The 115,343-nt window shown below is 60.3% G+C and carries 87 protein-coding genes, 2 tRNA genes, 5 pseudogenes and 1 riboswitch (2 of these 95 running past the window's edge); of the genes and pseudogenes, 34 read left to right on the top strand and 60 right to left on the bottom strand.

Annotation, left to right across the window (positions count from 1 at the left end):
* Positions 1–513, top strand: partial view of a DMT family transporter gene (locus ACZZZ4_RS11780; protein WP_463547867.1) — the 3' portion only. It extends 375 nt beyond the left edge of the window; 513 of the gene's 888 nt are visible here — the last part of the coding sequence; its start codon lies off the left edge, out of view; the stop codon is at positions 511–513.
* Positions 514–609: 96 nt separating this feature from the next.
* Here ACZZZ4_RS11780 and ACZZZ4_RS11775 read toward each other — a convergent pair whose 3' ends face one another.
* The gene (locus ACZZZ4_RS11775; protein ID WP_463547866.1) at positions 610–1,488 is read right to left on the bottom strand and encodes an alpha/beta fold hydrolase; all 879 of its coding nucleotides are present in this window, start codon (positions 1,486–1,488) and stop codon (positions 610–612) included.
* Positions 1,489–1,742: 254 nt separating this feature from the next.
* Between ACZZZ4_RS11775 and ACZZZ4_RS11770 the strand changes: the two genes are divergently transcribed.
* Positions 1,743–2,273, top strand: coding sequence for a ferritin-like domain-containing protein (locus ACZZZ4_RS11770; RefSeq protein WP_039756965.1), 531 nt, complete (start codon positions 1,743–1,745; stop codon positions 2,271–2,273).
* 237 nt (positions 2,274–2,510) lie between these two features.
* On the opposite strand, the gene ACZZZ4_RS11765 is transcribed toward ACZZZ4_RS11770, so the two are convergent.
* On the bottom strand, positions 2,511–4,586 hold the full coding sequence (locus ACZZZ4_RS11765) for an AsmA family protein (protein WP_415763774.1): 2,076 nt from the start codon (positions 4,584–4,586) through the stop codon (positions 2,511–2,513).
* 383 nt (positions 4,587–4,969) lie between these two features.
* On the opposite strand from ACZZZ4_RS11765, the gene ACZZZ4_RS11760 reads away from it, so the two are divergent.
* The 7 genes from ACZZZ4_RS11760 to ACZZZ4_RS11730 all read left to right on the top strand — a co-directional run bounded on the left by ACZZZ4_RS11760 (position 4,970) and on the right by ACZZZ4_RS11730 (position 10,303).
* Positions 4,970–5,476, top strand: coding sequence for a hypothetical protein (locus ACZZZ4_RS11760; RefSeq protein ID WP_039756963.1), 507 nt, complete (start codon positions 4,970–4,972; stop codon positions 5,474–5,476).
* Between the two features lie 154 nt (positions 5,477–5,630).
* Entirely contained in the window at positions 5,631–6,263 is a 633-nt protein-coding gene (locus tag ACZZZ4_RS11755) for a TetR family transcriptional regulator (protein WP_039756961.1), read from the top strand.
* Between the two features lie 298 nt (positions 6,264–6,561).
* The gene (gene ureE / locus ACZZZ4_RS11750; protein WP_039756959.1) at positions 6,562–7,062 is read left to right on the top strand and encodes an urease accessory protein UreE; all 501 of its coding nucleotides are present in this window, start codon (positions 6,562–6,564) and stop codon (positions 7,060–7,062) included.
* A complete protein-coding gene (locus ACZZZ4_RS11745; protein WP_415763775.1) occupies positions 7,059–7,733 on the top strand; it encodes an urease accessory protein UreF in 675 nt (224 codons plus the stop codon). The genes ureE and ACZZZ4_RS11745 overlap by 4 nt, the downstream gene beginning before the upstream one ends.
* 24 nt (positions 7,734–7,757) lie before the next feature.
* A complete protein-coding gene (gene ureG / locus ACZZZ4_RS11740; RefSeq protein WP_071174254.1) occupies positions 7,758–8,372 on the top strand; it encodes an urease accessory protein UreG in 615 nt (204 codons plus the stop codon).
* A gap of 27 nt (positions 8,373–8,399) precedes the next feature.
* Positions 8,400–8,972, top strand: a complete 573-nt coding sequence (locus ACZZZ4_RS11735; protein ID WP_039756956.1) for a HupE/UreJ family protein — start codon at positions 8,400–8,402, stop codon at positions 8,970–8,972.
* Positions 8,973–9,169: 197 nt separating this feature from the next.
* Positions 9,170–10,303, top strand: coding sequence for an AGE family epimerase/isomerase (locus tag ACZZZ4_RS11730; protein ID WP_463547865.1), 1,134 nt, complete (start codon positions 9,170–9,172; stop codon positions 10,301–10,303).
* Between the two features lie 178 nt (positions 10,304–10,481).
* Here ACZZZ4_RS11730 and ACZZZ4_RS11725 read toward each other — a convergent pair whose 3' ends face one another.
* From ACZZZ4_RS11725 to amaB, 9 genes and pseudogenes are all read right to left on the bottom strand, one after another.
* Positions 10,482–11,387, bottom strand: a complete 906-nt coding sequence (locus tag ACZZZ4_RS11725) for a cation diffusion facilitator family transporter (RefSeq protein ID WP_463547864.1) — start codon at positions 11,385–11,387, stop codon at positions 10,482–10,484.
* 178 nt (positions 11,388–11,565) lie between these two features.
* Positions 11,566–12,330, bottom strand: a complete 765-nt coding sequence (locus ACZZZ4_RS11720; RefSeq protein ID WP_016771914.1) for an SDR family oxidoreductase — start codon at positions 12,328–12,330, stop codon at positions 11,566–11,568.
* A gap of 839 nt (positions 12,331–13,169) precedes the next feature.
* Positions 13,170–13,886: an ABC transporter ATP-binding protein gene (locus ACZZZ4_RS11715; protein ID WP_016771915.1), complete on the bottom strand. Its 717-nt coding sequence runs from the start codon at positions 13,884–13,886 to the stop codon at positions 13,170–13,172.
* Positions 13,883–14,755, bottom strand: coding sequence for an ABC transporter ATP-binding protein (locus ACZZZ4_RS11710; RefSeq protein ID WP_101157697.1), 873 nt, complete (start codon positions 14,753–14,755; stop codon positions 13,883–13,885). The genes ACZZZ4_RS11715 and ACZZZ4_RS11710 overlap by 4 nt, the downstream gene beginning before the upstream one ends.
* Positions 14,752–16,051: pseudogene (gene livM, locus ACZZZ4_RS11705) on the bottom strand (high-affinity branched-chain amino acid ABC transporter permease LivM). Before livM ends, ACZZZ4_RS11710 begins: the two are co-directional and overlap by 4 nt.
* 3 nt (positions 16,052–16,054) lie before the next feature.
* Positions 16,055–16,969 (bottom strand): ABC transporter permease subunit, encoded by a 915-nt coding sequence (locus ACZZZ4_RS11700; RefSeq protein ID WP_039756948.1) that lies wholly within the window; start codon positions 16,967–16,969, stop codon positions 16,055–16,057.
* Between the two features lie 241 nt (positions 16,970–17,210).
* On the bottom strand, positions 17,211–18,344 hold the full coding sequence (locus ACZZZ4_RS11695; protein WP_041480713.1) for an ABC transporter substrate-binding protein: 1,134 nt from the start codon (positions 18,342–18,344) through the stop codon (positions 17,211–17,213).
* 367 nt (positions 18,345–18,711) lie between these two features.
* Positions 18,712–19,994, bottom strand: a pseudogene (gene amaA / locus ACZZZ4_RS11690) (L-pipecolate oxidase).
* A 90-nt stretch (positions 19,995–20,084) separates the two neighbouring features.
* Entirely contained in the window at positions 20,085–21,575 is a 1,491-nt protein-coding gene (gene amaB / locus ACZZZ4_RS11685; protein WP_463547863.1) for an L-piperidine-6-carboxylate dehydrogenase, read from the bottom strand.
* A gap of 165 nt (positions 21,576–21,740) precedes the next feature.
* On the opposite strand from amaB, the gene ACZZZ4_RS11680 reads away from it, so the two are divergent.
* The 3 genes from ACZZZ4_RS11680 to nadE all read left to right on the top strand — a co-directional run bounded on the left by ACZZZ4_RS11680 (position 21,741) and on the right by nadE (position 24,911).
* Positions 21,741–22,640 carry a LysR family transcriptional regulator gene (locus ACZZZ4_RS11680; RefSeq protein ID WP_129998172.1) on the top strand — a complete coding sequence of 300 codons (900 nt, stop codon included), beginning with the start codon at positions 21,741–21,743 and terminating at the stop codon, positions 22,638–22,640.
* A gap of 215 nt (positions 22,641–22,855) precedes the next feature.
* A complete protein-coding gene (gene pncB, locus ACZZZ4_RS11675) occupies positions 22,856–24,079 on the top strand; it encodes a nicotinate phosphoribosyltransferase (RefSeq protein ID WP_463547862.1) in 1,224 nt (407 codons plus the stop codon).
* A 4-nt stretch (positions 24,080–24,083) separates the two neighbouring features.
* Complete coding sequence (nadE, locus tag ACZZZ4_RS11670; RefSeq protein ID WP_463547861.1) at positions 24,084–24,911, top strand: ammonia-dependent NAD(+) synthetase; 828 nt, start codon at positions 24,084–24,086, stop codon at positions 24,909–24,911.
* A gap of 124 nt (positions 24,912–25,035) precedes the next feature.
* Here nadE and azu read toward each other — a convergent pair whose 3' ends face one another.
* Positions 25,036–25,479 (bottom strand): azurin, encoded by a 444-nt coding sequence (gene azu, locus ACZZZ4_RS11665; RefSeq protein ID WP_016771925.1) that lies wholly within the window; start codon positions 25,477–25,479, stop codon positions 25,036–25,038.
* A gap of 342 nt (positions 25,480–25,821) precedes the next feature.
* Between azu and ACZZZ4_RS11660 the strand changes: the two genes are divergently transcribed.
* The gene (locus ACZZZ4_RS11660; protein ID WP_463547860.1) at positions 25,822–26,409 is read left to right on the top strand and encodes an LOG family protein; all 588 of its coding nucleotides are present in this window, start codon (positions 25,822–25,824) and stop codon (positions 26,407–26,409) included.
* Between the two features lie 68 nt (positions 26,410–26,477).
* Positions 26,478–26,666, top strand: coding sequence for a hypothetical protein (locus ACZZZ4_RS11655; RefSeq protein ID WP_415763785.1), 189 nt, complete (start codon positions 26,478–26,480; stop codon positions 26,664–26,666).
* A 208-nt stretch (positions 26,667–26,874) separates the two neighbouring features.
* Here the strand turns inward: ACZZZ4_RS11655 and ACZZZ4_RS11650 are convergent, their stop codons facing one another.
* The 4 genes from ACZZZ4_RS11650 to ACZZZ4_RS11635 form a co-directional block, all read right to left on the bottom strand.
* Entirely contained in the window at positions 26,875–27,765 is an 891-nt protein-coding gene (locus ACZZZ4_RS11650; RefSeq protein WP_463547859.1) for a transglutaminase family protein, read from the bottom strand.
* Entirely contained in the window at positions 27,765–30,251 is a 2,487-nt protein-coding gene (locus tag ACZZZ4_RS11645; RefSeq protein ID WP_415763786.1) for a circularly permuted type 2 ATP-grasp protein, read from the bottom strand. The genes ACZZZ4_RS11650 and ACZZZ4_RS11645 overlap by 1 nt, the downstream gene beginning before the upstream one ends.
* Positions 30,252–30,339: 88 nt before the next feature.
* The gene (locus tag ACZZZ4_RS11640; RefSeq protein WP_463547858.1) at positions 30,340–33,615 is read right to left on the bottom strand and encodes a transglutaminase family protein; all 3,276 of its coding nucleotides are present in this window, start codon (positions 33,613–33,615) and stop codon (positions 30,340–30,342) included.
* 486 nt (positions 33,616–34,101) lie between these two features.
* Positions 34,102–36,405: a YgiQ family radical SAM protein gene (locus ACZZZ4_RS11635; protein WP_016771932.1), complete on the bottom strand. Its 2,304-nt coding sequence runs from the start codon at positions 36,403–36,405 to the stop codon at positions 34,102–34,104.
* A 395-nt stretch (positions 36,406–36,800) separates the two neighbouring features.
* Here ACZZZ4_RS11635 and ACZZZ4_RS11630 point away from each other — a divergent pair, with 395 nt between their 5' ends.
* From ACZZZ4_RS11630 to ACZZZ4_RS11620, 3 genes are all read left to right on the top strand, one after another.
* Complete coding sequence (locus tag ACZZZ4_RS11630) at positions 36,801–38,543, top strand: hypothetical protein (protein WP_463547857.1); 1,743 nt, start codon at positions 36,801–36,803, stop codon at positions 38,541–38,543.
* Entirely contained in the window at positions 38,432–39,346 is a 915-nt protein-coding gene (locus ACZZZ4_RS11625; RefSeq protein ID WP_463547856.1) for a hypothetical protein, read from the top strand. Before ACZZZ4_RS11630 ends, ACZZZ4_RS11625 begins: the two co-directional genes overlap by 112 nt.
* 65 nt (positions 39,347–39,411) lie before the next feature.
* Positions 39,412–44,058, top strand: coding sequence for an NEL-type E3 ubiquitin ligase domain-containing protein (locus ACZZZ4_RS11620; protein WP_463547855.1), 4,647 nt, complete (start codon positions 39,412–39,414; stop codon positions 44,056–44,058).
* A 38-nt stretch (positions 44,059–44,096) separates the two neighbouring features.
* Here the strand turns inward: ACZZZ4_RS11620 and dnaB are convergent, their stop codons facing one another.
* From dnaB to rnr, 7 genes are all read right to left on the bottom strand, one after another.
* Complete coding sequence (gene dnaB, locus ACZZZ4_RS11615) at positions 44,097–45,494, bottom strand: replicative DNA helicase (protein WP_016771936.1); 1,398 nt, start codon at positions 45,492–45,494, stop codon at positions 44,097–44,099.
* A gap of 119 nt (positions 45,495–45,613) precedes the next feature.
* Complete coding sequence (gene rplI, locus ACZZZ4_RS11610; protein ID WP_003221136.1) at positions 45,614–46,060, bottom strand: 50S ribosomal protein L9; 447 nt, start codon at positions 46,058–46,060, stop codon at positions 45,614–45,616.
* An 18-nt stretch (positions 46,061–46,078) separates the two neighbouring features.
* Positions 46,079–46,972, bottom strand: a complete 894-nt coding sequence (locus tag ACZZZ4_RS11605; protein WP_016771937.1) for a hypothetical protein — start codon at positions 46,970–46,972, stop codon at positions 46,079–46,081.
* Between the two features lie 36 nt (positions 46,973–47,008).
* Complete coding sequence (gene rpsR / locus ACZZZ4_RS11600) at positions 47,009–47,239, bottom strand: 30S ribosomal protein S18 (protein WP_002551829.1); 231 nt, start codon at positions 47,237–47,239, stop codon at positions 47,009–47,011.
* A 29-nt stretch (positions 47,240–47,268) separates the two neighbouring features.
* Positions 47,269–47,691, bottom strand: a complete 423-nt coding sequence (rpsF, locus tag ACZZZ4_RS11595) for a 30S ribosomal protein S6 (protein ID WP_016771938.1) — start codon at positions 47,689–47,691, stop codon at positions 47,269–47,271.
* A gap of 238 nt (positions 47,692–47,929) precedes the next feature.
* A complete protein-coding gene (gene rlmB, locus ACZZZ4_RS11590) occupies positions 47,930–48,700 on the bottom strand; it encodes a 23S rRNA (guanosine(2251)-2'-O)-methyltransferase RlmB (protein ID WP_039756866.1) in 771 nt (256 codons plus the stop codon).
* Positions 48,697–51,327, bottom strand: a complete 2,631-nt coding sequence (gene rnr, locus ACZZZ4_RS11585) for a ribonuclease R (protein ID WP_463547854.1) — start codon at positions 51,325–51,327, stop codon at positions 48,697–48,699. Before rnr ends, rlmB begins: the two co-directional genes overlap by 4 nt.
* Before the next feature lie 225 nt (positions 51,328–51,552).
* Here rnr and ACZZZ4_RS11580 point away from each other — a divergent pair.
* The 4 genes from ACZZZ4_RS11580 (at position 51,553) to ACZZZ4_RS11565 (ending at position 54,783) form a co-directional block, all read left to right on the top strand.
* Positions 51,553–51,639: transfer RNA gene (locus ACZZZ4_RS11580), tRNA-Leu, on the top strand.
* Between the two features lie 180 nt (positions 51,640–51,819).
* Positions 51,820–51,906, top strand: a tRNA-Leu gene (locus ACZZZ4_RS11575).
* 301 nt (positions 51,907–52,207) lie between these two features.
* Positions 52,208–53,218: an extracellular solute-binding protein gene (locus ACZZZ4_RS11570; protein WP_016771941.1), complete on the top strand. Its 1,011-nt coding sequence runs from the start codon at positions 52,208–52,210 to the stop codon at positions 53,216–53,218.
* Positions 53,218–54,783: an ABC transporter permease gene (locus ACZZZ4_RS11565; protein WP_463547853.1), complete on the top strand. Its 1,566-nt coding sequence runs from the start codon at positions 53,218–53,220 to the stop codon at positions 54,781–54,783. The genes ACZZZ4_RS11570 and ACZZZ4_RS11565 overlap by 1 nt, the downstream gene beginning before the upstream one ends.
* A gap of 80 nt (positions 54,784–54,863) precedes the next feature.
* On the opposite strand, the gene ACZZZ4_RS11560 is transcribed toward ACZZZ4_RS11565, so the two are convergent.
* The 12 genes from ACZZZ4_RS11560 to ACZZZ4_RS11505 form a co-directional block, all read right to left on the bottom strand.
* Positions 54,864–56,798 (bottom strand): methyl-accepting chemotaxis protein, encoded by a 1,935-nt coding sequence (locus tag ACZZZ4_RS11560; RefSeq protein WP_463547852.1) that lies wholly within the window; start codon positions 56,796–56,798, stop codon positions 54,864–54,866.
* Positions 56,799–56,937: 139 nt separating this feature from the next.
* Positions 56,938–58,227, bottom strand: coding sequence for an adenylosuccinate synthase (locus tag ACZZZ4_RS11555; RefSeq protein ID WP_039756860.1), 1,290 nt, complete (start codon positions 58,225–58,227; stop codon positions 56,938–56,940).
* A gap of 54 nt (positions 58,228–58,281) precedes the next feature.
* A complete protein-coding gene (locus ACZZZ4_RS11550) occupies positions 58,282–59,469 on the bottom strand; it encodes an ATP phosphoribosyltransferase regulatory subunit (RefSeq protein ID WP_016771944.1) in 1,188 nt (395 codons plus the stop codon).
* 313 nt (positions 59,470–59,782) lie between these two features.
* On the bottom strand, positions 59,783–60,652 hold the full coding sequence (hflC, locus tag ACZZZ4_RS11545; protein ID WP_039756857.1) for a protease modulator HflC: 870 nt from the start codon (positions 60,650–60,652) through the stop codon (positions 59,783–59,785).
* Positions 60,652–61,818, bottom strand: coding sequence for an FtsH protease activity modulator HflK (gene hflK, locus ACZZZ4_RS11540; RefSeq protein WP_024011368.1), 1,167 nt, complete (start codon positions 61,816–61,818; stop codon positions 60,652–60,654). The genes hflC and hflK overlap by 1 nt, the downstream gene beginning before the upstream one ends.
* Positions 61,819–61,914: 96 nt before the next feature.
* A complete protein-coding gene (gene hflX / locus ACZZZ4_RS11535; protein ID WP_129998184.1) occupies positions 61,915–63,216 on the bottom strand; it encodes a ribosome rescue GTPase HflX in 1,302 nt (433 codons plus the stop codon).
* 12 nt (positions 63,217–63,228) lie between these two features.
* Positions 63,229–63,495 carry an RNA chaperone Hfq gene (gene hfq, locus ACZZZ4_RS11530; protein ID WP_016771947.1) on the bottom strand — a complete coding sequence of 89 codons (267 nt, stop codon included), beginning with the start codon at positions 63,493–63,495 and terminating at the stop codon, positions 63,229–63,231.
* A 95-nt stretch (positions 63,496–63,590) separates the two neighbouring features.
* Positions 63,591–64,562 carry a tRNA (adenosine(37)-N6)-dimethylallyltransferase MiaA gene (gene miaA, locus ACZZZ4_RS11525; RefSeq protein ID WP_463547851.1) on the bottom strand — a complete coding sequence of 324 codons (972 nt, stop codon included), beginning with the start codon at positions 64,560–64,562 and terminating at the stop codon, positions 63,591–63,593.
* The gene (gene mutL, locus ACZZZ4_RS11520) at positions 64,562–66,469 is read right to left on the bottom strand and encodes a DNA mismatch repair endonuclease MutL (RefSeq protein ID WP_463547850.1); all 1,908 of its coding nucleotides are present in this window, start codon (positions 66,467–66,469) and stop codon (positions 64,562–64,564) included. Before mutL ends, miaA begins: the two co-directional genes overlap by 1 nt.
* Entirely contained in the window at positions 66,466–67,845 is a 1,380-nt protein-coding gene (locus ACZZZ4_RS11515) for an N-acetylmuramoyl-L-alanine amidase (protein ID WP_370593506.1), read from the bottom strand. Before ACZZZ4_RS11515 ends, mutL begins: the two co-directional genes overlap by 4 nt.
* A gap of 51 nt (positions 67,846–67,896) precedes the next feature.
* Positions 67,897–68,367 (bottom strand): tRNA (adenosine(37)-N6)-threonylcarbamoyltransferase complex ATPase subunit type 1 TsaE, encoded by a 471-nt coding sequence (gene tsaE, locus ACZZZ4_RS11510; RefSeq protein ID WP_415763793.1) that lies wholly within the window; start codon positions 68,365–68,367, stop codon positions 67,897–67,899.
* Positions 68,355–69,854: an NAD(P)H-hydrate dehydratase gene (locus ACZZZ4_RS11505; RefSeq protein WP_463547849.1), complete on the bottom strand. Its 1,500-nt coding sequence runs from the start codon at positions 69,852–69,854 to the stop codon at positions 68,355–68,357. The genes tsaE and ACZZZ4_RS11505 overlap by 13 nt, the downstream gene beginning before the upstream one ends.
* Positions 69,855–69,917: 63 nt before the next feature.
* On the opposite strand from ACZZZ4_RS11505, the gene queG reads away from it, so the two are divergent.
* Positions 69,918–70,991 (top strand): tRNA epoxyqueuosine(34) reductase QueG, encoded by a 1,074-nt coding sequence (gene queG / locus ACZZZ4_RS11500; protein WP_463547848.1) that lies wholly within the window; start codon positions 69,918–69,920, stop codon positions 70,989–70,991.
* A 25-nt stretch (positions 70,992–71,016) separates the two neighbouring features.
* Here the strand turns inward: queG and ACZZZ4_RS11495 are convergent, their stop codons facing one another.
* The 9 genes from ACZZZ4_RS11495 to orn all read right to left on the bottom strand — a co-directional run bounded on the left by ACZZZ4_RS11495 (position 71,017) and on the right by orn (position 82,440).
* A complete protein-coding gene (locus ACZZZ4_RS11495) occupies positions 71,017–74,208 on the bottom strand; it encodes an RHS repeat-associated core domain-containing protein (protein ID WP_463547847.1) in 3,192 nt (1,063 codons plus the stop codon).
* The gene (locus tag ACZZZ4_RS11490; protein ID WP_463547846.1) at positions 74,177–75,535 is read right to left on the bottom strand and encodes a hypothetical protein; all 1,359 of its coding nucleotides are present in this window, start codon (positions 75,533–75,535) and stop codon (positions 74,177–74,179) included. The genes ACZZZ4_RS11495 and ACZZZ4_RS11490 overlap by 32 nt, the downstream gene beginning before the upstream one ends.
* A 32-nt stretch (positions 75,536–75,567) precedes the next feature.
* Complete coding sequence (locus ACZZZ4_RS11485; protein ID WP_463547845.1) at positions 75,568–75,783, bottom strand: hypothetical protein; 216 nt, start codon at positions 75,781–75,783, stop codon at positions 75,568–75,570.
* A 79-nt stretch (positions 75,784–75,862) separates the two neighbouring features.
* Positions 75,863–76,849 carry a hypothetical protein gene (locus ACZZZ4_RS11480; protein WP_463547844.1) on the bottom strand — a complete coding sequence of 329 codons (987 nt, stop codon included), beginning with the start codon at positions 76,847–76,849 and terminating at the stop codon, positions 75,863–75,865.
* Positions 76,850–77,188: 339 nt separating this feature from the next.
* Complete coding sequence (locus ACZZZ4_RS11475; protein WP_463547843.1) at positions 77,189–77,788, bottom strand: leucine-rich repeat domain-containing protein; 600 nt, start codon at positions 77,786–77,788, stop codon at positions 77,189–77,191.
* A gap of 364 nt (positions 77,789–78,152) precedes the next feature.
* Entirely contained in the window at positions 78,153–79,712 is a 1,560-nt protein-coding gene (locus tag ACZZZ4_RS11470; protein ID WP_463547842.1) for a hypothetical protein, read from the bottom strand.
* 183 nt (positions 79,713–79,895) lie between these two features.
* Complete coding sequence (locus ACZZZ4_RS11465; protein ID WP_463547841.1) at positions 79,896–80,927, bottom strand: hypothetical protein; 1,032 nt, start codon at positions 80,925–80,927, stop codon at positions 79,896–79,898.
* A gap of 172 nt (positions 80,928–81,099) precedes the next feature.
* Entirely contained in the window at positions 81,100–81,714 is a 615-nt protein-coding gene (locus tag ACZZZ4_RS11460; RefSeq protein WP_186547712.1) for a trimeric intracellular cation channel family protein, read from the bottom strand.
* Between the two features lie 183 nt (positions 81,715–81,897).
* Complete coding sequence (gene orn / locus ACZZZ4_RS11455) at positions 81,898–82,440, bottom strand: oligoribonuclease (protein ID WP_310403964.1); 543 nt, start codon at positions 82,438–82,440, stop codon at positions 81,898–81,900.
* 107 nt (positions 82,441–82,547) lie between these two features.
* Here orn and rsgA point away from each other — a divergent pair, with 107 nt between their 5' ends.
* The 3 genes from rsgA to ACZZZ4_RS11440 all read left to right on the top strand — a co-directional run bounded on the left by rsgA (position 82,548) and on the right by ACZZZ4_RS11440 (position 85,316).
* Positions 82,548–83,579 carry a small ribosomal subunit biogenesis GTPase RsgA gene (gene rsgA / locus ACZZZ4_RS11450; protein WP_212615157.1) on the top strand — a complete coding sequence of 344 codons (1,032 nt, stop codon included), beginning with the start codon at positions 82,548–82,550 and terminating at the stop codon, positions 83,577–83,579.
* A 292-nt stretch (positions 83,580–83,871) separates the two neighbouring features.
* A complete protein-coding gene (locus ACZZZ4_RS11445) occupies positions 83,872–84,831 on the top strand; it encodes a caspase family protein (protein WP_463547840.1) in 960 nt (319 codons plus the stop codon).
* Positions 84,831–85,316 (top strand): toll/interleukin-1 receptor domain-containing protein, encoded by a 486-nt coding sequence (locus tag ACZZZ4_RS11440; protein WP_463547839.1) that lies wholly within the window; start codon positions 84,831–84,833, stop codon positions 85,314–85,316. Before ACZZZ4_RS11445 ends, ACZZZ4_RS11440 begins: the two co-directional genes overlap by 1 nt.
* Before the next feature lie 105 nt (positions 85,317–85,421).
* Here the strand turns inward: ACZZZ4_RS11440 and motB are convergent, their stop codons facing one another.
* Positions 85,422–86,468 (bottom strand): flagellar motor protein MotB, encoded by a 1,047-nt coding sequence (gene motB / locus ACZZZ4_RS11435; RefSeq protein ID WP_463547838.1) that lies wholly within the window; start codon positions 86,466–86,468, stop codon positions 85,422–85,424.
* Positions 86,469–86,471: 3 nt separating this feature from the next.
* Positions 86,472–87,323, bottom strand: coding sequence for a flagellar motor stator protein MotA (motA, locus tag ACZZZ4_RS11430; protein WP_024011357.1), 852 nt, complete (start codon positions 87,321–87,323; stop codon positions 86,472–86,474).
* Positions 87,324–87,488: 165 nt separating this feature from the next.
* Between motA and ACZZZ4_RS11425 the strand changes: the two are divergent.
* From ACZZZ4_RS11425 to ACZZZ4_RS11410, 4 genes and pseudogenes are all read left to right on the top strand, one after another.
* A pseudogene (locus ACZZZ4_RS11425) lies at positions 87,489–89,026 on the top strand (HDOD domain-containing protein).
* A gap of 42 nt (positions 89,027–89,068) precedes the next feature.
* A complete protein-coding gene (rhdA, locus tag ACZZZ4_RS11420; protein WP_463547837.1) occupies positions 89,069–89,902 on the top strand; it encodes a thiosulfate sulfurtransferase in 834 nt (277 codons plus the stop codon).
* Positions 89,902–90,763, top strand: a pseudogene (gene asd, locus ACZZZ4_RS11415) (archaetidylserine decarboxylase). The gene rhdA and the pseudogene asd overlap by 1 nt, the downstream one beginning before the upstream one ends.
* Before the next feature lie 66 nt (positions 90,764–90,829).
* Positions 90,830–92,578: a molecular chaperone gene (locus ACZZZ4_RS11410; protein ID WP_463547836.1), complete on the top strand. Its 1,749-nt coding sequence runs from the start codon at positions 90,830–90,832 to the stop codon at positions 92,576–92,578.
* A gap of 104 nt (positions 92,579–92,682) precedes the next feature.
* Here ACZZZ4_RS11410 and serB read toward each other — a convergent pair whose 3' ends face one another.
* Positions 92,683–93,897, bottom strand: coding sequence for a phosphoserine phosphatase SerB (gene serB, locus ACZZZ4_RS11405; protein ID WP_463547835.1), 1,215 nt, complete (start codon positions 93,895–93,897; stop codon positions 92,683–92,685).
* Positions 93,898–94,031: 134 nt separating this feature from the next.
* Here serB and ACZZZ4_RS11400 point away from each other — a divergent pair, with 134 nt between their 5' ends.
* Positions 94,032–95,543, top strand: coding sequence for an AhpA/YtjB family protein (locus tag ACZZZ4_RS11400; RefSeq protein ID WP_129998198.1), 1,512 nt, complete (start codon positions 94,032–94,034; stop codon positions 95,541–95,543).
* A gap of 347 nt (positions 95,544–95,890) precedes the next feature.
* On the opposite strand, the gene ACZZZ4_RS11395 is transcribed toward ACZZZ4_RS11400, so the two are convergent.
* The 9 genes and pseudogenes from ACZZZ4_RS11395 to ACZZZ4_RS11355 all read right to left on the bottom strand — a co-directional run bounded on the left by ACZZZ4_RS11395 (position 95,891) and on the right by ACZZZ4_RS11355 (position 105,271).
* Positions 95,891–96,601, bottom strand: coding sequence for a PqiC family protein (locus ACZZZ4_RS11395; RefSeq protein ID WP_039756820.1), 711 nt, complete (start codon positions 96,599–96,601; stop codon positions 95,891–95,893).
* A gap of 185 nt (positions 96,602–96,786) precedes the next feature.
* Positions 96,787–99,050 (bottom strand): annotated as a pseudogene (gene parC, locus ACZZZ4_RS11390) (DNA topoisomerase IV subunit A).
* A 7-nt stretch (positions 99,051–99,057) separates the two neighbouring features.
* Positions 99,058–99,582, bottom strand: coding sequence for a retropepsin-like aspartic protease family protein (locus ACZZZ4_RS11385; protein ID WP_415763806.1), 525 nt, complete (start codon positions 99,580–99,582; stop codon positions 99,058–99,060).
* Positions 99,579–100,568 (bottom strand): esterase-like activity of phytase family protein, encoded by a 990-nt coding sequence (locus ACZZZ4_RS11380; RefSeq protein ID WP_415763807.1) that lies wholly within the window; start codon positions 100,566–100,568, stop codon positions 99,579–99,581. Before ACZZZ4_RS11380 ends, ACZZZ4_RS11385 begins: the two co-directional genes overlap by 4 nt.
* Positions 100,568–102,475 carry a DNA topoisomerase IV subunit B gene (gene parE, locus ACZZZ4_RS11375; RefSeq protein WP_024011346.1) on the bottom strand — a complete coding sequence of 636 codons (1,908 nt, stop codon included), beginning with the start codon at positions 102,473–102,475 and terminating at the stop codon, positions 100,568–100,570. Before parE ends, ACZZZ4_RS11380 begins: the two co-directional genes overlap by 1 nt.
* Positions 102,476–102,516: 41 nt before the next feature.
* The gene (locus tag ACZZZ4_RS11370; protein ID WP_415763808.1) at positions 102,517–103,125 is read right to left on the bottom strand and encodes a YqiA/YcfP family alpha/beta fold hydrolase; all 609 of its coding nucleotides are present in this window, start codon (positions 103,123–103,125) and stop codon (positions 102,517–102,519) included.
* 172 nt (positions 103,126–103,297) lie between these two features.
* Positions 103,298–104,113, bottom strand: coding sequence for a 3',5'-cyclic-AMP phosphodiesterase (gene cpdA / locus ACZZZ4_RS11365; RefSeq protein ID WP_463547834.1), 816 nt, complete (start codon positions 104,111–104,113; stop codon positions 103,298–103,300).
* Between the two features lie 97 nt (positions 104,114–104,210).
* A complete protein-coding gene (locus tag ACZZZ4_RS11360) occupies positions 104,211–104,663 on the bottom strand; it encodes a DUF1249 domain-containing protein (protein ID WP_039756811.1) in 453 nt (150 codons plus the stop codon).
* Positions 104,654–105,271: an NUDIX domain-containing protein gene (locus ACZZZ4_RS11355; protein ID WP_024011344.1), complete on the bottom strand. Its 618-nt coding sequence runs from the start codon at positions 105,269–105,271 to the stop codon at positions 104,654–104,656. Before ACZZZ4_RS11355 ends, ACZZZ4_RS11360 begins: the two co-directional genes overlap by 10 nt.
* 227 nt (positions 105,272–105,498) lie before the next feature.
* Between ACZZZ4_RS11355 and ACZZZ4_RS11350 the strand changes: the two genes are divergently transcribed.
* Complete coding sequence (locus tag ACZZZ4_RS11350) at positions 105,499–106,245, top strand: RsiV family protein (protein WP_016771974.1); 747 nt, start codon at positions 105,499–105,501, stop codon at positions 106,243–106,245.
* Here ACZZZ4_RS11350 and cytX read toward each other — a convergent pair.
* Both cytX and thiC read right to left on the bottom strand, forming a co-directional pair.
* On the bottom strand, positions 106,214–107,506 hold the full coding sequence (gene cytX, locus ACZZZ4_RS11345) for a putative hydroxymethylpyrimidine transporter CytX (protein ID WP_463547833.1): 1,293 nt from the start codon (positions 107,504–107,506) through the stop codon (positions 106,214–106,216). The two genes, ACZZZ4_RS11350 and cytX, sit on opposite strands and share 32 nt — an antisense overlap.
* Before the next feature lie 102 nt (positions 107,507–107,608).
* The gene (thiC, locus tag ACZZZ4_RS11340; RefSeq protein ID WP_463547832.1) at positions 107,609–109,498 is read right to left on the bottom strand and encodes a phosphomethylpyrimidine synthase ThiC; all 1,890 of its coding nucleotides are present in this window, start codon (positions 109,496–109,498) and stop codon (positions 107,609–107,611) included.
* A 144-nt stretch (positions 109,499–109,642) separates the two neighbouring features.
* A riboswitch (TPP riboswitch) is annotated at positions 109,643–109,748 on the bottom strand.
* Positions 109,749–109,952: 204 nt separating this feature from the next.
* Here thiC and ACZZZ4_RS11335 point away from each other — a divergent pair.
* Positions 109,953–111,386 (top strand): TolC family outer membrane protein, encoded by a 1,434-nt coding sequence (locus tag ACZZZ4_RS11335; protein ID WP_016771977.1) that lies wholly within the window; start codon positions 109,953–109,955, stop codon positions 111,384–111,386.
* Positions 111,387–111,846: 460 nt separating this feature from the next.
* On the opposite strand, the gene waaA is transcribed toward ACZZZ4_RS11335, so the two are convergent.
* Both waaA and ACZZZ4_RS11325 read right to left on the bottom strand, forming a co-directional pair.
* Positions 111,847–113,121 carry a lipid IV(A) 3-deoxy-D-manno-octulosonic acid transferase gene (waaA, locus tag ACZZZ4_RS11330; RefSeq protein WP_463547831.1) on the bottom strand — a complete coding sequence of 425 codons (1,275 nt, stop codon included), beginning with the start codon at positions 113,119–113,121 and terminating at the stop codon, positions 111,847–111,849.
* Between the two features lie 11 nt (positions 113,122–113,132).
* On the bottom strand, positions 113,133–114,029 hold the full coding sequence (locus ACZZZ4_RS11325; RefSeq protein ID WP_463547830.1) for a LysR family transcriptional regulator: 897 nt from the start codon (positions 114,027–114,029) through the stop codon (positions 113,133–113,135).
* 106 nt (positions 114,030–114,135) lie between these two features.
* Here ACZZZ4_RS11325 and ACZZZ4_RS11320 point away from each other — a divergent pair, with 106 nt between their 5' ends.
* Complete coding sequence (locus ACZZZ4_RS11320) at positions 114,136–114,468, top strand: DMT family transporter (RefSeq protein WP_039756804.1); 333 nt, start codon at positions 114,136–114,138, stop codon at positions 114,466–114,468.
* Between the two features lie 117 nt (positions 114,469–114,585).
* Positions 114,586–115,343 carry the 5' portion of an NAD(P)/FAD-dependent oxidoreductase gene (locus ACZZZ4_RS11315; RefSeq protein WP_463547829.1) on the top strand. 418 nt of this gene lie beyond the right edge of the window, so the window shows 758 of its 1,176 coding nt (coding positions 1–758); it begins with the start codon at positions 114,586–114,588; its stop codon lies off the right edge, out of view.

Here is a 115,343-nt window from a genome sequence, read left to right as displayed (position 1 = left end):
CTGTCGTTCGCTGGCGTGCTGGTGGTGGTGTCGTCCGGCAGCCTCGGTGCGCTGCTGCAACACGGGGTCAACATGGGTGACGCAATGATGCTGATCGCCACGCTGGCCTACGCGGTTTACAGCACGCTGTTGAAAAAATGGCAGCTGCGCCTGCCACCGCTGGTGTTGCTGTACTTGCAGGTGCTGGTGGCGATAGTGGTGTTGTTTCCGTTGTTTGCTGTTTCGCCGAAGACAGGGCTGAATCTGCAGAACGTGCCGCTGGTGCTGTATGCATGCCTGCTGGCTTCGATGGTCGCGCCGCTGGCGTGGATGCAGGCGGTGCAGCGACTGGGGCCGAGCCGGACGACGCTGTTCTTCAATCTGCTGCCGCTGATTACCGCCCTGATTGCAGCAGTGGTGTTGAAGGAACAATTGGCGATGTATCACCTGGTGGGTGGATTGCTGACCCTGGGTGGGGTGGTTTTGTCGGAGCGCTGGACCACGGTGCTGGGCCGGCGGGTCGGCGTTGCCTGATAAGACCCCTTCGCGAGCAGGCTCGCTCCCACGTTGAAATGCAGACACCTGTGGGAGCGAGCCTGCTCGCGAAGAACGATGACGCGGTCTGTTTGGCTATAACCCTGCAGCCTCCAGCCGCGCCGTATGCTCGACAAACAGCCTTACCGGATCCACGCCTTTGCCCACCAGGCCCAGCGACTGATTGACGATGTCGAAATGATCCAGCGGATAGTCATCACCGATCACCGTGCCCAGATGCGAGCTGTAACGGCCGACCATGCCATCGCACTGCCCCGGCTCGCGAACGAAGGTCTTGGCGAACAAGCGACAACTGCGGTTGGTGCCGTCGAAAAGATTGCCGCCACGATCGGTCTTGCCCGGTTGCAGTGTCCCTGACCAGGAGTAGTAGCGCACACCGTTGACCTCTTCCGGCCCCTGCCCACCCCAGCTTTCCGGCAGCCCTTGTGGAAAGCGCTGATTGAACAAGGCGACGCCCGACGTCGTCAGCGATTGGTGAGAGGCGTGGATATCCACCGGCAGTTTCGGCCCATGATAACCGGTGTCGAGCAACGCCATAATCCAGCCGATCAAGCGCAGCAACGCTTCGAGTACGCGCCCTTTTGCACTGTCGGCGGGATAGTGCTGTTCCAGATAATCGGCCAGTTCGGAGCCGTGATTCGGCCCGGCCACCGATGTTACCGACGCCACCAGATCCGGGCGCTTCGCCGCCGCATACCGCGCGGTCAGCGCGCCCTGACTGTGGCCGAAGAGATTGACCTTTTGCGCCCCCGTTTCGCGGAGGATTTCCTCGATCCGCGCCAGCAACTGCTCGCCGCGCACCTCGGTGGAATTGAGTGGCGACACCTGCACGGCAATGACCGTCGCCCTCTTGCGGCGCAACGCCTTGATGATGCCGTACCAATACGGGTAGAACACCAGCCGGACAAACCCGAGCATACCCGGCACCAGCACCAGTGGATAACGTGTCGACATGGGATACATCCTTGTGCGCTGTGTGTGGAGGCCAGACGTGCAAGACGCCCGCCAAGCATCCACCTCGACGATGACAACTCAACGATAACCCTATTCCAGCTCTGACCCTCCCGACATCGCAGTCTTCAGCAGTTCCTGAACCGAGCCCAGCGTAAATCGTATAAAACTTTTCGCTTCGCTCAAGACTCACACCCTGAGTAGCGACCGCGTCTTCAGAACGTGGCGCCCATCGGATTAGCCTCCAGGAGAATGAAATGAGTGACCTGCATTTGTCTGATGTTCAAACCCTGCGCGAGCGCGCACGGCAACACGTGGAAAACGGCGCGGTCACCGAGGGTTACAACGCCAATCGTGAAGAAATACTGCGTTTGCTCAACGAGTCGCTGGCCACCGAACTGGTGTGCACCTTGCGCTACAAGCGCCACTACTTCATGGCCAACGGCCTGAAAGCCAACGTCGCCGCCGACGAATTTCTCGAGCACGCCAACCAGGAAGCCGAGCACGCCGATCGCCTCGCCGAACGCATTGTGCAATTGGGCGGCGAGCCGGAATTCAACCCCGACCTGCTGAGCAAGCTGTCCCATGCGCAATACGTGGCGGGCAACTCGCTCAAGGAAATGGTTTACGAAGATCTGGTCGCCGAGCGCATCGCCATCGACAGCTACCGCGAGATCATTCAGTACATCGGCGACAAGGACCCGACCACCCGCCGCATCTTCGAAGACATCCTTGCCCAGGAAGAAGAACACGCCGACGACATGGCGGACATCCTTAACGATCTGTAATCCTTTCAAATCGCTATCGCGAGCAGGCTCACTCCTACAATTGGAACGCGTTCCCCCTGTAGGAGTGAGCCTGCTCGCGATGGCGTCTTTGTAGACGCTGGAGATTATTTTGTTGGTTTGATCGTTCCCACGCTCTGCGTGGGAATGCAGCCAGGGACGCTCCGCGTCCCAAGAGCGGACGCAGAGCGTCCGTTGAGGCATTCCCACGCAGAGCGTGGGAACGATCAGATACAGGGACTACTTGGTAGGTTTGACGGTCACCGGTGCCTTGCCCTGCTTCATCTGCTCCAGCAACGGCGCGCACTGATTCGGCTCGCCACCGCTCGGCGCCACCAGCGCCAGCAATCCCGCCGCCGGTGCGGCTATCACGCCCAGCGCAACCATCCCCGCCCCGCGCAGCATCAACGGTACGGCTTTGACGCCGGCATCCGGTTTGATGAACTTGCCGCGCACATACAGCGGCGAGCGCAGGGAGATCAGACGCCAGCCTTTGGATTCCGGGGTCACAGTCAGATCGAGTTGTTCAGTGGCCATATTTGCCGTGCCATCGATGTAGATGATTGCGTTCTCGGTATCGAAGACAAACAGCCGCGTGGTCGCCAGGCCGGTCTTGATATCGAAGTCCGCCGCCGCGCAGTTGATCTTCACTTCCTTGTCGCCAAAGATCTTGCCGACCACGTAGTTGCCGACGTTGAGCCCGGCCAGTTCCATCAGCTCGCGACTGATCGCACCGTCATTGATCAACATCTTCAGATTGCCATTGGCGCCGCCGAGCAGCTTCGCCACGGAGTTGCCACGGCCACTGATGTCGGCATCGCCATTGAGCTCACCGAAACTGGTTTTCATCGGCTCGAACGTCGGGAACAGTTCCTTGAGCTTGAACTTGCGTGCGGTCAACCGCGCCCGGCCTTCCAGCGGCTCGGTGCGGCCATTGAGACGAATCTGCGCATCCAGCGTGCCGCCGGCAACGCCAAAGCGCAGCGGCTCCAGGCTGAGCTCGCCGTCGTTGAGTTTCAGATGGGTATACAGATCCTTGAACGGCAGCTTCTCGCTGTGGACGATACGTTTGCCGGTGAACTCGACATCGGCATCCATGGCGCGCCAGCGGTCGGTCTTGAATTCTTCCACCGGCAGGACTTTGTCTGCTGGCTGCTTGCTCGCCCCGCCGCGGGCCTTTTGCTCGGCGTTGGAGTCGGCGCCGATCAACGGCGCAAGGTCAGCGAAAAGCAGTTGATTGGAGAGCAACGCACCCGTGAGTTTCGGCCGTGGCTGGCTGGCCACGTAGGTCAGGTCGCCGTGGATGTCGCTGTCGCCGATCTTGCCGTTGAATTTCTCATAAGTGAACTTTGCCCCGGCTTCGTCATACAGCTTGGCGATCAGGTGGCCGTCGGTGGAATACGGTGGCGTATCCGGCAGGGTCACGCCGGTCAGCGGGTAAAGATTGCCGAGGCTGTCGCCCGCCAGCTTCAGGCGCAGGTCGAGGGCGCCGAGATTCAGCGGGTCAGTCAGGGTGCCGGCCAGTTCGATACGGGTGTCGCCGATTTTCGCCTGGGCCTGCAACGGAAACGGTTTACTCGCGTCCTGCAACGCCAACAAGCCACCAATCTTGCCCTGCCCGGTGAGGTTCTGCCCGTGATACTGGCCTTTGACCTTGAGTGCAAAGGCATAGTCCTGCGGTGCACCGCCCTTGTCCTGAGCAGTTTTCGCCGCTTTGTCGCCGACAATCTCGTTGAATGGAATCGGCTTGCCGAGCGGGTCGATCAGCACATCGAGGTTGGTCTTCAGGGTCTGGTCGTCGAGAGTCACGTGGCCCTTGTCGAAGCCGATGGCACCGATGTCGACCACCCAGTTGGATGGCTCGGCATTCGGATCCTTGGGGTCGAATTTGAACGTCCAGTTGGCGCGGCCATCGGCCAGCCGTTGCAGCTCGGCATTCGGCTCGGTCAGGTCGATGCGCGGAATCACCACGCGCTGCGCCAGCAGGGCCAGCGGCGAAATGCGCAGCTCGACGCGTTTGAGCGTGACCATCTGCGGCTGCTTCGACCAGTCCGGGTTGCCCAGGCTCAAGTCCTCGGCGACCACATGCGGCCACGGCACCCAGGCGCGCCAGCCGCCTTCTTCCGGCTCGCGCTGCCAGATCACCGCCAGGTTGCCATTGATGGCAAACGCCCGATGCAGTTCTTCCGAGACTTTGGCGTTGATGGTGGGTTTGATCCGGTTCCAGTCGAAAAACACGATGATCAGAATCAAGGCTGCCAGCAGCAGCGCGAGGATGGCGAAGGTCCAGCTGAAGATTTTTCCAGTGCGCGTCATGCACAAAGCTCCTGATCACGACCGCACGCCGGCTACCCGACGTACAGCTGAAACGGCAGACCGAAGCGGCCCTTATGCAGTCTGTGACTGGCGAAAGGCTCGCAGGTTTAATTGAAAGGCAGTTTAAGCCATAAAAGGCCCGGCAAAACTGACCGATCGGTCGAGCAGTGTTACCGCGACCCGCACTCTTGCGAGGCGCGAGTGAGTCGAAAATACCCACGACGGTGCATAACCGTCGCCCGCAAAGGCCCGATCTAGAGCCTTCGCGCCGAACAATCAATTCTGTTGATTATTACCATTGCGTTTATGAACTTTTATATCGACTTATCGAGAGTAGCATTGCCCTCGTACCCACTTTATCGCCCTCCCGAGGAGCCACTATCATGAAACGCCAATTACTGCTCAGCCTTACCCTGTCGATGCTAGCCAGCACTGCTTTCGCCCTGCCCGCTGCCGATCAGGCTACTCCGCAAATCAAATCGAGCCACTCGGTGTTCAGCCAGACCGTAGCTTCTGACGGTTCCGAGCGCACTCCACAAGGTCAGACCCTGGCTGAAAACGGCCGCAACCGCCTCGAAGAAAAAGGTCTGGTTCAAGACGGCTCGGATCGCACCCCACAAGGCCAGGCCCTGGCTGAAAACGGTCGCAATCGCCTCGAAGAGAAAGGCCTGGTTCAGGACGGTTCGGATCGCACACCACAAGGTCAGATCCTCGCCTCCGACGGTACCGAGCGCACCCCACAAGGCCAGACTCTCGCATCCGACGGTACCGAGCGCACTCCACAGGGCCAGACCCTGGCTGATGACGGCTTCGATAAAACCCCACTGGGTCAAGCCCTCGCTGAAGGTGGTGGTGACCGTGTGATCGAACGCAACAGCAAATTGAGCTGAGCCCATGACGGCCCGGCAAAAAAGCCCAATCAGCGGATTGGGCTTTTGACTTTTCAGCTTCTGTAAAACCCTCGCTGCACGACTCCCCGTTCGACGCCGACAAAGCCGATTTGCTAGAGTGCGGCGCTTGTCCTGCCGAAGAACACACCCTGCGATGCTGCCCCGCGCCGAACAGAAACAACAGACCCGCAACGCCTTGATGGACGCTGCCCGCCACCTGATGGAAAGCGGCCGAGGATTCGGCAGCCTGAGCCTGCGCGAAGTGAGCAAGACCGCCGGCATCGTGCCCACCGGTTTCTACCGTCATTTTGCCGATATGGACGAGTTGGGGCTGGTGCTGGTCAGTGAAGTCGGTCAGACCTTCCGCGAGACCATCCGCCTGGTGCGTCACAACGAGTTCGTCATGGGCGGCATCATCGATGCCTCGGTGCGCATCTTCCTCGATGTGGTCAACGCCAACCGCTCGCAATTCCTGTTTCTTGCCCGCGAACAATACGGCGGCTCGCTGCCGGTGCGCCAGGCGATTGGCCGATTGCGCGAGAACATCAGCGCCGACCTGGCGGCGGATCTGGCGCTGATGCCCAAGCTGCAACATCTGGACATCGCCGGGCTCAGCGTGATGGCCGACCTGATCGTCAAATCGGTGTTCGCCACCCTCCCCGACATTATCGACCCGCCCGCCGAAGCCTTGCCCGAGCACCTGACCCCGCAGGCGAAGATCACCCAGCAACTGCGCTTCATCTTCATCGGCCTCAAGCACTGGCAAGGGCTGGGCAGTACCGAGTAACCCCTTCTTTATCTGGCACAGCGCAGCCCCTGTGGGAGCAAGCCTGCTCGCGAAAGCGCTGGGTCAGCTGAATACATCTTGGCTGACACTGCGCATTCGCGAGCAGGCTCGCTCCCACATTGACCATCCGTCACGGCCTCGATTTGGTGCATGACAAATCCTTCATGCACCAAAACCTTCCAGAATCACCGCGCCTGTTGAAAGATCAGGCACGCGCCGACAGCTATTTCCTACACATCGCCCGATTGGCGCGGCGCTTGCTCTAGCCCAATCAACGTTCATTGCTGGAAGCTTTCCGATGCTGGTGATTCATCGCAGAATCGACCCTCAACCCGTCTGGGCCGCTGAGTTGCACCTGACCTTCGAAGCGCGCAGCAAAAGCCGTTTGCGCTGTTTCAGTGCCGAAGGCGAAGACGTCGGGTTGTTTTTGGAGCGCGGCCAGCCACCGCTGTATGACGGCGAATGCCTGCAGGCCGAAGACGGCCGTGTGGTGCGCGTCTGCGCCCGTCCCGAACAACTGCTCCATGTCACGTGCGCCAATGCGTTCGAACTGACCCGCGCGGCCTACCACCTCGGCAACCGCCATGTCGCTCTGCAAGTCGGCGATGGCTGGTTGCGCCTGCTCGACGATTACGTGCTCAAGGCCATGCTCGAGCAGCTCGGCGCACAAGTCGAAGCCATCGAAGCGCCGTTCCAGCCGGAACACGGCGCTTATGGCGGCGGCCATCATCATTCCCGCCACGGTGACGAAGACTTCAACTACGCACCGAAACTCCACCAGTTCGGCGTGCGCCTGTGAATCCGGCCTGGGCGCTGCTGCGTCTGGCCAGTCCGCAACTGCCGATTGGCGGCTACAGCTATTCCCAAGGCCTGGAAATGGCGGTGGATAACGGCCGGGTAAACAATCCGGACAGCGCCCGCCGGTGGATCAGCGATCAACTGCTGCTCAATCTCGCCCGTTTCGAAGCGCCACTACTGTTGGCGCATTGCCAAGCCGCAGCAAAAGAAAACTGGACCGAACTACGGCAACTCTGCGAGAGCCACCGTGCCAGCCGCGAAACCCATGAGCTGCATCTGGAGAGCCGGCAGATGGGCTACTCGTTGCAGCAACTGCTCAACGGTTTACCGGAACTCGACACGCCGTCTCGCGACTTTCTCGGACAGATCAGCGAACCGCATCTGGCCTTGTGCTGGGCACTGGCAGCACGGGCCTGGGGCATCAGCCCGCAGGATGCTCTTGCTGCGTGGCTGTGGAGCTGGCTGGAAAACCAGCTCGCCGTGTTGATGAAAACCCTGCCGCTGGGCCAGCAAGCCGCCCAGCGCCTGACCAGCGAACTGCTGCCGCTGCTGCAACAGGCGCAGCACGAAGCGACCCGCATCAATCCCGAACACATCGGCAGCGCCGCTTTCGGCCTGTCCCTGGCGTGCATGGCCCATGAGCGCCAGTACAGCCGTCTGTTCCGTTCCTAGGGCCCGTCCACTTTGGAGAATCACATGAACACACAACCTCTGCGCGTCGGCATCGGCGGCCCGGTCGGTTCCGGCAAGACCGCGTTGACCCTGGCCCTGTGCCTGGCCCTGCGCGAGCGCTACAACCTCGCCGTGGTCACCAACGACATCTACACCCGCGAAGACGCCGATTTCCTGGTGCGCAACGAAGCCCTCGCGCCGGAGCGGATCATCGGCGTGGAAACCGGCGGCTGCCCGCACACGGCGATCCGCGAAGACGCCTCGATCAACCTCGAAGCGGTCGATCAACTGAACCGGCGTTTTCCCGGGCTGGATCTGATTCTGGTGGAGTCCGGCGGCGACAACCTTTCGGCAACTTTCAGCCCCGAGCTGTCAGACCTGACCATCTACGTGATCGACGTTTCCGCCGGCGACAAGCTGCCACGCAAGGGCGGCCCGGGGATCTGCAAGTCCGACCTGCTGGTGATCAACAAGATCGACCTGGCGCCACTGGTGGGCGCCTCGCTGGAAATGATGGACAGCGACACCAAACGCATGCGCAACGGCAAGCCGTTCGTGTTCAGCAACCAGAAAACCGGTCAGGGCCTCGAGGAAATCATCGCCTTCATCGAACGTCAGGGCCTGCTGACCGCTGCCTGATCCACTTATCAACAAGGAAGCTTATCCATGACACTCAAACGCATTCTTGGCGCCGTGGCGCTGCTGCTGACACCGGCACTGGCGTTCGCTCATCCGGGGCATGGCGACAGCGGCCTCGTCGCGGGCATCAGCCACCCGATCGGCGGGCTCGACCACTTGCTGGCAATGCTCGCCGTCGGTTTGTGGGCGGCGCAGCAACAAGGCGCGGCGCGCTGGGCGCTGCCGTGCACCTTTGTCGGCACCATGTTGCTGGGCGGCTTGCTCGGTTTTGAAGGGCTGGAGTTGCCGGCGCTGGAAAGCGGGATTGCTGCTTCGGTATTGGCGCTGGGCCTGGCCGTGGCACTGGCGGTGCGTCCGCCGCTGATGATGGCGGTGGCAGCAACGGCGCTGTTTGCGCTGTTCCATGGCGTGGCGCATGGGCTGGAGTTGCCGGAAATGAGCAGCCCGTGGGCGTATGCGGCCGGGTTCGTCGCGGCGACAGCGGTTTTGCATGCGCTCGGTTATGGCGTGGTGCGAGTTCTTCCGCAGGCAGCGGCGCCGCTGGTGCGGTTGGCGGGTGCGGCTTCGGCGGCGACTGGGGTGTGGTTGCTGGCAGGCTAATCTCTATCGCCTGAGCCGGCCTCATCGCTGGCAAGCCAGTTCCCACAGGTTATTGGATAAGTCCACAATTGTGTGGACACCCAATTTCCATGTGGGAGCTGGCTTGCCAGCGATGACGGCCGATCAGACACCAAACCTTTAAAGGCTGCCTCTCTGCTACCATGTCGCGCAATCGCCCCAGCCCGTGACGCCCGCCCATGCCCCACGCTTCCCGCTCCACCGCCCTGCCCGAATTGACCGCCCTGTTTGGCCAAGTGCAGCAGCACTTCCTCGACGTGATCGTGCCGCTGTGGCAAGGCCCGGGCTGGAATGCCGACATGGCGTTGCCCTATGAGGCGCTGGACGCTACACACCAGCCGTTGCCAGTGCAGCGCTATCGGGCGATGGCCTGCGCACGGCAGCTGTATCTGTTCTCCAGCCTGATCGGGGTTGTGAATAACGCCGAAGTCCGCGCCGCCGCGCTGTTCCGTTCCCTGCAACGGCATTTCCATGATGCCGAACACGGCGGCTGGTTCTACAGCATCGACGCACAGGGCAAGCCGCTGGATCAGCGCAAGGATCTCTACACTCACGCCTTCATTCTGTTTGCCTGCGCGCATTACTGGGGCAAGTCCCGGGATTCGCTGGCCGAATCGACACTCAACGCCGCGCTGGAAATCATCGGCCGCCGTTTTGCCACCGGCGACGGTTTGTACGAAGCCTGCCTGGAGCGTGACTGGCTCACCCTGCAAACCGGCCCGCTGCAGAACCCGCTGATGCATCTGGCCGAAGCCTTTCTGGCGACCCTTGCGGTGCGCGAAGACCCGCAGACGCACAAAGCCCTGCTTGAGTTATGCACAGCCATGCACAAGCAATTCGTCGATCCGCAATACGGCGTGTTGATGGAGAAGCCGCTGGGTGCTGTGGATAACTGGTACGAGCCAGGGCATCAGTTCGAATGGTATTTCCTGCTCGAATCGTCGCCGCTGTTACGCGGTTCGAAACTGCATCGGGCATTGGATCGCGCGTTTGCCTTCACCGAACAATATGGCGTGCTCGAATCATGCGGCGCGGTGCGGGCGATGCTTGATCTGGAAAGCAATGGCCGTCCAAGGGATTCGACCCAGCGCATCTGGGCTCAGGCCGAATACCTGCGTGCGCTGACCTTGCGCGCCGATAGCGAAGCGGTGGTGCTGCGTCAGTTGCAGGCGTTGCAGCAGCGGTTTCTGCATGCCGGCGGCTGGCATGAGTGCCGGGATGAAAATGGTGAAGTCAGCCGCAAGGACATGCCATCGACCACGCCCTATCATTTGGCGACCTGCTACCACGGTTTGGCTGAATATCTTCGCTGACCTGTGCAAAGAAGGATTTTGGGGCTAGAGGATTACTGTGGCGAGGGGATTTATCCCCGTTGGGGCGCATAGCGGCCCTGAAAAGAGCGGGGCCGCTGCGCGCCCAGCGGGGATAAATCCCCTCGCCCCAATAAATCCCCTCGCCACAACTGTGTTCTCAGCAGATATCCGGATCAGATCAAGCAATCCACTTCTTGTCACCCGTGAAGCTGATCGTCAACCAGCGCGCCGCATCCGGCTCGCCCAACTGCGCGGAAATCTGCTCGCGCAACGCATCCAGCTGCGCGACATCGCGCAGCGGATAATCCGCCGGCAACACCACATGAATTTCGATGAACCGCGCCCGACCGTGCTTTTGCACGTAGGACACGTAATCGTCGAAACCATGTTCGACCTTCGCCACCTCCATCACCTGCCGTACCTGCTCATCCAGCGTGTCCGGGGCAATACCCAGCACATCATGCAAGGCCGGGCCGAGGATCTTGAACGCCGGGGGCAGCATGGTCAGGGCCAGCACGATGAGGATCAATGGGTCGACATACACCGCCCACTCGCCATAGCCCTGGGACTTGAGCAGCAGCGCGGCGAGGAAACTGATCAACAGGCCCACCGAGAGCATCGCGTCGACCAGCCAACTGATGTTGTCGAACTGGATGAGGCTGGATTTGAGCGCGCGATTACGCCGGCGCACGTAAAAGAAGTAGGCGAACTCGACGACGGTGAATACCGCCGCGTAGACGATCACCAGACCCAGCTCGATATCGCGGCCACCATTGATGATGCCGAATACGCCGTTGAGAAACGCATAGATCGCGATCAACAGCAGGAAGCTGCCCTCGATCAGCAGCACCATCGGCTCCAGATGCCAGAAGCCGAACTGGAAACGCTGATTGCTTTGCTTGGCAATCAGCCGGGCGGTGATCAGCATCAGGATTTTGATGAACGTCGCGATCAGCGAAAAAAAGCCATCGAACAGGATGGATTGCGAACCTGAAACAAAACCGGTGACGATCCCGGCAATCGACACCGCCAGCATCAGCAGCGTCGACTGTTTGAGCAGTGCCTGCTCACCTCGGTTACTCACTTGAACTCCTCATGAAACCTTGAGCGCCGCGGGGTGCGGCCTGATGGTTGAGTGAGGAGTTTAGCTTATCGTCCTGTCTTGCCTGTGCCGACCCTTTCGCGAGCAGGCTCGCTCCCACAGGGAAAAATGCATGTCCAATGTGGGAGCGAGCCTGCTCGCGAATGGCCTCAACGCGGTATCAAGCCTTGTTACGCTCGATGGCAAACCCGGCCCAGGTCTGGCTCACCGGCATCAGCTCCAGGCTGTTGATGTTGATATGCGCCGGGGTGTTCATGACCCAGAAGATCGTCTCGGCGATGTCCTGCGGCTGGATCGGCTCGGCGCCAGCGTAAGTGGCGTTGTAGCGTTCCTGGTCACCGGCAAAACGTACCAGCGAGAACTCGCTTTCGCACAGGCCGGGCTCGATATTGCTGACCCGCACGCCAGTGCCTTGCAAGTCGCAACGCAGGTTCAGCGAGAACTGTTTGACGAAGGCTTTGCTCGCGCCGTACACGTGGCTGCCCGGGTACGGATAGTTGCCGGCGATGGAACCGAGGTTGACGATACCGGCACCACGGCCGTGGGCGATCAGCCGAGGCAGCAGCAGGCGGGTGGCGTACATCAGGCCTTTGACGTTGGTGTCGACCATGGTGTCCCAGTCATCCAGATCGCATTTCGGCGCCGGGTCGACGCCGAGCGCCAGGCCGGCGTTGTTGATCAGGCCACGGAGTTTGGCAAACGACGGCGGCAGGTTGGCGATTGCCTCCTCCATCGCCTTGCGATCGCGCACATCGAGGACCAGACCATGCACTTCGGTCTGCTTCGACAGTTCGGCGCACAGGGCATTGAGGCGTTCTTCACGACGGCCGGTCAGAACCAGCTTCCAGCCAGCCTCGGCAAAACGACGGGCACAGGCTTCACCAAAACCGGACGTCGCGCCGGTGATAAACAGGGTGTCGGACATCGTGTTCTCCTTGCTTCGGCCGCCACGGCAGCCCTTGGAATAGAAAATCAGCAGGCAGCATGCCCGCCCTCGCGGATACGGGCAACACTTGCCAGCTGTACAAAAATCAACCAGACCCGCCAAGGCCACAGCCAGCGTGGCCTGTAGCCATGTGCACGCATGTTATCCACAGTCTGCTCCACAGTTTCCGGGGGCAAGTGCAAACGCGCAAAGCCGCGCCACACAAGGCTTTGCGCCCGAAATGGAAAGTTTTTTGCTTGACGGTGAGGCGGGGGATGTGCGGGACAGGGCATTTTGCACGACGGGCGGTGCAACCGGGTGATTGCGCGAGGCCAGCAAATACGGCCCTCAGAGAGGTCTTTCCAGAGTTTAGTCACAGACTTATCCACAGGATTGCCGACATGGAATGACTACGTCTTTGTTCCCCAGAAAAAGGTTGACAACCACAGCGCTCACTCCCGCAAAAACGCCTGATCAAAAAACAATCACAAGCCTGGAGGCCACGTATTACAAGGCCTGTAACCATATACACCCACGTTATTCACAGCCAGCTCCACAGTAACCGGGGACAAGTCAAAACTGTGGAAAAACAGCCATTTGCAGCGTCTATATGTTGCGCTTTGGCAGCTTGGGGAATTTGTTTTCCACAATCTTGGACGTTGTGCAAATCCCTTGTAGGAGTGAGCCTGCTCGCGATCGCTGTTATTCGGCCAACATTGACGTGGCTGATGCACCGCGATCGCGAGCAGGCTCGCTCCCACAGGGCACTGTGGTGGATTCCAGAAATGAAAAAGCCCCGGGACGCTCGTCGCCGGGGCTGTGTACAACCGCGAGAAAAATCAGTGCCCGCCCAGATAGGCGTTGCGCACCTCCTCGTTCACCAGCAACTCTTTACCCGTGCCGGTCAGGCGAATCTCGCCGTTGACCATCACATAAGCCCGGTCCGACAGCTTCAACGCATGGTTGGCGTTCTGCTCGACGAGGAAAATCGTCATCCCGGTTTTCGCCAGCTCGCGCAGAGTGGCGAAAATCTGCTTCACCACGATCGGTGCCAGACCCAGGCTCGGTTCATCGAGCAGCAACAGCTTCGGCCGGCTCATCAGCGCACGGGCGATGGCGAGCATCTGCTGTTCCCCGCCAGACATGGTCATCGCCCGCTGATTGCGCCGTTCTTCGAGCCGTGGAAACAGCTCGAACATGCGCTGCATGTCCTCTTTGGCGTACTTGTCGCCAATCGGGATAGTGCCCATCAGCAGGTTTTCCTCAACGGTCATGTCGGGGAACACCCGCCGCCCTTCCGGCGACTGCGCAATGCCGTTGGAGGCGATGTAGTGCGAAGACTTCTGTGTGATGTCGACGCCTTGATAGAGAATCTGCCCGCCTGCCGCTCTCGGCTGGCCGAATATCGACATCAGCAAGGTCGACTTGCCGGCGCCGTTGGAGCCGATCAGGCTGACGGTTTCGCCTTCGTTGATCTGCAGGGAAACGCCTTTGAGCGCCTGGATCGGGCCGTAGAACACGTCCAGATTACGCAGTTCGAGGATCGGTTGACTCATACCAGCTCCTCTTCGTCGGCGCCCAGATAGGCCGCGATCACTTTCGGATCGTTGCGGATCGCTTCCGGCCCGCCCTCGGCGATGACGATGCCGTGGTCGAGAACCACGATGTGATCGGAAATGCTCATGACCATGCCCATGTCGTGTTCGATCAGCACCACGGTCAGATCGTGCTCGTCGCGCAGCAGCCTGATCATCGCGCTGAGCGCTTCGGTTTCCTGAGGATTGAGGCCGGCGGCCGGTTCGTCGAGGCAGATGATCTGCGGGCGAGTGCACATGGCCCGAGCGATCTCCAGACGGCGTTGCTGGCCGTACGAGAGTTCACCGGCGAGACGGTTGGCGCAGTCGACCAGATCGACCACTTCCAGCCAGTAGAACGCGACATCCAGCGCATCGCTCTCGGCCTTGCGATAGCCCTTGGTGTTGAGGATGCCGGCGAGCATGTTGCGGTTGACCCACATGTGCTGCGCGACCAGCAGGTTTTCCAGCACCGACATTTCCTTGAACAGGCGAATGTTCTGGAACGTACGGGCAAGACCGGCACGGTTCACCAAGTGAGTACCGCCGAACATCTTGTAGTACAGGCGGCTGAGGAAGGATTTCGGCGAAACGAAATCGGTCGGTTTGAACGACTCGCCCAGCAATTGAATGACGTTGGTCTGCTGGCCGCGCACGTTGAGTTCGATCTTGCCGCCCGTGGCCTTGTAGAACCCGGTCAGGCAGTTGAACACGGTGGTCTTGCCGGCGCCGTTGGGGCCGATCAGGGCAAAGATCGAATTGCGTTTGACCTTCAGGCTGACATCGCTCAAGGCCTTGATGCCACCGAAATGCATCATCAGTTTTTCAACAGAGAGTACGACTTCACTCATGGCGCAGTCCTCTCGTAGTGAATGGCACCTTTGCGTGGTTTGACCCCGGTGCGGCTGATGCGGATCAGCCCGCGTGGTCGCCAGATCATCATCAACACCATGAGGATGCCGAACAGCAGCACGCGGTATTCAGCGAAGCCGCGCAGCAGTTCCGGAGCGACGGTGAGCACGAACGCGGCGATGACCACGCCGATGGTCGAACCCATGCCGCCGAGCACGACGATGGCGAGGATCAGCGCCGATTCGAAGAAGGTGAACGAAGTCGGGTTGACGAAGCCTTGATAGGTGGCAAAGAACACCCCGGCCAGACCCGCCGTCGACGCACCGATGGTGAAGGCCGAGAGCTTGACCAGCACATGGTTGAGGCCCATCGAGCGGCAGGCGATTTCATCTTCACGCAGGGCTTCCCAGGCGCGACCCACCGGCATTTTCACCAGCCGATGCTTGATGTACAGCACCGCCAGCACCACCAGGAACAGCACCGCGTAAATGAAGTAATACTTCACGTCCGGGTTGTAGGTAAGACCGAAGAACTCATGAAACGGTACTCCGCCATCCTTCGCCCGCTTGCCGAACTCCAGGCCGAAGAACGTCGGCAGTGGCGCCGGCATGCCGTTCGGCCCGCCAGTCAGCGACAGCCAGTTGTTCAGCACCAGACGAATGATTTCACCAAAACCCAGGGTCACGATCGCCAGGTAGTCACCGTGCAGACGCAACACAGGAAAACCGAGAATGCAGCCAGCCAGACCTGCGGTGATCGCCGCCAGCGGCAGCACGGTCCAGAAACCCAGACCCAGATATTGATAACCCAATGCCAGACCGTAGGCGCCGATGGCGTAGAACGCCACGTAACCCAGATCGAGCAACCCGGCCAGACCGACCACAATGTTCAGCCCCAGCCCCAGCAGCACGTAGATCAAGCCGAGGATGACCACGCCCAGCAGGTAGGAGTTGGATACGAACGGCACGATGATCGCCAGCACGATAATCAGCGGGATGATCCAGCGCAGCCGCGATTTGTAGTCCGCCGGCAGCACGTGCACACCGGAACCGGTGCTCTCGAAACCGTCGAGGATCTTCAGGCCCTTGGGTGTTTGCAGGAACAGGCTGAGGGCAAAGCGACCGGCCATGACGATGGCAATGATCCACGCCACGCGAGTCGCTTCGAGGTTGAAGCTGTAGCCGTCGAGGACCACGCCGACAATCGGCCCGAACACGATCAGCGCGATCAGGCCGGCAAGAATCGCCTCGACCAGACTTTTTGATATCGATGGACTTTTCAGTGGTTGCAGACATCGCTTACACCTTCGACACAAGAGGACGGCCCAACAGGCCCTGCGGCCGGAAGACCAGTACGAGGACGAGCAGCGAAAAACTGAACACGTCTTTGTAGTCGGAGTTGACCAGACCGGAGAACAGCGACTCGGAGATGCCGAGGATGATCCCGCCGAGCATCGCGCCGGGCAGTGAACCGATGCCGCCCAGCACCGCTGCGGTGAACGCCTTGATGCCGATGATGAAGCCGGCATAGAAGTCGAACGTGCCGTAGTTCATGGTGATCAGCACACCCGCCAGTGCCGCCATGGCTGCACCGATGATGAACACGTAGGAAATCACCCGATCGGTGTTGATCCCCAAAATCGAGGCCATCTTGCGGTCTTGCTGGGTCGCGCGGCACATGCGGCCGAGCTTGGTGTATTTGATGACGTAGGTCAGCAGCCCCATCCCGACAAACGCGGCGATCAGGATGAAGACTTTGGTGTAGGTCAGTTGCACGAAGCCGCTGCCGACTTCAACACGCCAGGCACCGGTCAGCAGCGTAGGCACGCCCTGTTGTTTGGCGCCCTGAGCGATCTGTGCGTAGTTCTGCAGAATCAGCGAGATACCGATGGCGCTGATCAGCGGCGCCAGGCGGGTCGAGTTACGCAGGGGTTTGTAGGCAACACGCTCGATGACCCAGCCATACACCGCCGTGACGACGATGGTGAAGATCAGCGTGCCGAGCATCAGCAGCGGGAAGGATTCGATACCGAAGTAAGCCAGCAGAGCCAGACTGATTGCCGCCAGGTAAGCGGAAATCATGTAAACCTCGCCGTGGGCGAAGTTGATCATGCCGATGATGCCGTAGACCATTGTGTAGCCGATGGCGATCAGGCCATAGACCGACCCGAGGGTCAGGCCATTGACCAGTTGCTGCAGGAAAATACCATCCATAACGCAATCTCACGCAGTGAGAACCTGCGCGCCATCGGCGCGCGGTTCTTCTAGGAAAAATACAGATGTACGTCGGAGCAATGTCGGAGCGTGATCAGCCCGATCGCCACTGAATCCTGTGGGAGCTGGCTTGCCAGCGATAGCGGTGGATCAGCCAACTTGTGTGTCGATTGACCTTACGCCATCGCGGGCAAGCCCGCTCCCACAGGGTTTCAAGTGAGCCGAGCGATCGCTTCAGCCCTTACTTCTGCTTTTCCAGCTGGTGGTATTTGCCGTCCTTGTCCCACTGGTAAACCACGTAGTCGGAGACTTTCAGGTCGCCTTTGGCATCCCAGGTCTTCTCGCCCATCACGGTTTTCACCGGGTTGGCCTTCAGCCACTTGGCAGCGGCTTCGCCGTCGTTTTTCTTCGCGCCGTTGAACGCCGCCGCCAGGGTCTGAACCGAGGCGTAGGCGTACAGAGTGTAGCCCTCAGGCTCGGTACCGGCCTTACGGAACGCGTCCACTACGGTCTTGCTCTCTGGCAGCAGACGCGGGTCAGCGCCGAAGGTCATCAGCACGCCATCGGTGAATTGCGGGCCGCCAGCAGTGGTCACCAGTTCGTCGGTCACGATGCCGTCGTCGGACATGAACTTGACGTCTTTCAGGCCTTGCTCACGCAGCTGGCGAACCAGTGGACCGGCTTCCGGATGCAGGCCGCCGAAGTAGACGACATCGGCGCCGGCGCCACGGATCTTGGTGACGATGGTGCTGAAGTCTTTCTCGCCACGGGTCAGGCCTTCGTACAGCACAGGCTTGACGCCGCGTTTTTCCAACTGAGCCTTGGTAGCGTCCGCCAGGCCTTGGCCGTAGGTGTCCTTGTCATGCAGCACGACAACTTTCTTGCCCTTCAGCATGTCGACGATGTAGTCGCCGGCGACGATGCCTTGCTGGTCGTCACGTCCGCACATACGGAACATGGCGCTGAGACCGCGTTCGGTAACTTGCGGGTTGGTCGAGCCCGGGGTGATCGCGATGATCCCGGCTTCGTCGTAGATTTCCGATGCTGGAATGGTCGACGAGGAGCAGAAGTGCCCGACCACGCCGGCGACTTTCTGGTTGGTGAGGTCCTTGGCGACCGTCACTGCCTGCTTCGGTTCGCAGGCGTCATCGCCTTTGACCAGGACGATTTTTTCCCCATTGACGCCGCCCGCCGCGTTGACCGCATCGGCCGCTGCCTGTGCACCCTTCATGTACTGCTCGCCGAATGCCGCGTTGGCACCGGTCATCGGACCCGCTACACCGATCTTGATATCGGCTTGAGCAAACGCAGAAACACCCAGCGCAGTAGCGACTGCGAGGGCCAGAAAGCCTTTCTTGTAAAACGTCTGGGACATGAGGTGGTGCTCCAAGGTTTTTTTAGTTGGCACTGCGACTTCACTTCACTCAAAGCTCAGAGCAAGGCCCGTGCCATCGGTTTTTTATTCTTCAAAAAGTCGCTGCGTTGTTGTTATTTCGACTGTTTCGGTCCCATTTTCATTGGGCGTGCAACCGTCTAAACCGCGGAAGGTGAAACCATTTGTTTTTACAGGCGCAACCCTCGCGCGCCATCATTGCAACCGCAGCGGCAAACGACGTGCAACCAGCCTGTAACAGCCCGCGTCACCGAACTGCACACTGCTGGTGCGGGACTGCTACAACCCGCACCATTACAGGCTAGTCGCTGGATGCAAAAGCGCCGCTTGCGGCAACAAATTTCAACACTCAAATGACGATGCGCAGGCACTGGCCCGCGTGATACAGGGAAAATCCGGCCTCGTACAGGCAACTGCGCAAACCCACACCGGCCAGGGGTGCATCGGTGCGAAGGGAATCGGCAGTGCCTGCGGATTGCCGTTGCACAGGTAATCGGCGAAAGCTTTGCCGACCACCGTGCCGGTGGTGACGCCGCGACCGTTATAACCGGTGACGGCCACCAGGCCCGGCGCCGGTTCGAACAGGCGCATCAGGTGATCAGGGGTAAACGCAATGCGCCCGGTCCAGGTGCATTCCCACTCGACCGGCTTCAGATTGGGGAAGTAATGCTGCTGCACCCGATCAGCCCAGGCCTTGAGAAACCAGGTCGGTTTCTGGTTGCCATTGCCGAGGCTGCCGAGCAACAGGCGTCCGTCCTTGTCACGGCGGATGCTGCTCAACACCTGACGGGTGTCCCACGAGCCCTGCCCGCCGGGAAGAATTTCTTGAGCGGCGTCTTCGCTGAGGGGCACCGAGGCGACCTGATAGTAATAACCGGGAAAGAAATTGCGCTTGAGTTCGGTCCAGTCGCCTTCGGTGTAGGCGTTGGAGGCGATGACCACTTGCTCGGCGAGCACCGAACCCTGGGCGGTCTGCACCGACCATTTCTGCCCGATGCGCTCGAGGCGAGTCACTGGTGAATGATCGAACATCTGCCCGCCGAGACCGCGCACGGCATTGGCCAGCCCGGTGACATAGGCCATCGGATTGAGCGTGCCGGCACGGCGATCAAGCAACGCGGCGGCGATTTTCTGCGTGCCGGTGGCTTGCTCGCAGGCTTTGCCGGTCAGCAATTCGACCGGCGCGCCACGGCGCTTCCACTGCTGCTCGCGACTGCGCAGATCCGCCTCGCCCTTGGCGTTGTGAGCCATGTGCAAAGTGCCTTCGCGGCGCAACTGGCAATCGATGTTGTACTTATCCACAAGGTTGAACACCAGCGCCGGCGCCGCACCGAGCATGCGGTTGAGCTGACTGCCGACCGCCTCGCCGAAACCGGCCTCGATCTCGTCCGGAGGAATCCACAGGCCGGCGTTGACCAGCCCGACGTTGCGCCCGGAACCACCGTGCCCTGCGCGATGCGCTTCCAGCACGCAGACGCTTTTGCCTTTTTCCAACAGATGCAGCGCCGCTGACAACCCGGTGAACCCGGCGCCGATCACGCAGACATCGACCTTGACCTCGCCCTTGAGCGCGGTGTTATCCGGCCGTTGTGGCGTGAGCGTTTCCCACAGACATTCTTCGCGTAACGGCATTGCCAAGCTCCTGTCGGAGCAGCCGCAAGCTCCAAGCTACAAGCTGCAAGCCGGTCTGCTTGACGCTTGTAGCTTGAAGCTTGTAGCTGCTTAATCGAATGTAATGCCCTGCGCCAACGGCAATTCCAGCGAGTAGTTGACGGTGTTGGTCTGCCGGCGCATGTACGCGCGCCAGGCATCGGAGCCGGATTCACGGCCGCCGCCGGTCTCTTTCTCACCACCAAAGGCGCCGCCGATTTCCGCGCCGCTCGGGCCGATGTTGACGTTGGCGATGCCGCAGTCGCTGCCGACTGCCGACATGAACCGCTCGGCCTCGCGCACGTCGGTGGTGAAGATGCACGACGACAGGCCTTGCGGCACGGCGTTGTTCAGGCGCAGCGCTTCCTCGAAATCGCTGTAGCCAACCACATAGAGAATCGGCGCGAAGGTTTCGCTGCAGACCACATCGCTCTGCTCGGGCATTTCCACGATGGCCGGTGATACGTAGTAGGCGTTGGGGAATTGCTCTTCCAATTGGCGCTTGCCGCCGAACACCCGGCCGCCTTCGCTCAGTGCCTGTTCCAGCGCATCCTGCATGTTTTCGAAGCTGTGCCTGTCGATCAGCGGGCCGACCAGATTGCCTTCCAGCGGATGGCCGATTCGTACTTTCGAATAGGCAGCCTTGAGGCGGGTGACGATTTCTTCCTTGACCGATTCATGGGCGATCAGACGGCGCAAGGTCGTGCAGCGCTGCCCGGCGGTGCCGACGGCGCTGAACAGAATCGCGCGCACTGCCATGTCCAGATCGGCGCTCGGGCCAAGGATCATCGCGTTGTTGCCGCCCAGCTCAAGAATGCTGCGGGCGAAACGTGCGGCGACTTTCGGCGCCACTTCGCGGCCCATGCGCGTGCTGCCGGTGGCGCTGATCAGCGCAACACGCGGATCATCGACCAGCGCTTCGCCGGCATCACGACCGCCGATCACCACTTGGCAAAGGCTCGCCGGGGCATCACTGAAGTTCTTCACCACGCGATCAAACAGCGCCTGACAGGCCAGCGCAGTCAGCGGGGTTTTCTCCGAAGGTTTCCACACCACCGGGTTGCCGCAGACCAGCGCCAGGGTGGTGTTCCACGCCCACACTGCGACCGGGAAGTTGAACGCGCTGATGACGCCGACCACGCCAAGCGGATGCCAGGTTTCACGCATGTGGTGGCCGGGGCGCTCGGAGGCGATGGTCAGACCGTACAACTGGCGCGACAGGCCGACGGCGAAATCGCAGATGTCGATCATCTCCTGCACTTCACCCAAACCTTCCTGAGTGATCTTGCCGGCCTCCCACGACACCAACTCGCCGAGGTCGGCCTTGTACTCGCGCAATACTTCGCCGAACTGGCGCACCAGCTCACCGCGACGCGGCGCCGGCACCTTGCGCCAGTGCTCGAATGCATGATCTGCGCGACTGATGTGCTGCTCGACTTCGGCAGCGCCTTCCCATTTCACCGAAGCAATCTGGCTGCCATCGATGGGCGAATGCACCGGCACTTTGCCGTTCTGGTACAGGGCCGGGTTGACTCCCAGACGATCAAGCAATGCGGCAACCATCGGTCTCTCCTCAAGCAAAAAACAGAATGTGTGCAGCCATCCTTCGCATGGCCGGGCAGGCCTTTAGTTGTAGCCTCACCAAGGCGATGCAACAAACGACCTTTACGCCAGATATCATTCCGTTTATTCATGCTGCGTATAGAAAGACAAGAAAAAGGACTGGCCATGCTGAACAAACGCCACTTGCCCTCGATCACCGCGTTGCAATGCTTCGAGGCCGTGACCCGGCACCTGAGTTTTACTCGTGCTGCCGAAGAGCTGAACCTGACCCAGAGTGCGGTGAGCAAACAGGTCGCACAGCTTGAAGAATTGTTGCAGCATTTGCTGTTCCGCCGCGTGCGTCGGCGTTTGCAAATGACGCCGGCCGGAGATTTGTATCTGGTCGAGGTCAGAAAAATCCTCAGCCAAGTGGAGATGTCGACGCATTACCTGCGTTCCTACGGCGGCGAGACCGAAGTCCTGCGCGTCTCCACCCCGTCGACCTTCGGCGCGCGTTGGCTGGTGCCGCGCCTGAAAGGCTGGCGCCTGCGTCATCCGTCGATCCATCTGGACCTGTGCAACGAGCAGGAAGCCGATGACCTGTTGCAGGGACGCAGCGATCTGGCTTTCTATTTCGGCCAGGCATCGCGACCGGGCACCGAATGCCTGAAATTGTTCGGCGAAGAACTGGTACCGGTCTGCGCCCCGGGCAGCCTGCCGGACGCGCCATTCACTGACCCGACGCAACTCACTGATCTGGTGCTGCTACAAAATGCCTCGCGACCGCAGGCCTGGCACGACTGGTTCGACAGCCAGGGCTACCACACCGAGCACAGCTACCACGGGCCGCGTTTCGAAACCTTTTATATGTGCATCCGCGCCGCCCAGGTCGGCTGCGGCGTAGCGCTGCTGCCACGGTTTCTGGTGGAAGAGGAATTGGCCGAGGGCAAACTGGTCATACCCTGGCAACATGCGATGCCCAGCAGCGACGCCTATTACCTGGCCTACCCCGAACACGCGGCAGAAGTGCCGAAGGTGCGGGATTTTGTGAAATGGATGCTTGAACAAATCGATAGCCCGGTGTGAGGTCGACCGGGATCCCTGTGGGAGCGAGCCTGCTCGCGAAAGCGTCGGGTCAGCCACATCATCTTTAACTGTCACACCGCATTCGCGAGCAGGCTCGCTCCCACAGTGGATCTGCGGCGCTCTGAAAAAATGCTGGCAATCCCCACCGCCGATATGCGCCACTAGCGCCATCGATATAGACCGCGCCAGGCGCGGCGCAACTGGAGACCCGTTTTATGAGCGAGAGTGTGTTTGCCGATCGCATCGTGCAGAACCTGCTCGACACCGACTTCTACAAGCTGACGATGATGCAGGCGGTGCTGCACAACTACCCCAACGTCGAAGTCGAATGGGAGTTCCGCTGCCGCAACGCCGAGGATCTGCGCCCGTATCTGGCCGAGATCCGCCATCAGGTCGAGCGTCTGGCCGAGCTGAGCCTGAGTGCCGATCAGTTGAGCTTTCTCGAGCGCATCACCTTTTTGAAACCGGACTTCCTGCGCTTCCTCGGCCTGTTCCGCTTCAACCTGCGCTACCTGCACACCGGCATCGAAAACGGCGAACTGTTCATCCGTCTGCGCGGGCCATGGCTCCATGTCATCCTCTACGAAGTGCCGCTGCTGGCGATTGTCAGCGAAGTGCGCAATCGCTATCGCTACCGGGACACCTCGCTGGAGCAGGCGCGCGAACAGCTTTATCGCAAGTTCGACTGGCTCACCGCCAATGCCTCGGCCGATGAGCTGTCGCAACTGCAGGTCGCCGATTTCGGCACGCGCCGGCGCTTTTCCTTTGGCGTGCAGGCTGAAGTGGTCAACGTGCTCAAGCATGACTTCCCCGGGCGTTTCGTCGGTACCAGCAACGTGCATCTATCCCGCGAGCTGGACATGAAACCGCTGGGCACCATGGCCCACGAGTGGATCATGGCCCATCAGCAACTCGGCCCGCGCCTGATCGACAGCCAGATCGCCGCGCTCGACTGCTGGGTTCGCGAGTACCGTGGCCTGCTCGGCATCGCCCTCACCGATTGCATCACCACCGATGCGTTTCTTGGCGATTTCGATCTGTTTTTCGCTAAGCTCTTCGACGGTCTGCGCCATGATTCCGGGGACCCGGTGGCGTGGGGTGAGAAGTGCATCGTGCACTACCACAAGCTTGGCATCGACCCGATGAGCAAGACCCTGGTGTTCTCCGACAGTCTGACCCTGCCCAAATCGTTGGAGATTTTCCGCGCGCTGCACGGTCGCATCAATGTGAGCTTCGGCATCGGTACCAACCTCACCTGTGATATCCCGGGTGTCGAACCGATGAGCATCGTGCTTAAAATGACCGCCTGCAACGGCCAGCCGGTGGCGAAGATCTCCGACGAGCCCGGCAAGACCCACTGCAAAGATCCGAATTTCGTCGCCTATTTGCGACATGTGTTTCAGGTTCCTGCCGAATCCAGTCTATCTAGCAAGGAGTGAATTCATGCAAGCCGTACAGCGTGAGATTGCTGAGCAGCTCAAGGTGCAACCACCGTTCGCCGACGATCAGGCCCTGCAGGCGGAAATCGCCCGACGCCTGTCGTTCATCCAGGATTGTCTGGTCAATTCCGGGCTCAAGACCCTGGTGCTGGGCATCAGCGGCGGCGTCGACTCACTGACCGCCGGCCTGCTGGCCCAGCGCGCAGTGCGTGAACTTCGCGAGAAAACCGGCGACGACCGCTACAAATTCATCGCCGTGCGCCTGCCCTATGAAACCCAGTTCGACGAGCACGACGCCAAGGCCTCGCTCGATTGCATCGCGCCTGACGAAATCCACACCGTGAACATCGGCCCGGCGGTCAAGGCGCTGGCGGCTCAGGTGTCGGCGTTTGAAGGCAAACCGGCGGCATCGGTGGATTTCGTGCTGGGCAATACCAAGGCGCGCATGCGCATGGTCGCGCAGTACACGATTGCCGGGGTGGCGGGCGGTCTGGTGATTGGCACTGACCACGCGGCGGAAGCGGTGATGGGTTTCTTCACCAAATTTGGCGATGGCGCCTGCGACCTCGCCCCGCTCAGCGGTCTGGTGAAAAATCAAGTGCGCGCCATTGCCCGCAGCTTCGGCGCGCAGGAGTCGTTGGTCGAAAAAGTGCCGACGGCTGACCTCGAAGACTTGTCACCGGGCAAGCCGGACGAAGCGGCGCACGGCGTGACCTATGCCGAGATCGATGCGTTCCTGCACGGTGAAACGGTCCGGGACGAGGCGGCGAAGATCATTGTCGATACGTACAACAAGACTCATCACAAGCGGGTGATGCCGTTTGCGCCTTGATTTTTCAACGGCATGAAAAAGCCCGCTGAGGAGTGATCCTCCGCGGGCTTTTTCTTTGGCCATCAGTATTTCGATGAAGCGGATGGCCTCTTCGCGAGCAGGCTCGCTCCCACATTGGCCCTGATTACTTGACGACGATGGTGCCTTTCATCATCGAAATGTGGCCAGGGAACGAGCAGAAGAAGCCGTAGCCACCGTCAGCCACCTTGGCCACATCGAAGGTCACCGAATCGGTTTCCTTGGCGCCAATGATCTTGGTGTGGGCGATGATGCGGGCGTCGCCGTCCTTCAGGTAGTTTTTGTCGATACCGGCTGCCAGGCCGTCGGTAGCGATTGGCTGCATGTCAGCTTCTTTACTGATCACCAGGTTATGACCCATGACGTTCTTCGGCAGGCTGCCGGAATGGGTCAGTTCGACGGTAAAGGTCTTGCAGCTCTTGTCGATCACGATTTCCTTGGTGTTGAAGGACATCTGATCCGTGGAATCAACGGTGGTTTTGCACTCGGCAGCCATCAATTGGCTGCTGGCCAGCGCCAGCAGGGATACCGCAACAACTTTGGAAAACATGGTGAATCTCCAAGGCAGGGTTAACAAAAACACTAGTGGTGGAAAGACTGCCTGAAATCTTCGCAAGTTCCTATGACTTGTGTCAAAAATTGTATACAACTTTCAGGCTATGACACTCATCGACACAATCTAACGGCCATTTCATTCGGCCAGCCCTATGATCGGCCCACCTACTGAAACGGAGTGCCTGTCATGTTCTTCAACGGCTTGTTGTGCAGCTTGCTCGCCGCCTACGCCTGTGGCGCCAGCGGTACTTTTGAATCACCCGAACGCGAAGTCTAGTCCTTGGAGCACGGCGCGCCAGCCGTTACCCTGTGCGCCTGATCGACCCAGGAGTAACGCATGTCGCTGAAATCCGTTTGTGTGTTTTGCGGTGCCAACGCCGGTACCGTGCCGGCCTATACCGAAGCCGCCGTCGCCCTTGGCCGGGCACTGGCCGAGCGTAGTCTGACGCTGGTCTACGGCGGTGGCGCCGTCGGCTTGATGGGCATTGTTGCTGATGCCGCGCTGGCCGCTGGCGGCGAAGTGATCGGCATCATCCCGCAAAGCCTGATGGACAAGGAGATCGGCCACAAAAGCCTCACGCGCCTGGAAGTGGTCGACGGCATGCATGCGCGCAAGGCCCGAATGGCCGAACTCAGCGATGCGTTCATCGCCTTGCCCGGCGGCCTCGGCACGCTGGAAGAACTGTTCGAAGTCTGGACCTGGGGCCAGCTCGGCTATCACGGCAAGCCTCTGGGCCTGCTGGAAGTGAACGGTTTCTACAGCAAACTCACGGCTTTTCTCGATCATATCGTCGGCGAAGGCTTCGTTCGCGCGCCACACCGTGACATGCTGCAAGTGAGCGAATCGCCAGATTCCCTGCTCGACGCCCTCGATCAGTGGCAGCCGACCGTCACGCCCAAGTGGGTCGACCAGAAACCCGGTTAACCCCCGGACACCGATACAGGGCAGAATACGCGCCGCTCAACCTCACCTTCGACCCAAGAGGATCGCCCATGGCCAAACCCAATTACTCCTTCGCCAAACGTCAACGAGACCTGGCAAAGGAACAGAAGAAAGAGGAAAAGCTTCAGCGCAAGAAGCAAACCGCTGAAGAAGCGGCACTGAACCCTGACGGTGAAGCGGCGACCGATGATGATGTTGATGCATCCGATGCACCGAAAGATCAGGCGCCCGACGCCTGAGCCCCACCGGGTTTGATGATCGAATCAGACCCTGCGGATTTGTGACGGGGCTGGCAGTTTTGCTGCCGGCCCTCACAGCCCTGCGTTCCCTGACACACCAAAATCCCTGTGGGAGCGAGCCTGCTCGCGAAAGCGGTGTATCTGTTACAAATCTATTGGCTGACCTGACGCTTTCGCGAGCAGGCTCGCTCCCACATTTGAAAACTCATCAATTCTGAGGCATTACCGTAACCCGCACTTCCGGGTCATGATTACCCCCACCGAGAATCACCCCCCGCAGCGGCGACACATCGGAAAAATCCCGTCCCCACGCCAGCGTGATGTGTTCCAGCGCCGGCTGCACATTGTTGGTTGGATCGAAATCCACCCAGCCCGATACCGGACAGAATACCGATACCCACGCATGCGAGGCGTCGGCGCCGATCAGGCGTGGCTGCCCCGGCGGCGGCTGAGTGAGCAGGTAGCCGCTGACATAACGCGCCGCCAGACCGCGCGAGCGCACACAGGCCAGCATCAGATGAGCGAAGTCCTGACACACGCCGCGCCGACGCTCCAGCACCTCCACCAGCGGCGTCGCCACCTGGGTGGCTTCGGCATCGAAGGTGAATTCGCTGAAGATCTTCTGCATCAGCGCCTGCACCCCGAGCAACAACGGTCGCCCTGGCGGAAAACAGCTTTGCGAGAACTCGACGAAGCTGCGCTTCAAATGCACATAGGGTGACTGGAACCGGTAACGACAGGCTTCGAGCAAGTCGGCGGACAGCGGCTGACTGCTGTAGGTCAGCGCATCGCGGGTCTGCTCCCACGCGGGCGACTGATTGAAATCCAGCGCCGGTCGCGCCAGCACCTCCACCGTCAGCCGGGCGTTGACTTGCAATTGGTCATGGGGCCGCTCAAACGCCAGCCGTGTCAGCGGATTACCGAATACATCCAACTCATCACGGCGCATGGTCGGCTCGGGGCTGATCAGCAACTGCTGCTCGGTGCAGCGCTGCCAGCTGCATTCGCGCGGCCACAAGTGCGCCAGTTGCTGCGCGAGGGAGACCGGGCTGTCGTAGTGATAACAGGTGTCGTGAAAGATCTGATAGTGAGCGCTCATCACACGGACACCGTACGCTGGCTGACATCATCGACATGAGCGAAATGGCGCAACGCCAGACGATCCGAAACCTGGCCGCTGGCTTCGGCGATGTCCTGCAACAGATCGGCCAGACCCTCGAGTGCGGCACGTACGCTGGATTTGCCGAACAGCGGATTCTCCAGACAACCGAGATCAAACCGCGACAGGCGCTCGACCAGTTGCGGCAGCGCGGTTTCCCGAGGCGCGGCGAAATCGTCGTTCAGGCGTTTCAGCGTGCGGGTGACCAGTTTCAGCTGAAACAGCACCGCGTGGGGGTTCTGCTCATCCAGCAGCAGCAAATCCAGCACCGGAATCAGTTGCGCCACCGCCAGATAGCGCGAGCGATAGGTGATACTGCTGTTGCCCAGTTCCAGCAACCATTCCAGCCCCGCCTGATCGAACGCACCCGCACCGCGCAGAAATGCAGCCAGACTGCTGCTGAGAAATTGCAGGCGTTCGATGCGCCGGCCGATCATCAGAAACCGCCAGCCTTCATCGCGGGTCATGTCATCCAGGGCAAACCCCGACAGCGCTGCCAGCGACATCACCAGACGGTTGAGGAAATCCAGCAGTTCGCCGAAGTCCGGTTCATCGACTTCCAGCTCCAGCGCCTCGCGCTGCAATTCGACCAGCGCCTGCCAGTTTTCCCGGGACAGCTTGCCGCGCACTTGCGATGCAGCCCACTGCAAACGCTGCAAATTGGAACGCAGGCTGAACGACCAATCCTCGCCGAGCAACGCCGCGAGCAGGCGCTCCGGCAGTTCGCCCTCATCCGGCAACAGCGCCAGCCGCTCGCCGAGATCGACCGCTGCTTGCAGCGCCTGCGGATCATCGCCATCGACGTAACGCGTGAGCATGATGCGCAGCAGCCGCGCGCTGTCGTCGCAGCGTTCGCAGTAGCGGCCGAACCAGAACAGATTCTCTACTACCCGCGATGGCAGGTAAGGATCGCGCCGCACCAGATCGTGCACGCCGACATTGCGCTGCGCCTTCCACTGCTCACCACTCGGCGCACGGTCGCTGAGCACCCAGGTGTCCTTGCTCGCCCCGCCGCGCTGCATCGACACCACTTCGGCATCAGCCTCGGCCGCCACCCGGGTCAGACCGCCGGGCAACACGCGGTAGCCGTCGTGGCTGGCCACCGCATACATGCGCATGCCGATCGCGCGGGGTTGCAGATGACCGTCCTCGGCTTGCCAGACCGGCGCCTGCGACAGTTGCGCAAGCTCTTGCGCGACGTAGGCATAAGGCCGTGCCTGCATACGCTGCGCCAGCTCGAGGCGCTGACTGTCACTCAAATCACGGCCGAACACCGGGGCGAAGCTCTGCGACGGGAACGCCGGTTTGATCAACAACTCCGGGAGCTTTTCCAGCGCCTGCGCCAGCACCGGCGCTTCACCGCACCACCAGGTGGCGATCGACGGCAGGATCAGTTCTTCGCCGAACAGGAACTGATTGATCTTCGGCAGAAATCCCAGCAGGCCCGGCGATTCCAGCACGCCGCTACCGAGCGCATTGGCCACCAGCACCCGCCCCTGACGCACTGCCTCCAGCAGACCGGGGACGCCGAGCGCCGAGTCGGTACGCAGTTCCAGCGGGTCGCAGAAATCATCGTCGAGGCGGCGCATGATCGCGTGCACCCGGCGCAGGCCACTGAGGGTTTTCAGGTAAACGGTGGCATTGCGCACTGTCAGATCGCCGCCCTCCACCAGCGGATAACCTAGCTGACGGGCCAGATACAGGTGCTCGAAATAACTTTCGTTGAAACGCCCTGGGGTCAGCAGCACCACCAGCGGTGCGTCATCGCCCTGCGGTGCCTGACGCGCCAATGTTTCCTGCAAGGTGCGGAAGAAACCGGCCAGATGCTGAACCTTCAGATCGCGGTACAAATCGGGAAAGGCGCGGGAGACGATGGTGCGGTTTTCCAGCGCATAGCCGGCCCCGGACGGCGCCTGGGTGCGATCGGCAGTGACCCACCAGCGACCATCCGGCGTGCGCGCCAGATCCACGGCATACAGATGCAAAAAGGCTGACTCGGGCGGGGCAATGCCCTGACAGGGCCAGAGAAAATTGTTGTGCCCGAATACCAGCTCGGCGGGCAGCAGGCCTTCGCTGATCAACCGCTGCGGACCGTACAGATCCGCCAGCACTGCATTGAGCAAGCGCGCACGCTGAGCGATGCCGGCGGACAATTGCTGCCACTCATCTGCCGCAATCACATGGGGCAGCAGATCCAGCTCCCACGGCCGGTCAGCGCCCTTGGGATCGGCATAGACGTTGTAGGTGACGCCGTTTTCCTGAATCTGCCGCGCCAGCAAGGCCTGACGCTGCACCAGTTGCGCTGGACTGCTGCGCTGCAACTGATCGAACAGGCGCTGCCAATGCGAGCGCACCGCGCCGCTGCCGTCGAGCAGTTCGTGATAGGTGCCCGCAGTCAGCGGGTAGCGGTCTAACAGGTCAGGCATGGAAAGCTCGGCAGACAGCAGGGAACGGTCAGACTAACGCAGGCACATGACACGCGGATAGACGAAAAATCCGCGTGTTGCGTAGGCTCTAGTAACGGCGCAGGTCGATGGTCATCGGTAGCTCGTCATTGATTTCTACTTTGGGTACGGGAAGTTTCCCCGGCGTGTGTCCGAGGCGGAAAAACCGCGCCATCCGCCGACTTTCCGCTTCGTTGGCATTGACCGGCAAGGTCTCGTAATTGCGCCCACCGGGATGGGCGACGTGGTACTGGCAACCACCCAGCGAACGCCCCATCCAGGTATCGAGCAGGTCGAACACCAACGGCGCGTGCACCGGTATGGTCGGATGCAAGCAGTTGGCTGGTTGCCAGGCTCGAAAGCGCACCCCGGCGACAAACTCGCCCACGCGCCCGGTCGGGTGCAACGGCACCGCGACGCCATTGCAAGTCAGCAGATAGCGCTGTGGCGGCAAGCCGTTGAGCTTGACCTGCAAGCGCTCCAGCGAAGAATCGACGTAGCGCACCGTGCCGCCCGCCGAGCCCTCCTCGCCCAGCACGTGCCAGGGTTCTAGCGCCTGACGCAGCTCCAGCTCGATGCCATTGACGGCGTAGTCGCCGACCTTGGGAAAACGAAACTCCAGATGCGCCGCGAACCACTCCGCACGCAACGGATAGCCGGCGTTGTTGAGTTCGACGATGACGTCGGCGAAATCCTCTTCGATAAAGTGCGGCAGCAAAAAGCGATCGTGCAGCTCGGTGCCCCAGCGTGCCAGTTTCGCGGGCGCATAAGGCTCGCGCCAAAAGCGCGCGACCAGCGCCCGCAGCAGCAACTGCTGAGCCAGACTCATGCGCGCATGCGGCGGCATTTCAAAAGCGCGCAGTTCCAGCAAGCCAAGACGCCCGGTGGCGCCGTCCGGTGAATACAGTTTGTCGATGCAGAATTCGGCGCGATGGGTATTGCCGGTGACATCGATCAGCAAATTGCGCAGCAGGCGATCGACCAGCCACGGCGCACATTCCTCGCCCGGTTCCGGCATCTGCGCGAAGGCGATTTCCAGTTCATACAAGGCATCGTTACGCGCCTCGTCGACCCGTGGCGCCTGGGACGTCGGGCCAATGAAGAGGCCGGAAAACAGGTACGACAGCGAAGGATGGTTATGCCAGTAGCTGATCAGACTGCGCAGCAGATCCGGCCGCCGCAGAAACGGTGAGTCCGCCGGTGTCGCGCCGCCAAGGACGAAATGGTTGCCGCCGCCGGTGCCGGTGTGGCGCCCGTCGATCATGAACTTCTCGGTGGTCAGGCGGGTTTGCCGCGCCTGCTCGTAGAGAAACTCGGTGCGCTCGACCAACTCGTCCCAGGTCGCCGATGGCTGCACGTTGACCTCGATCACGCCCGGGTCCGGAGTGACACGGAAATTGCTCAGGCGCGGATCACTCGGCGGTTCATAGCCTTCCAGCAGTATCGGGCAATGCAGTTCTTCGGCGGTGGCCTCAATGGCCGAGACCAGTTCCAGATAATCCTCGACCCGCTCCAGCGGCGGCATGAACAGATACAGCCGCCCTTCGCGGGCCTCGGCGCAGAATGCGGTACGGGTCAGCCAGTCAGCGGACTCATCGATTTTCGGCACGCGCTCATCCAGCGCAGCCGGTTCGCCGTGCACACCGAGCTGCGCGGCATCCGGCAGTTCAGCGAAGTCCTGATTCGGATCGTTGGGATGGATGAACGGATATTCCGCCGCTTTCACCCACGGCTGCGACGCCAGCGGCAAGCGATAACCCAGCGGCGAATCCCCGGGCACCAAGCGACAGTGCTCATCGCGCAGATACCAACGCCCGCTCTGCCATTGATCGCCCTTGGCCGTGCGCGCCAGCGGCAGCACCTGGCCGATCACCTTGTTCAGGCCCTGACTGAAGACCTTGCGCAATCGCGCGCGCTCCAATGGCTCTTCCAGACGCGAATCTTCGGCGCTGACGTTGCCGGGCAACGCGCCCTCGCGCCAGAGGTAATAGAGATGATCCTCGTAGGCCGGGAAGACGAAGCGTGCCGGCAACTTCAGGCGCTCGGCGACGCTGGCGAGAAAGCGTCCGGCCAGTTCGCCGTCGGCGCCATAGTCCTGCTGCTCGTCGGCGATCAACGCGTCGTTGTGCCAGATCGGCTGACCGTCGCGGCGCCAGTAACAATTGAGCGACCAGCGCGGCAACTGCTCGCCGGGATACCACTTGCCCTGACCGAAATGCACCAGCCCCTGCGGCGCGTATTGCTTGCGCATGCGTTGGAACAGTTCGGCGGACAGCCGACGCTTGTCCGGCCCCAGCGCGGCGGTGTTCCATTCGGCGCCGTCCGGGTCGTCGATGGAAACGAAGGTCGGCTCGCCGCCCATGGTCAGGCGCACATCGCCTGCGAGCAGATCGGCATCGATCTGCCGCCCCAGCGCCTGGATCGCCCGCCACTGTTCATCGGTGTAGGGCTTGGTGACACGTGGCGCTTCCCAGATTCGCTCGACCGACATTTCGTGGCTGAACTGTGTCTCGCAAGGTTCGACCAAACCACTGATCGGCGCCGCCGAGGACGGATCGGGACTGCACGCCAACGGAATATGCCCTTCCCCGGCGAACAACCCGGACGTCGCATCAAGGCCAATCCAGCCGGCACCCGGCAAATACACCTCGCACCAGGCGTGCAGGTCGGTGAAGTCGACTTCGGTGCCCGACGGGCCGTCGAGGCTTTTCACGTCGGCGGTCAGTTGAATCAGGTAGCCGGAGACAAACCGCGCCGCCAGACCGAGATTGCGCAACAACTGCACCAGCAACCATGCCGAATCGCGGCAGGAACCGGAGGCGTGTTGCAGTGTGTGCTCCGGAGTCTGCACGCCGGGCTCCATGCGGATCAGGTAGCCGATGTCTTCGCTGAGGCGCTGATTGAGCGCCACCAGAAAATCCACCGCCGGCAGCGGCGTGCGGTCGATGCTGTCCAGGTAAGCCTTGAACGTTGGCGTCAGCGGCAGGGTTTCGAGGTACGGCGCCAGCTCCTTGCGCTCATCGGCGGCGTAGCTGAACGGGATTCGCTCGGCGTACGGTTCGAGAAAGAAATCGAACGGATTGAACACCGCCATTTCCGCTACCAGATCGACTTCGATGCGCAGCTCTGCGGTTTTTTCGGGGAACACCAGACGTGCCAGGTAATTACCCTGGGGGTCCTGCTGCCAGTTGATGAAATGCTGCTCGGGCGAGACTTTCAGCGCATAGGAAAGAATTCGCGTGCGGCTATGGGGTGCCGGGCGCAGGCGGACGATCTGCGGGCCGAGTTCGACAGCGCGGTCGTAGCGATAATGCGTGACGTGATGCAATGCGACATGAATCGACACGGCGTGCCTCCTGCGAGCCTTGGGCGTATGGGAAAGCGCGCAAGACTTATGCCATGCACAGGCTTGCGCGCTTTCGCGAAATGCTCAAGGCAGTACAGCACCAAAACCGGGCGATGCGAGGAAATGGTTTGGCGAGTGTGCTTCTATTTGTGGCAGGCAGTCATTGATGGAAGTGTCTGAGCGGGCCCCATCGCTGGCAAGCCAGCTCCCACAGGGATCTTTTGTGGCCACCGTTCTTTGACCGACAGAGAAACCTGTGGGAGCTGGCTTGCCAGCGATGGGGCCAGTGGGCTCACCGCATTTGATCGTTCCCACGCTCTGCGTGGGAATGCAGCCCGTGACGCTCCGCGTCACAACCATGTTTGACAATACTGCGAGTAACGGCTGGAACGCGGAGCGTCCCGAGAGGCATTCCCACGCAGAGCGTGGGAACGATCAGCAAAACGCCAACCCGAAGGTTGGCGTTCTGTTCAGCTCAAGCCGTGTTTAGCGCGGCACGACCGGCTTGCGCGTCGGCTTCGGCCCTTTGCCTTTGGCCGCATCCTTGCGTTCCTTGGCCGCCTGCTGGTTGCGGGCGAACGCCGCAGCCTTGGCCTGTTCACGCTTGTCCCACGGATTACCGCCATCACTGGCACGCGGCGGCAAACCGGTGTGCTGGGTGAGAATCTTGGTGGTCTTCTCTTTGGCGACCTTGTGGCTGCCGGCCGGCGTCGAGTTCTTGCGACGGGCGCTCTGGTAGCTGTCGGTGGCTGGCTGATGCGCCGGGATCAACTGATCCTTGCCCGGGCCGATCAGATCGGCGCGGCCCATGCGGATCAGCGCTTCACGCAGCATCGGCCAGCCTTTCGGGTCGTGATAACGCAAGAACGCCTTGTGCAGACGACGCTGATCTTCGCTCTTGACGATGGTCACGCCGTCGCTCTTGTAGGTGACCTTGCGCAGCGGGTTCTTGCCCGAGTGGTACATCGCCGTAGCGGTGGCCATCGGCGACGGGTAGAACGCCTGCACCTGGTCGGCGCGGAAGCCATTGCCCTTGAGCCACAGGGCGAGGTTCATCATGTCTTCGTCGGTGGTGCCCGGGTGGGCGGCGATGAAGTACGGAATCAGGTACTGCTCCTTGCCCGCTTCCTTGGTGTACTTCTCGAACATGCGCTTGAACTTGTCATAGCTGCCGATGCCCGGTTTCATCATCTGGTTGAGCGGACCTTCCTCGGTGTGCTCCGGGGCGATCTTCAGGTAACCGCCGACGTGGTGGGTCACCAGCTCCTTGACGTACTCCGGCGACTCGACGGCGAGGTCGTAGCGCAGGCCGGAAGCGATCAGAATCTTCTTCACACCCGGCAGGGCACGGGCGCTGCGATACAGCTGAATCAGCGACGAGTGGTCGGTGTTCAGGTTCGGGCAGATACCGGGGAACACGCACGACGGCTTGCGGCAGGCGGATTCGATTTCCGGGCTCTTGCAGGCGATGCGGTACATGTTCGCAGTCGGGCCGCCGAGGTCGGAAATGACGCCGGTGAAACCCGGCACCTTGTCGCGAATCTCTTCGATTTCGCGAATGATCGACTCTTCGGAACGGTTCTGGATGATGCGGCCTTCGTGCTCGGTGATCGAGCAGAAGGTGCAGCCACCAAAGCAGCCACGCATGATGTTCACCGAGAAACGGATCATGTCGTACGCCGGGATCTTCTCCTTGCCGTACGCCGGGTGCGGCACACGGGCGTAAGGCATGCCGAACACGTAGTCCATTTCTTCAGTGGTCATCGGAATCGGCGGCGGGTTGAACCAGACATCGAGCTCGCCATGCTTCTGCACCAGCGCACGGGCGTTGCCCGGGTTGGTTTCCAGGTGCAGCACGCGGTTGGCGTGGGCGTACAGAACCGGGTCGTTACGCACCTTCTCCATCGACGGCAGGCGGATCACGGTCTTGTCGCGAGTCATGCGCGGGCTGGCGAGGATCTGCACAACCTTGGCTTCCTGCGGATCTTCGACCGGGCCTTTTTCCTGCTCGATGGCGCAGGCCTGAGTGTCCTGGGTATTCACGTAAGGGTTGATGATCTTGTCGACCTTGCCCGGACGGTCGATGCGCGTGGAGTCGACTTCGTACCAGCCCTGCGGCGTATCGCGACGGATGAACGCGGTGCCGCGGACATCGGTGATGTCTTCGATCTTGTGGCCCCACGACAGGCGCTGGGCAACTTCGACGATGGCGCGCTCGGCGTTGCCGTACAGCAGAATGTCGGCGCTGGCGTCGATCAAGATCGAGTTGCGCACGCGATCCTGCCAATAGTCATAGTGGGCAATGCGGCGCAGCGAGGCTTCGATGCCGCCGAGCACGATCGGCACATGCTTGTACGCCTCCTTGCAGCGCTGGCTGTAGACCAGGCTGGCGCGATCCGGACGCTTGCCGGCCATGCCGCCAGGCGTGTACGCGTCGTCGGAACGGATTTTCTTGTCCGCGGTATAGCGGTTGATCATCGAGTCCATGTTGCCCGCCGCTACGCCGAAAAACAGATTCGGCTCGCCGAGCTTCATGAAGTCATCTTTGGACTGCCAGTTCGGTTGCGCAATGATCCCGACGCGGAAGCCTTGCGACTCCAGCAGCCGGCCGATGATCGCCATGCCGAAGGACGGGTGATCGACGTAGGCATCACCGGTAACAATGATGATGTCGCACGAATCCCAGCCAAGCTGATCCATCTCCTCCCTGCTCATCGGCAGGAATGGCGCTGGCCCGAAACATTCGGCCCAATATTTTGGATAGTCAAATAACGGCTTGGCTGCTTGCATGTCGACGACCGGTGTTGAAGTGAAAAATCGCGGGCGCGGAATATAGCACAAATTTTGACCAATTCCGACGACAGTGGTCGGTTTCTCCATGCGCTGCTCTTGCGCCGTCAACCCGCCACACCTTACGCGTTTTTGCTGAACGCACGATACACGACACGGCAAGGAAGCCGCCCGCGCGTCGCTCTCCCTTCGGGAATAGCGAGGCGGGAAAAATGAAAGGAAGACAGGCAATGCCACCCAAACCGCCCATCAGGGGCACGACGACCGTCTCGGTCCATAGACCGCGGCCCGATGACTCGATACCCCGCCTCCGTTTCCCGCCCCCGTCCGAAAGCGGGCCGCCGCCCAGCCCCTCCACCCGCCCGACGTCGATCACAGCGCCCACGGCGATCGACGTGGAATTGCATCGGATTATTTCCCTGCCACCGCCGGTATCGGTCAGGGCGATAGTCGCTTCATGGCCTTCCCCGATCGCGCACCAACGTCAGTTGCAGGATTACTGGATCCATTCACTCCCTGCGCTCCCTGCCGCCGATGCCCGAGGCATTTCGACTTATCGCGGCCGTCAGTACGTGAAAGTACCGGAGGGTGGGACCGTGCAGGTGGGCCTGGACTCTGCCAGCGGCCTCTATCGGGCCAAGTGGCCCAGCGAATTGCATCCGTCCGGGCCGTTGTTGCAATTCGACGCCGACGGCGGTCTCTGGCAACCGGTCGACACTTCTTCGCCATTGACTTATCCCTTGTCTGCTAGACGGCTGGAGGCGTTTCGCGCCGATCTGGATTTCAGTACGGCCGCTCCGGACAGCGATGGCCTGTATCGCTTCAATGGCAAGCTCTACGCGTTGATAAAGCAACACGCCTATCAAGTCCTGCACGATCTCGATGCCTCGACTCCGCGCAGGAAAGTGATGCGCATCGTTCGCGCCGAAGACCCGGTCGCCACCCAGGAGCACAATATTTACCTGGCTTCACGCCTCGGCAGTTCGGAGCCTGTCGCATTCGATGCCCGGCACGGCTGGCAAGGCACCATTGTGTACGGCGCTGCGGGCATGCCGCGAACTGTGGCCGACTCAATGACTGCGTTCTTGCAGCGCCTCGACGCAGGTTCTGAAATCGACCGTATAAATACGCAAATCCGCGAAGCCAGGAAAAAGCGTCAAGAGCTGTTTTCCGCATGGCTCACTGCTAAGGATGGGGCGGGCGAACACGCCGCCAGGGTCTCTGCTGAACTGACTGCGCTTGTGCAGCGTGAACTGCACAGCCACCGGGAGTTGAAGCAGCTTGGCAAGGCTCTGAAGTTCTATGAGGACGAAAAGTCCGTCATAAAAACTTTCATGACGGAGGGAGATTACCGAGATTCAGTGATTGCGCTGCAAAAAAGCCAAATGCTCGCCTACCAGCAGCTCATCGAATGCGGCATGAGTCGCCGCGCCCTGGAAGGCCCCTTGCTCGACTTCACTCCGGAGAGGCTTGCGCGGACCGTCGGTTTTCTCGCCCGACAGCTGGCCCACTTGAAAAAGCGCCAGCTCATTGCCGACACTCTGCTGAAAAAGTGGAAGGTCTCGGCGGACGATTTGGGTCAGGACGTCCTTTCACCGATGGATACGCATGACGTAGTTGCCTCGTGGGTCCTGAGCAAAAGCGTGCTGCTGGACAATCCTCAATCGCGCAGTGATGCTCCTCAGGCATCGGATCTGGCCGTCCAGTTTGGCCAGGCGACTTTTGTCTACGGAGCACTCGACAGCGTTCCGCAGGCCGCGCACCCCGTGGTACTCAATAACCTGGCTCAGCAATGCGCAGCCATCCGTGACTGGTACGACCGGCTCGACCTGCCCGACGGCCCCGAACACGTCACCTCACGCAATGACATCAGCGCAGAAATCAGCGCGTTTGAACACATGCTGGAAACCCGCCTGAATCGTATTTACCACGCGCAGCCCGACGGTACCGCGCCGCCAGTCCACGAACTGCCGATTGACTTCGACTTCATCCCGCCACAAGTCAAAAATGGTCCGCCACCCAAATCATGGCGACTCTTTCGCGCAAAAAACACGGCGTCTACAAGCTCCACGTCGGCGAGTCTCGGCGCACCGCGCAGGGAGAGGAAGTCATTGGCGTCACGAACACTTTTGATCTGAAACAGTCTGCACAAATCTATGAGCGCAGGGACGGCGAATGGCGCCCGGCGCAGGCGGTTCAGAGTAAACGCCTGCCCACGCTGATTGCCGAGGCCCGTCTACATCTGCAACAAACCGATTCGTACGTGGACATCGCCCTCAGGCAAGAGCAAGCGAAAAATCACCCCGACAACATTGTCGAAACGCTTGAAGGACGGGCCAAAACCCTGGATGACACTGCGCTTGAGCTTCAGCGATTTGAAACAAGCGATGCCAATGCCACACCCCTTGTTCAAAGCCTGAGGGAGCAGAGCCAACGCCTGCGCGAAACGGGCGAAGAAATTCGCATCCGGATTTACAAGGACAAAGACTTCCTGAGCGTCGATCGACTGATTTACCTGATGGACCGCGCGCAGGTGCGCGTGGTGAAGACCGATGACCGAATCAAACGAGGCAAGGGCAAGAACAGAGAATACCTGGACCTTTACTCGATCAGGGATGCCACTGGTGACAAAGAACTTTGGCATGCGCATTTCCATTATCCAGCCCGGAATACCCCAGATCTGAACTTCAATGTGCGCGGCGCCCACCTGAAAACCCTCCAGCAAAGCGCCATGGGCGCCGCCGCGCAACGCCGGGAAGAACGTGCGGGGCGCGAACACGTCGCCATCTGGCGCGAACATTTCGATGGCCGCACGGCGCAAAGAATTTTCAATCTGGCCGCGAGTACTCCTCCCCTCGCGAGTCCCGGGCCATCAACCATTACCAGGCAGGTAGCAAGCCTCTCTATCCATGGCTACTCGCCGACATCTCCCAGGCAATGATGCCGAACAGCCCCGGCGCACCGGATTCAAGCGCTGCGGGGCAGCCCTACAAGGAATGTAAAGACATGCCAATCAAAACACCGCTCAAAGGCACTACCCAGGTCGATGTCCATCTGCGACCGGGCACGCCAGTGGATTCGCCAGTGCTACGCCCCGACGTAACACTGCGGCCGGGCTTCGACACGGCAATCTCACTTGCAGCCCAGCCACGACCGGGCGGACCGACCGGCAACACGAATGCCGACGCAATCGCCCCGGCCCCCAGCGTCACAGTGCATTCCACTGCACAAGTAACGGAAAGAGCTGTGGTCGTCGCCCGGCCGCTGGAGGACTATCGGCTCACCTCAACGGCCGGCTTGCCCGCTGCGAACCTGGACGGCGTAATGCTGTTCAAGGGGCGTCAGTACATCGAGATGGCGGATGGCAGCTTCGTGCAGGTCGGCAAGGATGCGCACAGCGGCCTGTGGCGGGCCAGGCTGGCGAGCGAATCGACGCCCTCTGGCCCCGTGATGCTGCGTGACCCCGATGGTGGACTCTGGCACGCAGTGGACGATTTGCAGCCGAAGACTTTCCCGCTGTCAGCGACGCGTTTGCAAGATTTCCGGACATTGCTGGATTTCAGCAGCGCTCGACACGACAGCGACGGCCTGTATCGCCATGACGGCCGGCTCTACGCGATGATCGACAATCACAGCTATCAAGTACTGCACGACGTTGATGCTTCGACGCCCTGGACGCAGGTGATGCGCATCGTCCGGCCGGACGATCCGGTCGCCGTCGACAGCGATAATACGTATGTCGCGACACGTTCCGGCAGGTCGGAGCCGATTGTTTTCGATGCCGACGCAGGCTGGCTGGGCGCCGAAGTGGGCGGCACGGGTGGTATGAATCGCGGCGGCGATGACAACCCGGGGCGACGAAGTCTGCGCAGCCGGCTCTCGACATTGTTCAACCCGCGCCCCACCGCGCAATCGCGCGCGAGAAAACTGTTTCCGGGCCTCAATGATGAAGACCTGGGCACGCTTCTGCGGGCACAGGGTGACGACGTGCTCGAGTATCTGTCGCGACGTGAAAGCGAATACCAAACGCTCAAGGACAATCTGGCAGCGTGGGTCAAAACATCCGCTGCAGACAGCACTGACAAAACCCGAGTGGTAGCTGCAGAACGGAGCGCTACGGCGATCAGGCGCAGCTGGAAACGACAGACCGGCGACGGGCTCAGACTCGAACTGGGCAACGGTGTGCTTCCAGTATTGCTTGCTGATTTCAGCCATGTGCACGCACTGGAACTGGGCACGGTTAGCTGGTCGGCTGCCGCCGATGCCTTTCTCAACGGCTTTACTGCGCTCAAACGCCTGACCATCGCCCGCTCCAGCCTGGATACGCTGCCTGCCAGCATCGATAAAATGCCTGGGCTGACCGAGCTGAACCTGACCAGTAACCGGCTTCGGCTTACGCAACAAACAGCGGCGCAACTGAGCGGACTGAGCCAACTTCAATACCTCAACCTGTCCCACAATCCATTGGACATAGCACCCGACTTCAGTGCGATGGGCGCACTCAGATCGGTGAGCCTGCGCGACACCCGACTCGAGCAATGGCCAAATGGGCTACAGAATCTGCAAGCCCCGGTAACCGTGGATTTGCGCGACAACCAACTGCACCAGATACCGGAGAAAATTCTCCACCCATCGAGCGATCAATCCCTGGCTAATGCTCGTGTCAACAGCGTGACGCTCATTGAAGGCAATCCGTTCCCGGCAGGCTATTGGCAAACTCTGGAGAAGTATTGGCAACGTGTGAACGTTGCGCACCCTCAGGCAGGCACTGGCGAACAGCCGAAGGCATTCCGGCTCGACGCCGCCGCCGCAGACATCGCCACGGTGCAACGAATGTATCCCGACAAAGATGCACAGGCGGCCAAGGAGTATCTGCTTGAGCTGGAAGAAAGGGCCCCGGGCGAATCATCCCGGCGCCTGGCGGAATTCGACCTGCTCGAAACGCAACTGGAGGCCTATATAACCGACAGTCAGACGGGTTCATCTACAACCGGCCCGGAAGTGATCAAGGCCCGGCGCATTGCCAGACTGATCCGAGGCTGCTGGCTGGGAGATTCGGACGGCGCGTTGAAATTGCATCAGGTGTATGCACAGCTCCCGGTCCTGACGGCGGATTTCAGACACGTCAAGTTGCTCAGCCTAGACGCCGTGTCCTGGTCGGAGGCGGCCGACGCGTTTCTTGGCAAATTCCCGAATGTGGAACAGTTGAGCCTGACTTCCTGCAACATCGAAAAAATGCCGGCAGTCATTGCCAGGCTGCCGCGACTCAGCAGTCTGGATTTGCATGGAAACAAGATAAAACTCGATCAGCAAGGCGCCATTGCGCTGAGCGACCTGCACGCACTCAAGCACATCGATCTGAGCGACAATCCGCTTGAGACAATACCCGATTTCAGTGCCATGTCAGGTTTGCAGACACTGACTCTGAGAAGCACCGGAATCACCGAATGGCCCAATGGACTGCTCGACAAAACGGCTCTGACCTCGCTTGATTTACGTAACAATCATCTACGTGAAGTGCCGCAGGCCAACCTCCACCCGTTGCCGGATGACCTGCCGCGTATCGCACGGATCAATAACGGCACGCGGCTGGAAGGCAACGACTTCCCCTCAGCGTACTGGAGAAAGTTCGATGGTTACTGGCGCCGGCTGAAAGCCTCGCACCCTGACCTGATAGCCCCCACCCACCCCGCCGCGTTCGACAGCGAAAACTCGCGAGCACAGCGCTATCGAAATCTATACCCGGGCAAGAGCATCCAGACGTGCCGCGAATATATCTGGAATCATGAAAAGGCGAGTATCGCGCCCCGGCTGTTGGCGCTGGAGCAAGAGTTCGCGGTACTGAAGGGCCAGCTCGATGACTGGGTTTTTTCGGGCGGCAACAATCGTCAGCGCTACATTCGAGCCAACCAACTGCAGCTCAACGCCCAGACCCGCAGTGACCGCAACGAAGCACGGGATCGAATCCTCAGTTGCTGGCGCCGGGAAACACCGCAAAAACGCGCCTACGACAATAGCGAAATCGGTCTGGAGCTCGACCTCAGCGGCCTGACGTTGCCGACCCTGCCGGACCTGAGCATCGACTTCAGCCACGTAGGTTCGCTCAAACTGAACAATATGAACCTCACCGAGTCGCCGGAAGGCTTTCTCACACGCTTTCGCCATCTGCGCTGGCTGAACATGGCCAACAATCGGCTCAGGGATCTGCCGCCGGCGGTGGGAGAGATGCATGGCATGACACGCTTGTTCCTGCAGGGCAATCAGCTTGAACTCACTGCCGAAACGGCGCAGATACTCGCCGGGCGCACGACTCTCAGAGCCTTATGGATGCAGGACAATCCACAGTTGGGCGTGGTGCCGGATTTCAGCCTGATCACAGACATTCGCGAGGTCGATCTGTCCAACACTGGCATCGACAGATGGCCGACAGGCCTTTTCGATCAACCACAACTGGGCAAGATTACCCTCAGCAACAATCGGATCACCACACTTCCGGATTTTGTCGTCGCCCCTCCAGCAGAACGGCTGGCGCACTCGGTACAGGTCAACAGCGGCACACGGATAAACAATAATCCGTTGAGCGATACGACGCATGAACGGCTGCGTCTTTACAGTGAGCGCCTGGCCGCCGCCGGCACCCCGCTTCAACACCGTTTGAACCTGCTGACCACGGCTCGCCCCGTTTCACGAATACAGGTGCCCATCGAGAATCCGGTGGCGCTGAACCCGCGATGGGTCGCCGGGCTGTCGCCACAACAGGCGGCAACGAGAATCGCCCAAATGAACACCCTGAGGGCACAGGAAGGCTCGGATGGCTTTTTCAACATCATCGCCGGCCTCGCCCATCATCAGGACTTCCGACGGCAGGCCTGGGACGTAATCGAGGTCATCAGCGAAAACAACCCGCAATCGCGCGCCCTGCGCAGAGAACTCTTCGACCGCGCCTGCGAAGCGGGTTGCACGGATCTGGCAGCCGCGACCTTCACCGACCTGCAAGTGCTTGCCATGACCCACAAGGCCCGGGTGAAAGCACGTGAGGACGGTAATGGCACGCCTCTGGTGGAATTGTCCAAAGGGTTGTTTCGACTCAAGCAAGTAGATGACATCGCTGCCGCGCAGGTCGCCGCAAGCAGGGCTATTGCCGATAATCCGCAGATAGCGGCGGGCGAGCGTAACCGCCATCGCCTGCGCATACGCGACCCGCATGAGATGACCATGGCGTATCGCTTCGGTCTCAAGGACCGGCTGCAATTGCCGTTTCAGCCGCAGACGTTGTCGTTCATCGGCATGGCTGACGTCACAACAGAGATGCTTGAGCTGGCATATCGGAAAGTTGTCGCGACGAACGACTCGCCGGAGGAGGTCCAGGCATTGGTTGCGACAGACTTCTGGCAGGATTTCATTACGTACAAATACTCGCCCCAGTTCGACGCGGCCCGCCAGCCCTATCAGGAGAAACAGGCGGAGCTGTCCGCGCAGTTTTCCAACAAAACCCTGACTCAGGCCCAGTACGACACGCAAACTGACGACCTCACCGCACAGTTGGCAATCAGCGAAGCGACGCTGATTCAGGCACTGACCCGACAAGAGTTGCAGCCAGACGCCCCAGTAGCGGTCCCTGCAGTCAGCGACGCGACAGCCGGGGCCAACTGAAACTGGCCCCGTCAGCAGACCGGCGATCCGGTCTGCTGTTACTCGTCGTCGTCGAAGTTGTAACTGCCCGGCGCGAGGTTTTCGAAACGCGTGTACTTGCCGATGAACGCCAGCCGGATAAAACCGATCGGACCGTTACGCTGCTTGCCGATGATGATTTCAGCAATGCCTTTGTGCTCGGTTTCCGGGTGATACACCTCGTCGCGGTAAACGAACATGATCACGTCGGCGTCCTGCTCGATCGCTCCGGATTCGCGCAAGTCGGAGTTCACCGGGCGCTTGTTCGGGCGTTGTTCGAGGGAGCGGTTGAGCTGCGACAGCGCCACTACCGGACAGTTGAATTCCTTGGCCAGGGCTTTCAGCGATCGCGAAATCTCGGAAATTTCGTTGGTGCGGTTATCACCACTGGAACCAGGGATCTGCATCAACTGCAAATAGTCGATCATGATCAGGCCGACGTCGCCGTGCTCCCGCACCAGACGCCGGGTTCGCGCGCGCATTTCCGACGGGCTGATACCGGCGGTGTCATCAATAAACAGTTTGCGATCGTTGAGCAGGTTGACCGCCGAAGTCAGGCGCGGCCAGTCATCGTCTTCGAGCTGGCCGGAACGCACCTTGGTCTGGTCGATACGGCCGAGCGAGGACAGCATACGCATGATGAGCGATTCGCCTGGCATCTCGAGGGAGTAAACGAGGACAGCCTTCTCGCTGCGCAATACGGCGTTTTCCACCAGGTTCATCGCGAAGGTGGTTTTACCCATCGACGGACGGCCCGCGACGATGATCAGGTCGGACGGTTGCAAGCCGCTGGTCTTCTCGTCGAGGTCGGTGTAGCCGGTGGACAGGCCGGTGATCGCGTCGGCGGTGTTGAACAACGTATCGATGCGGTCGATGGCCTTGGTCAGCAACTCATTGACGCCCACCGGGCCGCCGGTCTTCGGCCGCGCCTCGGCGATCTGGAAGATCTGGCGTTCGGCTTCATCGAGAATCTCTTCAGCGGTACGGCCTTCGGGGTTGAAGGCGCTGTCGGCGATCTCGGTGCTGATACCGATCAGTTGGCGCAACGTCGCGCGCTGGCGGACGATCTGCGCATAGGCCTTGATGTTGGCGACGGACGGGGTGTTTTTCGCCAGTTCGCCAAGATAGCCGAGGCCGCCGACTTGCGACGTCTGGCCTTCCTTGTCGAGTTGTTCGGCAAGGGTCACGACGTCGATCGGCGAGTTCTGATCGGCCAGTTTGGCGATCGCGCGGAAGATCAGGCGGTGGTCATGTCGATAGAAATCGCCGTCGGAGACTTGATCGAGCACGCGTTCCCAGGCGTTGTTGTCCAGCATCAGACCACCGAGTACAGCCTGTTCAGCCTCGATGGAATGCGGCGGCACCTTCAGGGCAGCGGTTTGCAGATCGTATTGCTCGGGAGCGGAGATATCGTTCATGGCCACTTGAGTATTAGTGAAAAGCAGGGAATTCAGAAAGACAAAGGGCACGACCTGTAAACAGGATCGTGCCCGATGTTAACCGCCTGACGGACAAGCCGCCAGCCGATCCGTGTTGCTTAAGCTGCTACCACGACAACGCGTACGGTGGCTTCAACTTCGGCGTGCAGGTGCACGGCCACGTCGAATTCACCCACGTTGCGGATGGTGCCGTTCGGCAGACGAACTTCGCTCTTCTGCACTTCAACGCCGGAGGCGGTCAGTGCGTCAGCGATGTCGTGAGTACCGATCGAACCGAACAGCTTGCCTTCGTCGCCAGCGGTGGCAGTGATGGTCACTTCCAGCTCGGCCAGTTGGGCAGCACGGCTTTCAGCCGATGCTTTACGGTCTGCGGCGGCTTTTTCCAGCTCGGCGCGACGCTCTTCGAACGCAGCCAGGTTGGCAGCGGTCGCAGCGGTAGCCTTGCCGAAAGGCAGCAGGTAGTTACGGCCGTAACCGGCCTTAACGTTTACTTTGTCGCCCAGGTTGCCCAGGTTGGCGATTTTTTCCAGAAGGATCAGTTGCATGTGAAAATCCTCTAACTTTTAACCTTCACCGTTCGCGCTGTCGGTGTCTTTCGACACGTGACGACCGCGAAAATCAATCAGGCTGTCGACAATGGCCAGAACCACGAGCAACGGATAGATCAGCTGCATGAACAACAGCAGCGTGACGTACAACCCCACCAGCCAGAAACCGGCCAGTCGCTTCTGCCCGACCAGCCCGTGAATCAAGGCCAGCCCGGCGAACACCAGCGGTACACTGCACAACGGCGTCAACATGGCCATCTGTGCACCGAGATTCGGGCCCAGAAGCATCAACGCCAGCAGTAACATCGCCGGCCCCAGCGGGATGCGGATGGCGCGAAACTCGCGACCGAAACCACCCGGGTTGTACAACAACGCCTGCCAATGCCGCCCGACAATCAGGCTCAGCACGCTGACGATCTGCAACAAGGCCGCAATCAGTCCGGTCAGGACCGGTGCAATCAGGGACGCGAAACGCGCTTGCTCATCGACCGACAATTGCTTGTAAGTCTCACCGAGGAGCGCCGGCATGACCTTTATAAGGGCCTGTGCAAGCATCTCGATCTGGGCCGCAAACGCGACCCCGAGCACCACTGAAAACACCACTCCGATCACTACGCTGACCAGCAGCGTGCGGACCCAGGATTCGCTTGCGCGCAAAACCAACGCAAGCCCCGAAGACCCCAGCAGCACCAGAAGTGCCCGTGGGTCGTCGGCATACAGCCACCAGATCAATGCCGGCAGCAGTCCCAGTGACAGAACGCCAAGGGCGTCCGTCAATCCGCGCCGCAGCAGCACAAGACTCCCGGCGGCAGCACCCAACCAATACAACAACGGCAATGTTGCACATCCGGCCACCACGAGAGTGGCCTGCATTCGGCCTCGCATGATGAACTCAGCTAAGGCGCGCATGCATTCAATCCTTTGCTACTTGTCGACTGCCCGGTCTCAGCGGCCGTGGCTGTCGGTGTAGGCCAGCAGGGCCAGGAAGCGGGCGCGCTTGATAGCGGTGGCCAGCTGACGCTGATAACGAGCTTTGGTACCGGTGATGCGGCTTGGAACGATTTTGCCGGTCTCGGATACGTAGGCTTTCAGAGTGTTGAGATCTTTGTAGTCGATCTCTTTCACGTCTTCAGCGGTGAAGCGGCAGAATTTACGACGACGGAAGAAACGTGCCATTTGATAGGCTCCTTAATAAGGTCCGTGGATTACTCGTCAGCGTTATCGCTGTTGTCGCTGTCATCACTGTCGGTGCCTTCGGCGCCTTCGTGCTCAGGACGGTCGCGACGCTCACGGCGCTCACTGCGGTTTTCTTCAGCCTTGAGCATCTCGGACTGGCCGGTAACGGCTTCGTCGCGACGGATGACCAGGTTACGGATCACTGCATCGTTGTAGCGGAAGTTGTCTTCCAGCTCGGCCAGGGCCTTGCCAGTGCACTCAACGTTCAGCATCACGTAGTGAGCCTTGTGAACATTGTTGATTGCGTAGGCCAGTTGACGACGGCCCCAGTCTTCCAGACGGTGGATTTTGCCGCCGTCTTCTTCGATCAGCTTGGTGTAACGCTCAACCATGCCGCCGACTTGCTCGCTCTGATCCGGGTGGACCAGAAAGATGATTTCGTAATGACGCATGAATGCTCCTTACGGGTTGTAGCCTGCCGCTCAAAAACGGTCAGACAAGGAGTGAATGACACTTATGGACTTGCTGGCGCGGGGCACATGCGTGCCTGCCGTCACAGCAAGGGGCGCAATTGTAGAGAAGGGACTGCGGGGGCGCAAGGCAATTGGTGAATAAATGAACAGCAGCTATGAGCTACAAGCCTCAAGCTGCAAGCGGACCGCTTCTGACTTGAGGCTTGCAGCTTGCAGCTTATAGCTTGCGCGAAGCGCTGGCCTTGGCCTTCGCGCCGCGCTGGCGCTGGGCTTCGAACAGGCACACACCGGTGGCGACCGAGACGTTGAGGCTGCTGACGCTACCGGCCATCGGCAGGTTCACCAGATAGTCGCAGTGCTCGCGGGTCAGGCGGCGCATGCCTTTGCCTTCGGCGCCCATGATCAGAATGGTCGGGCCGGTCAGGTCCTGGTCATAAATGCTGACCTCGGCTTCACCGGCTGTACCGACAACCCACAGGCCGCGCTGCTGGAGTTTTTCCAGCGTGCGCGCCAGGTTGGTCACGGCCACCAGCGGAATCACTTCCGCGGCGCCGCAGGCGACTTTACGCACCACCGGAGTCAGCGTGGCCGACTTGTCCTTCGGCACGATCACCGCCAGCGCACCGGCCGCATCGGCCGAACGCAGGCAGGCGCCGAGGTTGTGCGGATCGGTCACGCCGTCGAGCACCAGCAGCAGCGGCGCGCCTTCGGTGCGATCGAGCAACTCGTCGAGCATTGCTTCGCCCCAGACCTGGCTCGGACTGACTTCCGCGACCACGCCCTGATGCACGCCCTCAACCCAGGCGTCCATTTCGCGGCGCTCGGCCTGGCCCACCTGAACACGGTTTTCGTTGGCCAGTTCGACCAGTGTCTGCACGCGCGGATCGTTGCGGCTTTCCGCCAGCCAGATCTGCTTGACGCGCTTGGGGTGGTGACGCAACAACGCTTCTACCGCGTGAACGCCGTAGATTTTTTCCAACTGACTCATGACTTCGCCTTCGGTTTACGCGCCCCGCCACTTTTGGCTGGAGCGGAACCCGCTTTCGACAGGCCCTTACGGTGTTTGCTCGCCTTGGCTGGTTTGCCGTCGGTCGCCCTGTCAGGCGCCGACCGCCCGGTCTTTCCCCCGGACGCCGCTTTACCACCGTTTTTCGCATCGGCCAGCAAGGCCTTCTTCAATTCACGGCTTTTGCGCAGCTCGGCGTTTTTCGCCACGGCATCGCTCGGGCGATAGGCTTCGGCAACCTTTTCCTTGGCCGGACGACGGCTGGCGGTTTTTGCCGGAGCCTTTTCTTCCGCAACCTTGGCAGCAGGCGCAGCGGTTCCGGCGCCCCGCTTCTTGCGGCCGATCGGCGCGCTGATGGTTTTTTCTGCCATCTCGAAGTCGATCTTGCGCTCGTCGAGGTCGACGCGCATGACGCGTACTTCAACGGTGTCGCCAAGACGGAAACTGCGGCCGGTGCGCTCGCCCGCGAGGCGGTGATGCACAGGGTCGAAGTGGTAGTAATCGCCCGGCAGCGCAGTGACGTGCACCAGGCCTTCGACGTAGATATCGGTCAGCTCGACGAACAGACCGAAGCCGGTCACCGCGGTGATCACGCCCGGGAACGACTCGCCGACGCGATCCTTCATGAACTCGCACTTGAGCCAGTTCACTACGTCGCGGGTCGCTTCGTCGGCGCGGCGTTCGCTCATCGAGCATTGCTCGCCGAGCTGCTCCAGCGCTGCTTCGTCGTACGGATAGATGCGTGCCTTCGGAATGGTCATCGCACCGGCACGACGAACGTGCGGGGTGTCCTGCTTGGAATGGATCACGCTGCGGATTGCGCGGTGCGTGAGCAGGTCCGGGTACCGACGGATGGGCGAGGTGAAGTGGGTATAGGCTTCGTAATTCAGGCCGAAGTGACCGTCGTTCTCAGCGCTGTACACCGCTTGGCTCAACGAACGCAGCATTACGGTCTGGATCAGGTGGAAATCCGGACGATCCTTGATGCTCGCGAGCAAAGCCTGATAATCCTTCGGCGACGGACCGTCCTTGCCTTTGTGCAGGGACAGGCCGAGCTCACCAAGGAACGCGCGCAGTTTTTCCAGACGTTCCGGCGGCGGACCGGCGTGAACGCGGTACAACGCAGGAATTTCGTGCTTCTTGAGGAATTCGGCAGTGGCCACGTTGGCGGCCAGCATGCATTCCTCGATCAGCTTGTGCGCATCGTTGCGCACGGTCGGACGAATTTCGGCAATCTTGCGCTCGGAGCCGAAGATGATCCGGGTCTCCTGGGTTTCGAAATCGATCGCGCCACGTACGTGGCGTGCGGCCAGCAATACTTTGTACAACGCGTACAGCTGCTTTAGATGCGGCACGACGTCGGTGTACTCACCGCGCAATTTGCGCGCTTCGGTAGCCTTCGGCGTTTCCAGCATCGCGCTGACCTTGTTGTAGGTCAGACGGGCATGGGAATGGATCACCGCCTCATAGAAGCAGTAGTCGGTCATTTCGCCGGACTTGGAGATGGTCATCTCGCAAACCATGGCCAGACGGTCGACTTGCGGGTTCAGCGAGCACAGACCGTTGGACAGTTGCTCTGGCAGCATCGGAATCACGCGCTCGGGGAAGTACACCGAGTTGCCGCGAACCTGAGCTTCGTTGTCCAGCGCCGAGCCGATCTTCACGTAGCTGGAGACGTCGGCAATCGCCACGTACAACTTCCATCCACCGGAGAACAGGCGCAGCTTGCCCGGTCTGGCTTCGCAGTAGACCGCGTCGTCGAAGTCGCGGGCATCTTCGCCGTCGATGGTGACGAACGGCAGATGGCGCAGGTCGATGCGCTTCTCTTTGTCTTTTTCTTCAACTTCCGGCTTGAGCTTGGCAGCTTCTTTCACAACCGCTTCAGGCCAGACGTGCGGAATGTCATAAGTGCGCAGGGCAACATCGATTTCCATGCCCGGCGCCATGTAGTTGCCGACCACTTCGACCACATCGCCTTGCGGCTGGAAGCGCGGCGTTGGCCAGTGAGTGATTTTCACCTCGACGAACTGACCGATCTGCGCATTGGCGTTACGGCCCGGAGTGACCAGCACTTCCTGCTGGATCTTCGGATTGTCGGCAACGACGAAACCGATGCCGCCTTCTTCGAAGTAGCGGCCGACGATGGTTTCGTGAGCGCGGGACACCACTTCGACGATCACGCCTTCACGGCGACCACGACGGTCGAGACCGGAAACCCGGGCCAGCGCACGGTCACCATCGAACACCAGACGCATTTGCGCCGGGCTCATGAACAGGTCGTCGCTGCCGTCGTCCGGCACCAGGAAGCCGAAGCCGTCGCGGTGACCGCTGATGCGGCCGAGGATCAGGTCGAGCTTGTCTACCGGCGCGTAAGTACCACGGCGGGTATAGATCAATTGAGCGTCGCGCTCCATGGCGCGCAAGCGGCGGCGCAGGGCTTCGATCTGGTCTTCTGTGGTCAGACCAAACTCTTCAACCAGTTGCTCGCGGGCAGCAGGCGAACCCCGATCGGCGAGGTGCGCCAGGATCAGTTCGCGGCTGGGAATAGGGTTTTCGTATTTTTCCGCTTCACGAGCGGCCTCGGGATCGAGGGACTGCCAATCGGCCATTAGAGAGTTTTCACCTTGTCTATATGCGGGTTAGTTTGGCATAGGCGCCGGGAAACGGGAAATTTCCGCTTCTATAAGGCTTTGCAAGGCCCTGTATCGACGCTCCGATACCGTTTTGAACGCCGCTGGTAAAAAAATTCAGTTTTTTCTACAGCAGGGGTTTACAGTTAAAAAAGCGCTCCGTATAGTGCGCGCCATCGACGACGCACAAGCGCTTTCGATGATGCCCAGGTGGTGAAATTGGTAGACACGCCAGCTTCAGGTGCTGGTGACCTTACGGTCGTGGAAGTTCGAGTCTTCTCCTGGGCACCAATTTCGAGTTTGAGACTAGATCAGTTTCAAGACTCACACAAAACCCGCGAAAGCGGGTTTTTTGCATTTGCGGAAAAGCTTTTGTTCGCACTGATTTATTAAAACCAAATCAGGGGTTTACAGATCAAAAAGGCCTCCGTATAGTGCGCCACATCAACAGCGGCAACGCTTGCGATGATTGCCCAGATGGTGAAATTGGTAGACACGCCAGCTTCAGGTGCTGGTGACCTTACGGTCGTGGAAGTTCGAGTCTTCTTCTGGGCACCAATTCAAATTCAAGGTTCAGGCCTTGGATTTCACAAAAACCCGCGAAAGCGGGTTTTTGCGTTTCTGGCTTCCTGAATTCCTGCAGGTCTTGTAGGAGCTGACGAGTGCAACGAGGCTGCGATCTCTTGATCTTGCTTTTGCCCTTCTCGACTAAACGCAAGATCAAAAGATCGTCCGAACGCCGCCCGAGCCTTCGGCAGCTCCAACACAATCGCCAGTCGCCCCACAAGGCGCACTTGAGAAACAATATCGTTTATCATTGTTGCAAGTTTTTGCAATGCGACAGTGAGGAACCCTGCGAATGACGTTTCGAAATACCCTGCGCCGAGGCCTGACCTTCACCCTCCTCGGCCTGGCGCTCGCCACTCCCCTCACCCAGGCTGCCGATGCGGTTTCCCTGACTCTCTACAACGGCCAGCACAAGGAAGTCGGCGACGCGATTGCCAAGGCTTTTGAAGCCAAGACCGGCATCCACGTCAACGTGCGCAAAGGCAGCAGCAACCAGCTCGCCAGCCAGATTATCGAAGAAGGCGATCGCTCCCCCGCCGATGTGATCTACACCGAAGAGTCGCCGCCGCTGAACAACCTCGGCGAACAGGGGCTGCTGGCCAAGGCCGATGACGCGACACTGGCGGTTCTGCCAGAAAAGTATGTCGCCGCCAACGGCACCTGGATCGGCGTTACCGCCCGCGTACGCGTGGTCGCGTTCAACCCGAAACTGATCGACGAAAAAGACCTGCCGAAATCGGTGATGGAATTCTCCGAGCCGCAATGGCAAGGCAAGGTCGGTTTCGTGCCGACCAGTGGCGCCTTCCAGGAACAAGCCGTAGCAATCATCAAACTGCACGGTCGTGACGCTGCCGAAGAGTGGCTGACCGGTTTGCGCGCGTTCGGCAAGACCTACAGCAACAACATGGTCGCGCTTAAAGCGGTGGAAAACGGCGAAGTCGCTACCGTGCTGGTGAACAATTACTACTGGTTCGCCCTGCAACGCGAGAAAGGCAAGCTCGACTCCAAGCTGCATTATTTCACCGGCGGCGACGCTGGCGGCTTGATCACCGTGTCCAGCGCTGCCGTGCTGAAATCCAGCAAACATCCAAAAGAAGCCCAGCAATTCCTCGCCTTCATGGCCAGCGAAGAAGGTCAGCGCGTGATCACCCAGACCACCGCCGAATACCCGCTGCACAAAGGCATGGAATCGGATCGCGGCCTCAAGCCGTTCAGCGAACTGGAAGCGCCGAATGTCACTCCGGCGGATCTGGGCAATGCTGAAGAAGCGCTGGAACTGGAACGCGAAGTTGGCCTGAACTGATGGCAGCATCGTTATCCGCCCCCGCCGCGCGCGGGGGTTACGTACCGAGACGCAGACGCCCGTCGATCTGGCTGGTGTTGCCGGTTCTGCTACTGGTGGTACTCAGCCTGTTGCCACTGGCCTACGTCGGGACGAAAGCCTGGCAGGCCGGTTGGGCCGAGGCGCTGCACCTGTTGTGGCGCCCGTATGTGTTTGGCCTGTTGCGCAACACTTTGGCACTGATGGTCGGCGTGACGGTGACCTGTGGCGTGATCGGCCTGTCACTGGCGTGGTTGCTGGAACGCAGCAATCTGCCGGGGCGGCGCCTGTGGGGTGTGATCCTGTGCCTGCCGTTTGCGGTGCCGGCGTTTGTCAGCAGCTTCACCTGGGTGTCGCTCAGCGCGCAATTCGAAGGACTCGGCGGGGCGATTTTGGTGATGAGCCTGTCGAAATATCCGCTGATCTTTCTGCCGGTTGCCGCCACCCTGCGCAATCTCGATCCCTCCCTCGAAGAATCCGCCCGCACGTTGGGACAGAATCGCTGGGGCGTGTTTTTCCGCGTCACCCTGCCGCTGCTGTGGCCATCGCTGCTGGCCGGTTCGCTGCTGATTGCCCTGCACATGCTGGTGGAATTCGGCGCGCTGTCGATCATTGGCCTGCAGACCTTCACCACGGCGATCTACCAGCAATTCGAACTGGAATTCAGCAATGCCAACGCCGCGATGCTTTCGGCGGTGTTGCTGGCGCTGTGTCTGCTGCTGTTGTGGCTGGAGCTGCGCGTGCGTGGCAAGGGCCGGCATGTGCGCACCGGCCAGGGCGCGGCACGACAGGCTGAGCAAGTGCAGCTTGGGCCATGGGCGGCGGCAGGTCAGTTGTATTGCCTGTTGCTGGCGATTATCGGCAGCGGCATTCCGTTGGGGATGTTGGCCTACTGGCTGGCGGTCGGCTCATCGGCGGCGTTCCCGGTAGCGGCAATCAGCGAGGCACTGCTGTCATCGCTGGCATTGTCGTTGGGCGGCGCGGCGCTGTGTCTGGTGCTGGCAGTACCGGTCGGGTTGCTGGTGGTGCGCCACAAGGGCCAGTTGGCAATCTGGGCCGAACGCTTGCCGTATCTGCTGCACGCACTGCCGGGGCTGGTGATCGCGTTGACGCTGGTCTATTTCGCCCTGCATTACGTGCCGGTGCTGTATCAGACGTCGGGCTTGCTGCTGATCGCTTATGCGCTGCTGTTTCTGCCACTGGCGCAAGCGCCGATCCGTACCGCGCTGAACAAGGCTGCGCCGCAGCTGGAAGAAGCGGCGCGGACCTTGGGCGCATCGTCGTTCACGGCGTTTTGCCGGGTGACCTTGCCGATCATTTTCCCGGCATTGGGCGCGGCTTTTGCGCTGGTGTTTCTTGATGCAATGAAGGAATTGACGGCGACGTTGCTGCTCAGCCCAACCGGACTGAACACGCTGGCGACCGAGGTCTGGGCGCACACGGCGAATGTCGAGTTTGCCGCAGCGGCGCCTTATGCGGCGTTGTTGATTGTGGTCTCGGGGTTGCCGGTTTATCTGCTGACGACGCGGATGTATCTGAGCCGCTAAAAGAACGCAGCCTTCGGCAGCTCCCACATCGGAATTTGCGTTTCCCTGTAGGCGCTGCCGCAGGCTGCGATCTTTTGATCTTAAGCGCGGAATTGTCCCAGGCTAGCCTTCAATTGCGCCGCCAGACCATCCAGCACCTTGCCACTGGCCGTGGTCTCCACCACTGCCTGCGCCGCTTTCTCGGCCTGTGCATGAATCGTCTCGACGCGCCCACGCACTGCCTGTGCGCCCTGCGCCTGATGCGCTGCTGCTTGCGTCGCCAGACCGATCGCCGCATGCACCTGCTCAACCGAAGCCTGCACCGACTGTTGCAACCGCGCGCTGTCGCGCAACACCAGCAAACCTTCGCTGGCCTGCCGTCCGGCCTGGCCGATCGCCTCGACCGCCTCACGCGCGCCCTGCTGCAGCGCAACAATGTGCGCCTGAATATCACCGGTGGAGCTTTGCGTCTTGCTCGCCAGCGCACGCACTTCGTCCGCGACCACGGCGAATCCCCGACCGGTCTCACCAGCGCGCGCCGCCTCGATCGCTGCGTTCAACGCCAGCAGATTGGTCTGCTCGGCGATACCGTGAATCACCGTCAGCACCACCTCAATCTGTTCGCTCTGCTGCGCCAGGCGCTCGATGACTTTCGCCCCGGTATCGACTTGCCCCGCCAGCGCTTCGATCAGGCCGCCGACCTTCGCCGAGGTTCGGGTGTTTTCATCGGTGGCCTGGCGGATTTCCACGACTTGTTTGAGTGCCGCTTGCATGGCATGACTTTCCGATTGCGCTTCGTCAGCCATCTGCGAGAGCGCACGCAGGCTTTCTGCGACCTCATCACGCTGCATCCCGGCGGCCGCATCGGCGCCGGCATTGCGCAAAGTCATCGCGCCAATTTCCACGCCAGTGCGCTGAGCGACATCGCCCGCCTCGCGTACGATCGGCTGCAACTTGTCGACGAAGCGATTGACCGCTGAGGCCATATCACCGATCTCATCCTTGCTGTTGATCTGCACACGCTTGGTCAAATCGCCCTCGCCTGCCGCCAGATCATCCATTGCCGCGTTGAGCATTTTCAGGCGATTGACCACCCGATGACCAAGCACCACGGCCAGCAACAGCAGCACGCCGCAACCGACCAGTGCCAGGCCGAGGCCGATACGCCAGCGCAGTGTCGCGGCAGCGCCTTGAACGGTTTGTGCGGTGTTGGCTTTCATTTCGCCAGCGGTGCCCTGCGCCGATTGCAGGCGCGCCTGCATTGCCTTGGCGCTGTCCGCCGCTGCGCCTTTGAGGCTGTCGCCGACCAATTGATCGCTGCTGGCAATCAGCGCGAGGAAGCGCTTGTCGAGCTCGGCCAGATCGGTTTCCACCGAGGCCGTGGAAACGCCCATCAGCACTTTGCCGATTTCCACGCCGTTGGGATTGATCGAGGCTTCGAGGTAGTAGACCGAAGGATCGTTCTTTGCCGCATCCAGTACTTTATCCAGCGCACGCTCGCCCTGACCTTTTTCCAGCAAGGCCTTGTTGATCGGGTTTTCACGGTTGAGATAACGGGTCAGATGCTGGCCGGTGGCGTCGTCATACACCACGAACAGCACATTGGGGTTGCGCTGGGCGCGACGAGCGAACTCCGAGAGCGTCGGCACGTCGCTGTCCCACATGGCACGCGGCGCTACCGAGGCGAGCAACTGCGCCATGTCGTTGGCCGAATCCTTGAGATCCTTTTCCAGCGTCGCCCGTAGTTGCGCCTGCTCTTCTTTGAGGCGGGCAGACAAACCGGCGGTCAGGCGCTGACGAGTGCTGGCTGACAAAGCATCAAGGCTTGAAGTGACTTCACGCCCGGCCTGCTCCAGTTCACCGGAGAGTTTCTGGCTGTCGGCACCCAGGCGCACAGCCAGATCGGCTTCCAGCGCCGTCACAGTGCTCCGCGTCAGGGCAACCGCCACCAACACCTGCACCAAAAGGGCGATACCAAGGGTAACGAACACCGGCCGCAACAAACGGCTTTGTAACAGTGAGAGAACGGCTGACACTTTAAATCCCTCTACTTCTGACGCCATTAATTTGATGGCACTCTTGTAGACAGATTCACAGCAAAGGTCATGCCGTCCAACAGGCATAAACGACAAAGGCCCCGATTAAAGGGCCTTTGTTTTTTACATCAACGACTTATCAAGCGAACGGATGACGCAGAACGATGGTTTCGTTGCGGTCCGGGCCCGTCGAAATAATGTCGATCGGCGCGCCGATCAACTCTTCAACGCGTTTGATGTAGGCACGAGCATTGGCCGGCAGCTCTTCCAGGGTCTTGGCACCCACGGTCGATTCGCTCCAGCCCGGCACTTCTTCGTACACCGGCTGCAGACCGACGTAGCTGTCAGCGTCGGTCGGGGCAACAGCGTTGCCTTGGGCATCTTTGTAGCCGACACAGATGTTGATGGTTTCCAGACCGTCGAGTACGTCCAGCTTGGTCAGGCAGATGCCCGAGATGCTGTTCACGTCGATAGCGCGACGCAGGATGACGGCATCGAACCAGCCGCAACGACGGGCGCGGCCAGTGGTAGCGCCGAACTCGTGACCTTGCTTGGCCAGGTGGGCACCGACGTCGTCAAACAGCTCGGTCGGGAACGGGCCCGAACCCACGCGCGTGGTGTAGGCCTTGGTGATGCCCAGGATGTAGTCGAGGAACATTGGACCAACGCCCGAACCGGTCGCCACGCCACCAGCGGTGGTGTTGGAGCTGGTCACGTACGGGTAGGTCCCGTGGTCGATGTCGAGCAACGAACCTTGCGCGCCTTCGAACATGATGTCCTTGCCGGCACGACGCAGGTCGTGCAGCTCGGCGGTCACGTCGAGCATCAGCGGCTTGAGCAGCTCAGCGTATTCCTTGCACTCGGCCAGGGTCTTTTCGAACTCGATGGCTGGCTCTTTGTAGTAACCGACCAGCATGAAGTTGTGGTAATCCACCAGTTCACGCAGCTTGTCTTCGAAGCGCGGCATGTTCAGCAGGTCGCCGACACGCAGGCCACGACGGGCAACCTTGTCTTCGTACGCCGGGCCGATGCCGCGACCGGTGGTACCGATCTTCAGCTCGCCACGGGCCTTTTCACGGGCCTGGTCCAGCGCGACGTGGAAGGACAGGATCAGCGGGCAGGACGGGCTGATACGCAGGCGCTCGCGCACCGGTACGCCTTTCTCTTCCAGTTTGGTGATCTCGCGCAGCAGGGCGTCAGGTGCAACCACCACGCCGTTGCCGATCAGGCACTGTACGCCTTCGCGCAGCACGCCCGACGGAATCAGGTGCAAGACGGTTTTTTCACCGTCGATCACCAGCGTGTGACCCGCGTTGTGGCCACCCTGGTAGCGCACTACGGCGGCAGCATGTTCGGTCAGCAGATCAACGATCTTGCCTTTGCCCTCATCACCCCACTGGGTGCCCAGGACTACGACATTCTTACCCATAACACTTGTCCTCATTCGCGCAAACTTGGTGCCGGCGAAGGCCGGCAGGAAAACTCAAGAAGCCAGTGGCGATACTTGCCAAAGCCCGTTCTGCTGAATCAATTGCCGGTCGCAGTCCGCATCACGGGCGGCGGCCAAAGGTTGTCCAGGCAAGGCCTGAACGACACGCTGACCCTCACTGCGCAACTGGCAAACCTGCTGCCAGAGTGCCGCATCCGTACTGTCAGGCATCCAGATACCGCCAGACGGTAGCTCGATCTCAGCACGCCCCAGGGTCACCAGGGTTTTCAAATCGGTAGAGAAACCAGTCGCCGGACGGGCGCGACCGAAGTCGGCACCGATGTCATCGTAACGACCGCCCTGAGCGATGGACTGGCCAACGCCCGGCACGAACACCGCGAACACCACACCGGTGTGGTAGTGGTAGCCGCGCAACTCGCCGAGGTCGAAATACAGCGGCAGCTGCGGGAAGCGCACGGAAAGACGCTCGGCAATCGCCAGCAGATCTTCCAGCGCCGCCAGCACCGGCGCCGGCGCATTGGCCAGACGCTCGCGGGCAGCGCTCAACACTTCACGGCCGCCGCACAGATCAACCAGTGCGCGCAGCATGCCGGACAGATCGGCCGGCAGGCCTTCGGTCAGCGTAATCACTTCATCGATGGCCTTGCGCTGCAGGGCATCGAACAACTGTTGCTCGACTTCACCGGACAGACCGGCGGCGCGAGCCAGACCACGATAGATGCCGACATGGCCGAGGTCCATGTGCACATCCGGCACATCGGCCAGTTGCAGCATGGCCAGCATCAGGCTGATGACTTCGACGTCGCTGCTCGGGCTGGCATCGCCGTACAGCTCGGCGCCCAGCTGGATCGGACTGCGCGAGGACGACAATGCACGCGGCTGGGCGTGCAGCACGCTGCCGGCGTAGCACAGGCGGCTCGGGCCTTCGCGGCGCAGGGTGTGGGCATCGATGCGCGCGACCTGCGGCGTGATGTCGGCGCGGAATCCCATCTGCCGGCCCGACTGCGGGTCGATGACCTTGAAGGTGCGCAGATCCAGGTCCTGGCCTGCACCGGTCAGCAGGGATTCCAGGTACTCGATATGGGGAGTCACGACAAACTCGTAACCCCAGCTCTGGAACAGATCCAACACCTGACGACGCGCGACTTCAATGCGCGCCGCCTCCGGTGGCAGTACTTCTTCGATGCCATCTGGCAGCAGCCAGCGGTCTACCGTTGCCATTACGCCATTCCCCTTTGATCCGGGCGGCCAGCACGAGGGCGAGCCTTGAGTGAAGCAGAAAATGACCGGGGCGTTCAAAACGCACGCGCATGAACGACGCAGCGAAAGGCCTGTTACCGGCTTCGCCCATCACTTTCCTCGAAAAACGCTCGGGCTGTTCAAACCCGATGCCTGCAACTAAAACAGCAATCAAACGTGCAGACGCAAAAAAGCCGGGAATTTCCCGGCTGCCGCATCATACACACGTTTTCCGAAAGGATCACCCCGCCCGAGGTTTTAGCCGCCGGGCGGAATGATTCAGGTCAACGCCGTATCAAGGCTTGGCTTTTTCCAGATAACGGAAGAAGTCGCTGCTTGGGTCGAGGACCATGACGTCGGACTTGTTCGCGAAGCTTTCGCGGTAGGCACGCAGGCTACGGTAGAAACCGTAGAACTCCTGATCCTGACCGTAGGCCTTGGAGTAGATCGCAGCAGCCTGGGCGTCACCGTCACCGCGAACCTCTTCGGATTCACGATAGGCTTCAGCCAGCAACACGCGGCGTTGACGATCGGCGTCGGCACGGATGCCTTCGGCCAACTCGTTACCCTTGGCGCGGTGCTCGCGAGCTTCACGCTCACGTTCGGTGCTCATTCGCTCGAACACACTGCGGTTCACTTCTTTCGGCAGATCGATCGCCTTGACCCGGACATCGACCACTTCGATACCCAGCTCTTTTTCCGCCATCTTGTTCAGCGATGCAGTGATGTCAGCCATCAACGCATCACGCTCACCCGACACCACTTCGTGCAGGGTGCGCTTGCCGAACTGGTCACGCAGACCGGATTCCAGACGACGGGACAGACGTTCATCAGCGATCTGCTTCAGACCCGAAGTCGCGGTGTAGAAGCGCTCGGCATCTTTCACCCGCCACTTGGCGTAGGCATCGACCATCACGGCTTTCTTTTCCAGGGTCAGGAAGCGCTGCGTCGGTGCATCCAGCGTCAACAGACGCGCGTCGAATTTGCGCACCTGGTTGACGTACGGCACTTTCACATGCAGGCCCGGCTGGACATCGGCCTGAACCACACGACCGAATTGCAGCAGCACCGCGCGCTCGGTCTGAGCGACGATGTAGAAGCAATTCCAGCCCACCAGTACCACGACGACGCCAACGATCAGGGCGATCAGCGATTTATTGCTCATCAGCGGGTCTCCCTTGTACGCGTCTGCGGCACGTCGGTGACATGCGGCGTGACGTCCGTGTTGTTGCTGGCGGCCGAACCGGTCACCGGTGCATTACCCGAACTGTTCTGGATCATTTTGTCCAACGGTAGGTAGAGCAGATTGCTCTGGCCGTTCTTGTTGCCGGTCACGAGTACCTTGCTGGTATTGCTGAAGACTTCCTGCATGGTGTCCAGGTACAGACGCTCGCGGGTGACTTCAGGTGCCTTGCGATACTCGGCGACCAGCTTGGTGAAGCGATCGGCCTCACCCTTGGCGCGCGAGATGGTCTCGTCGCGGTAACCATTGGCATCTTCGATGATGCGCTGGGCCTGACCACGGGCTTCCGGCACCACGCCGTTGGCATAGGTCTCGGCCTGGTTGCGCGAACGCTGCTCGTCTTCACGGGCGCGGATCACGTCATCGAAGGCTTCCTGTACTTCACGCGGTGCCGCTGCGCTCTGTACGTTGACCTGGGTGACGGTGATACCGGTGCGATAGGTATCGAGGAAACGTTGCAGACGCTCCTTGATTTCGCTGGCCATCAATTCACGACCTTCGGTCAGCACCTGGTCCATGGCGGTGGAACCGACCACGTGACGCAGTGCACTTTCGGTCGCGTGCTGCAGACTGATTTCCGGCTGATCGACGTTCAGCACGAAGTCCTGCAGGTTGCTGATCTTGTACTGCACGGTCAGCGGCACTTCGACGATGTTCTCGTCTTCAGTCAGCATCTGGCCCTGCTTGGTGTACGCACGCTCACGCGTCACGTTCTCCATGTACTTCTTGTCGATTGGCGGGAAGTAGATGTTCAGGCCCGGGCCGACAGTCTCGTAGTACTTGCCGAAGCGCAGCACCACGGCTTGCTCCTGCTCGTCCACCACATAGACCGCGCTGTACAGCCAGACAGCCGCCAGCACCACCAGGCCGATGCCGAGCAGACCGCCGAAGCCGCCACTGCTGCGCCCCGACCCGCCGCCGTCATCACCGCGTTTCTTACCACCACCGAACAACCCGTTCAGGCTTTCCTGCAGCTTTCGGAAGGCCTCGTCGAGATCCGGTGGTCCCTTGCGGTCGCCGTTATTGCGGCGCTTGCCACCCCAGGGATCCTGATTGTTCGAGTTGCCACCCGGCTCATTCCAAGCCATAGCGCTCTCCATCTGATAAAGCAAAGACGCACCCACGGCGCGCCGACCAATGCTACAGAATGCCTGCCGTTGCGGCACAACCGCTTTTTCAGGCTTTTATTGCAAAGTGTGTTGCTCGATGAATTCCATCGGCTGCAATCCTTCGCGGCTTACCAATCGATTCAGCTCGATCCGGGGCAAACGAACGGTCAGCAGGCTGACACCTTCTTCATCGTATTCTTCTTTCTGCACCGCCCCGAGCTCGAAGAACTGCGCACGCAGTCGAGCGAATCGTTGCGGCAAGCGCAAGGTGCCGACGAACAGATCACTGCCGAGCAACTCGGCGATGGCCTGCTCAAGCAGTTCCAGACCGCTGCCATCACGCGCCGAGAGCCAGACCCGTTGCGGCTTGCCATCGGCATCGCGCTGGATCTGCGGCTCGACACCTTCGAGCAAATCGAGTTTGTTATAGACCTCGAGGATCGGCAAGTCCTGGGCACCAATCTCGCCCAGCACCACCATCACCTGCTCGATCTGCAACATGCGATCCGGTTCGGCTGCATCGATCACGTGCAACAGCAGGTCGGAATTGCTCGACTCTTCGAGCGTAGACCGAAATGCCTCGACCAGCTTGTGCGGCAGGTGACGAATGAAGCCCACGGTGTCGGCCAGGACAATCGGACCGAGGTCGTCAAGCTCCAGGCGGCGCAGGGTCGGGTCGAGTGTGGCGAACAGTTGGTCGGCCGCATACACGTCGGATTTCGTCACGTTGTTGAAAAGTGTCGATTTGCCGGCGTTGGTGTAACCCACCAGCGAAACGGTAGGAATGTCCGCACGGGATCGGCCACGGCGCGACTGCTCACGCTGACTGCGTACCTTCTCCAGCCGCCCCTTGATCTGGCGCAGGCGAACCCGCAGCAGGCGGCGGTCGGTTTCCAGCTGGGTTTCACCCGGGCCGCGCATACCGATACCGCCACCCTGACGCTCAAGGTGAGTCCAACCGCGAACCAGCCGCGTGCTCATATGGTCAAGCTGGGCCAGTTCGACCTGCAGCTTGCCCTCATGGGTACGTGCGCGTTGAGCGAAGATATCGAGAATCAGCCCTGTGCGGTCGATTACGCGACACTCGAAGACACGTTCGAGGTTGCGTTCCTGACTGGGCGTGAGGATGTGATTGAAAATCACCAGATCGGCTTCTTCAGCCTTGACCAGGTCGCGCAGTTCCTCGACCTTGCCGCTGCCGATCAGATATTTGGCGGTTGGCCGATGACGCGGCACGTTAAAAAACGCGACGGTCTCGGCGCCAGCCGAATTTGCCAACTCCTGAAACTCCTGCGGATCTTCGCGCGCCTCAGGGTCCTGTCCATCCAAGTGAACGAGGATGACTCGTTCACCACCACCGTGGCGCTCAAAGAACAAAGGAGACTCCTATCAGGCGTTACCCGGCGCTGCATCGGCATCGCCCTGTTCGTTTTCGGTTGCGCTAGGCAGACGAATTGGACGAACCGGCACGACGGTCGAGATAGCGTGTTTGTAGACCATCTGGCTGACGGTGTTTTTCAGCAGGATCACGAACTGGTCGAACGACTCGATCGTCCCTTGCAGCTTGATACCGTTGACCAGGTAGATGGAAACCCCGACTTTCTCTTTACGTAAAGTGTTCAGGTAAGGGTCTTGTAGCGAATGCCCTTTTGACATGTGCCGCACTCCTTTAAGGATTCAATAATAAAAACAGGTAAATTCAGATGGCTTCGGCCGTCACACCCCCAAGGATAGACGGCAATTGCAAGGACTCAGCTCAATATGGAGATGGTCCCGAGGTATTTCAAGGCGCGTGGCAGATTGTCGCAATCAAGACTGTCCAGCCAGTGCAAATCGTCCCAGCTGCGCAGCCAGGTAAACTGGCGCTTGGCCAATTGGCGCGTGGCGATGATGCCCCGCTCCTGCATCTGGGCCAATGTCAGCTTGCCGTCCAGGTAATCCCAGACTTGGCGGTAGCCTACCGCACGTATAGACGGCAACCCCGAATGCAGGTCACTTCTTTTACGCAGGGCTACGACCTCGTCGATGAACCCCTGTTCCAACATATTTGTGAATCTTTGTTCAATTCGCTGGTGCAGAACCTGACGATTCGCCGGAGCAATGGCCAGGTTCGCGACAGTATAGGGCAATTGTTGACGTCCCGAAGCGGCTGCTTCAGTACTTTGCGCAGATTGTTGCTCGCGCAGGGCGGTCATGCTCTGCCCGCTGACTCGATAGACTTCCAGTGCCCGACTCAAGCGTTGCGGATCATTGGGATGAATGCGCGCCGCCGACACCGGATCGATCTGCGCCAACTGCTCATGAAGGGCTTGCCAGCCGAGACGTGCGGCTTCGTCCTCGATCTGCGCGCGCACCTCGGGATCGGCTGCCGGCATGTCCGCCAGCCCTTCAACCAAAGCCTTGTAATAGAGCATGGTGCCGCCGACCAGCAGCGGGATCTTTCCCCGCGCAGTGATTTCGGCCATGGACTGCAACGCGTCGCGACGGAAATCGGCAGCGGAATACGCTTCAGCAGGATCGAGAATGTCGATCAGCCGGTGCGGATATTCGGCGAGCAGTTCTTTCGAAGGCTTGGCCGTGCCGATGTCCATGCCGCGATAGACCAGCGCCGAATCGACGCTGATCAATTCGCACGGCAGCACCTTGGTCAGCTCAATGGCCAGGTCGGTCTTGCCCGCAGCGGTCGGGCCCATCAGGAAAATCGCTGGAGGAAGCTGGCTCATCAACGACCGCGCAGGAACAGTTTGTCCAGATCGTCCAGGCCCAACTGGGTCCAGGTCGGTCGGCCATGGTTGCATTGACCGCTGCGCTCGGTGTTTTCCATGTCGCGCAGCAAGCCGTTCATTTCCGGCAGGGCCAGACGCCGGTTGGCGCGAATCGCGCCGTGGCAGGCCATGGTGCCGAGCAGTTCGTTGAGGTGCGCCTGGATACGGTCGCTGGTGCCGTATTCCATCAGGTCCGAAAGTACGTCGCCGACCAGTCGGTTGGCTTCGGCCTGCTTGAGAAGTGCCGGAATCTGCCGGATCGCCAGGGTTTCCGGGCCAAGGCGCTGCAATTCGAAACCAAGTCGCTGAAACCACGCCGCATGTTCTTCGGCGCAGTCGGCCTCGCGCTGACTGACCGCCAGTGACTCCGGCACCAGCAACGGTTGACCACTGAGGCCTTCGCTGGCCATGGCGATTTTCAGGCGCTCGTACATGATCCGCTCGTGGGCGGCATGCATGTCCACCAGCACCAGGCCATGGGCGTTTTCGGACAGAATATAGATGCCCTTGAGCTGCGCCAGTGCATAGCCGAGCGGCGGGATATCTTCCTGACCGGTCGGCAGTGCGCTGGCATTGGCTTCAGGCAGCGGCGCGAAAAACTCCTTGTAAGCAGCTTGAGCTTCGGCAGCGGGCAACGTCGATTGCGGACGCGGCGTGTATTGATACTGATAAGCGCCGCCAGCGCTGGCGCCGGACGAAGTATTGAACACCGGCTGCGCCTGCGGCTGCTCCAGCAGCGCATTGGCGGCCAGACGCATCTCGCCCTGCGGACCGAATTCGCCCGCCTCGATGCCACTAGGTCGAACGATCGCCGTGGTGACCGAGCCGGCCAATTGATCTTCCGGACGCACATCGCCCAGCGCACGGTGCAGCGTGCCATACAGGAAGTCATGAACCATGCGCCCGTCGCGGAAACGCACTTCGTGCTTGGTCGGGTGCACGTTGACGTCGACCGCTGCCGGATCGACCTCGAAAAACAGCGCGAAGGTCGGGTGCCGACCGTTGAACAGCACGTCGCGATAAGCCTGACGCACGGCGTGGGCAACCAGTTTGTCGCGCACCGCCCGGCCATTCACAAAGAAATATTGCAAGTCCGCCTGACTGCGGTTGAAGGTCGGCAAACCGACCCAGCCCCACAGGTGCAGACCATTGCGTTCGATCTCGATCGGCAAAGCCTGCTCGAGGAACCCCGAACCACAGATCGCTGCCACACGCCGCGCACGGGCCGCATCATCGTGGGCCTCGTGCAGGCTGAGGATGGTCTTGCCGTTGTGACGCAGATGAAAAGCCACATCGAAACGCGCCAGCGCCAGACGCTTGATCACTTCCTGCAGGTGATCGAATTCGGTTTTTTCGGTCTTGAGAAATTTGCGCCGGGCCGGGGTGTTGAAGAACAGGTCGCGGACTTCCACCGAGGTGCCCACCGGATGCGCCGCCGGCTGCACGCGCGGCGCCATGTCCCGGCCTTCGGTTTCTACCTGCCAGGCCTGGTCGGCATCGCGGGTGCGCGAGGTCAGGGTCAGACGCGCCACAGAGCTGATCGACGCCAGCGCCTCGCCCCGGAAACCCAGGCTCATCACCTGTTCCAGATCTTCGAGGTTGCGAATCTTGCTGGTGGCGTGGCGGGCCAGGGCCAGCGGCAGGTCATCGGCCGAAATACCACTGCCGTCATCACGCACGCGCAGCAATTTGACGCCGCCCTGCTCGACATCGACGTCGATACGCTTGGCGCCAGAATCGAGGCTGTTTTCCAGCAACTCCTTGATCACCGAAGCCGGGCGCTCAACCACTTCACCGGCGGCGATCTGGTTCGCCAGTCGTGGGCTGAGCAGCTCGATGCGCGCCGTGTTCAATACCTGGTTCATTCTTTGGACGCCAGTTCGGTGCCGGGAATGGTCAGGTGCTGACCGACTTTCAGCTCATCGCTTTTCAGGTTGTTGGCAGCACGCAACGTGGCCGGCGAAACCTGATAGCGCACGCCGATCATCGCTAGCGTTTCGCCCGGGCCGACGCGGTGGTCGCGCGGACCCTGGGCGATCTTGCCGGAATCACGCAACCAGGCGATGTAGGTGCCCGGTGGCGGATTCTGCTGGAAGAACTGGCGCACGCCGCTGCTGATCGAACGGGCCAGCGCCTGCTGGTGGCTCGACGCGGACAGCTTGTTCGCTTCGTTGGCGTTGGAAATGAAGCCGGTTTCGACCAGGATCGACGGGATGTCCGGCGACTTCAGCACCATGAATCCGGCTTGTTCCACGCGCTGTTTGTGCAGCGGCGTGACGCGACCGATGTTGGTCAGCACCTTTTGCCCGACGTTGAGGCTGGAAGTCAGCGACGCGGTCATCGACAGGTCGAGCAACACGCCAGCGAGCATGCGGTCCTTGTCGTCGAGGCTGACGTTACCGGCACCGCCAATCAGGTCGGAACGGTTTTCACTGTCGGCCAGCCAACGGGCGGTCTCGGACGTAGCGCCACGATCAGACAGAGCGAATACCGACGCACCGAACGCGGCTGCGGACGGCGCTGCGTCGGCGTGAATCGAGACGAACAGGTCGGCGCCCTTCTTGCGCGCGATTTCGGTCCGCCCGCGCAATGGAATGAAGTAGTCGCCGGTACGGGTCAGTTCGGCGCGGAAACCTTTCATGCCGTTGACCTGACGCTGCAACTCGCGAGCGATCTGCAGTACCACATCTTTCTCGCGCTGGCCGCGCGAACCGGACGCGCCCGGGTCTTCACCACCGTGGCCGGCGTCGATCACCACAATTATGTCGCGCTTGCCCGCCGGGGCTGGCGGCAGCTTGATCGCCGGCTCAGTCGGGGTCACCGGCACTGCCGGCACGGTCGCCACCGAAGGTGTCGGGGCCGGCGGCGGCGCGGCATCGGCCGGGTTGTCGAACAGATCGACCACCAGACGGTTGCCGTACTGCGCGTTCGGCGCCAGGGAGAAGCTTTTCGGGGTGACGGCTTTTTTCAGGTCGATGACCACCCGCAAGTCGGTCGGCGTGCGCTGGGCTGAGCGCATCGCGGTGATCGGCGTGTTCGCGGTCTGCACATTCAACGGCGCGCCGAGGGTGGCGCCGTTGATGTCGATCACCAACCGATCCGGGGCAGTAAGGGTGAAGACACTGTGCTGCACCGGGCCGCTGAGGTCGAAAACCAGTCGCGTATTGTCCGGCGCCCGCCACAGGCGCACGCTGTTGACCTTTGAATCGGCCACAGCGTTGACGGTTACTGCCATCAACATCAGTCCAGCGGCAGCCACCAACGCGCGAAAGCGCATACCAAACCCCATCATTTAATTGGATTCCAATGCCAAAGCGGCACACCAGGCCTCGCCACGCGAGCCCTGGGCTAAAATTTTCAGCGAACGACCGCTGTCTTGCGGGCCAATGGTAATGGTCAGGTCAGGCTTTGGCAAAAAGCCTGCACCTTTATCGGGCCATTCGATCAGGCACAGGGCATCGTCCTCGAAGTAGTCACGGATACCGAGAAATTCCAGTTCTTCCGGATCAACCAAGCGATACAGGTCGAAATGGAACGCGCGCACTTCACCGATCTCGTAGGGCTCGACCAGAGTGAAGGTCGGACTTTTTACCGCGCCGACGTGCCCCAGCCCGCGAATGATGCCCCGCGACAGAGTGGTTTTGCCCATGCCCAGGTTGCCTTCAAGAAAAATCAGGCCGTGGCCCTGGGTGACGCGGGCGATCCGTGCACCAAAGTCGCTCATCGCCTGTTCATCGGCCAGGTACAGGGTTACTTCAGACACGGTGCATGCTCCTCCAACAACTGACGAATGGCTGGAATCAGATCACTGGCCGCCAGCCCACGGCCGAATTTGCCTTGTTGCAGACCGGCATTGGCGTGCAGCCAGACGGCCAGGCATGCCGCATCGAACGCGCCCAAGCCTTGGGCCAGCAATGCGCCGGTGAGACCGGCCAGCACATCACCCAACCCGCCCGTGGCCATCGCCGGATGGCCCTGATGACAAAGGGCCAGACGCCCGTCGGGATGGGCGATCAAACTGCCGGCGCCTTTCAGCACCACTACCGCTGAATACTTTTTGCTCAACGCCAATGCAGCAGTCAGGCGATCGGCCTGCACTTCAGCGGTGCTGATGCCGAGCAAGCGCGCCGCCTCGCCCGGATGCGGGGTAATCACGCAACCCTCGGGCAACTGTACAAAAGCGCTGGCCAGCAGGTTCAACGCGTCGGCGTCCCACACCTGTGGCAACGGTGCGTTGGCGGCTGCCGACAACAAGGCGCGTCCCCAACTGGCTTGACCGAGGCCCGGCCCGACCACCAGCACCGAAGCCTTTTCCAGCAGGCCCATCAGTTGATTGGCTGACGAGGTGCCGAGAGCCATGGCTTCCGGGATACGGGTCAGCGCCGCTGGCACATGCTCTGGCCGAGTCGCCAGCGAGACCATGCCCGCGCCGCTGCGCAAGGCCGTTTCAGTGCTGAGCAGGATCGCCCCGCCGAAACCATGATCGCCGCCGATCAACAGCACATGGCCAAAACGACCTTTGTGCGAAGTCGGCGCGCGCGGCGCAAGTGCTGGAAGATTAGCGGCGCTCAGGCGTTGAGCGCAGACGGGAATGTCACTGAAAATTTCGCCGGTGGATTGCAAGTCGTTGAAGACCAGTTCACCGATATGATCCGCCGCATCACCGGTCAACAGCCCGATCTTCATAGCAATGAATGTCGCCGTAAGATCGGCGCGCACCGCGACGCCCAGTTCACGCCCGGTATCGGCACATAGCCCTGACGGAATATCGACCGCCACCACCGGCAAACCGCAGGCGTTGATCGCCTTGATCACCGATGCATACGGCTCACGCACTTCGCCGCTCAGGCCAGTGCCGAGCAAGGCATCGAGGACGACACCGCGCAGCTCGCTTTGCCCCTGCCAGCCTTGCACCACAACACCAGCAGCTACGGATTCGGCATGGGCCAGTGCGGCATCGCCCTGCAAACGTTGCGGATCGCCGACGGCGAGGACGCGGACGATCCAGCCGGCACGCAACGCCAGGCCCGCCACCAGATAACCGTCACCGGCATTGTTGCCGTGCCCGGCGAGCACGGTCAGCTCGTTCGCTGCCGGCCACTTGCGCACCAGTGCCCGCCAGGTCGCGCGGGCGGCGCGTTGCATCAATTCGAAGCCCGGCGTGCCGGCGGCGATCAGCCGCGCGTCGAGTTCGCGCACCTGCGCGGCGCGGTACAGCGCGTCGGGTAATTCATCTTTCGTCTGCGGCATGCGTCTTCGGGCTCCGATGTCTGGCAGAATTATACGCACCTCAGCTCCGGTTTCTCTCGCCTCATGTCCGCCATCACCACAGACCTGCCCGCCCTCGCCCAATCGATCAAGGATTGGGGCCGCGAGCTGGGCTTCCAGCAAGTCGGCATCAGCGGTCTGGACCTGGCCGAACACGAGCAGCATCTACAGCGCTGGCTCGAGGCCGGCTACCACGGCGACATGGACTACATGGGCGCCCACGGCAGCAAACGCTCGCATCCCGAAGAGTTGGTGCCGGGTACGTTGCGCGTGGTCTCGCTGCGTATGGACTACCTGCCGGGCGATACCGAAATGGCCAAACGCCTGGCTGAACCGGAAAAGGCTTACGTATCGCGTTATGCCTTGGGCCGCGATTACCACAAATTGATCCGTAAACGTGTTCAACAATTGGCCGACAGGATTCAGGCGCAGATCGGCCCGTTCGGTTTTCGCGCCTTCGTCGATAGCGCGCCGGTGCTGGAAAAAGCCATCGCCGAACAGGCGGGGCTGGGCTGGATCGGCAAAAACACCCTGGTGCTCAACCGCAAGGCCGGCAGTTATTTCTTCCTCAGTGAACTGTTCGTCGATCTGCCGCTGCCGGTGGACGAGCCGCACAGCAGCGAACATTGCGGGCGCTGCACCGCGTGTCTGGATATCTGCCCGACCAATGCGTTCGTCGGTCCCTATGTGCTGGACGCCCGGCGTTGCATTTCCTATCTGACCATTGAGCTGAAGACCGCCATCCCCGAAGAGTTGCGGCCGCTGATCGGCAATCGTGTGTTCGGCTGTGATGACTGCCAGATCGTCTGCCCATGGAACCGTTTCGCCCGGCCGACTGGAGAAAGCGATTTCACGCCCCGGCACAATCTCGATAATGCCGAGCTGGCTGCACTGTTCATGTGGGATGAAGAGAAGTTTCTAAGCAGCACTGAAGGCTCGCCGTTGCGGCGCGCCGGCTATGAGCGCTGGTTGCGCAATCTCGCGGTGGGGCTGGGGAATGCGCCTTCAACGATTCCGGTGCTGGAAGCGTTGAAGGCGCGACGGGACTATCCGTCAGAGTTGGTTAAAGAACACGTGGAGTGGGCGCTTGAACAGCACTCCAGACCTTCACACCCATAACGGGCAGGCGAAGTATTCACAGTGCTCATGTGCGCGTTGTAACCATATTTTTCGCCGATCTCATTATTGCGTTGGTCTCCCCGTCGGACCAATGGCCACCCGCCCGCAGGACTTTGCAAACTCTCTGTTTACTGTCCTCTAGAAGATAAATACGCTCCCCACGTCCTTTCGAGGCTGCGAAAAAAACATGCGTTACTTTTCTTCCATCACCGGCTGCGCCGAATTCCTCGTAATACATCCTGGATTTCCTGGCTGCCTGGAGGGGGGACATATCGCTTTCCACGTACCCGAAGAATTCGTCGGCCATCGTCTTATGAGTGGCATAGAGGTAGCTTTCTGGATCGGGCCTGATTAATTGCCAAGGTCTCTCCGTGACTTCCTCCACGGGCGCCTGGGCTTTTTTGGCCGCGGCCCTTGCGCCTTTTCCACCCTTCTTTAAATGTTGCCCCGCTTTGCCTGCCCCCCTGCCACTGAGCCCTTTGCTAAAAGCTGAAGCCATCTTCCTGCCCGCATTCACAGCAGCTTTTGCACCCGCCGCCAAACCTGCACCGAGCGAAGCCAGCCCGAGACCAAAACTGATCCAGCCCAATATCTCGCCCGCCTGAGAACCCGGTGCCAGCTCATTGACCACCTCGCTGGCAATACCCGCCAGGCCTGAAGTAACCGCCAGCCCCAATGCCGCCACTGCCCATGGCGTCGCCGCGCCCATCGTCACCACGCTGGCAACAATCCCGAGAATACTGAGGCCGATGCCGAGGATCGATTGCCAGGAGAAATGCCCGGTAGGGTCAACCCGATTGACAGGGTCGCCCAGGCAATAACTGTAGGCATTCAATCCGCCCGCACCGAACGGACTCATGCTATCGGGGGAAAGAAAACGCATCAGTGTCGGGCTATAGGCCCGGTAACCGTTGCCCAGCAGATACAGCCCGGTAACCGGATCCAGCTGTTCGCCGTTGAAACCCGCCACGCTGAACAATCCGCCTTCGGCAGGACGGTGCCCATAAGGACTGTAGGCGCAATCGGTGAGGTGCTCCTCCTTACCCAGTGTTGCCAGCACGCTTTGCTGTTGGTCGGTGCCAAACAGCTGCGCGCTGGCGTTCAAACCGAGTTGCCGCTGCCCCACAAGCGCGCCACCGTGACGCACGACACTGGATGAATTTTCACCACTCACCTCATTGGCGACCCGGCCTGCGTGGTAATAACGCTGCACAGTCGCCTTTTCGGGTTGCGACAGTTCAACCAGATCGTCGAGACCGTCGTAATGGTAGCCACGGATCACTGCTCCCCCTGCGTCGGACAATTGCTCAAGACGTCCGAACGCGTCATAGGCCAGCGTTCGCGCCTGGTCGTCCTTGATCATCCTGCCGTTGGCGTCGTATTCCAGTGTCACTGCCGGTGGATAGTCGACATGGGAATGTTTGACTGCGCTGAGCTGTACAGGATCGGGATTGTCATAACTGAACGTGGTCAGATTCACGCCGAGCGGGAACTTCGTCTGCACCGTAAGAATGTTGTCCAGCGCATCGAAGGTGAAGGTCTGCTGGACGATTTCCTTGCCATACGGATCGCGGGGCTTTTGGGTGCCGGCACAGTCGTACTGGATCAGACGCCCGCGCACATCGTAGGTGAATTGCTCATCACGCAAAATCTGCGTGCCGCGCCTGGAGACTTTCTGCGCCAGTTTGCCGGCAAGCGTGTAAGTCGATTGCAGCGTCTGGTCAGGCTGGCCCTGAATCTCGAATGTACGCCGGGTTTCACGACCGATATCGTCATAGACGAACCGGGTGATCATATGACGCTTGATCGACGTGTCTTCGGTTTTCGTCCACTCCAGCATTCCCGTCTGGGCGTCGTAGTGGAACTCGGTTTTCAGCGACCCTTGCGAGGCGGATAGAAGGCGGCCGAACTCATCGTATTCAGATCTGTTGTCGGTACCGAGCACATCAACGTGGGTGATCGGTCGCCCCTGCAGGGACCAGGTACTGGATGTTGCTTTCATGACAGCGCCGAAGGTCGTCGTTTCAGATTTCAGGCGCCCGGAAGGGTGATAGGCAAAGCTGCGTGTCCTGCCGCTTTCGGTACAGGTCAAGGGATTGCCAGTGACGGGGTCGTAAGTCAGTGTCGTGACCTGTTCTCCTGCCTTGCGCTCAGTCAGTAAACCGCCCAGATCGCGCAAATAAGTGAACTCGGTTTTTTTGCCATCAGCACTCTTGTGCCACTGTGGCTGAGTGAAGCCCGCTTCATAACCAGCCTCAGACTTTCGTCCGCCCACGGTACTTTGGATCAAACGACCCAAACCATCATAAGTCTGCTGGCCCAAAACTTTGTCACCGACCTTGATGTCGATCGCAAGCCCTTCATCACTATGCTCCGCGTAGTCGGTTACGACCTTACTGCCGTCGGGCAGAACACTGCGGATCATCCGGTCGAAAACGTCGTACTCATATTTCCTGGTATTGCCGACAGGATCTGTCTGGCTGGTCGTGCGTCCGTAACCGTCATAGGTGTAAACGGTTTTGCCGAGACTCTTGTTCTTCAGATTGAAGCTCTCGACACTCAACGGCTTGCCGAAGTCATTGACCAGGGTGAGTGTCTTGCCCATGCCCTGAAGCCAATGGCTGTGCTGGCGAAGGACCGGATTCGCCTCACTATGTTCAATACGCCCATCGGCATGCAGCGTCTTGCTGACCTGACCCCAGGAATCGAACTCGTAGCGGGTGCTGACCGGATAAGGCTTGTTATCGCGCCAATCGGTCAGCGTCACGTTCACCTTGTGACCGACCGAATCATACAGGGCAGAATAAAGTGTGCGAGCCTGGATGAGACCGTCCTTGTCGGGATGGTCGCAGTCCTTTTCCTGAACGGTGATGATCCGCTCCAGGCCGTCATAGCTCACTCTTTGCTCACCCCCGCCTGGATCGGTGGTCACCATTGTCGCCGGTTGCTGTCTGTTGGCGGCCAGATAGGCCCAACGGGTAGCAGCCGCATAAGGGGTGCCCGAAGCGACCGTTTTGCACACTGCCCGGCCGATCGCATCGTATTCATGCTCGATACGCTCGCCATCGACACCTGTTTCCGACACCAGTAATCCAGTCAGCGTCGAAAGCACTTTCTCACTGGTCTGCACCGTCCCGTCAAATCCGCGGGTGCTGGACTTGACCCGCAATCCGTCACCTTCAAGCTCATAGGTGAATTCGGTAGAGGTTTTTTTCATTCAGGATGAAACTTTGCTCTTTCGTAGCCCCGTGCTTGAGCGGGTCCTTGGGCAGGTCCAGATAACTGCGTTGGGTTTTCGAACGCAGTAGCTCAACACCTTCCACAACTTCGAAAAAACGCTCAGTGACCGGTAACACGGATCCCAGCTCCGCCCCCTCCAGCGCAGTGTGCAGCGCATAGTCATAGTAGGTGACAGTCGAAGTACCATCCGACGCGGCCGCAGTAACCGTCCTCTTACGCGGGAACCTGGAGAAACCCAGCGGATCCTCCGGGCAATTGTCTCCACCACTTGCCGGATAGAATTCGGTCGAAGTCGTGATCCCGTTTGGCTCGATCTGCTTGACCAGGTTGCCTTCGTTATCGAACTCGGTGACCGTAGTTTCCAGCCGTTTTTGCTGGGTGCGCCGATCAAGGTACGTCACCGAATGCACCTTCGGCATGCGGAACTGAGCCACTTGGTCATTGAATGGCTTGGTGACGGAGCAGTGATACTCGGTGATGGCTTCGATCTGCGCGTCGCCACAGGTGGTCGTCTCTGCGACCAGAAGATGAAACTTGTTGTAGGTGCGTTTGATGCGCGTGTGAACCTTACCTTTTACCACCCACTTCTCATCCGAGGTGTACACGTAGTAGCCGGGCGCCTGGTAGAGAGGATCACCGTCACTGTCTCTGGCCGGCGATAGCCCTTGGCCGAGAAAGTTATGATCGGAGTACTCGTACGTCTTGCAGAGCTTGGGCTGGCCGCGCCCCGGGTAAATATCATGAGCGATGACAAACGGCAGTGTCCGCTCAACGCCACTTACGAAACGATGACCCTGGCGCTTGTAGCGAATAATTTCTACGCCGCGCAATGGATTGACGAGGCGGTGCAGATAGCTGGCCCCATGAATGACCTCATATTCCAGATCCCAACCTTTACCGACCGGTAGCTCGATCGCCGTCACCCGAGCGTTTTTCAAGATCAATTTGTAGCTGGAACTGGAAGCAGTCTCGGGATGCCGGGTGAATATCACCTGGCCTGCCTTGCGTATGACTCTCAATAGGCAGCGCTTGGTATCGCTGACTTCGGTCAACCTGGGGAATCCGTTGAAGGACTCGTGCTTCAGCGTAACGCTGACACCGTTCGCTGCGATTATTTTTTCCGCGACGGCGAAATGACTGCCGACCTGGACTTTCAGCAACTCGCGCCGACCATCCTTGTATCGAACTTCATAACGCCCTGGCCCAGTTACCAATACCTTCGCTGTTTGCAGTTTCATTTCCTTGAACTTCAAACCGCTAGACGTCTCGACAGCCTTGTAGCGTTCACCGTTGGACAAGGTCATGACTTTGCTCTGCAAATCATAACTGGTCATGGTCAGCGACAGCCAATACCGAAACCGACATCCACCTGATTGAGCGGATTAAAGCCCAGTGAAAACGCGAACTCAGGACCATTGAGATCCGCCGAGTGCAACTTCCCCAACGAAAAAGCGCAGGTGTACATGCCCGTGCGGGGATCGACGCCTCCCGAAACAAATTCACCGAAGTTGAAAGCGTTTGAATGAACAGCGGAGGATGAATTACTTTCCATAGAAAAAATCTCCCTTTTCCATCTAGAGTTGAAACGATCAAGTCGGCCAGTGAAAATCGCTGGCCACAAAAAATCCATATCAGGAGAATTGTTTTGTTGACCGCTTCGATTCGCCCAAGATAAAAGTTCGCTGCTCTATGTCACCCTCAATAGCAAGCCAGTGCTCTGTACCGAATTCATCAATAACCGCAAGTTCGAACGCGCCTTCATTTCCCGGTTTTTCCTCTGTCTGTAAAGTAGTGCGTTGCACGAGAGTCAGCACACCGGGCACATCATTGATCCGGAAATTAACATAACCGTGACGAGTATGGATCGAAGCGGATTTCCCATAGATGGGGGCCAGATAGCCGTAAAAACTCCTGCCGCCGCCACTGTAGTGGTTAATTGTTCCTGACGAGTAGACCATTACAGCATCATCGGCGTCATATGGATTAAGCGCTATGTCGTTGCTGTACCAATCCAGCAAGTTGATCTGACGGCCGTCAGCTTGGAGCCCGACATGGAAGATTTGAATTCGCTCCTCGTAAACCAGTTCCCTGAACGCACCGAACTTATAAAGAGAAAAGCTGTTCCGGTTATATTTTTTCGGCGGAACTGCCTCCAGCGTAACACTGCTATCGAAACCAATTCCATTGCTACGCAGTACCACGCCGTCCATTACAATCTCGGCGGCCACTTCCATGATTCCAGGCCTGGATGCCGAAACCCAGAATTGAAAAATCTGTACCGGATCAGAGACGTTGCTTACCCGGTTGTCCGTGACGCGCGGGACTTCAGTCAGCCGAGTTGCACCACCCGTCATTTCGTGAGCGTAACGATTTTCCTGCACCGTTACACTCCAGTCACCCTCCAGAGGACGCGCACCGTGATAGGCGATCAGGCGCAGCGACTGCAGGGCAGGGTGTCCATGCAGTGATGCGCCGTCCCCATTGTTATCGATCCCGTGCAGAAGCACCAACACACGCACCTGCATACGACCGTTGGCATAGAGCACTTTGTGCTGGCCAGAGTTTGTGGAGTCGAGCTTAACCTCGATGCGGGATATACCAACTTGTTCATCAATCATTTTACGATACCTTGCTGTTTGACAGATTTTCCCCTTTAAGGACGCAGCAAAGTATTGAGGCTCAACTTGAATTAAAACAGTCGAAACCTTCGACAAATTGTGAGGAGGTAATAATTCAACATCTCTGTCACCCACTCACACAAATGTTCACAAATGGAAGAAACCCAGCGCCACGACAAGAAATAAAAACAACATCTTTTCTGCCCCTTTGATTCCAGCACTCCAGAAACTTTCTCCCCTCCTGATCTCGAATCCATAGAATCAGAAGGGGACGTCATGAGCGCTTACTCTTGTCTGTATATGTTATAAAAACCAAGGATTCGTTACTTCCACCAACATTCAGTCACTGTCTGACCCTGTCGAGAACCCGCTTTCCGAGGACTCACTATCGGAGTCGAAATCAGGAACTTCCTCCTGCGTCTGTATTTCCATCTTGCGGTCCATACTGGAATTCTCGAGAAACTGATTGATTCGTTGCCGCGATGCCTCACTCAGCGGGTTATTCAACAAACCAACGAACAGGTTCTGTGTATCCGGAATCTCGAACAGTTCAAATCCCACGTCGGAAATATGATTATCATGCAAGGCCACGACAGCCAGTTTTCTGAGCGCATCCATGCCTGAAGGAAGGCTGGACAGATTTGCGTTGCTCAGCATCAATCCGGTTAAACCAGCCATGTGGCCTACATGCGGAGCAACTGTCAGAGGGTTGTTTGCCAGATTCAACCGGGTAAGCGTTTCGATTCTGGACAACCCTTCAGCGGTGACGTCGGAAAGAGTAAGGGAGCAGCCGTCCAGGGTAAGCTTGGTTAACTGGCGCATTTGAAATATTCCTGACGGAAATTCCTCGATTTGAATGCCAAATATTCCCAAAGACTGGATATTGGGAAAGCTGTCAAGAAACGCACCTATCCGTGCGCCCGGTTCATTTGCGGTCAATAGCAACTCTGTTACGTACTCAAACCGACCGGACAACCTTGGTAACTCTCCCGGAAAATCGACATAGTAGGAAAACTGATCGTCTCCCTCCCCCATCTGGAATCCGACTTGCGCTGCCAGATATCCTGCAACTTAGCGCTGAACCGCTCTCGAGCCTGGCGTTGCACGGTGGGTGGCGGCGCGTTTTCGGGTCCAGCGGTCCGCGACTGAAGTACCGCCCCATCGGCGCTCCATATCGTCAGTTCATTACGCAATGTCGCGAACTCTTTTTCCAGACGGGCCAGTATTGCCGATGGGTCACTCTGCAAGCGCTCGGTGACAAACGACGTCACCTGCTCATCCGAAAGCTGCGGATAAAGTGCTTTTACACGCTCCGCAGCGGACTTTGTCGATTGCCGATTATTGTCGCCACCGCCCAGCAGCTGCCCCCTTGCCCGTGCAATGCAGCGCTGGAGATGAAGTCAACTGGCAATGGCTCCTCCCCTAACAACTTGCTCACGCTTTGGCGCGACGGCAATGGCTGTGCACGTATCAGCCGTTGTAGAGCCATGCCACCGCCCTGCGCCACATCGAGCAATTGGCGTTGCCCGGGCTGCAACAGACGCCAGACTGCCGAATACAGATCCATCGGTCCTTCGGGTGTCGGTATGTTGCTGCCGCGGATCACATAGCCTTCCAACTGACGCGTCAGTGTGTAATGCACCTGCGACCCTGCATCACCGGTGGCACTCAAGGGTTTGCCGTCCGACATATCCTGATGAATTTCGATACGAACCTCTTGCGGCCACTTCTCGAGCCGCCCGATCATCAGCAACGCCAGCAAATCACTGTCCAGACTGGATGCCGACTCCAGATATATTCCTTCGCAGGCCCTGGCAACACGCACTTCGCGCAGCGCCATCAGGGTCTTTTCTGCCATGTGCCTCGGCATCCCAGGCCGCAGACGCAAATGCAGATGGTCGGCGGCACTGGCCTCTCGCCACAATGCCTGAGCGATTGTCTTGGGCAGGTAAGGAAAAATCCGACGCATCTGCAATGTGTTTTCATCGCAGTCGAGTTCAAACGCCCGCTCACTCCGCTCGAAGAGCAAAGCTCCGTGCCTTTTGCCATCGTGCTCGACCAGCTCGCCTTCCCCTGACGACAGCAAAGCCTGCCATTGTGGGTCCGCCTGCCAGCGTACGGACGGATCGGGATTGTGCATTTGGGTGATGAATCGCTGGATGCCCGAATCGAGGTTAAAGCGCCTGAGCGTGTCCGTCATCAACGCCATAGCGACAGGGTGAATGGGCGAATCGTGTATGAGCATTGCGCCCACACCGCTCGTTGCAAGAGCACGTTTGATAGTGAGCGAGGAGAAATCATCCACCGAATGGCCTGATCGCAGAAACAGTTCCGCTATCTGGCTGTGTTCCGAATAGGTGCTTGAAGAACGATTGTGCCAATCGCCATTTTCCAGAGGAAGCCAGAACCGACCCTCGCTATCCGGCCTCAACAGCGGACCGGAAGGATGCAGCTCACTGGCATGCGTGACACGAAACAGGCCGCTCTCGGCATCCCGAATCACTTGAACGAGACGGCCATCGGCGACGGCCACATACTGTCGCTGTTTGAAAAACATGATTCCCGGCGCACCGGCTTCGTCGAGACTTTTTGGTGTGGGTATCCAATAATTCTCCAGCGAGTTTTTTGCCGGGCTCCTTGCGAACTGGTCAATTGCAGAAAATATCGGACTCGTGCTCACGCTGATGACGGGCGTCATTGCCGTCGAATCTGGCGAAAAGGACGACAGTTCCTGACCGTGTGCGTCAGGCAGATGCGCTACCGTTGAAGGCGAGGACGACAGCGGGCGGGGGCGTTCCACTCCAGGATCGAATGGTTTGGTTGGGGCAGATACAGGTTTGCTCTTTGGCGGTTTGCCAGTCATGAATGCTCATCCTTGAGGAGTGGTTGCGTTGGCCGCTCATTGCTGCGGGGCCAACGCGAGACATCAGAAAACGCAGGTGGCGCGCATCCTGATAATTGGACATGGCAGCTTATCTACAGACGCAATGTCCAACGCATATACTTTTATTGCATCCGCCGACATTGCATCGGGGAATGATCAGGCTCAGCCTCGTTGAAGATACAAATCTCGCTCGTAAAAATCCGCACGAATCGACAATTTATGCTCGGTACCGTATTCATCGATGGCGATGAAGAAAAGTACGCCTCCATATTTCCGCGCTGTAGTATTTTCCGAATATTCGGATAGCGCCTGCACGATAGTCAATTCTCCGTCGCTCTGAGTTATTACTTTATAATGCTTATGACTCCATGTTTGCGCATCTCTGGTAAAGGTGTATACAAACGGATCGCCATTAACAGGCAACGTTACAGTGATATTGGACTTTTCGGGGCGTACAAAAATGCAGTCCATATAATTCGTTTTTATTTCATTAAGACGGTTACCGCCGGCAAAATTATGATTTTCGCCCTCTTTTACGCCCTCTACAATCCAGTCAACCAGCCTGATCTGCTTCCCGCCCGGATAGAGGCCTAAATGGTACTTCCAGATTCGATTGCCGGGCGACTCATTGCCAACCCTGGTTTGATACAACCGAAACACACCATCAACAGAATACGTCGCAGGAGTTTCTGCTTCGATAGTTACACTGCTGTCATGGACACTGGAGAGTGTGGTTCCGTTGCTGAGAATTCTCTCGCCGTCCAGAAACAGTCGAGCACCGATCTGAGTCGGTCCGGCGCTCGATGAGGACACCCAGAATGTGCGAACCTGAGGGTGAACGCTGTCATCCTCCATATCATCAGCTATCTCCCCGACAGACGTTGCGGATCGGGCCTCGACGGTGAATCGACCCTGCACGTTGCTTGCAGCCCAGCCGTCGCGCAAAGTCTTGCCGGTGGCGTAATGAATGAGCTCGATACTCTCCATCACATCTGCCGGAACATGCATGGCTTCGCCGTCAGCATTGACTCCGGAAACGAGTACTTGAACTTTTACCTGCATTCGACCGTTAGCGAAAAGTGCCCTGCTCTGGGCATTATCACTGGCATCGAACTTGACTTTAAAACTGGCAAGGCCCGCAAGAACAGGCGCAGTAATTTGGTGATTATTTGTAGCGTCCATGCTTTCACTCATAATGCAGATCCTTAAAAAGAATGATTTTTATCGACATAGGGAATATGTCAGCAAAAAAAACTACATTCTTGGCAGGGAAATATCAAAGAGCAAAATGTAAGAATATACGCACGCCGGTCGCCAGCGAAAAACCTGGCTTCGCCGCACTACATTCAAAGTACCGCCACCGCGGTCAATGTTCGTCGTTATAGACGAACTTCGGCATTTCCCAATGAAAACGAATGGCCAGCAGACGCAACAAGAATCCGCCAAACAAAGTGATCAGAATGGCTTGTTCACCCGGCACATTCAGATAAAGACACAACATGTAGCACCACGCAGCGGCAAACGAGACGCTGGCGTAAAGTTCGCGACGAAAAATCAACGGAATATCGTTGCAGAAGATATCGCGAAGAATGCCGCCAAAGACGCCGGTGATCACACCGCTGACCGACGCCACCAGCATACCGTGGCCCATCTCCAGAGCGGTCATGCAACCGATCAAGGTGAATGCCACCAGGCCCACCGCGTCGAGTACCAGAAACAGCGAGCGCAAGTGGCGCATCCAGCGTGCGGTGAACACGGTGAACATCGCCGCCACCGACGTCAGCACCAGATACTCCGGGTGTTTGACCCAGGTCAGCGGGTAGTGCCCGAGCAGCACGTCGCGCACTGAACCGCCACCGAGCGCGGTGATGCAGGCGATCAGCACCACGCCAAACCAATCCATGCCGCGTCGTCCTGCGGACAGCGCGCCAGTCATGGCTTCGGCGGTGATGGCGATCAGATAGAGCATCAGCAACATGATGGCAGTCCAGGCAGGAAGGCGCGCAGTCTAGCCATTTCAGCGCCGCACCAGAAGAGGGCGCCTCAGCAAACACAACTCCCTGCAGGAGCCGCCGAAGGCTGCGATCTTCTGATTCTGCTTTTTCAGATTCGAAACAGAGATCAAAAGATCGCAGCCTGCGGCAGCTCCTGCACAGGGATCGCGTCAGAACTTGATGAAGTGCTTGCGGTAGTGCTGCAGCTCGGCAATCGATTCGCGGATGTCATCCAGCGCCAGGTGGGTGCTGCCCTTCTTGAAGCTGTCACGCACATCCGGCGCCCAGCGCGCGGCCAGCTCTTTGAGCGTGGAGACGTCGAGGTTGCGATAGTGGAAGTAGCTTTCCAGTGCCTTCATGTGGGTATAAAGGAAGCGACGGTCCTGGCAGATGCTGTTGCCGCAGATCGGCGATTTGCCCTTCGGCACCCACTTCTCGAGGAAGGCGATGGTTTGCCCCTCGGCTTCGGCCATGCTGATGCGGCTGTCACGAACACGCTGGGTCAGGCCGGAATTGCCGTGGGTGCGGGTATTCCACTCGTCCATGCGCGCGAGTACTTCGTCGCTGTGATGGATGGCGATCACCGGGCCCTCGGCCAATGTATTCAGCTCACTGTCAGTGACGATGGTGGCCATTTCGATGATGACGTCGTTGTCCGGGTCCAGACCGGTCATTTCCAGGTCGATCCAGATCAGGTTCTGCGGGTTTTGCATATTCGGGCTCCTAGGCAATGCTGCGCAGTTTAGCCTAGGCCGGTAGCCGGGCGTGCTAAACTCGCGGCCGTTTTACCTAATCGCTGCATTCTTCAGACGGAACACCCATGGCCAAACGCCAACTCAATCGTCGTCAAAACTGGCGCATCGAAAAGATTCAGGGCGAGCGCGCCGCACGCGCCGCCAAACGCGAGTCCTCGGCGGTCGAAGCCCTCGAGGGCGGCGACCTCGGCCCTGAGCAGCACGGCCTGGTGATCGCCCACTTCGGTGTGCAGGTAGAAGTCGAAGCTGTTGACGGCGAACTCGCCGGTCAAGTGTTCCGCTGCCACTTGCGCGCCAACCTGCCGGCGCTGGTCACCGGCGACAAAGTGGTCTGGCGCGCCGGCAACCAAGGCATTGGCGTAATCGTCGCGCAACTGCCGCGCAGCACCGAACTGTGCCGTCCCGACAGCCGTGGCCAGCTCAAGCCGGTTGCCGCCAACGTCGACATGATCGTCATCGTCTTCGCGCCGCTGCCCGAGCCGCACGCCAACCTGATCGACCGCTACCTGGTCGCCGCTGAACACGCCGGCATCCGCCCGCTTCTGCTGCTGAACAAATTCGATCTGATCGACGAGCAGAACGCCCCGGCGCTGAACGCCTTGCTGGCGGTGTACCGCACGCTGGGTTATCCGGTGCTGGAAGTCTCGGCCCACCACGGCGACGGCATGGAGCAACTGCAAAAGCAGCTCGACGGGCGCATCAGCGTATTCGTCGGCCAGTCCGGCGTCGGCAAGTCGTCGCTGGTCAACAGTTTGTTGCCGGAAGTCGATACCCGTGTCGGGCCGTTGTCCGAGCTGTCCGGTCAGGGCACGCACACCACCACCACCGCGCGGCTGTTCCACTTCCCCGGCGGCGGTGAACTGATCGACTCCCCGGGCATCCGGGAATTCGGTCTGGGCCACGTCAGCCGCGCCGACGTCGAAGCCGGTTTCATCGAGTTCGACGACCTGCTCGGCACTTGCCGTTTCCGCGACTGCAAGCACGACCGCGAACCGGGTTGCGCGCTGCTCAAGGCGCTGGAAGACGGGCGCATCCAGCAGCAACGCATGAACAGCTATCGCTCGATCATCGCCAGCCTGCCTGAAAACGGCTATTAAACAGCCACGCCGGCAGCCCTGCACGATGGGCTGCCGATTATTGGACTGCATCTGACTCACGCCCCTCCTCCTTAAACATCAGCCTCGTCTGTAGGCTTTTGCGCGCCTGCTTGCAGGACATTTCTGTTTTGCCGCGCAGACCTTGTAGGCCCGCGCCAGCGGCCTACATTCGTTTCCTCCTTCGCTCACAGCGACACTCGAGGAAAGCCATGAAAACCTGCGTTTTGTTCTTCATCCATTCGTCTTGCTGCACCGACTTCGGCACGATCCGTCTGCCCACGGTGGTGTAACCATGCGCAAGGCACTGTTTATCGGCATCAACGACTATGCCCATATTTCCGGGCTGAGCGGTTGCTGCAACGACGCCATGGCCATGGCTTCGGTGCTGAAAACCAACGCCAACGGCGATCCCAACTTCAAGAATGTCTTGTTGACGTCCGCCGAGGATTATCTGAGCCGGCAAAAACTCGAAGACCAGATTCGCGAGTTGTTTTCCGGTGACTGCAACGTCGCCCTGCTGTATTTCGCCGGCCATGGCAGTTTCGACGCCGACACTGACGAAGGCATGTTGATCGCGCAGGACTACCGTAACGCCAAGGACGGCATCCGCATCAGCGACATCCTCAACTGGGCGGACAAGGCCACCCGGATCAAAAACAAAGTGATCATCCTCGACTGCTGCGAAAGCGGTTCGGCCGGCGAAGTGCGCGTCTTGCGCAGCGAGAGCAGTATGGTCGGCGAGGGCATGACCATTCTCACCGCCTGCAAAAAAGCCGAGCCCGCGCTGGAGGGCGCGCAGCACGGTGTGTTCACCGGCCTGCTCCTGCAAGCGCTGCATGGCGGCGCGGCGAATATCCTCGGCAAAATCACCCCCGGCAGCCTGTACTCCTTCGTCGACAACGCCCTCGGACCACGGGAACAGCGCCCGGTGTTCAAGACCAATGTTTCGCAGTTCATTTCCCTGCGCGAAGTCTCGCCGCTGATCCCCAAGGACATCCTGCGCAAATTGCCGGACTGGTTCGTCGAAGCCGAATCGGTCTTCCCGCTCGACCCCAGCTACGAACCCACCGAGAAGGCATTCGCACCCAAGCACGGCGAGGTCTTCGCCCAGTTGCAGAAGTGCAATCGTCACAGCCTGATCGAGCCGGTCGACGCCGAGCACATGTACTACGCCGCCCTCAACTCCACCGGCTGCCGCCTCACGGCACTCGGCGCCTATTACCGCGAACTCGCCCTCAAAGGACATTTCTGATGCCAGTCTTTATCAGCTACCGCCACATGGATCGCGCGCATGCGATCGCCATCAACACCCGCCTGAGTCAAGCGAAAATCAGGACCTATCTCGACGTGCTGGATCCGGAATCACAGACCACCGACGACATCACCGGGGTCATCACTCGCAACATCACCGAATGCACGCATCTGCTGGCGGTGGTATCGGAGAAGACTGCACTGTCGTGGTGGGTGCCGTTCGAAATTGGCGAGGCGACGATCAGCAATCGGCGGATCTGCACCTTCAAGACCGGGCCGGCGCAATTGCCGATCTATCTGGACAAGTGGCCGAAGCTGAGCACGGCCAGCGACCTGGATTTCTTCATCGATGCGTATCGGGATGAAGTGTCGAACCAGCGCTCGATCACGCTGGACTCGTTCAGCGACTCGGTGAAAGGGGCTTACAAGCGCGATGCAGAGGTGTTTCATGAACAGTTGAAGAATCGGATTCGTCGGGGATTCTGAGACTGTGCCGGCCTGTCCCCGATTATTTTAGCAACGCTAAGAAAATGGTCAGGGGCATGAACCGATAGCCACAAAAAAGCCGACATCACTGTCGGCTTTTTTCACTTACTGCTTCGGCGCAGGCGCTGGTGCTGCACTCCCCGGCTCAGCCGGTTTCGGCGCCGCATCGTCAAACAGATTCAAGCGCTCGCGCAACTCATGCGCTGGCACCGGCTGTTTGTCCGCCGGCAGCGCATTCGGATCAACCGGGGCTGCCGGAGCAGCACCGTTCTGACCTTCATCCGCCGGTTTCGCCGCCTCAGGCCCCTGCGCACCTTCGATGGCGGCCTGGGCTTTCTTCGTCAGCACGACAATATCGATGCGGCGGTTGACCGGGTTGAACGGATTTTCCCGATCAAACAACGCCGACGAGGCATAACCGACCACCCGCGCGACCTGCGCATCCGGATAGCTGCCCGCGACCAGAGCACGGCGAGCCGCGTTGGCGCGGTTGGCCGAGAGCTCCCAGTTGCCGTAGTCGCCAGTGCCGATATACGGCTTGGCGTCGGTGTGGCCGCTGATGCTGATCTTGTTCGGCACCGCTTTGATGGTGTCGGCCATGGCCAGCAGGATGTCTTCGAAGTACGGCTTCAGGCGTGCGGAACCGGAGTCGAACATCGGCCGGTTCTCGGCGTCCATGATCTGGATGCGCAAACCGTTCGGGGTGATTTCGAAGAGGATCTGATCCTTGAATTTCTGCAGTTGCGGGTTCTCGTCGACCTTGTTCTGCAGTTCTTGCAGGAGCAGTTCGAGCCGCTCCTTCTCGACCTGCTCGGCCATGCCTTCAACCTGATCGGTGTCGACCGTGACCTTGTCCGGTTGCGGCTGCGACTTCACTTCCGGGTTGAGGGTGTTTTCCGGCGCCGGGGTCGGCGTGCCGCCCAAGTCGATGATGTACGGCGTGCCGCTTTCGGAGAAGCCGACCGGGTCCTTGAAATAACCGGCGATGGCGATCTTCTGTTCCGGCGTAGCGGTGGACAGCAGCCACAGCACCAGGAAGAACGCCATCATCGCCGTGGCAAAGTCGGCGAAGGCGATTTTCCATGCCCCGCCGTGGTGCCCGGCGGCAATGCGCTTGACGCGCTTGACGATGATCGGCTGATTATTTTCCATGACTTAGCGACCGCGAACCGCTTGTTCCAGCTCGGCGAAGCTTGGACGGTGCGCCGGATATAGAACCTTGCGCCCGAACTCGACCGCCAGCGACGGCGGCATGCCGGACGCCGAAGCCACCAGCGAGGCCTTGATGGCTTCGTAGACGTTGAGCTCTTCCTTGGCATCGTGGGCCAGGGAATGCGCCAGCGGACCGAAGAAACCGTACGCCGCGAGAATACCGAAGAAGGTACCGACCAGTGCCGCACCCACGTGCAGACCAATCGACGCCTGGTCGCCCTCGCCCAACGAAGCCATGGTCACCACGATACCGAGTACCGCCGCAACGATACCGAAACCGGGCATGCCGTCGGCGATGCCGTTGACTGCGTGGGATGGGTGCTCGAGGTCTTCCTTGAGGCTGTACAGCTCCATGTCGAACAGACCTTCGAGTTCGTGCGGAGCCATGTTGCCGGAGGACATGATGCGCAGATAGTCGCAGACAAACGCAGTCATGCGTTCATCCTTGAGCACGGCCGGGTACTTGGCAAAAATCGGGCTCGCGGCGGCATCTTCGATGTCGCCCTCGATAGCCATCATGCCTTCGCGGCGGCTCTTGTTGAGGATCTCGTAGATCAGCCCGAGCACTTCCAGGTAGAAGGTGTGGGTGAAGCGCGAACCGAACATGCTCAGGGATTTCTTGAGCACGTGCATCGTCATGTAACCGGGGTTGGCCTGGAGGAACGCGCCGAGGGCCGCACCGCCGATGATCATCACCTCGAAAGGCTGGATCAGGGCGGCAATCTTGCCGTGGGAGAGCACGTATCCGCCGAGCACGCTCGCGAATACGACGATGATGCCGATAATTTTAGCCATAGGTAGAAGGTACTTGTTTAAGTCGGGTTCAAGGTCATATTCGGAAGTTAAAAATCTCTTCTTCTACTTATCGGCAAAACTGCGCCAGACTATAGCCAGTTCAGGCGAAAAGCCAATTTAGCCCATGTAGGGCGCGTCTACAGTCAGTGAAGATCTCGTCCAGACATGGCTAATGAAACGAACGTCCCACACGCAAAACCGACCACCCTCGACGGCTGGGTCAAGCTGCTCGACAGCGTCCTCCTGCCCGTACCACAAGAGGCTCACGACAAAGTCTGCCGAGCGATCCGCGACAACCGCAGCTCGCTGCGCGACATCGCCGATCTGATGCAGGACAGCCCGGCGCTGGCCTTGAGCATCATCCGTGAGGCGAATCGTCACACCCACGGCACCATGGCCGCGCCAGCGGAAAATCTCGAAGTGGCAATCAATCGTCTGGGCCTTGCGCGCACCGAAGAATTGCTCGCGCGCCTGCCCGCCGAACCGCACCGGCAGATCCCCAAGGCCTTGCGCCAATTGCAGCTGATCAGCCAACACGCGACACAGCAGGCCAACGGTTTTTTGCCAGTCGCCTGGCGCGACTGTGGCAGGACATCCACTGGGGCAGCTTGCTGTTTTTGTCGCCGCTGTGGCCGTTGGCACTGACCTATCCGCAGTTGCTCGAAGAGTGGGAACTGCGAGTTATCCACAAGGGCGAATCGGCGGGGGTCGTCGAAAAGCAGTTGTTCGGCGTGCGCCTGTTGAGGATTGCCGAGGCACTGGTCCAAGCCTGGCATCTGCCGATCTGGGTCGAGCAAGGCTACAAATTGCTGCTCAGTGAACAACGCGAACTGGTCAAAGTGCTGCGCATTGCCCGCGACAGCGAACACCCGCTGCGCCAGCAGAATCGCCTCGACGACGACCCGACACTGCGGCGCTGGCTCAACCAGCCGGCGAATACCGTGCTGCTCGCCAACGGCCTGGCGCTGTCGGCGCAACAGGCCTGGGACAGTCTGCACAGCAAGCGCTGGCAGTACCTGACCAGCCTGTATCTGCAGATTTCCATGGACGAAGTGCAGCAACAGTTGCACCAGCAAGCGGCGAACAGTGCGCGTCAGCATGCAATGCCCGATCTGTGGCACCCGGCGGTTTCACTGATTTGGCCGTGGAGCACTCGCCGGTTGCCGGCCGGCATGCTCCCGGCCGCAGCGCCGAATGCGGATGATCTGAGCCAGTGGCGTCGGCAATGCGCCGAACTCCTCGCCGAGCCCAGCCGCTTCACCAATGCCATGAGCCTGACCGTCGCGGCCCGCGAGGCACTGGTGGCCAGCGGCATGCGCCGGGTGATGATTCTGATGGCCGACCGCACGCACTCGACCCTGCGAGTACACCAGACCGCCGGCCTGCCGAAGGAGGCGGCGGCGCTGAGTTTTGTCGTCAGCCAGAGCAAAGTCCTGCAGCGCCTGCTCGCTCAGCAGGCGCAGGTGCGGATCTCGCCGGAGAACAACGCGCAATTCTCGGCCTTATTGCCAGCGAGCCTGCGCACGCTGTTTCGCGGTGAGCATCTGTTCCTGCGTTCGCTGGTGAATAACGGCCGGGTGATCATGATCGTCGTTGCCGATCAGGGTGGCGGGCCGTTCGCCGACATCACTGTGCAGGCCTTCGGCAAAACTGCGCAGTGCATCGAAAAAGCCCTGCACAGCTTTAGCAGCCGCGGCCAATGAGCCTGCGCTACAATCCTCCCCTTTGTGCTCTGGAGACCTCACATGTCTGACTTCTCTGGCTTGTCGCTTGTCATCGAGCCGAGCGACCTGCTGCCGCGTCTGGAGTCCCCGGAACTGATCCTGGTGGACCTGACCAGCCCTGCCCGGTATGCCGAAGGTCACTTGCCCGGCGCACGTTTTGTCGACCCGAAACGCACCCAGCTCGGCCAGCCACCGGCGCCGGGTTTGATGCCGGCGAAAGCCGATCTGCAAGCGCTGTTCGGCGAGCTCGGCCATCGCAAAGACGCGGTCTACGTCGTGTATGACGATGAGGGCGGCGGCTGGGCCGGACGCTTCATCTGGCTGCTCGATGTCATCGGCCATGACAAGTACCACTATATAGATGGTGGCCTGCCGGCCTGGCTGGCAGACGGAATGCCGATGTCGATTCAGGTACCACCCGTAGTCGGCGGCCCGGTCTCGCTGATCCTGCACGACGAACCGACCGCCACCCGCGAATACCTGCAAAGCCGTCTCGGCGCGGCCGATCTGGCGATCTGGGACGCGCGTGGGCCGCTGGAATATTCCGGCGAGAAAGTCCTCGCAGCCAAGGGCGGACACATCCCCGGCGCGGTCAATTTCGAATGGACCGCGGGCATGGACCCGGCGCGTCAGTTGCGCATCCGCACCGACATGCCGCAGATCCTCGAAAACCTTGGGATCACCAAGGACAAGGAAATCATTACCCACTGCCAGACCCATCACCGGTCGGGCTTCACTTATCTGGTGGCCAAATCCCTCGGTTATTCGCGGGTCAAGGGCTACGCCGGTTCATGGGGCGAATGGGGCAACCACCCTGACACGCCTGTCGAGATTCAAGGTTTTAAGGACAACTAATGAAAGAGCGTCTGTTTATCCTCAGTCAGTACCTGCTGCCGCATCACCTGCTGTCGCGCCTGGCCGGCTGCATCGCCGAATGCCGCGTGCGCTGGTTCAAGAATGCCTTCACCCAATGGTTTGCCAAGCGTTATCAAGTGGACATGTCGCAAGCGCTGGTCGAAGACCTCACCGCTTACGAGCACTTCAACGCGTTCTTCACGCGCGCCCTGAAAGATGGCGCACGCCCACTGGACGAAACCCCGGGCGCGATCCTCAGCCCGGCCGACGGTGCGGTCAGCCAGCTCGGCCCGATCGAGCACGGTCGCGTGTTCCGAGGCCAAGGGCCACAGCTTCAGCGTGCTCGAATTGCTCGGCGGTGATGCGGCCAACGCGGCGCCGTTCATGGGCGGCGACTTCGCCACCATTTACCTGTCGCCGAAGGACTACCACCGCGTGCACATGCCGCTGGCCGGCACCCTGCGCGAAATGGTCTACATCCCGGGGCGGATTTTCTCGGTGAACCAGACCACCGCCGAAAACGTTCCCGAGCTGTTCGCCCGCAACGAGCGTGTGGCGTGCATCTTCGATACAGAACGCGGGCCGATGGCCGTGGTGCTGGTTGGCGCGATGATTGTCGCTTCGATCGAAACCGTGTGGGCCGGTCTGGTCACACCACCAAAGCGCGAGCTGAAAACCTTCCGCTACGACGAAGCCGCACGCGCACCGATTCATCTGGAAAAAGGAGCGGAACTGGGGCGCTTCAAGCTCGGTTCAACGGCGATCGTGCTGTTTGGCCCGGATCAGGTGAAGTGGGCCGAAGAGCTGGTGGCCGGTTCGCCAGTGCAGATGGGCCAGGGTCTGGCACTGCCAAAAGCGTGACCCTGTTCGCGGAAGCAGCCAAGGCTGCTTCCGCAAACCGCGGCATTTGCTGCTATGGTTTTGCTCATGAGCCAGACCAACTTTTCTCCCAAGCTGCGCGCTCCGACTCCCACGCAAACGCGCCTGTCGTTCTGCGACGCCAGCCCGCGCGACCTCAAGCGCTGGATCGCCGGCCTGCCCAAGGCCAACATCGGCGAAACCGCCCGCCTGCTCTATCAAGGCCTCGGCGAACTGAACCTGTTGCTCACTCCTAGCGACAATCGCCTGCAACTCTTGGAACTGCTGCGGCCCGAGGTGTATTTCGTCTGCCAGCATCTGGAACGGCACTTTCTGCATCAGGCGATCATGCTCGACGAGCGTTCGCGCAAAGTCAGCAACCTGTGTCAGGCCCTGCAAGGCCAGTTGGCCATCGGCTATAAACAGATCGCCCTGCGTATCCTGCCCAAATACAGCAAGGATCGGGCAACATTGGTCAGCACCGCTTTGCAACGTGCCGCGCACGCGCTGAAGGCGCAACTGGTGCGTGCGACGCAGTTGTACAGTTCTCCACCCGAGCATGTGTGGTTCGAACTGCATCAACTGTATCGCAGCGCTTCTGAACTACAGCTGCAGCAACGGCGGCTGCGCGATGATCTGGCTTACCTGACCAGCGAACTGAGCGTCGAGCAAACCTACATCGCCGCTCTGCTATTGGGCAGCGCCCGTTGCAATCAATTGCGCCAGAGCCAGATCGCCCGGCTAGCGGAGGTGATCGAGCCGTGGAGCGCTCTGCTCAAGCTGCATCCCGGCAGCACCGACGACGGCTTGTTTGCGGTCAGTCCGGAACTCGATGTCGGCCCCCGCTACCGCAAGATGTTTCGCAGCGAACAACAAAGCGGGCTGCTGGGCTTCGATCCGCAGCCACTGGTCAGACAGCTCGAAACGCACTTGCAGCACCAGCCGACCTCGACACCTTTGCCTGTCTCCGCCGGTCTCAGCCTCGATACCCTGCAACATCTCCACGCCACTTGGGGCCAGGCTGCGGAACGCAGCTTTCAGCGTATCGCCGGCCAAGGCTCATTGACTGTGTGTGTCGGCATGAGCGCCCTGCACTTCTACCTCGGCGGCGAGCGCACCTTCAGCGAGTTGCTCAAACATCCCGGTGCCCGCGCGGCGAATTTCAGCAGCGTGGTCGCTCAAGGTGAAAAAGACAGCTGGAGTCAAGCGTTCGACGCTGCGCCGCAAGGCAACGATGAGCTGTTGCCGTACGAGGAAATCCATTACTACCAGTTGAGCGAGGACGATGGCCCCGGCAACGCACCGAACTATCCGACTTACGCCCTGCCGGTGATCAACCACAGCCCCGGCGGCTATTGCCTGGCCTGGCCGAGCGAGGTGCCGGCCGAATTGCAGGCCGGGGAAATGCTCGGCATTCAGGACAGCGAGAGCAAAGGCTGGAGCATTGCGGTGATTCGCTGGATCCGCCAGGTGCGGGGCAGCGGCACGCAAATGGGCATCGAACTGGTCGCGCCCCACGCGCAGCCGTGCGGTCTGCAACTGGTACGGACGAAAGACGATCACAGCCAGTATTTGCGCGGCTTGCTGCTGCCGGAAATCAGTGCGATCGATGTGCCGGCCACCTTACTCGCGCCGCGTCTGCCGTTTCAGGAAGGCAACAAGGTGTTGATCAACACTCAGGGCGAGGAACACCGCGCCGGGCTGGATCGGCGGGTGGCGAGTACGCACAGTTTCAATCAGTTCGCCTATCGCTCGCTGGATCCTGCGCAGAATGGCGGGGGCGAGGAGGATTTTGATTCGTTGTGGCATTCGCTCTAGACCGAGGCGCGGCCTTCGCGAGCAGGCTCGCTCCCACATTCAAATGCAGTTCAAATGTGGGAGCGAGCCTGCTCGCGAAGAGGCCAGATCAGCTTACGGAGATCTCAGAGCTGCCCGTCACGATCGCGGAAGCCCAGCAGATACAACACGCCATCCAGCCCCAATGTTGAAATCGCCTGCTTTGCCGACTGCTTGACCAGTGGTTTGGCGCGGAACGCCACGCCCAGCCCGGCGATCGCCAGCATCGGCAAATCATTGGCGCCGTCGCCGACGGCAATGGTCTGCTCCAGACGCAGACCTTCCTTGTGCGCCAGCTCCTTGAGCAAGTCAGCCTTGCGCTGCGCATCGACAATCGGCTCGACCGCCACACCGGTGCACTTGCCGTCGACCACTTCCAGCTCGTTGGCGAACACGTAGTCGATGCCAAGCCCGGCCTGCAGTTGCTTGGCGAAATAAGTGAAGCCGCCGGACAGGATGGCGGTTTTGTAGCCGAGCCGTTTGAGTTCGGCGAACAGGGTTTCTGCGCCTTCGGTCAGGCGCAGCGAGGCGCCGATCGAGTCGAGCACGCTGACGTCGAGGCCCTTGAGCAGCGCCAGACGCTCCTTGAAGCTGGCGCGGAAATCCAGTTCGCCGGCCATCGCGCGCTCGGTGATTTCCGAAACCCGATCACCCACGCCGGCCGCCTTGGCCAGCTCATCGATGACTTCCGCTTCGATCAGCGTCGAGTCCATGTCGAACACGGCCAGACGTCGGTTGCGACGGAACAGCGAATCTTCCTGAAAGGCGATATCGACGTTCAATTCCTGGGCAACGCTGAGGAATTCGGCGCGCAGGGCCTGCGGATCGGCAGCTTCGCCGCGCACGGAAAACTCGATGCAACCCTTGCCCTTGTCGGCCGGCGTGTCCAGCGGCATGCGCCCCGACAGACGGTCGATATGGTCAATGTTCAGGCCATATTTGGCGGTGATCGCGCTGACGGCCTGCAATTGGCCGGCAGTGACCTTGCGCGTCAGCAGGGTGACGATATGGCGTTTCTTGCCCTGATTGCCCACCCACTGCTGGTAATCCTCTTCGGACACCGGGGTGAAGCGCACTTGCTGATCCAGTTCGTAGCCCTTGAACAAGATGTCCTTGAGCACCGATTTGCCCTGCTCGGAATCGGGAATTTCAACCAGGATGCCAAACGACAGGGTGTCGTGGATCACCGCCTGACCGATGTCGAGAATGTTCACACCACCTTGTGCCAGAACACCGGTGATGGCCGCCGTCAGACCCGGACGGTCGACTCCCGTGATGTTAATCAGGACGATTTCGCGCAACGCGCACCCCCGCAACTGGAAAAAAACCGCATTCTACCCACTTTCAGTGACCATCGGGCACCGCGAGCGCTTTGCCGGTCTGGGGCCTGTCGCTATACTGCGCGTCAACTTCACGGACAAAGAGCCGAGCTCAAGTGAACCGGCCCACGCCAGTCAAAACCGATAACTTCTTCCTGCTGATCTTCCGTGCACTGCGCCACCGCCGTGTACCGATTGCATTGCGCATTGCCAGCCACAACGTGATCCTGGTCGCTCTGGCCCTGGTGATCTATGCCGGGGTGATGGGGCTGCAATTCAAGCAGGCCATGCACGAGCAGGCCGATGCGCTGGGCGAAAGCCTGACGACGCAGACCGCCACCTCCGCCACCGAGCTGTTGGTGTCCAACGACATCCTCAGCCTCAACGTGCTGCTCAACAACCTGACCAAGAACAAACTGGTCGCCCACGCGGCGATCTACAGCGTGGACAACCGCATCCTCGCCGAGTCCGGTCAGCGTCCCAAGCACAGCCTGCTGGGCGAAGCCGAGGGCATGTACGAGAGCAAGATCACTTTCCAGGACGTGACCGCCGGGCAACTGCGCATCAGCCTGGACATGGATCAGTTCCAGCAGCCGATGACCATCAGCCTGCAAAGCATGGGCATTCTGAGCGCGATTCTGCTGGCACTGTCGCTGGCTCTGAGCCTGCGCATGGGCCGTTATCTGTCGACGCCACTGCTGCAATTGCGTGTGTGGCTGCGCCGCATCGACGCGCATACACCGGGCATCGATCGTCAGGATGAAATCGGTGATCTGGCGCGCCAGCTGCACGCCAGCTACGCCCCGGAACCGGAGCCTGAGCCCGAACCGGAGCCGGAATTCGCCGAGGAAGAAGACGAGCCGGAATTCGAGGTGCGTAATCTGCGCGATCCAAGCTTCGACGAAAGCCGCCCGCTGGCCGCGAAGAAACCGGCCCCGCGTCACTTGGTCAGCACCGTCGAAGACGATGACGATGATGACGCCTTCGCCGACCTGCGCGACGAGTCGCTCACCAGCGCCGCACAACCGCTCACGCGCAAACCGACGCCTGACGTGCCACAGCACACCGCCGTACTGGCCGTGCAACTGGGCTCGCAGGAACAACTGCGCCGTTTGCCTCGCGCACGTCTGGAAGAATTGCAGGAACGCTATCGCGACTGCCTCGAACAGGCCGCTTCGCTGTATCAGGGCGAAATCGAAACCCTCAACGATGGCAGTACGTTGCTGCTGTTCCACACCGAAGATTGCGGCGACGACTACCTGACCAATGCCATCTGCTGCGGCGAGTTGCTGCGCGCACTCGGTCACCAGTTGCAGATCGAGGTCGCGGACAGCGGCATCACCCTGCAATTGCAGCTGGGCCTGACCTTGGGCGATGAGCTGTTTGGCCTGAGCCAGATTGATTTGCTGCTGACCGATTCGGCCCAGGATGCACTGGCCTTGTCGCAGCACAGCCGCAATCTCTTGCTGGTCGAGCGCAAGATCAGTGATGACGCGCTGATCCGGCAGCGCGCGCGGATCCGGCCGATCGCCAGCCCCGAGGGCGCTTGCTGTGTGGAGCGGTTGATGGAGCCTTATCCATCGATGCTGGAGCGGCAACTGGCGCGGATGCATGAGCGCCGGGCGTAAGGCTTAGGCCCGATACGCAAAAGCCCGCAGATGAGTGAATGTCTGCGGGCTTTTTTGTGCGCGGCGTTACTGGAATGTGTGCATCCCTGAAAAGCCCCTCACCCTAGCCATCTCCCAGAGGGAGAGGGAACCGACCGAGGTGTCTGGCGCCATATATCGACCTGACAGATCTTGGCGATTATGGATTCACCTCCGCGCGTTCACGTCGGTGTAGCTATCGAATATCCCCCAATCGGTCCCCTCTCCCTCCGGGAGAGGGTTAGGGTGAGGGGCTTTTGATCTTCCACCCCACCTCCAGACACAACAAAGCCCGCACAAGGCGGGCTCTGTTCTGACTCGTTCCGCCCTCAGAAGCGAAACACTTCCATATCGGTACGGATCGGCGAGGCCATTGGAATCTTCGGTTGCTTCTCGGCATCCGCCGCCGGCGCTGCGGGCTTCGGCGCGGCTTTGCGCGGTGCCTCGGCCACGGGCGGCTGGTTGGCCAGAGGCTTGAGCGCCACCGACAATTGCTCGGCCAAACGCTGCAACAGGATGCCTTGTGCCTGCACCTGCGAAGCGGTGCTGCCAGCGTGCAGCTCCTGCAGATGAATGATGCGGTTATCGCGCACCTTGCCGCGACGATCGATCAAACGCCACTGTGCATCGAGAATCGCCGGTTGTTTCGCCCCGGAATCCAGACGAGTGATGGTCAACAGCACTTGCACATCCGGGGTAAACCCGGCAGTAGCAGGCGCCAGCACTACACGCTGGCTGTCCAGATGACCGGCGACCTGACGCATCAGCAATTGATCGATATCCGACGAAAGGCTGCCAGCCCAACGACCGTCGGTCGCCGCTTGCAGGCTGCCGTCGGGTTGACGTTGCAACAGGGTTTCGCGTTGCAGGTAATCGGCCACTACCACTGGCCCCAGCAAAACCGCCATGCCCGCGCTTTGCGCAGGCTGAACCGGACTTCCACTGTCCAGTTGATACAGCGACACCGGCTGGTGAACGCTGCAACCCGCCAGGCCAAGAACGCCGGCGAGCAACAAAATAAGGGGGCGTAGCGCAGTCATCATCCCGTCCAGGTGGCCGCCACAAGGCTGACCGCAGTGAAAATACTCAATAAATATGAAGAACGCTCGGCCACGCCGGCGCTTGAAAGGCCATATCATCCGTGAATATGCGTTCCGACTCCAGCGCCAAAGCGTCGATCTACGCGTTTAATCGCAGATCGAACGCTCTAGGATGGCGTTCTCGCCTAATTGAGGTTTTCGACGAGCAGCGCATCGACCCGCTGGAAGCCCCGCGGAAGTTTGTTTCCGCGCCGTCCACGCTCACCTTTGTAGTGCTCGAGGTCGTCGGCTTTCAGCGACAGGGTCCGTTTGCCAGCCTGCAACACCAGGGTGGCGCCTTCCGGCAGGACGGCGATGTCCGTGACATATTCTTCGCGGCTGGCCACGCGCTCACCGGAAATGCCGATGATCTTGTTGCCTTTGCCCTTACCTAATTGTGGCAGATCGCTGATTTTGAAGATCAGCAGGCGACCTTCGGTCGTGACCGAGGCCAGCCAGTTCTGCTCACGATCAGCCACAGGGCGCGGCGCGATGACCTTGGCGTTGTTCGGCAAGCTCAACAGCGCTTTGCCGGCCTTGTTCTTCGCTTGCAGATCTTCGCCTTTGACCACGAAGCCGTAACCGGCATCGGACGCAATCACGTACAGCGCATCGTCTTCGGGCATCAGCACGCATTCGAACGATGCGCCCGGTGGCGGCGTCAGACGGCCGGTCAACGGTTCGCCCGGCCACGGGCCGACGGCAAGGTGTGCGCGGCGACCGAATAGCTGCGGCCGGTGGAGTCGATGAACACGGCAAACTGGTTGGAGCGCCCCGCCGCCGAGGTCTTGAAGCCATCGCCGGCCTTGTACGACAGGCCGGTGGCGTCGATGTCATGGCCCTTGGCCGAACGCACCCAGCCTTTTTCCGACAGCACGACAGTGACTTTCTCGTTCGGCAGCAGATCGTGTTCGCTCAGCGCCTTGGCTTCGGCGCGCTCGACGATTGGCGAACGGCGGTCGTCGCCGTAGGTTTCGGCGTCTTTGAGCAACTCGGTGCGCACCAGTTTCTTCAGCTTCGCTTCGCTGCCCAGCAGCGCTTGCAGCTTGGCCTGTTCCTTGAGCAGTTCATCCTGCTCGTCGCGCAGCTTCATCTCTTCCAGTCGCGCCAACTGACGCAGACGCGTGTCGAGAATGTAGTCGGCCTGAATTTCACTGAGGGCGAAACGCTCGATCAGCTTGGCTTTCGGATGCTCCTCGGTACGGATGATGTGAATTACTTCATCCAGGTTGAGGTAGGCAATCAGCAAACCGTCCAACAGGTGCAGACGACGCTCGACCTTGTCGAGGCGGAATTGCAGACGGCGACGCACGGTCAGTACGCGGAACTCCAGCCATTCGACCAGCAGCGCACGCAGGTTTTTCAGTTGCGGCTTGCCGTCCAGACCGATGATGTTGACGTTGACCCGGTAGGTCGACTCCAGCTCGGTGCTGGCGAACAGGTGCTGCATCAGCGCTTCGTGATCGACGCGGCTGTTGACCGGGATGATCACGATGCGGCACGGGTTTTCGTGGTCGGATTCGTCGCGTAGATCGGCGATCTGCGGCGCTTTCGATGGCTTGGCCTGCATCAGCGCGGCGATCTGCTCCAGCACTTTGGCCCCGGAGACCTGATGCGGCAGCGCGGTGACGATGATGTCGCCGTCCTCGACGTGGTACACGGCGCGCATACGCACCGAGCCCTTGCCGGTTTCGTACATCTTCAGCAGGTCGGCGCGCGGCGTGATGATTTCCGCTTCGGTCGGATAGTCCGGGCCCTGAATGTGCTCACAAAGCTGCTCGACCGTGGCTTTCGGCTCATCGAGCAGACGCACGCAGGCAGTGGCGACTTCACGCAGGTTGTGCGGCGGCACGTCGGTGGCCATGCCTACGGCGATACCGGTGGTGCCGTTGAGCAGAATGTTCGGCAGGCGCGCCGGTAACACCAGCGGTTCCTGCAGCGTGCCGTCGAAGTTTGGCCCCCAGTCGGCGGTGCCCTGGCCCAGTTCGCTGAGCAGCACTTCGGAATAGCGCGACAGCCGCGCTTCGGTGTAACGCATGGCGGCGAAGGACTTCGGATCGTCCGGCGCACCCCAGTTGCCCTGGCCGTCGACCAGCGTGTAGCGATAGCTGAACGGCTGCGCCATCAGCACCATCGCTTCGTAGCACGCCGAGTCGCCGTGGGGGTGGAATTTACCGAGCACGTCACCGACGGTACGCGCCGATTTCTTGTGTTTGGAATCAGCGTCCAGCCCCAGCTCGCTCATGGCGTAGACGATACGCCGCTGTACCGGTTTCAGGCCGTCGCCGATATGCGGCAAGGCGCGGTCCATGATCACGTACATGGAGTAGTTGAGGTAGGCATTTTCGGTGAAGTCAGCCAGCGAGCGGCGTTCTACACCGTCCAGGCTGAGATCAAGGGAGTCGCTCATGCGGGCCTCATCGGTTCGTTGTCTGGCGCAGCAGCATGGTGCCACCGCGCTGGGTAAATTCAAGTTTGTTCAGGGCGCTCATGCCGAGCAGCACCTGATCGCCATGCAGACCCGGCGCCACCAGTGCGCGGACATCCCGCAGGACGATGTCGCCCAATTGCAGGCGAGCAATCTTCGTTCGGTAACCCTGGCTCAGGCCATTGGCCGTGCTCAGGGTCACGCCAAAACCTTCTTGCAGCTTCAAACGCTTGGCCAGATCCGCCGGGATCGCCACATCGGTGGCGCCGGTGTCGAGCATGAACTCGACCGGCTCGCCGTTGATCTGGCCGCTGGCGACAAAATGCCCTTGGGCATTGCTCGCCAGTTTCACTTCGATAAAACCTTCGCCCTGCTCCGACGTGACCACGATGTTCGGATTCTGCTGGCGCTGCTCCCACTGCCCAAAAAACTTCGTCGCAAGAAACAACGCCGCGCACCAGGCGAGGATCATCAACACCCGACCGGCGCGCTTGCCCGGCGGTTGCTGGCTCATGGCCTGGCACTCCAGCCACCGTCCGGCGCGGCGAAGCGCCAGACCACCGGGCGGACTTCGCCGTCAGCACGTGGGCCAAAATTGTTGTCGACGCCGATCCACGCGCCTTCAGCATCAATGATCAGCGCTTCCTCCAGTCCGTAGTTCTGCGAGTAGCGGCGATTTTCCTGCAACAGTTCACCTGCATACGACCAGCACTGCTCGACCTTGGCCGTCTGCGCATCGCGACGACAAATCTCGAACGCGTTGCGCTCGAGGGTAAACAGCTTGCCGTTGAACAACGAAATGTCGGAAAAGTCGCGGTCGACCGCTTTCGCTTTCGGGAACTGCGCCGGCTGCATTTCCTTGCCGCCCTCACTGAGCAGCACGCAGCGACCGTCGCAATCCCAGACTGTTTGCTGACGCTTGATCAGCAGCAGGCCGCGGTTCTGTCGTTCGGCGGCCAGCCACATCCGGTCGCCCGCCGGGTTGATCGCCAGGCCCTCGAAGATCGCATTGAACTTGAGCAGCATGCCACTCGCCCGCGCCTCGCGAACCAGCAGCGGCGAGATCTTCAGCCAGTTCGCCGGACCGCTGACCGGCACCTGCAGCACCGCCGCATGGGCTTCACTGACGATGTAGCGATTACCGGCACTGTCGCAACTGATGCCTTCGAAATCCAGATCGCCGCCGCGAATGAACGACGCCGCCCAGGTGCGCGAACTCAAGCCCCACGGCAAGCCGCTCTCCGGCACGGGCGGCACGTCGATGTGCACGGTTTGCGCCTGCCAGACCGGATCGCGGGTATCGAGCCGATAGATCTGCTCGTCATCGCGATCGGAAACCGTCCACAGCTCATTGCCGCACATGGCCAGACCCGACAGGTTGCCGCCGCGCATGCCCTCGACCGGGTGTTCGGAGAGCAGCCGCAATTCTTGCCGCGGCTCGGCCGACACGCTCAGCGCACTCAGCAGCAACGCACCCGCCAAGGCCCAGCCAAACTGCATCAGGCCAGCACCTCGGCGAGGTTGCCTTTGGATTCCAGCCAGGATTTGCGGTCGCCGGCGCGTTTCTTCGCCAGCAGCATGTCCATCATTTCCGAGGTTTCGGCGAAGTCTTCGCCCAGCGTCAACTGCACCAGACGCCGGGTGTTCGGGTCCATGGTGGTTTCACGCAGTTGCGGCGGGTTCATTTCGCCCAGCCCCTTGAATCGGGTGACCTGCGGCTTGCCGCGCTTCTTCTCGGCGACCAGGCGATCGAGAATGCCGTCGCGCTCGGCTTCGTCGAGGGCGTAGTAGATCTCTTTGCCGAGGTCGATACGGTATAGCGGCGGCATCGCCACGTAGACGTGACCGGCATCCACTAACGGGCGGAAGTGCTGAACGAACAGCGCGCACAGCAAGGTCGCAATGTGCAGACCGTCGGAGTCGGCGTCGGCGAGGATGCAGATCTTGCCGTAGCGCAGCTGGCTCATGTCCGCCGCGCCCGGATCGACGCCAATGGCCACGGCGATGTTGTGCACTTCCTGGCTGGCGAGCACTTCGCTGCCGTCGACTTCCCAGGTGTTGAGGATCTTGCCGCGCAACGGCAGGATCGCCTGGAATTCCTTGTCCCGCGCCTGTTTGGCCGAACCGCCGGCGGAGTCACCCTCGACCAGGAACAGCTCGGAACGCATCGGGTCCTGCCCGGCGCAGTCAGCCAGTTTGCCCGGCAACGCCGGGCCTTGGGTGACGCGTTTGCGCTCGACTTTCTTGCTCGCCTTGAGGCGACGGCCAGCGTTATTGATCGCCAGCTCGGCCAAGGCCAGGCCGGTTTCCGGGTTGGCGTTGAGCCACAGGCTGAACGCATCCTTGACCACACCGGAAACGAACGCCGCCGCCTCGCGGGACGACAAGCGCTCTTTGGTCTGGCCGGAGAATTGCGGTTCCTGCATCTTCATCGACAGGACGAACGCGATGCGCTCCCAGACGTCTTCCGGCGCCAGCTTCACGCCGCGCGGCAGCAGGCTGCGGAATTCGCAGAACTCGCGCATCGCGTCGAGCAGGCCCTGACGCAGACCGTTGACGTGCGTGCCGCCCTGCGCGGTCGGGATCAGGTTGACGTAGCTTTCCTGCACCGCGTCGCCACCTTCCGGCAGCCACAGCAGCGCCCAGTCGACCGCTTCCTTGTTACCGGCGAAGGCGCCGCAGAACGGCTCGTTCGGCAGACGTTCGAATTCGCTGACCGCATCGACCAGGTAGGAGCGCAGGCCGTCTTCGTAATGCCACTCGACTTTCTCGCCGGTGCCTTTGTCTTCGAAGCTGACCAGCAGCCCCGGGCACAACACAGCCTTGGCCTTGAGCACGTGCTTGAGGCGGCTGATGGAGAATTTCGGTGAATCGAAGTATTTCGGGTCCGGCGCGAAGTACACGCTGGTGCCGGTGTTGCGCTTGCCGACGGTGCCGACGATTTCCAGCTCGGAGGCCTTGAAGCCGTCCTTGAAGGTCATCTGGTATTCGTTGCCGTCCCGTTTGACCCGTACGCGCACTTCGGTCGACAGCGCGTTGACCACGGAAATACCCACGCCGTGCAGGCCGCCGGAGAACTGGTAGTTCTTGTTGGAGAACTTGCCGCCCGCGTGCAGCTTGGTAAGGATCAGTTCAACACCGGACACACCTTCTTCCGGGTGAATGTCCACCGGCATGCCACGGCCGTCGTCGCTGACTTCCAGCGAATGGTCGGCGTGCAGGATGACCTGCACCGATTTGGCGTGGCCGGCCAGGGCTTCGTCGACGCTGTTGTCGATGACTTCCTGGGCGAGGTGGTTCGGCCGACTGGTGTCGGTGTACATGCCGGGGCGTTTGCGCACCGGGTCGAGGCCCGAGAGGACTTCGATGGCGTCGGCGTTATAAGAACTAGCGCTGGGAGTGGCCATAAGGTCTCGTCGTCAGTCATTCATGAAAGAGGGGCAAGACTTCACAGCGTGGTGAAATCGATTGCCTGATACATATCGGCAGCCATGCCGGCAAAACTCAGCAACGCCGGCAATTGCCCGGCAAAGCCCTGGAAACTGTGGTCGCCGCCAGCCTGAATGCGCAGGGCACAGGCGCGGTAATACTGTTGGGCGAGGCGATAATCCAGCGTTTCGTCGCCGGTTTGCAACCAGACCTGATAACGCTGCGGATCCTGCGGTGGTGGCACTTCCAGTTCGGCCAGCGCCGTGACGTGGCCGTGGGTCAGTTCCCAGGTTTCATCGGTGTAGAGGTTCTTCTGCGTGCCCAGATAACCATCGAACATCCGGTGCGGGCTGACCGCCGGGTTGACCAGCAGGGCTTTCAGGCCATGGCGCTCGGCCAGGTGAGTCGCATAGTAGCCGCCGAGCGAACTTCCCACCAGCAACGGCCGGCCGAGCTCGGCGATTGCCTGCTCGAGCTGACCGATGGCTTCGCGCGGATGGTGATGCAGCGCCGGCACGCGCAATTGCTCGCTCAACCCCAGCCGCTCCATGACCGCGACCAGCTGACAGGCCTTCTTCGAGGCCGGCGCGCTGTTAAAACCGTGGATATAGAGGATCGAACCGGACATTTGAGCTCCCTGGCTGTCGGCGAAAGATAGCGGAGTTTACAGGGAGTCAGAGCAATCGTGGGTGTTTGTGCGGCCGCCTTCGCGAGCAGGTCGAAGCGTCGCACCGGCGCTCCCACAGGGAATCGCGTTTCAATGTGGGAGCGAGCCTGCTCGCGAAGAGGCCCGTATGGTCTCAGTAACCGTTGGAACCGTAATCAACCTGAAAGTCGAATCCAGTCACGCGCTCAACCCCGGTTTCCAAACGCCCATCCGGCAACAACCGCAGCCAGCGATACCCCGGCGCCTGCTCGCCCACTTTGAAATCCGCACTCCCGGGCTCGAACTGGATGCACGTCGAAGGCGAGGCCATCAAGCGCACGCCATTGCGCTCGCGATCGATTTGCTGATGCACATGCCCCCATAACACCGCGCGAACCTGCGGAAAGCGGTCCAGCACTTCAAAGAACGCTTCCGGGTTGCGCAGGCCGATCGGCTCCATCCATGCGCAGCCGATCGACACCGGATGATGATGCAGGCACACCAGATGATGACGTTCCGGCGCTTCGCTCAGCGCGCGGGCGAGCAGTTGCAATTGATCATCCTGCAGATAGCCCGGCACCGAACCCGGCACCGCCGAATCCAGCATCGTCACCCGCCAATTGCCGATATCGACTACCGATTCGAGCAAGCTGCTCTGCACCGCCGCCTCGGCCATGACCATCGGCTCGTCGTGGTTGCCGGGTATCCAGCGTGCTGGCGCGGCGATCTGTCCACTCATCTGGCGGAAGGCCTGGTACGACTCCAGCGTGCCGTCCTGGGAAATATCGCCGGTGGCCAGCAGCAGATCGATCTGCGCCTGTTGCGCCAACACCAGGTCGATGACCTGTTGCAGGCTCGCGCGGGTCTTCATGCCCAGCAGCTTGCCGTCCGCTGCGGCGAACAGGTGGCTGTCGGACAACTGCACCAGCAGCGCCGGGTCGGCGCTGGTCAATGTCGATACGCTGGGCAAGGCGCTCTCCCGGGGCTAGGCACGCAATGGATGGGTGCGGCAATTATGCTGGGGGATGACACAAAGGGGAAACCGCCGAAGCGGACGCAGTTCACAACTAGCGAACGACTTCGTACTCGTGCCCCAGCGCCAGGCAATGGCTCAGCCATTCGCCCAGAAACACATTGAGCTGGGCCTTTTCATCGGGCTGGTGCATGGCGGCGTTCGGATAAGGATAGATGCCGCGAAAGCGTCGTGCATGTTCGGCGCTGATCACTTCGGCCATGCGCGCGTCGTGGTAGACCTGCACCTCCAGTTGCGGCACCGGCAACCACGGCAGGCTGTGCTCCTGGCGTACCTGCAAGGTCGTGGTGTACGGGCAGGTCTGCAGCACTTCGAGGGCGAGCACGCCGAGCATCTGCTCGCCTTGGGTCACGGCGATACGCCGCGCCTCGGGTTCGTTGCGCATGTCCGGCAGCAGTCGCATCAGGCGCGCGTAGTTGGCCTCACAGGCGGCTTGCAGCCCCACGAGGTCAACCCGATAACGATCGCGCAGCTTGTTTACGACCATAGCCCCCTCACTTCGGCGCGGTTCAGCGCCAGCCACTGCAAGGCGATGATGCTCGCCGCGTTGGCAATCCGACCGTCACGCACGGCCTGCAAGGCATCTTCAAATGCCCAGACCGTCACGCGAATGTCTTCGGCCTCTTCTTCCAGCCCGTGCAGCCCACCGACACCGTCGGTGCTGCAACGCCCCAGATACAAATGCACGAATTCGTTGCTGCCACCCGGCGACGGGAAATACTTGGTCATCGGCCACAGCGCCTTGATGTCCAGTCCAGCTTCCTCCTGCGCCTCGCGGTGAGCAACTTCTTCCGGTTGCTCATCCTTGTCGATCAGACCGGCGACCAGTTCGACCAGCCACGGGTTGTCGGCCTTGCCCATGGCGCCGACGCGAAACTGCTCGATCAGCACCACTTCATCGCGCTGCGGATCGTAAGGCAGGACGCAAACAGCATCGTGGCGCACGAAGATTTCACGATTGATCTCGCGGCTCATGCCACCGGCGAACAACTCATGGCGCAGGTGCACACGGTCGAGCTTGTAGAAGCCCTCGTAGCATTTTTCGCGCCGCACGATATCGACGGCGGTCGGAATGGCGTTGGCAAAGTCCGTCATAAGCATCCTCTTCACTGCACATCCAATACGAGGTTGCTGTGCGTGACCGGCAACCTCGACTTCGCGCCATCCTAACGCGCCCGCACCGTTTGATGCAGCCCCTTTACCGTCAGCGGGATGGACGGTGACGGTGAAACCCACTCTAATTAGCTTAGTGGCGAACTGACTGCTCCGTTGAGAGTCGAAGCGGTAACTTTTCGCCTTCCCCTGCTTTCGAAAGGACGCCCATGTCGCTTTTCAAAATTGCCTCTGTGGCCGCTATTGCCCTGACTCTGGGCGCCTGTGCCAGCCTGTTCCAGCCCAACTATCGCACGCCGCTGGAAACCACCCGCGACGCTTCGGAGCAACTGAAACCCGGCTGTTCCAACCCCGATTGCCCGCTGGTGAACATCGACACCCTGCGCTTCCCGGATGAGCCGGCACTGGACGGCATCATCGAAAAACGTCTGCTGCAAATGACCCGCACCGAGAAGAACGCACCGGTAGCGCCAACCCTGGCCGCCTACCGCGAGCAGTTCCTGGCCAGCGCCGGCCCGCGCAACAGCAGCTATCTGCAAGCGAAAGTACGCGAGCAGCATGACGGACTGGTGATCATCGAGCTGTCGAGCTACCTCGACACCGGCGGCGCCCACGGCACGCCAGGTCGCGGTTTCATCAACTATTCGCGCCAGCAGCACAAGGTGCTGAATCTCTCCGACATGTTGCTGCCGGGTCAGGAAGAGGCGTTCTGGAAAGCCGCGCAAGTGGCGCACAACAGTTGGCTGATCAGCACCAAGCTCGATCAGGAGGCGGAATTCGTTGCGAACTGGCCGTTCGTGAAAACCCCGCACGTGGCGCTGACCTACGGTGGCGTGATTCTCAAGTACGACGTGACCACCATCGCGCCCTATGCGCTGGGCCACGTCGAACTGAAGATTCCTTACCCGCGCCTGAACGGCATTCTCAAGCCTGAGCTGTTTCCCGGCCGTAACTGAAGGCCCGGCCCAGCACAAGTTGTAGCAACCCTGCCAGCACCAGCGCCGGCAGGGTTGCGCCGACATCCGGATACAGATTCGCCAGCAAGTGGTAGGTGCTCACGCCACCCAGCCACGCCAGTAACGCCGGCCAGCGCAATGCGGCTGAGGCGACCTGAGCACTGCGCTTGCGCAGGATGAAGTGATCCACCAGCACCACGCCGAACAGCGGCGCGAACACCGAGCCAATCAACAGCAGGAAATTCTGGTACTGCGCCAACGGCGCCAGCAGTGCGATCAGCGTGCAGATCACGCCGATGGCCAAGGCCAGGTGCTCGACTTTCAGACGCAACAGAATCCCGCTCGAGACCGCTGCCGAATGTATATCGGCAAAAGCGTTTTCCGACTCGTCGAGCAGAATCAGCAACAGCGGAATGCCCAGACCGGCACCGGCCAGAGCCAGCAGCAGCGCATTGACTTCGCCGCTCGGCGCGAACGCCAGGGTGTAGGCCACGCCAAGGCTCATCAGCCAGAAATTACCGATGAAAAAACCGACAGCCGTGCCACCGAAGACATTCTTCGCGCGCTTGCCGAAACGCGAGTAGTCGGCAATCAGCGGCAGCCACGATAGCGGCATGGCGATGGCAATGTCGAAGCCCACCGCGAATGGCATCGAACCGTCACCGGCGCGCGCCCACAATGCCGCGAGGTCGGCTTTGGCGAACAGGTTCCAGGTCAGCCACAGGCACGCGGCGAGCAATAGCCAGATGCCCCACTTGCGCAGAATCTGCCGCACGAACGTCAACGGCCCGCTCACCGCGAGCAAGGTCGCCAGCGCGCCGAAAAACAGCGTCCACAGAATCGGATTGGCCCACAGCGAGCCTTCGCTGAAGGCGCGGGTGCCGAGCAGGCTGGCGGCATCGCGCATGACGATGATTTCGAACGAGCCCCAGCCGATCAGTTGCAGCAGATTGAGCAGCGCCGGCAGGCTCGCGCCTTTGCTGCCGAGGCTGAGCTTCAGCGCGGCCATCGATGACAGGCCGGTGTCGCTGCCGATCACGCCGACCGCCGCCAGCAACAGCACGCCTACCAGCGTGCCGAGGAAGATCGCCAGCAAAGAACCGGACAGACCCAGGCCCGGCGCGAGCAATGCGCCGGTCTGTAGAACCATCAGGCCGATACCGAGGGAGAACCACAGGGAAAACAGATCGCGACCGCCGAACACACGCTTTTCAGCGGGGACGGCGAGGTCGGGAGAATAAGTGCCGGGTTGAATGCTCAAGGGTGTTATCTCAAAGAGGAGCAGGAAAAAGCTGCAAGCTGCAAGTTAAAAGCGGTACGCGGACTGCTTCTAATCTTGCAGCTTGTAGCTTGCCGCTTGTGGCTAGATTTTTTTGTACAGCTGGCTGCCTTCCTGTTTGAACCGCTCGGCCTGCTCAGCTAGCCCCTTGGCGACGTCCACGTCGACCGCGTCGATGCGTTGGTTGGCCGCATATTCGCGGACTTCCTGGGTGATCTTCATCGAGCAGAATTTCGGCCCGCACATCGAGCAGAAATGCGCGACCTTGGCCGAATCCTTCGGCAGGGTTTCGTCGTGGTAGGAACGTGCGGTGTCCGGGTCCAGACCGAGGTTGAACTGGTCTTCCCAGCGGAATTCGAAACGCGCCTTGCTCAGTGCGTTATCACGGATCTGCGCGCCCGGGTGTCCCTTGGCCAGGTCCGCTGCGTGTGCGGCGATCTTGTAAGTGATGATCCCGGTCTTCACGTCATCCTTGTTCGGCAGGCCCAAGTGCTCCTTCGGCGTCACGTAGCAGAGCATCGCGCAACCGAACCAGCCGATCATCGCCGCGCCGATACCCGAGGTGATGTGATCGTAGCCCGGCGCAATGTCGGTCGTCAGCGGGCCGAGGGTGTAGAACGGCGCCTCATCGCAGCATTCGAGCTGCTTGTCCATGTTCTCTTTGATCAACTGCATCGGCACGTGGCCCGGGCCTTCGATCATGCATTGCACGTCGTGCTTCCAGGCAATCTTGGTCAGCTCGCCGAGGGTTTCCAGTTCGCCGAATTGCGCTTCGTCGTTAGCGTCGGCAATCGAGCCGGGACGCAGGCCATCGCCCAGCGAGAAGCTGACGTCGTAGGCCTTCATGATTTCGCAGATTTCGTCAAAGTGGGTGTAGAGGAAGTTCTCTTTGTGGTGCGCCAGGCACCACTTGGCCATGATCGAGCCGCCACGGGAAACGATGCCGGTGACGCGTTTGGCGGTCAGCGGCACGTAGCGCAGGAGCACGCCGGCGTGGATGGTGAAGTAGTCGACGCCCTGCTCGGCTTGCTCGATCAGGGTGTCGCGGAACAGCTCCCAGGTCAGGTCTTCGGCGACGCCGTTAACCTTCTCCAGCGCCTGATAGATCGGCACGGTACCGATCGGCACCGGCGAGTTGCGGATGATCCACTCGCGGGTTTCGTGAATGTGTTTGCCGGTGGACAGGTCCATCACCGTGTCCGAGCCCCAGCGAATGCCCCAGGTCAGTTTCGCCACTTCTTCTTCGATCGAAGAGCCCAGCGCGCTGTTGCCGATGTTACCGTTGATCTTCACGAGAAAGTTACGGCCGATGATCATCGGTTCCAGTTCGACGTGGTTGATGTTGGCGGGAATGATCGCGCGGCCACGGGCGATTTCCTCGCGGACGAACTCCGGGGTGATCTCTTTCGGAATGCTTGCGCCGAAGCTGTGGCCGGCGTGTTGCTGCTTGAGCAGGCCGGCCGCGCGGGCCTCTTGCAGTTTCATGTTTTCGCGGATGGCGACGTACTCCATCTCGGCGGTGATGATGCCTTTGCGCGCGTAGTGCATCTGGCTGACGTTGGCCCCGGCCTTGGCCCGGCGCGGGTTGTTGACGTGGGCAAAACGCAGTTTGGTCAGCTCGGCATCGGCCAGACGCCGCTGGCCGAAGTTCGAGCTCAGGCCCGGCAGGCGCTCGGTATCGCCACGGTCATCGATCCACGCTGAACGCACATCGGCCAGACCTTTGCGCACATCGATGACCACATTCGGATCGGTGTACGGGCCGGAAGTGTCGTAGACAGTGACCGGCGCATTGATCTCGCCGCCGAAATCGGTCGGGGTTACATCGAGGCTGATTTCGCGCATCGGTACGCGAATGTCCGGGCGCGAGCCCTGAACGTAGACTTTTTGCGAACGGGTGAACGGCTTGACCGATTGCTCGTCGACCTTGGCCGAGTCACTCAGGTTGATCGCGTTTTTTTCTTTTGTTGTCATCACAGGCTCTCCAGACGGCATCCAGCAGTGGATTGTCGGAGCAGAACCTGAAAGGCACGGACGCACCAGGACCGGTGCTGTGCATTCGTCATGGCGTTCGATTGTCGAACAATATCCCGGACGAAGCACAAGAGGACTCGCCGGGTGACGAGAAATCTTGTTCCCTACGCAGGCGCTAACCTGATCAGGTTCAACGGGATCCGAAATTATTCGATCTCAGCCTCATAGCAAGGCACCCCGACAAGAACCCGGCCAGTCTAGACACAACCACCGAGGAACGCCAACACCGCAGCGAACGCCATGATGAATGGCGTAAATACACAGGCTGGCCGATTGTTGCCGGAGCAATGCGCAACTACACTCGCTGGGCCTGCTCAGCCTTGACGCTGTGCGGGCTGCGCCTTACCTTTGGCGCCCGGATTACTTCCATAATATTCATGCTAGGGATCGCCTCATGCTGCGCAAACTTTCATTGGCTGTTGCCGTGTCCTGTGCGTCCAACACAATGGCCTGGGCAGCGGAAGCACCCTTGTCGACCAAAACCGATCTGGTCAGCGTCTATCAGGAAGCGGTCGACAACAACGCCGACCTCGCGGCGGCCCGCGCCCAGTATGGCGCACAGAAAGAAGTGGTGCCGCAGGCCCGCGCCGGTCTGCTGCCGAACCTGTCCGGTGGCGCCGAAGTCGCCGACGTGCGCACCTCGATCGACCAGCCTTCGGCCATCGCCAACCGCAGCGCGCATTCCTATCAGGCGACGCTCGCGCAGCCGCTGTTCCGCGCCGATCGCTGGTTCCAGTATCAAGCAGCCAAGGACGTTAACGAGCAGGCCGCGCTGCAGCTCTCGGCGACCGAGCAGAACCTGATCCTGCAGAGCGCCGAAAGCTACTTCAACGTGTTGCGCAGCCAGGACAATCTGGCCTCGACCAAAGCTGAAGAAGCGGCGTTCAAACGTCAGCTCGATCAGTCCAACGAGCGCTTCGATGTCGGCCTCTCGGATAAGACCGACGTGCTGCAATCGCAAGCCAGTTACGACACCGCGCGAGCCAACCGCATCGTCGCCCAGCGTCAGGTCGATGATGCGTTCCAGGCGTTGATCACCCTGACCAACCGTCAGTACAACTCGATTCAGGGCATCGTTCATACGCTACCGATCCTGCCGCCGGCGCCCAACGATGCGAAATCCTGGGTCGACACGGCGGCGCGGCAGAACCTCAATCTGCTCGCCAGCAACTACGCGGTCAGCTCCGCCGAACAGACGCTCAAGCAGCGCAAGGCCGGCCACTTGCCGACCCTCGACGCCGTGGCGAAATACGAGAAAGGCGACAACGACGCCCTCGGCTTCGCCAACCCCAACTCGTTCGGCGCGCCTTATGGCGGCAACGTCGAGCAGAGCACGCTGGGCCTGCAACTGAACATCCCGATCTACAGCGGCGGGCTGACCAGTTCGCAAGTGCGCCAGTCCTATGCGCAACTGGATCAGAGCGAACAGCAGCGCGAATCGCTGCGCCGGCAAGTGGTGGAAAACACCCGCAATCTGCACCGCGCGGTGAACACCGACGTCGAGCAGGTGCAGGCGCGCCGCCAGTCGATCATCTCCAACCAGAGCGCGGTGGAAGCCACGGAAATCGGTTATCAGGTCGGCACACGCAACATCGTCGACGTGCTCGACGCGCAGCGCCAGCTGTACACCTCGGTGCGCAACTACAACAACACCCGCTACGACTACATCCTCGACAACCTGCGCCTGAAGCAGGCGGCGGGGACGCTGAACCCGGGTGACCTGGAAGACCTGCGGCGTTATCTGAAAGCCGACTACAACCCGGACAAGGATTTCCTGCCGCCGGATCTGGCGTCGGCGGCCGAGGCGCAGCTCAAGGCCCGGCCTTAAACAATCTGGATGAATCCCCTGTGGTGAGGGGATTTATCCCCGATCGGCTGCGCAGCAGTCGTAAATCCTGCTTGCCAGATCTGACTGAATCACCGCGCTGAATGGTTTTGGGGCTGCTTCGCAACCCAGCGGGGATGAATCCATGTGGCGAGGGGATTTATCCCCGTTCGGCTGCGCAGCAGTCGTAAATCCGACTTGCCAGATCTAACTGAATCACCGCGCTGAATGGTTTTGGGGCTGCTTCGCAACCCAACGGGGATAAATCCCCTCGCCACAGTAAGGCCCGGCCATGAACAATTTGGAATGAACCCCTGTGGTGAGGGGATTTATCCCCGTCCGGCTGCGCAGCAGTCGCAATAGCGGTGGACACGGTTTTTCTGAATGACCGCGTTGAATGGTTTGGGGCTGCTCCGCAACCCAGCGGGGATAAATCCCCTCACCACAGTAATATTCCAGGCGACTATTGGATCAGCCGCGCCAAGCCATCCAGCAGCCGCTGCAATGCGCCCTGATTGCGCCGCATCACCGCCAGCCCGGCCTCGGCCATGCGCTGCGCATCACGGGGCAGTTCGAACAAACGGCGCAGCTCGACTGCGAGGCCTTCGGCATCATCCACTTCGGCCAATGCCCCGCCTTCACGCAATTGCGCAGCGATGTCGAGGAAGTTGAACAGGTGCGGGCCGCTGAGTACCGGTTTCGCCAGGGCGGCGGGTTCGAGCAGATTGTGCCCGCCGTTCGGCACCAGACTGCCGCCGACAAAAGCGCTGTCGGCCAAGGCATAGAGAAACAGCAACTCACCCATGGTGTCGCCGAGCAGCACGCTCGTCTGCGCATCGACATTAGCCCCGGTCGAGCGGCGTACCGTGGCAAAACCTTCGCGCTGGCACAGGTCGAACACCGAATTGAAGCGCTCGGGATGACGCGGCACCAGAATCAATAATGCATCCGGGTGATTGGCCAACAGGCGACGATGAGCGTCGAGCACCACTTCATCTTCGCCTTCGTGAGTGCTCGCGGCGATCCACACGGGACGATCCTGCGCCTGCCATTGGCTACGCAGTTCGGCTGCGCGTTGCAGCAGTTGCGGATCGATGGTCAGGTCGAACTTGATCGAACCGGTGACTTCAACCGTCTCCGGGCGCGCGCCGAGATCACGGAAGCGCTGGGCCTCGGCTTCGGTCTGCACGGCCAACAGGCTCATCTCGGCGAGCATCGGCGCGGTGAGTTTGTTGAAGCGGCCATAGCCTTTGGCGGAACGCTGCGACAATCGCCCATTGGCCAGCGCCACCGGAATCCCGCGCTTGGCACATTGATGAATATGGTTGGGCCACAGCTCGGTTTCCATGATCACCGCAAGCCTGGGCTGTACGCGATCGAGAAAGCGTGCAGCGGCGCACGGCAAGTCGTACGGCAGATAGCAGTGCTGGATGCGCGGCTCATTGGCGAACAGTGCCTGAATCCGCTCCGAACCGGTCGGGGTCATGCAGGTCACGGTGATCGGCATGGCCGGGTAGCGCTCGAGCAAGGCGCGGATCATCGGCGCGGCGGCAATGCTTTCGCCCACCGACACCGCGTGCACCCAGATGCCACCGGGCTGCAGGGTCGGCATGCCAAGCGTGAAGCGCTCGCCAATGCGTTTGGCATACGCCGGCGCCTTGCGCGCGCGCAGCCACAACCGAATCGCCACCAATGGCAGCCCCAGGTAAAACAGCACGGTGTAGAGAGTTCTATTCATGGCGGCGGAGTTTATCGGCTTTTGTCACCGATCGCCCGCAAGTGCACGGCAAAACGTTCCGCCAGCCAGCGTGCGGCCGGACCGAGCGGTTCGTCGCGGCGCCAGACCAGCTCCACCACCAGCGCTGGCGGCGTCCACTCACTGTCGAGTTCAATCATCTGGCCCTGATACGCCGAGTACTGCACAACGTGACGCGGCAGCCAGGCCCAGCCAAGGTCGCGCACCAGCCATTCAGACATCACGTAGAAGCTGTCGGCACGCCATACCTGCGGGCTGGCCGGCTCGTTGCCGGGATAGACGCTGGTCTGCGTCGACATCAACAGTTGCCGGTGCTGCGCCAGTTGCTGGCAGGTCACGTAAGCCTGCTGCGCCAGTGGATGATTGACGCCGCACACCGTGACCATCTCGACACGACCGAGTACGCGGCGCTCGAGGGCCTCGGGAATCTCATCGTGATAGAACAGCAGGCCGAGATCGGCGCGGCGCTCGACCAGTTTGCGCGCGACCTCGCCTTGGGCGGCGCTGGTCAGTTGCACTTCCAGGCTGGGAAACTGCTCGGCCAGTTCGCCGAAACTTTCCACCAGCGCCTGATAGGGCATCGCCTCGTCCTGGGCCACACGCAACTGCGCCTCCTGGCCGCGCAGCATGGCCATGGCCCTGCCGTTGAGGCGCTCGCACTGGCGCAACACCTCGCGGGCCTCTTCCAGCAATGCCTCGCCCGCCTCGGTGAGACTCGGCTGACGACCGCTGCTGCGCTCGAACAGGCTCACGCCCAGATCCTCTTCGAGCATCGCAACGGCGTTGCTGATCGCCGATTGCGCCTTGCGTTGCCGACGCGCCACGGCGGAAAACGAGCGCTGTTCGGCAACCTCTACAAATAAGCGCAATTGTTCGAGATTCCATTGCATGCGGTTTTTAGACCTATCCTCAAAGCAGATAGGTAATGACTTTACCCCATCTGAGCAATCCCTAGAATGGGCCTCAGCAAGCAACGATTTATTTGAGGACCGAACCATGAACGCCTACGTCTATCTGGCCATCGCCATCTGCGCCGAAGTGATCGCCACCGTTTCGATGAAAGCGGTCAAAGGCTTCAGCACACCTCTGCCATTGATGTTGATCATCGTCGGCTACGGGATCGCATTCTGGATGCTGACGCTGGTGGTGCGCACTGTGCCGGTGGGCGTTGCCTACGCGGTCTGGGCCGGGATGGGCATTGTCATGGTCAGCGTCGCGGCTCTGTTTATTTACGGGCAGAAGCTCGATGTACCGGCGATGCTCGGGATGGCGTTGATTGTGCTGGGTGTCGTTGTGATCCAGCTGTTTTCGAAAACTGCCGGGCATTAAAAAGCAGCAGCAAGCTTCAAGCGGCAAGCCGCAAGCAATGCTGATTTGCTGGTCCGGGTTGCAGCTTGCAGCTTGAAGCTTGAAACTTGCGGCTTCTTCAAGCTCCGAGGTCGCTGCATGCCATCCGTTATTTCCACCGACGTTCTGATTGTCGGCGCTGGTGTCGCCGGCCTCTGGCTGAATGCGCGCCTGCGCGGTCAGGGTTTCTCGACCGTGCTGGTGGAAAGCGCCAGCCTCGGTGGCGGGCAGAGCGTGAAGTCCCAGGGCATCATCCACGGCGGCGCCAAGTACGCGCTGCATGGCGCGCTGACCGGTGCCTCCGAAGCCATCGCCGACATGCCGCGCCGCTGGCGCGAGGCGCTGGCCGGCAATGGCGAGCTGGACTTGTCCGGCGTGCGCCTGCTGTCCGAAGCCCATTACCTATGGTCGCCAGGCACTCTGGCCGGCAACCTCACCAGTTTCTTCGCCAGCAAAGCCGTGCGTGGCCGGGTCGATCAGGTCAAGGGCGACGAACTGCCGCCGGCCCTGCAAGACAAGCGCTTCAAGGGCAAGGTCTATCGCCTCGCCGAATTGGTGGTGGATGTCCCGAGCCTGATCCAGCGTCTGGCCGAGCTGGCCGGTGACGGTTTGCTCGCCGGTAAGGTGATCGAGCCGCTGCTGGAAGCCGGTGTGCTGGTCGGGCTGAAAGTCGATGGTCGCGAAATCCGCGCCCAGCGCATCGTTCTCAGCGCCGGCGCTGGTACCGCCGAATTGCTCGAAGCCTTGGGCCTGAGCCGGCCGGCCATGCAACGCCGGCCGCTGCACATGATCCTCGCCAAAGGCCCCGGCCTGAAACCGCTGTACGCGCACTGCCTGGGCGGCGGCACCAAGCCGCG

Source organism: Pseudomonas sp. AC252 (assembly GCF_979258105.1).
The sequence above is the reverse complement of the archived record's forward strand: the minus strand, read 5'-3'. Positions and strand labels throughout refer to the sequence as shown.

What these genes read in the sequence shown, in the direction of transcription:
- ACZZZ4_RS11775 (WP_463547866.1), bottom strand. Translation starts at nt 1,488, where the DNA reads ATGTCGACACGTTATCCACTGGTGCTGGTGCCGGGTATGCTCGGGTTT.
- ACZZZ4_RS11770 (WP_039756965.1), top strand. Translation starts at nt 1,743, where the DNA reads ATGAGTGACCTGCATTTGTCTGATGTTCAAACCCTGCGCGAGCGCGCA.
- ACZZZ4_RS11765 (WP_415763774.1), bottom strand. Translation starts at nt 4,586, where the DNA reads ATGACGCGCACTGGAAAAATCTTCAGCTGGACCTTCGCCATCCTCGCG.
- ACZZZ4_RS11760 (WP_039756963.1), top strand. Translation starts at nt 4,970, where the DNA reads ATGAAACGCCAATTACTGCTCAGCCTTACCCTGTCGATGCTAGCCAGC.
- ACZZZ4_RS11755 (WP_039756961.1), top strand. Translation starts at nt 5,631, where the DNA reads ATGCTGCCCCGCGCCGAACAGAAACAACAGACCCGCAACGCCTTGATG.
- ureE (WP_039756959.1), top strand. Translation starts at nt 6,562, where the DNA reads ATGCTGGTGATTCATCGCAGAATCGACCCTCAACCCGTCTGGGCCGCT.
- ureG (WP_071174254.1), top strand. Translation starts at nt 7,758, where the DNA reads ATGAACACACAACCTCTGCGCGTCGGCATCGGCGGCCCGGTCGGTTCC.
- ACZZZ4_RS11735 (WP_039756956.1), top strand. Translation starts at nt 8,400, where the DNA reads ATGACACTCAAACGCATTCTTGGCGCCGTGGCGCTGCTGCTGACACCG.
- ACZZZ4_RS11730 (WP_463547865.1), top strand. Translation starts at nt 9,170, where the DNA reads ATGCCCCACGCTTCCCGCTCCACCGCCCTGCCCGAATTGACCGCCCTG.
- ACZZZ4_RS11720 (WP_016771914.1), bottom strand. Translation starts at nt 12,330, where the DNA reads ATGTCCGACACCCTGTTTATCACCGGCGCGACGTCCGGTTTTGGTGAA.
- ACZZZ4_RS11715 (WP_016771915.1), bottom strand. Translation starts at nt 13,886, where the DNA reads ATGAGTCAACCGATCCTCGAACTGCGTAATCTGGACGTGTTCTACGGC.
- ACZZZ4_RS11710 (WP_101157697.1), bottom strand. Translation starts at nt 14,755, where the DNA reads ATGAGTGAAGTCGTACTCTCTGTTGAAAAACTGATGATGCATTTCGGT.
- ACZZZ4_RS11700 (WP_039756948.1), bottom strand. Translation starts at nt 16,969, where the DNA reads ATGGATGGTATTTTCCTGCAGCAACTGGTCAATGGCCTGACCCTCGGG.
- ACZZZ4_RS11695 (WP_041480713.1), bottom strand. Translation starts at nt 18,344, where the DNA reads ATGTCCCAGACGTTTTACAAGAAAGGCTTTCTGGCCCTCGCAGTCGCT.
- amaB (WP_463547863.1), bottom strand. Translation starts at nt 21,575, where the DNA reads ATGGTTGCCGCATTGCTTGATCGTCTGGGAGTCAACCCGGCCCTGTAC.
- ACZZZ4_RS11680 (WP_129998172.1), top strand. Translation starts at nt 21,741, where the DNA reads ATGCTGAACAAACGCCACTTGCCCTCGATCACCGCGTTGCAATGCTTC.
- pncB (WP_463547862.1), top strand. Translation starts at nt 22,856, where the DNA reads ATGAGCGAGAGTGTGTTTGCCGATCGCATCGTGCAGAACCTGCTCGAC.
- nadE (WP_463547861.1), top strand. Translation starts at nt 24,084, where the DNA reads ATGCAAGCCGTACAGCGTGAGATTGCTGAGCAGCTCAAGGTGCAACCA.
- azu (WP_016771925.1), bottom strand. Translation starts at nt 25,479, where the DNA reads ATGTTTTCCAAAGTTGTTGCGGTATCCCTGCTGGCGCTGGCCAGCAGC.
- ACZZZ4_RS11660 (WP_463547860.1), top strand. Translation starts at nt 25,822, where the DNA reads ATGTCGCTGAAATCCGTTTGTGTGTTTTGCGGTGCCAACGCCGGTACC.
- ACZZZ4_RS11655 (WP_415763785.1), top strand. Translation starts at nt 26,478, where the DNA reads ATGGCCAAACCCAATTACTCCTTCGCCAAACGTCAACGAGACCTGGCA.
- ACZZZ4_RS11650 (WP_463547859.1), bottom strand. Translation starts at nt 27,765, where the DNA reads ATGAGCGCTCACTATCAGATCTTTCACGACACCTGTTATCACTACGAC.
- ACZZZ4_RS11645 (WP_415763786.1), bottom strand. Translation starts at nt 30,251, where the DNA reads ATGCCTGACCTGTTAGACCGCTACCCGCTGACTGCGGGCACCTATCAC.
- ACZZZ4_RS11635 (WP_016771932.1), bottom strand. Translation starts at nt 36,405, where the DNA reads ATGCAAGCAGCCAAGCCGTTATTTGACTATCCAAAATATTGGGCCGAA.
- ACZZZ4_RS11625 (WP_463547856.1), top strand. Translation starts at nt 38,432, where the DNA reads ATGGCGACTCTTTCGCGCAAAAAACACGGCGTCTACAAGCTCCACGTC.
- ACZZZ4_RS11620 (WP_463547855.1), top strand. Translation starts at nt 39,412, where the DNA reads ATGCCAATCAAAACACCGCTCAAAGGCACTACCCAGGTCGATGTCCAT.
- dnaB (WP_016771936.1), bottom strand. Translation starts at nt 45,494, where the DNA reads ATGAACGATATCTCCGCTCCCGAGCAATACGATCTGCAAACCGCTGCC.
- rplI (WP_003221136.1), bottom strand. Translation starts at nt 46,060, where the DNA reads ATGCAACTGATCCTTCTGGAAAAAATCGCCAACCTGGGCAACCTGGGC.
- ACZZZ4_RS11605 (WP_016771937.1), bottom strand. Translation starts at nt 46,972, where the DNA reads ATGCGCGCCTTAGCTGAGTTCATCATGCGAGGCCGAATGCAGGCCACT.
- rpsR (WP_002551829.1), bottom strand. Translation starts at nt 47,239, where the DNA reads ATGGCACGTTTCTTCCGTCGTCGTAAATTCTGCCGCTTCACCGCTGAA.
- rpsF (WP_016771938.1), bottom strand. Translation starts at nt 47,691, where the DNA reads ATGCGTCATTACGAAATCATCTTTCTGGTCCACCCGGATCAGAGCGAG.
- rlmB (WP_039756866.1), bottom strand. Translation starts at nt 48,700, where the DNA reads ATGAGTCAGTTGGAAAAAATCTACGGCGTTCACGCGGTAGAAGCGTTG.
- rnr (WP_463547854.1), bottom strand. Translation starts at nt 51,327, where the DNA reads ATGGCCGATTGGCAGTCCCTCGATCCCGAGGCCGCTCGTGAAGCGGAA.
- ACZZZ4_RS11570 (WP_016771941.1), top strand. Translation starts at nt 52,208, where the DNA reads ATGACGTTTCGAAATACCCTGCGCCGAGGCCTGACCTTCACCCTCCTC.
- ACZZZ4_RS11565 (WP_463547853.1), top strand. Translation starts at nt 53,218, where the DNA reads ATGGCAGCATCGTTATCCGCCCCCGCCGCGCGCGGGGGTTACGTACCG.
- ACZZZ4_RS11555 (WP_039756860.1), bottom strand. Translation starts at nt 58,227, where the DNA reads ATGGGTAAGAATGTCGTAGTCCTGGGCACCCAGTGGGGTGATGAGGGC.
- ACZZZ4_RS11550 (WP_016771944.1), bottom strand. Translation starts at nt 59,469, where the DNA reads ATGGCAACGGTAGACCGCTGGCTGCTGCCAGATGGCATCGAAGAAGTA.
- hflC (WP_039756857.1), bottom strand. Translation starts at nt 60,652, where the DNA reads ATGAGCAATAAATCGCTGATCGCCCTGATCGTTGGCGTCGTCGTGGTA.
- hflK (WP_024011368.1), bottom strand. Translation starts at nt 61,818, where the DNA reads ATGGCTTGGAATGAGCCGGGTGGCAACTCGAACAATCAGGATCCCTGG.
- hfq (WP_016771947.1), bottom strand. Translation starts at nt 63,495, where the DNA reads ATGTCAAAAGGGCATTCGCTACAAGACCCTTACCTGAACACTTTACGT.
- miaA (WP_463547851.1), bottom strand. Translation starts at nt 64,562, where the DNA reads ATGAGCCAGCTTCCTCCAGCGATTTTCCTGATGGGCCCGACCGCTGCG.
- mutL (WP_463547850.1), bottom strand. Translation starts at nt 66,469, where the DNA reads ATGAACCAGGTATTGAACACGGCGCGCATCGAGCTGCTCAGCCCACGA.
- ACZZZ4_RS11515 (WP_370593506.1), bottom strand. Translation starts at nt 67,845, where the DNA reads ATGTTGATGGCAGTAACCGTCAACGCTGTGGCCGATTCAAAGGTCAAC.
- ACZZZ4_RS11505 (WP_463547849.1), bottom strand. Translation starts at nt 69,854, where the DNA reads ATGCCGCAGACGAAAGATGAATTACCCGACGCGCTGTACCGCGCCGCG.
- queG (WP_463547848.1), top strand. Translation starts at nt 69,918, where the DNA reads ATGTCCGCCATCACCACAGACCTGCCCGCCCTCGCCCAATCGATCAAG.
- ACZZZ4_RS11495 (WP_463547847.1), bottom strand. Translation starts at nt 74,208, where the DNA reads ATGAAAAAAACCTCTACCGAATTCACCTATGAGCTTGAAGGTGACGGA.
- ACZZZ4_RS11490 (WP_463547846.1), bottom strand. Translation starts at nt 75,535, where the DNA reads ATGACCTTGTCCAACGGTGAACGCTACAAGGCTGTCGAGACGTCTAGC.
- ACZZZ4_RS11485 (WP_463547845.1), bottom strand. Translation starts at nt 75,783, where the DNA reads ATGGAAAGTAATTCATCCTCCGCTGTTCATTCAAACGCTTTCAACTTC.
- ACZZZ4_RS11480 (WP_463547844.1), bottom strand. Translation starts at nt 76,849, where the DNA reads ATGATTGATGAACAAGTTGGTATATCCCGCATCGAGGTTAAGCTCGAC.
- ACZZZ4_RS11470 (WP_463547842.1), bottom strand. Translation starts at nt 79,712, where the DNA reads ATGACTGGCAAACCGCCAAAGAGCAAACCTGTATCTGCCCCAACCAAA.
- ACZZZ4_RS11465 (WP_463547841.1), bottom strand. Translation starts at nt 80,927, where the DNA reads ATGAGTGAAAGCATGGACGCTACAAATAATCACCAAATTACTGCGCCT.
- orn (WP_310403964.1), bottom strand. Translation starts at nt 82,440, where the DNA reads ATGCAAAACCCGCAGAACCTGATCTGGATCGACCTGGAAATGACCGGT.
- rsgA (WP_212615157.1), top strand. Translation starts at nt 82,548, where the DNA reads ATGGCCAAACGCCAACTCAATCGTCGTCAAAACTGGCGCATCGAAAAG.
- ACZZZ4_RS11445 (WP_463547840.1), top strand. Translation starts at nt 83,872, where the DNA reads ATGCGCAAGGCACTGTTTATCGGCATCAACGACTATGCCCATATTTCC.
- ACZZZ4_RS11440 (WP_463547839.1), top strand. Translation starts at nt 84,831, where the DNA reads ATGCCAGTCTTTATCAGCTACCGCCACATGGATCGCGCGCATGCGATC.
- motB (WP_463547838.1), bottom strand. Translation starts at nt 86,468, where the DNA reads ATGGAAAATAATCAGCCGATCATCGTCAAGCGCGTCAAGCGCATTGCC.
- motA (WP_024011357.1), bottom strand. Translation starts at nt 87,323, where the DNA reads ATGGCTAAAATTATCGGCATCATCGTCGTATTCGCGAGCGTGCTCGGC.
- rhdA (WP_463547837.1), top strand. Translation starts at nt 89,069, where the DNA reads ATGTCTGACTTCTCTGGCTTGTCGCTTGTCATCGAGCCGAGCGACCTG.
- ACZZZ4_RS11410 (WP_463547836.1), top strand. Translation starts at nt 90,830, where the DNA reads ATGAGCCAGACCAACTTTTCTCCCAAGCTGCGCGCTCCGACTCCCACG.
- ACZZZ4_RS11395 (WP_039756820.1), bottom strand. Translation starts at nt 96,601, where the DNA reads ATGACTGCGCTACGCCCCCTTATTTTGTTGCTCGCCGGCGTTCTTGGC.
- ACZZZ4_RS11385 (WP_415763806.1), bottom strand. Translation starts at nt 99,582, where the DNA reads ATGAGCCAGCAACCGCCGGGCAAGCGCGCCGGTCGGGTGTTGATGATC.
- ACZZZ4_RS11380 (WP_415763807.1), bottom strand. Translation starts at nt 100,568, where the DNA reads ATGCAGTTTGGCTGGGCCTTGGCGGGTGCGTTGCTGCTGAGTGCGCTG.
- parE (WP_024011346.1), bottom strand. Translation starts at nt 102,475, where the DNA reads ATGGCCACTCCCAGCGCTAGTTCTTATAACGCCGACGCCATCGAAGTC.
- ACZZZ4_RS11370 (WP_415763808.1), bottom strand. Translation starts at nt 103,125, where the DNA reads ATGTCCGGTTCGATCCTCTATATCCACGGTTTTAACAGCGCGCCGGCC.
- ACZZZ4_RS11360 (WP_039756811.1), bottom strand. Translation starts at nt 104,663, where the DNA reads ATGGTCGTAAACAAGCTGCGCGATCGTTATCGGGTTGACCTCGTGGGG.
- ACZZZ4_RS11355 (WP_024011344.1), bottom strand. Translation starts at nt 105,271, where the DNA reads ATGACGGACTTTGCCAACGCCATTCCGACCGCCGTCGATATCGTGCGG.
- ACZZZ4_RS11350 (WP_016771974.1), top strand. Translation starts at nt 105,499, where the DNA reads ATGTCGCTTTTCAAAATTGCCTCTGTGGCCGCTATTGCCCTGACTCTG.
- thiC (WP_463547832.1), bottom strand. Translation starts at nt 109,498, where the DNA reads ATGACAACAAAAGAAAAAAACGCGATCAACCTGAGTGACTCGGCCAAG.
- ACZZZ4_RS11335 (WP_016771977.1), top strand. Translation starts at nt 109,953, where the DNA reads ATGCTGCGCAAACTTTCATTGGCTGTTGCCGTGTCCTGTGCGTCCAAC.
- waaA (WP_463547831.1), bottom strand. Translation starts at nt 113,121, where the DNA reads ATGAATAGAACTCTCTACACCGTGCTGTTTTACCTGGGGCTGCCATTG.
- ACZZZ4_RS11325 (WP_463547830.1), bottom strand. Translation starts at nt 114,029, where the DNA reads ATGCAATGGAATCTCGAACAATTGCGCTTATTTGTAGAGGTTGCCGAA.
- ACZZZ4_RS11320 (WP_039756804.1), top strand. Translation starts at nt 114,136, where the DNA reads ATGAACGCCTACGTCTATCTGGCCATCGCCATCTGCGCCGAAGTGATC.